Here is an 85609-nt window from a genome sequence, read left to right as displayed (position 1 = left end):
CAAGTCGACGAAGAGCGTGTCGACTTGACCTGACCCCTCGGGCGCGGCAAGTGCTGAGGAGCGCTAGACGGGGGAGCCACCACCGCGCCTCGCTGTGCTCGGGACTGCTCGGCTGCGCCATCGCTTGGGCTCGCCTTCGGCCTCGCGTGGCTCGCCTTCGGCTTCGCGATTGGGGCGCGGCTGTGGCGTTGCTGGTCGAACTAGGGTGTGGGGGTGCGCATTCGTCGTGTTGTCACCACCCGCGCTGGCGGCGTGTCCAAAGGGCCCTACGCGTCGTTCAACCTCGGCGATCACGTCGGGGACGACGTCGAGGCCGTCGAGGCCAACCGGGAGCGTCTTGCCGAGGGGATCGGGCTCACGCCTGATCGTTTGGTGTGGATGGAGCAGGTTCACGGGCGGACTGTCGCGACCGTTGACGGGCCGCAGGCCGAGGCGCTTGAGGCCACTGATGCTGTTGTGACGAAACGGGCTGGTCTGGGGCTTGTTGTGTTGACGGCGGACTGTGTGCCGGTGTTGCTCGGGGATGCTGAGGCCGGTGTTGTCGGTGCTGTGCACGCTGGGCGTGTCGGCGCGCGTGTCGGGGTTGTCGTCGAAGCGCTCAAGGCGATGATGGCGCTCGGGGCCGAGTTGGAGCGGATCGAGGTTCTGCTTGGGCCCTCGGTGTGTGGTGAGTGCTACGAGGTGCCCGCGGACATGCAGCGGGACGTGGAGAAGCACCTGCCCGGCAGTGCGTCCAAGTCGCGGAAGGGGACGCCTGCGCTGGACCTCCGGGCCGGGTTGTGGAACCAGCTCGCCAGTGCCGGGGTCGGGAAGATCGGTGTCGATCCCCGCTGCACGTTCGAGGAGAAGGACCTGTTCAGCCACCGGCGGGAGGCGCCCACCGGGCGGCTCGCCTCGGTCGTTTGGGTCGAGCCGTGAGTCGGGAAGAGGAGCTCGCGGCCAACCTCGCCGAGGTTGAGGAGCGCATCGCGCAGGCGTGTCTGGCGGCGGGGCGGGAGCGGTCCGAGGTGATGTTGCTCGCGGTGACGAAAACCTGGCCCGCGAGCGATGTGGAGATCCTTTATCGGCTCGGGTTGCGGCACTTCGCGGAAAACCGGGATCAAGAAGCCGGGGCAAAGGCCGCCCAATTGAGACACCTTGAAGGTGTTCGATGGCACATGGTCGGGCGGTTGCAGCGGAACAAAGCGAAATCCGTTGTCGAATGGGCCGATCAGGTCGACTCCGTCGACAGCGTCCGGTTGGCCGAGGCGCTCGCGAAGGCCGCGCACTCGCGGGGGCGGGCGTTGGACGTGTTGCTGCAGGTCAGCATCGACGGGGACACGTCGCGCGGTGGGTGTGCCGTCGGCGATGTGCCGGAACTGGCTGGCGCGATCACTCGTTCGGGTGATCTTATTCTGCGAGGTGCGATGACCGTCGCACCGCTCACGATGAAGCCCGCGCAGGCGTTTGAGGCGTTGGCTTCGGTGGTATCAGGCCTACGTGATGATCATCCCACTGCCACAGCTGTGTCTGCGGGAATGAGCAATGACCTGGAAGATGCCATATCGCACGGATCCACCTGTGTGCGTGTCGGAACGGCGTTGCTCGGCAGTCGGCGACTAACCTCGCCATAGGTTGTCGGGAACCTCGGGACCGTCCGCACCGTCCCTAAGAGTGGGGAACCGCCGAGGAGGGGCTGGAATGAGCGCTTTGCACAAGCTGAAGGCCTACTTCGGGATGGTCCCCGCCGAGTACGCAGACGACCCCGGCTACGACGACGACCGGGGGCGCTACGGCGACTACCGGTCCGAGTACGCGGCCGAGGCCGACGACTACGACCCCTACCCGCGGCGCAACCGCGTGTTCACGCCGGGCCGGCCGGAGCTGCAGGGCTCCGGGTACCGGGCCGAGATCGACGAGCCGGACGACTACGAGCCCGAGTCGCGGCCGCGGGGTGGCAACAGCCCCGCGAGCACGCGGCGCTGGGCGGCCGACGCACCCGTTCACGGTGCGCTGGCGGTCGAGCCGCAGCGCGAGCCCGTGAGCAGGCTGCGCCCGGTCGCGGAACCTGCGGGCAACCCGTTGGCGCGCATCACCACGCTGCATCCCCGCAGCTACAGCGAGGCGCGCACGATCGGGGAGCACTACCGGGACGGCACCCCGGTGATCCTGAACCTGACCGACATGGACGACGCGGACGCCAAGCGGCTCGTCGACTTCTCGGCCGGTCTCGCGTTCGCCTTGCGCGGGTCCATGGACAAGATCACCAGCAGGGTGTTCCTTCTCTCACCGCCGAACGTTGACGTCACGGCGGAGGACCGCAGGAAGCTGGCCGAGGGCGGGTTCGGGAACCACGGTTAGAGTTGAGCTGTGGACCCGATCCGTCTCGTCATCTTCTACGCCCTCTTCGCGTTCTCGCTGTTCCTGACCGCGCGTGTCGTGGTCGAACTGGTGCGGACGTTCGCGAGGGAGTGGCGCCCCGCCGGCGGCGTAGCCGTGACGCTCGAGACCGTCTACACGGTCACCGACCCCCCGGTGTTACTGCTCCGTCGGGTGATCCCGACTGTGCGGATCGGGGGCGTCGGACTGGACCTATCGATTATTGTGCTGTGGCTGGTCGTTATCATTCTGATGCGATTCGCAGATCCCAGGTGACGGGGAACCGTGGGATGACCGCAGCCCAGGAGTGCGAGAGGTGATCCGATGCCGTTGACCCCCGCTGACGTGCACAACGTCGCGTTCAGCAAGCCGCCGATTGGCAAGCGGGGCTACAACGAGGACGAGGTGGACGCGTTCCTCGACCTGGTTGAGGGCGAGCTGGCCCGCTTGATCGAGGAGAACAACGACCTCCGTCAGCAGGTCGAGCAGCTCGACCAGCAGCTCGAGACGTCGCGTGCCGACCTCGACGACGCGCGTGCGAAGGCTTCCGCCAGCCCCATGACGAGCCGTATGCCGGTCGAGGAGCCGCCGCGCCGCCTGGCGCCGGTCCCGCCGCCCACGGTGATGGAGCAGACGTCTCCCGGTGGCGGTGGCGACCACCACGTGCAGGCCGCCAAGGTCCTGGGTCTCGCCCAGGAGATGGCCGACCGGCTCACCGGTGAGGCCAAGGCCGAGGCGGACGGCATGCTGTCCGAGGCGCGCACGAAGTCCGAGCAGCTGCTGTCCGAGGCCCGTGCCAAGGCCGACACGATGGTCAACGAGGCGCGCACGCGTGCCGAGACCATGCTCAACGACGCGCGCACGCGCTCCGAGACGCTCGAGCGGCAGGCCCGTGAGAAGGCCACCGCGCTCGACCGCGACGCGCAGCGCAAGCACGCCGAGGTGATGGGCAACATCACCCAGGAGAAGAACACGCTCGAGAAGCAGATCGACAAGCTGCAGACGTTCGAGCGCGAGTACCGCACGCGACTGAAGACGATGCTCGAGTCGTCCCTGCGCGACCTCCAGGACCGCGGCCCGGCCGCTCCGTCCGAGGGCCGCTCCCAGGGCTACTCCTTCGGCGCACGCGCCGAAGCGGGCTGAACTACTGTTCGCTAGGTGCTCTTCGTAGTTCTGCTTCTGGTGCTGGCAGCCCTCGGGCTGCTCGTTCCCGCACTGACCACGTCCAACACGATCTGGGCGTGGTCTTCCGTGGGCGCGAGCGTGCTCGCCGCCCTGGTCCTCGCATGGGACTGGTGGCGCAGGCGTCCGGGGGACCCCGCTGCCGACGCGCAGAGTGTAGATCAACAAGCTCGAGTTGATGATCATCGGGTGGTGGAGTCGGATGAAGGCGACACGCCGTCCGCTGACGAGGAACCACCGGAAGAGGACACCGACGCGGCCGACGTGCTCGTCGTGGCCGATCTGGTGGACGAGGTCCGGGTGCTGGACGAACGGCCCCGGTACCACCTGAGCTCGTGCTCCTGGCTCGCCGGGAGGCCCACGCTGGGCCTCCCGGTGCAGGAAGCGCGACAGCTCCAGTTCACGCCGTGCGCCCTGTGCGGCCCCGACGCGGTGCTGGTCCGCAGGAGCCGCAGCACCAGCTGAGTCCGTCCGGTTCGCGGACGGGCGGCGTCAGCGCCGGTAGCTCACCTTCGCGCGGAACGTGGTGTCCGGCTCGTCCAGGTAATGGTGCTCGATCGCCGCGTCGAACTCGGAGATCTGCCCGTCCGAGCCGTAGGCGACGTGGTCGACGTCGAAGTCGCCTGCCTCGTCGACCCAGCCGAGCCCGCGGTTGACGACCAGCACCTTCTGGTCCTCGTGGGGGCCCTCGGTGATCCGCTGCCCGTCGTGCCTGGTCAGCTCGATCATGAGGTACTCGCGGCCGTCCGGGGACTCGCCCTTGATGCGGATCGTGTTGCCGGGGTGCTCCCGGGCGGAGAACAGCTCCGGCGGCGTCCAGGTGCCGGACCGGCCCTGCGTCGGATGCGCGTGCTCGTCGGAGTCCCAGATCAGGCGGTCGGTCTCGGCGGCGAGGGCCGGTGTGGTCGCGATGAACAGCAGGGCGGCCGTGGCCAGTGCGACGCGCATCAGTTGCTCCCCCGGACGTAGTGGACGCGGACAAGCAGGGCGTTGGTCGGGCTGTCGCCGCAGCGGTGGTCGACCGAGGCGTCCAGCGCGGTGACGACCCCCTGGTCGTTCAGGTCGAGGCGGTCGACGGTGAAGTCCGCCGAGGTGTCGGCGCAGCCCAGGTTCCGGTTGACGACCAGTGCCTTCTGACCGGTGTGGGTGCCTGTGGTGATCGGGTTCCCGTCGTGGCGCGAGAGGTCGAGGACGTAGGTCTTGCCCGCGTTGCTGACGCTCACGTGCAGCGTGTTGCCGTCCCACTCGCGCCGGCTGACGGTGAACGTCGCCGGAGGTGAGGTCCACTCGCCGCTCGTGGCGGTGATCGGGAACGCGTTGGCGGCCGCGTCGAACACGAACGTCGACGGCTCGGCGGCGGAGGCGACTCCTGCGCCCAGAAGCGAAAATGCGCAGGCCAAAGCTATGACACGCATGTGGTTTCCCCCTGTCGGGATGATCCCTCGATCACCCCGAACGAAGTCTGGAGGAGCCCACGCCTGGACCGCCATGGTTAGTTCTACTCAGGTGAGCAGATGCGAGGCACGCGTCAGCGGTCCAGGAACAGCAGCAGGATCAGCAACGCGAGCAGGACCAGGTCCACGACGACGCCCACCGGCTTCGAGTCGTACCTCAACCGGGTGATCGTGGCGCCGACCATCAGCAGCCCCAGGCCGAGGGTGGCGGCGTGCGCGACCCACTCCCACGTGACCAGCCCGACGATCAGACCGGCGGCGCCCGCCCACTCCAGCGCGCCGATCGTCCGCCACAGGGCGGGGTTCATCCGGAAGTGGTCACGTGCTTCCAATGACGCCTTCGCGCCGAACAGCTTGCCCGCGCCCGTCGCGACGAACAGCAGGGCCAGCACGACCGACAACGCGATGGTCAACGTCATCGGGCGAGCATACGGTTCGCGCGCGTCCACACCCCGGATCCACGAGGGCTGTCGTCTTCGGACGGTGGCCCTTCGTCGTTCCGGCTCAAAAAACTGTCAGACCCCGCCGCTACGGTCTGCAGTGCAAGACCGAATCGGCATGAAGGGGAATGCGATGGTCATGACTGGGGGATGGCGCGTCCTCGCGGGCGCGCTGCTGCTTTCGGCTCTCGCGGTGGCGCCCGCGTCAGCAGAGGCCGTGCCCGCCTGCGGGTCCTGGGGGTTCGTCGAACTGCCGGTGCCGCAGGCGGTGCGGTCCGGGGGCGTGGTGTCCGGGGCGGGCTCGTACGCGGTGGGCAACGGGTCGTTCTGGTCCGCGGACGGCAGCACCGTGCTCGTGTGGAAGGACGGGCAGCTGGCCGACCAGTTGTCGTTCTCCCGCAACACGACCCGTGCGGTGGACGTGAACTCGTCCGGCGTGGTGGTGCTGTCGGCGTACACGTTCCCGGCGGCTTCCCGGTGGCAGGCGGGGGCGTACGAGGCGCTGCAGGGCTTACCCGGCGAGTACCGGGTGGAGGCGCTGGACGTGAACGAGCGTGGCGACGTGCTCGGCCGCTCCGACGGCAAGCCGGTGGTGTGGCCGGCGGGTTCCGCTGTGCCGCACCGGGTTCCGGGCGCGGACGCGTCCTTCGAACCGGTGGGCATCGCGGACGACGGCTCGGTGCTCGTGTCGTCATCCGGTGGCGCGCAGTGGGTTCGCCCTGCCGGGGTGGTGCCGCTCGGCGACGTGCGGGTGAGCGCGGTGCGCGGTTCGTACGCGGTCGGGGTCGCCGGCTCGGAGGTCGTGCGGTGGGACCTGGCCGGGGTGGCGAGCGAGCCGTTCGGGGGCGTGTCCGAGGCGGTGGCGGTGAACTCGCACGGCCACGTGCTGGCTCGTTCGGCCTGGGGTGACACGGCGGTGTTCGAGGAGCCCGGGCGCGGGGTTCCGGTGTCCGGCGGTGTGGCGTTCGCGTCCCTGACGGACGACGGCGACCTGTACGGGGCCGTGGGGACCAGCCCGGTGCTGTTCGAGTGCGCCGGGGGTGTGCGATGAGGCGGTGATGGCCTTCTAGGCGCCGGTGCCCGGCCTCGTCGAGCCGGAACTCGACGAGGCCGGGCAGGTGCCTAGCCGATCACGCCGCCGTCGCCCACAACGTGGAGGCGATCACATCCGCGTTGCGGTCGAGCGCCGTGGTGTTGATGTTGGACGAGGTGTCGCAGGAGGCGTGGTAGCAGCGGTCGAAGGCCTGGCCGGCCGTGCCGCCCCACTTCTGCGCCTGGGCCGAGGTCTTGGTGCCCTCGGCGCCGGTGAAGGTGCCGCCGACCGGGATGCCGGAGCGCGCGAAGGCCGCGTGGTCCGAGCGGCCGCCGACGCTGGTCAGCTCGGTCTGGACGTTGATCGCCGTGAAGCCCGCCTGCAGGCGCTGCTGGAGCTCCAGCGAGCCGGAGGGCTGGCCGGAGGCGCTGTAGACGAAGTAGCCGGGGTTCGGCGAGCCGGTCATGTCGAAGTTCAGGTACGCCTTGATCTTCGACTTGTCCGTCGTCGACAGGGAGTTCACGTAGAAGGTCGAGCCGACGAGGCCTCGCTCCTCCGCGCCCCACCAGCCGAACCGGACGTGCTTGGTGGGCTGGAACCCGGTGGCCTTCATCTGCAGGGCCACCTCCAGGATCGACGCGGAGCCCGAGCCGTTGTCGTTGATGCCCGGGCCCGCGGTGACGCTGTCGAGGTGACCGCCCAGCATCACGACGTTGTTCGCGTCGCCGCCGGGGTAGTCGGCGATCAGGTTGTAGCCGGTGGCGCCGCCGTTGGTGAACGATTGCACGCGCGTGGTGAAGCCGGCCGCGTCGAGCTTGCCCTTCACCCAGTTCACCGAGGCCAGGTACCCCGGGCGTCCGTGAGCGCGGTTGCCGCCGTTGGCGTTCGCGATCGACTGGAACTGGGTGAGGTGCGACTGGACGTTCGCGACCGAGATGTTCGGTGCTGCCAGGGCCGCCGGTGCGGCCGCGTGCGCTGTCGTGGTTCCGGCCACCGTCAAGGCGGCCGCCAGCGCGATCAGGATCCTCATGGTTCAACTCCGTGCAGGGTTGGGATTGAGCCACTGATCAACGTGCTCCACCGAGCACGCCCCTGCTAGGGGCGAACGGCTGGAGTTGTTAACGCGCCTGATTCGTCCAGATCGGTGGTGATCAACCAGAATGGTCCAGGTGGGTGACGTCACGGTCGTTCTGGGCATCGGCGCTGCCGTCCTGCTGGTCTCCGTGATCGCGGTGCGGGTGTCGACGCGCCTCGGCCTGCCCTCGTTGTTGCTGTACCTCGGGATCGGCGTCCTGCTCGGCGAGTCGGTCGTGGGCATCAAGTTCGACGACGCCGACCTCACGCAGTCGCTCGGCATCGCCGCGCTCGTGCTGATCCTGTCCGAGGGCGGGCTCACGACCCGTTGGCACGCCGTCAAGACGTCGCTGTGGCTGGGCGTGGCACTGTCCACAGTGGCCGTTGCGGTCAGTGTCGCCGTGACCGGCACGGCGCTGCACTTCCTGCTGGGCCTCGACTGGCGGATGGCGCTGCTGTGGGGCGCGGTGCTGTCGTCGACGGACGCGGCCGCGGTGTTCAGCGTCCTGCGGTCGTTGGGGGTCGGCGCGCGGCTCACCGGTGCGCTGGAGCTGGAGTCGGGTCTCAACGACGCTCCGGTGTACATCGCCGTCGTGCTGCTGGCCTCGTCCGACCAGATCTCCTGGACGGCGCCGCTGCTGGTGCTCTACGAACTGGGCGCGGGCGCGCTCATCGGTGTCGCGCTGGGCGTCGTCGGCGGTGCGGGGCTCAGACGCGCGGCGCTGCCGGCCACCGGTCTGTACCCGCTCGCCACCGTCGCGGTGTGCGTGATGGCCTACACCGCGGGCGATCTCGTGCACGCGTCCGGGTTCCTCGCCACCTACGTCGCCGCGCTCGTCCTCGGCAACGCCCGCCTGCCGCACCGCGCCGACACGCTCTCGTTCGCCGAAGGACTCGGCTGGCTCGCGCAGATCGGGCTGTTCGTGCTGCTCGGTCTCTACGCGTCACCGTTGCGGCTGCTGGACGTGCTGTTCCCCGCACTGGTCGCGGGCGTGGTGCTGACGTTCGTCGCACGGCCGCTGTCGGTGGTGCTGTCCTCGTTGCCGTTCAAGGTGCCCTGGCGGGAACAGGCGTTCCTCTCGTGGTCGGGGCTGCGGGGCGCGGTGCCGATCGTGTTCGCGCTGATCCCGTTGATCCAGGGGCTGGACGGCGCCCGTGAGCTGGTCGACGTGGTCTTCGTCCTGGTCATCGTGCTGACGGTGGTGCAGGGCACGACGTTGCCGTTCCTGGCCCGGCGTCTCGGGCTGGTGCGGGCGGGGGAGCCGCAGGAGGTCCAGGTCGACTCCTCGCCGTTGGACGAGCTGGGCGCGGAGCTGCTCCAGGTGCACATCCAGCGCGGGTCGAAGCTGCACGGCGTCTACATGTCCGAGCTGCGGCTGCCGACCGGCGCCACGGTGAGCCTCGTGGTGCGCGGCGGGAAGAGTTTCACGCCACAGCCGACGACCCGGCTGCAGACCGACGACCAGTTGCTCATCGTCACCACCGAGGAGGCGCGCGAGGGCGCTGAACGGCGCGTCCGCGCCGTCGACCGGGCCGGCCGCTACGCCCGGTGGAAGGGCGAGACCGGGGAATGATCGGTCTGCGAGCCTTCCCAGCATGTGAATCGGGTGTCGACGAGCGCGTCACCCTCCGCTAACGTCGTCGGCAGGTCATGAGAGCCAGCGTCAAGCCCAAGCTTGCTGGCCGGCAACCCTCCAACCGCGGTGGGGTGCCCTTGGTGAGGACCTGGTCCGGCGCGCGGGGCGCCGGTCAAGCGCGGGCCTTCGCAGAACGGGGCCCCTGGCCTCGGAGGCAGCTCGATGACGCTCGCGATCACCCCCAGCACCACCACGGCGGTTCCGGCTGTCGTCGGCGCCGACCTGCGGGTCCCGCTGGTCACCGGAGAGCGCGTCACCTACGCCAACCTCGACCACGCGGCGAGCGCGCCGTGCCTGCAGGAGGTGCGCGACGCCGTCGACGAGCTGCTGCCCTGGTACGCCAGCGTGCACCGCGGCGCCGGGTTCGCCTCGCAGGTCTCGACCCGCGTCTACGAGCAGGCCCGCGACCGCATCCGCAGGTTCGTCGGCGCGCACTCGTCCGACACCGTCGTCTTCACCCGCAACACCACGGACTCGCTGAACCTGCTGGCGCGCAGCGTCCCCCGCAACACCGCCGTCGTGCTGTTCGACAGCGAGCACCACGCGGCACTGCTGCCGTGGCGCGGACCGCACGTCCAGCGCATCCCTGCACCGTCTTCGTCCAGCGCCGCCGTCGTCGCGCTGGACCGGGCGTTGGCCGCCGCCCCGGTCGGTCCGCGACTCGTGATCGTCACCGGGGCGTCCAACGTCACGGGGGAGCTGTGGCCCGTCGCCGAGCTCGCGAAGGTCGCCCGCAGGCACGGCGCCCGCATCGCGCTCGACGCCGCGCAGCTCGCCCCGCACCGCCCGATCAACGCCCGTGAGCTCGACGTCGACTACATCGCGTTCTCCGGCCACAAGATCTACGCGCCGTTCGGCGCCGGTGTGCTCGTCGGCCGCGCCGACTGGCTGCAGCAGGCCCAGCCGTACCTGGTGGGCGGCGGCGCCACGTCGAGGGTGACCGACCACGGCGACCGGCTCGGCGTGGCCTGGTCCGCGGTGCCCGAGCGGCACGAGGCCGGCAGCCCGAACGTCGTCGGCGTGCACGCGCTGGCCGCGGCCTGCGAGATCCTGTCGCGGCACTGGGAGCAGACCGTCGCGCACGAGCAGGAGCTGCTGACGCGCCTGCGCGAGGGCCTGCGCACGGTCCCGGGCTTCCGCGAGCTCGCGATCCTGACCGACGCGGACAAGGTCGGCGTCGTGAGCTTCACGGTCTCCGGCTTCGACGCGGGCTTCCTCGCGGCGGCGCTCTCCGCCGAGTACGGCATCGGCGTGCGCGACGGCGCGTTCTGCGCGCACGTGATCGTGGGCCGTCTCGTCAAGAAGGTCGGTTCGCACGAGGAACGCGCCGTGCGCGCGTCGATCGGCCTCGGCACGACCGCCGAGCACGTCGACCGCTTGGTCGCCGCGCTGCGCACCCTCGTCACCGAGGGTCCGAAGTGGACGTACGTGCAGCAGGACGGCCGCTGGGTCGCCGAGGACGACGGCCGAACCCTTCCGCCGTTCCTCGCGTAGTCCTGTAAGTGGACAACGACGTGGTGACCGACGAGCCCGAGTCCGAGGAGAAGGCTTCAGCCGAGGTCGCTGAGAAACCCGCGGAGACGCAGGTCAGCGAGCCGCAGGAGCCCTCGTTCGAGGTCGTGGTGCCCGTGCGGGAGAAGAAGGCCGAGCCTCCCGCGGACAGCGGGGACGACGACGTCGAGGGGTTTTCGTTCACCGGGTCGCTGCCCGAGCCGAAGACGAAGTTCCTCGCGGTCCTCGCCGCCGGCGTGCTGGCGCTCGACGTGCTCACCAAGGTCGTGGCCGTGGCGTTCCTCGAGGACGCCGACCCGATCAAGATCTTCGGCGGCCTGCTCCACCTCACGTTCGTCCGCAACCCCGGCGCCGCCTTCGGGCTGGCCGAGGGCTGGACGTGGATCCTCGCGCTGATCGCGTTCGGCGTCGCCGGGTTCATCGTCTGGATCTCCCGCAACCTCCGCTCGCAGGGCTGGGCCGTCGGGCTGGGCCTGGTGCTGGGCGGTGCCGTCGGCAACCTGGCCGACCGCCTGTTCCGCGAACCGGGACCGATGCGCGGCCACGTCGTGGACTTCCTGTCCCTGTTCGACCCGTACGGCCGCGTGTGGCCGGTGTTCAACATCGCCGACATGGCGATCGTCGGCGGTGGCGCGACGATCATCGTCCTGGCGCTCATGCGGCACGACTACGACGGGACGATCTCCAAGGACGAGGACGTCCTGACGCCGGCGCCCGCACCGGCCGGCCAGGACGGGCTGCAGGAGCCGAAGTAGCCGCTCCTGGTAAATTCAGGGTTCTGCCCGTGTGGTTGCTGGTGACGAACGCCCAGCTCAGCGCCACGAGGTGAACCCAAGCCAGAAGAAGGTCGAGGCCCCCCGCGTGAGCGGTTACCGAACGCTGCCGATTCCCGACGGTCTGGACGGCATGCGCGTCGACGCTGGCCTCGCGAAGCTGCTCGGCCTGTCCCGCACCGCCGTCGCGGCCATCGCCGACTCCGACGACGTGCTGGTCGACGGCCGGGTCGTCGGCAAGTCCGACCGGCTCACGGCCGGGGCGATGCTCGAGATCACGCTGCCCGCGCCGCCGCAGCCGGTCACCGTCCAGGCGATCCCCGTCGAGGGTCTGAAGGTCATCCACGAGGACGACGACATCATCGTCGTCGACAAGCCCGTCGGGGTCGCCGTGCACCCGTCGCCGGGCTGGACCGGGCCGACCGTCGTGGGCGGGCTCGCCGCCGCCGGCCACCGCGTCGCCACGTCCGGCGCCGCCGAACGCCAGGGGGTCGTGCACCGGCTCGACGTCGGCACCACGGGCGTGATGGTCGTGGCGAAGTCCGAGTCCGCGTACTCCGCGCTGAAGCACGCCTTCAAGGAGCGGACCGTCGACAAGGTCTACCACGCGATCGTGCAGGGCCACCCGGACCCGATCAAGGGCACCATCGACGCGCCGATCGACCGGCACCCGAAGCACGACTACAAGTTCGCGGTGATGAACTCCGGCAAGCCGTCGATCACCCACTACGAGGTGATGGAGGCGTTCCGGGCGGCGTCGCTCGTCGAGGTCCACCTGGAGACCGGCCGCACGCACCAGATCCGCGTGCACTTCTCGGCACTGCACCACCCGTGCGTGGGCGACCTGACGTACGGGGCGGACCCGACGCTGTCCAAGCGCCTCGGCGTCTCGCGGCAGTGGCTGCACGCGCACCAGCTCGGGTTCCACCACCCGGCCGACGGGCAGTGGGTCACGTTCACCTCCGAGTACCCGGACGACCTGGCGCAGGCGCTGGAGAAGCTGCGCGACGAAGGCTGATTGCTTCTGGGTAAATCATCGGTTGATAACGTTGCACTTGATGTTAACCGGTGTGCTCAATAGCGTTTCCGGCATGAACCTGATCGTTCTCGCCGCCTCCGGCCGCACCGGGCTCGCACTGACCCGGCAGGCCCTGGAGCGCGGCCACACCGTCACGGCCATCGCCCGCGACCCGCGGCGGATCGCCCTCGACCACGAGAACCTGCGCAAGGTGGCGGGCGACGTGAGCGACCCGGCGAGCATCGCGGCGGTCGTCGGCCCGGACTCCGTCGTCCTGTCCGGCCTCGGCACGGAAACCGCCGGCGTGCTGTCGGCCGGCGCCGAGGCGGTCGTCGCTTCCGGTCCGGCGCGGATCATCTGGCTCGGCGCCTACGGCACGGGCCCGTCCGCCGAGGCGGCGGGCGAGGGCGCCGCGGTGCTGGAGAAGTTCCTGGGCGACCGGATCCCGGACAAGGTCGCGGCCGACAACGCCGTCCTCGCCGCCGGCGGCACGGTCTTCCACGCCGGGGTGCTCAGCGACGAGCCGGAGAGTCCCTCCAGGCGCACGGTCGGCCTGGACGAAGGGCCGCCGCTCGACCTGCGCGCCACCGTCGGGCGCGAGACCGTGGCCGCCGCCATGCTCGACGAGGCCGAGGCCCCGCGCTTCCCCGGCGCGGTGGCGCTACCCCTGTCCTAACACCTCGGCGAGAGTCGTCCGCACCAGCTCCCGCAGCCAGGCGTGGGCCAGGTCCGAGTCGTAGCGCTGGTGCCAGTTGCAGTTGACCGGAGCCTCCGGCGACTCGGCGGGCAACGGCCGGGTGACCAGCCCGAACGCCTCGATCAGCGGACGGCACAGGATCGCCGTCGTGGTCACCAGCGCGTCGCTCGCGGCCGCGATCTGCAGGGCCGAGTGGACCGTCGCCACGGTCGCGATCACCCGGCGGTGCAGGCCCTGCGACTCCAGCAGGTCGTCGATCGGCGCGGTGAACCGGCCGCGCCGCGAGACCACCACGTGCGGCTGGGCCGCGTAGGCCGGCAGGTCCAGGTGGCCGGTGCACGGGTGGCCCGCGCGCATCAGCACGGCGAGCGGGTCGGTGCCGAGGGTCTCGGAGCGGAACTCCGGCAGGTCCGGGGCGCCACCGCCGAGCTCCAGGTCGACCCGGCCGTGCCGCAGGTCGTCGGTGTCGGAGGAGTGCTCGGCGAGCACCCGCAACCGCACACCGGGCGCCTGCTCCGCGATCTTCCCCACCAGCACGGGCACCAGCGACGACGCCAGCGCGTCGTGGCACTGGATGGTGAACGTGCGGTCCAGCGACGCGAGGTCCAGCTCACGGCTCGGCGAGAGCACGGCGTTGGCCTCCCGCACCAGCCGGTGCACCTCCTCGGCGATCCCCAGGGCGTACGGCGTCGGCGTCATCGAATGACCCGTCCGCACCAGGATGTCGTCGCCGGTCACCTTCCTGATCCGTCCCAGCGTCCTGCTGACCGCGGGGGACGACAGGTGCAGCCGTTCCGCCGCTCCCATCACGCTGCCCTCCTCGAGGAGGGCGTCCAGCACCGTCAGCAGGTTCAGATCCGCTTGCATGACCACCAATCCTGGAGGAAGCCGTGCTCGTCCCCACCACCGCCGCCGTCCGCCGTGCCGGAGCGCGCCTGCTGAAGCGCTACTCGACCGAGTCCCGCACGTCGAGCCTCGCCGACGTGATCGCCGCCGTCCGCGCCAACGACGAGGCCGTCGTCGACCTGCTGGAGCCGGCGCTGGCCGAGATCAACCCCGCCGCCCGCTGGCTCAACGACGAGCACGGCTCCGGCCCGATCGAGGACGGCGAGTGGTGGCTGATCGACCCGGTCGGCGGCAACCTGAACGCGATCCACGGCATGACGGACTGGAACATCGGCGTCAGCCTGGTCCGCGACGGCCGCCCGGTGCTCGCCGTCGTCTACTTCCCGCTGTTCGACGAGATGTTCACCGCCACCGAGGGCGGCGGCGCGTTCCTCAACGGCGTGCGGCTCACCGTCTCGGACAAGACCTCGCTCGACGGCGCGCTCGCGGGCACCGGTCAGGCCCAGCCCGGCCAGCCGGCGGAGATCGCCGAGAAGACGGGCGCCTCGTTCACCGCGATGGCCAAGGCCGCCCTCTACGTCCGGGTCTCCGTGCCGGTGACGCACCAGCTCGCGCAGGTCGCCGCGGGACGGATGGACGTGCACTGGCAGCACGACAACGTGCGCGCGCACGCGTCCGGTGTGCTGCTCGTGCAGGAAGCGGGCGGTGTCGTCACCGGCCTCGACGGCGAGCCGTGGACGATCGACACCCCCGAGTACGTCGCCGCCGCGCCGGGGGTGCACGGCGCGGCGCTGGACGTGCTCAGTCGTCGATAGTCCAGACGAGGGTGTTCAGGTCCACCTCGGGGCGCACGCTCCAGCGGACCTGGATCACCTCGGTCGCGTCCGGCAGCACGAACACCGTGTGGCCGCCGGCGGTCTCGCCGGGCTGCACGCCGAGCTTGTGCGCCGGTCGCGACGACAGCGACACCGGCGCTTTCGTGACGGTCTCGCCGGTCTTGGTGACCAGCACGAGGTACATGTCCGGCAGCGAGGTGTACGAGACCTGCGAGGCGTTCGTCACCTCGGTGTGCACGACGACGGCCCGTTCGCCGTCGGCGAGCTTGTAGCCGGCCGCCGTGAACAGGAAGTCCGCCGGGTCGACCACCTCGACCAGCTGGATCTGCAGGTGCGCGCCCTCCAGGCTGTCGGCCTCCAGCGAGGAGCCGATCTTGCCGGTGCGCGAGACGGGCTTGGGCTGCGGCTGGTCCGCGCGCACCCACCCGGCCGACTGGGGCGGGCCCCACGTGGCCTGCGGCTGGGGCTGGGGCTGGGCCGGGAACGGCTGGCTGACCGGGCCCTGCGGTCCGTACGGCTGCTGGACCTGGTGCGGACCGCTCTGGTGCACGGCGTACGGGCCGGACTGGGGCGGGCCGAAGTAGTTGCCGTAGGCGGCGGCGTTCGCGAGGGCGCGGCGGACGCCGTTCGGGTCGCACTCGACGCCGACGAGCACGGGCAGGCCGCTGCCGGAGAGCGTGATGAGGCGCATGGCGGCTTCGCGGGGGTCCATGCCCAGCCGCTGCGCGAGCTCGTGCACGGCTGCGCGGCCCGTCTCGGCCAAGACGGCGAGCAGGCGGGCGTCTACGGGATCGGGGGCCACCACGGTTGCAAACGCTACTCGGAGGCCGGGACCACCGTGGCACCGCCCGCCGGATCGTGATCACGCGGCACGCCGCCAGCCGGGTCGGCGACTCGCGCATGCCACCGCCGCGCGCGGCCTGTAGGGTTGGCGGGCGCCAGGACGTGAGAGTCCCTTGTTCGCGCAGAAACGCTTGCTACACAAGGGGGTTGCCCGTGGTGGACTCGTTTGTGCACCTGCACGTGCACACCGAGTACTCGATGCTGGACGGTGCGGCCAAGGTGGCCCCGCTGTTCGAGGAGGCCGGACGCCTCGGCATGACGGCGGTCGGCATGAGCGACCACGGCAACATGTACGGGTCCGACGAGTTCTACCAAACGGCGCGGAAGACCGGCATCAAGCCGATCATCGGCATCGAGGCCTACCTCGCGCCGCACAACCGCCTGCACAAGAAGCCGGTCTTCTGGGGCGACCCGGGCCAGCGCGGCGACGACATCTCGGGTGCGGGTGCCTACACGCACATGACGATGTGGGCGCGCAACGCGGACGGCCTGCGGAACCTCTTCCGGCTGCACACCGAGGCGAGCAAGACGGGCTACTACTACAAGCCCCGCATGGACCGCGAGCTCGTCGCGCAGCACTCCGAGGGCATCATCGCGACGACCGGCTGCCCCTCCGGCGAGGTGCAGACCCGGCTGCGGCTCGGCCAGGTCGACGAGGCGCTCAAGGCCGCCGCCGACTACCAGGACATCTTCGGCAAGGAGAACTTCTTCCTGGAGCTGATGGACCACGGCCTCGACATCGAGACCAGGGTCCGCGAGGGCCTGCTGGAGATCAGCCGCAAGCTCGGCATCCCGCCGCTCGCGACCAACGACAGCCACTACGTCACCAAGGACCAGGCGGACACGCACTCCGCGTTGCTCTGCGTGCAGTCCGGCAAGATGCTGACGGACCCGAACCGGTTCAAGTTCGACGGTGATGGTTACTACCTGAAGTCGTCCGAGGAGATGCGGCAGATCTGGAAGGACCTGCCGGAGGCGTGCGACAACACGCTGCTCGTCGCGGAGATGGTCGAGTCCTACGACGACATCTGGAGCGTCAAGGACCGCATCCCGAACTTCGAGGTCCCCGAGGGCGAGGACCAGGCGTCCTGGTTCCGCAAGGAGATCCGGCGCGGCCTGGAGTGGCGGTTCCGCGACTCCGAGGTGCCCCAGGAGTACATCGACCGCTGCGACTTCGAGGCCCAGGTCATCATCGACAAGGGCTTCCCGGCGTACTTCCTCATCGTCGCCGACCTCATCAACTACGCCCGCAGCGTCGGCATCCGCGTCGGCCCCGGCCGCGGTTCCGCCGCGGGCGCCGCCGTGTCGTGGGCGATGGGCATCACGAACATCGACCCGATCCCGCACGGCCTGCTGTTCGAGCGGTTCCTGAACCCCGAGCGCACCGCCATGCCCGACATCGACATCGACTTCGACGACCGCCGCCGCGGCGAGATGATCCGGTACGCGAGCGAGAAGTACGGCGCCGACAAGGTCGCCCAGGTCATCACCTTCGGCACCATCAAGACCAAGGCCGCGCTGAAGGACTCGGCGCGCGTGCACCACGGCCAGCCGGGCTTCGCGATCGCCGACAAGATCTCCAAGGCGCTGCCTCCGCCGATCATGGCGAAGGACATCCCGCTCAACGGCATCGTCAACAAGAGCCACCCGCGCTACGGCGAGGCCGCCGAGGTCCGGTCGCTGCTCGAGACCGACTCGCAGGTGAAGGAGATCTTCGACACCGCGCTCGGCCTGGAGGGCCTGATCCGCAACGCCGGCGTGCACGCCTGCGCGGTGATCATGTCGAAGGACCCGCTCACCGAGTCCATCCCGCTCTGGTACCGCGACGACGGCTCGTTCATCACCGGCTGGGACTACCCGTCGTGCGAGAACATCGGCCTGCTGAAGATGGACTTCCTCGGGCTGCGCAACCTGACGGTCATGGGCGACGCCATCGAGAACATCGAGATGAACCGCGGCAAGGACGCGGTCCCGGACTTCGACACGCTCCCGATGGACGACCCGGAGACCTACGCGCTGCTCGGCCGCGGTGACACGCTCGGCGTGTTCCAGCTGGACGGCGGTCCCATGCGCGACCTGCTGCGCCGCATGCAGCCGACGTCGTTCGAGGACATCGTCGCCGTCGGCGCGCTGTACCGCCCCGGTCCGATGGGCGTGAACGCGCACAACGACTACGCGGACCGCAAGAACGGCCGCCAGGACGTCAAGCCGATCCACCCGCAGCTCGAGGAACCGCTCAAGGAGATCCTCGGCGAGACGCACGGCCTGATCGTCTACCAAGAGCAGATCATGTTCATCGCCCAGGAGGTCGCGGGCTACTCGATGGGCCGCGCGGACGTGCTCCGCAAGGCGATGGGCAAGAAGAAGGCCGAGGTCCTCGCGAAGGAGTTCGAGGGCTTCCAGGAGGGCATGCGCAACGACCCGCGCGGGTTCTCCGACGAGGCGATCAAGGCGCTGTGGGACACGATCCTCCCGTTCGCCGGCTACGCGTTCAACAAGTCGCACGCCGCCGCGTACGGCCTGATCTCGTACTGGACCGCGTACCTCAAGGCGAACTTCCGCGCCGAGTACATGGCCGCGCTGCTCACGTCCGTCGGTGACAACAAGGACAAGTCCGCGGTCTACCTCGCGGAGTGCCGCCGCCTGGGCATCAAGGTCCTCCCGCCGGACGTCAACGAGTCGGCGCTGCGGTTCTCCGCGGTCGGCACGGACATCCGCTTCGGCCTGGGCGCGATCCGCAACGTCGGCGCGAACGTCGTCGAGTCGATCATCAAGAGCCGCAAGGAGAAGGGCGCCTACACGTCCTTCACGGACTTCATGGACAAGTCCGAGCTCGTCGCCTGCAACAAGCGCGTGATCGAGTCGCTGATCAAGGCCGGCGGGTTCGACTCGTTCGGCCACACCCGCCTGTCGCTGATCCAGGTCCACGAGGACGCGGTCGACGCCGTCGTGCCGATCAAGCGCAAGGAGGCGGAGGGCCAGTTCGACCTGTTCGGCGGGGACAGCGCCGACGACCAGGACGACAGCACGTCACCGCTGGCGCACCTCAAGTTCGGCACCGAGGAGTACCCGCGCAAGCAGATGCTGAGCCTCGAGAAGGAGATGCTCGGCCTCTACGTCTCCTCGCACCCGCTCGACGGCGCGGAACGGATCCTGCGCAAGTTCGCGCCCAGGCCGATCGCGGTCGTGCTCGACGACCCGCCCAAGGAGGGCGAGCTGATCGTCTCGGGCATGATCTCGTCGATCGAGCGCCGGGTGAACAAGAACGGCCTGCCGTGGGCGATCACGGTGATCGAGGACCTCGACGCGTCCGTCGAGGTGCTGTTCTTCCCGAAGTCCTACGAGGTGCTGCGCGACGACCTGGAGCTCGACTCCGCCGTGTGCGTGAAGGGCAGGGTGAACTGGCGCGAGGACAAGATGGCGATCTTCGGCGACGGTGTCGTCCCGCTCGACATCAGCGACGCGGAGGCGAACCCGGGAGCGGACCCGCCGCTCGTCCTGGGGCTGCACACCAAGACGCTGACGCCCGAGCTCATCGAGGAGCTGAAGAGCGTCTTCAAGTCCCACGAGGGGCAGGTCGCCGTGCACCTGGAGGTGCAGAAGCGCGACAGGTCGAAGGAGATGCTGGTGGTGGAGAACTTCCGCGTCCAGCCGACACCGTCGCTATTCGGCGACCTGAAGACCCTGCGGGGCGTGACGATCCAGCGCTAGACGATCCGGCGCTGGAAAGCGCTGGGGGCGTGGGGAATGACCGAATTCGTCGTGGATGTCGGCTGTCGGACGAGCGGTTCGGAAATCGCACGGGAATCAGTGGCGACGGCGGAGTAAACGGGGTTAACTGGGTTGGGTGACGACACTCACCCAGTTGCCCGACGACTACGTCCAGAACCCGCACGAAGTGCACGACATGTTGCGTGCCGAGGGGCCCGTGCAGGAAGTCCACATGCCGCGTGGGCTCAAGGTCTGGCTCGTGACTCGGTACGACGAGGCGAAGATCGCCCTCACCGCCCCGGAGGTCAGCAAGAACGTCATGGACGGTGGCCACCTCATGGTGGTGCACTCCCCCGAACCCGAGCAGGGCCGCCGGCTCCAGCCCCGGTTCGCCGCGAACATGCTCAACCTGGACCCGCCGCACCACACCCGGCTGCGCAAGCTCGTGACCAAGGCGTTCACCGCCCGCCGCGTCGAGCTGCTGCGCCCGCGCGTGGAGGAGATCGCCGCCGAGCTGATCGCCCAGCTGAACGACGGCGACGAGGTCGACCTGCTGGACGTCTTCGCGTTCCCGCTGCCCATCACGGTGATCTGCGAGCTGCTCGGGATCCCGATCGACAACCGCGACGACTTCCGCGAGTGGTCCAACCAGCTGCTGTCCTTCGGCACGCCCGAGCAGGTGGAGGCCGCGAGCGCCGCGATGGCGGGGTTCCTGCTCCAGCACGTGACCGCCATCGCCGAGGCCGAGCCGAACGACACGTTCTTCTCCGCCCTCGTGCACACCGAGGACGCCGGTGACCGGCTGACCACCGAGGAACTGGTCGGGATGGCGTTCCTCCTGCTCGTGGCGGGCCACGAGACGACGGTGAACCTCATCGGCAACGCGGTCCTGTCGCTGCTGCGGAACCCGGACCAGCTGCAGATCCTCAAGGACCGCCCGGAGCTGATCCCGGCGAGCACGGAGGAGTTCCTGCGGCTGGAGGGCCCGGTCAACATCGCGACCTTCCGCTACACCAAGGAACCCCTCGAGCTCGGCGGCGTCACGGTGCCCGCCGACGAGATCCTGATGGTGTCGCTGGTCGCGGCCAACCGCGACCCCGAGCGCTACGAGAACCCGGACCAGCTCGACGTGACGCGGTCCGCGCAGGGCCACGTGGCGTTCGGCCACGGCATCCACTTCTGCCTCGGCGCGCCGCTGGCCCGGCTGGAGTTCGACGTCGCGATGACGCAGCTGCTGGCGCGGTTCCCGAACCTGACGCTCGCGGCCGAGCCGGAGACGTTGGCGTGGCGGGACAGCACGCTCATCCGCGGCCTGCACACCCTCCCCGTGCGCCTGGCCTAATGTGCAGCGGGTGGACGACCTGCTGAAGCTCGACCAGGCGCACGTCTGGCACCCGTACGGACCGATGCCGGGCACTCAGGAGCCGTTGCTCGTCACCGCGGCCTCCGGTGTCCGGCTCACCCTCGCCGACGGCCGCGAGCTGGTCGACGGCATGTCGTCCTGGTGGGCCGCGATCCACGGCTACCGGCACCCGGTGCTGGACGCGGCCGTCACCGAGCAGCTCGGCCGGATGAGCCACGTGATGTTCGGCGGGCTCACGCACGAGCCCGCCATCCGGCTCTGCGAGAAGCTCGTCGAGATCACCCCGTCCGAGCTTCAGCACGTGTTCCTCTGCGACTCCGGCTCGGTGTCGGTCGAGGTCGCCGTCAAGATGTGCCTGCAGTACTGGCGGTCGCGCAACCGGCCCGAGAAGCGGCGGCTGCTGACGTGGCGCGGCGGCTACCACGGGGACACGTTCACCCCGATGTCCGTGTGCGATCCCGAGGGCGGGATGCATTCGCTGTGGCGTGGAATCCTGCCGGAGCAGGTGTTCGCGGACGAGCCGCCGGCCGAGATGGACACCGCGTACGTCCAGCACCTCGCCGACCTGGTCGACCAGCACGCCGACGAGCTCGCCGCGATCATCGTCGAGCCGGTCGTGCAGGGCGCGGGCGGCATGCGGTTCCACGACCCGCGCTACCTGCACGTGTTGCGCGAGCTGGCGTACACGCACGACGTGCTGCTGGTGTTCGACGAGATCGCCACCGGCTTCGGGCGCACCGGCGAGCTGTTCGCCGCCGACCACGCCGATGTCAGCCCGGACGTGATGTGCGTCGGCAAGTCGCTGACCGGCGGGTACATGACGATGGCCGCCACGCTCTGCACGCCGCGGATCGCGAACGGGATCAGCCAAGGCGAGGTGCCGGTTCTCGCGCACGGGCCGACGTTCATGGGCAACCCGCTGGCGTCGGCGGTGTCGCTGGCGTCGATCGAACTGCTGCTGTCGCAGGACTGGAAGCGCGAGGTCGCCCGCATCTCGGCCGGGCTCGCCGACGGACTCGCGCCCGCACGCGCGTTGCCCGGCGTTCGGGACGTGCGCGTGCTGGGCGCTATCGGCGTCGTGCAACTGCACGAGCCCGTGGACATGGCACGGGCCACTCGTGCGGCCGTGGACGCGGGCGTGTGGTTGCGGCCGTTCCGCGACCTGATCTACACGATGCCGCCGTTCGTCAGCACGGACGACGACATCGCGGCGATCTGTCAGGGCGTGATCGCGGCCGCGAGCTGAGTGTCGGTCGGCTCGACCAGGAAGTCGCCGTTCGGCAGCACGACGACCGGGATGTTCCTGCGGCCCGCGATCTCGATCGCGCGATCCCTCGCCGCGTCGTCGTGCTCGACGTCGACGTAGGTGAACGGCACGTCGTTGCGGGTCAGCCAGGACTTGGCCCGGCGGCAGTCACCACACCACTCGGCGCCGTACATCACGATCGGTTGCTCAGTCATGCCGTCACGGTAGGTGACGTCCTAAGCTGACGGGTCGTGAGCGTGCTGGTGATCACCGGAACCGGGACAGAGGTCGGCAAGACCGCCGTCACCGCGGGCATCGCGGCGCTGGCCAGGGCAGAGGGCAGGCGGGTCGCGGTGCTGAAGCCCGCCCAGACCGGCCTGCTGCCCGGCGAGCCGGGCGACGTGGCGGAGGTGGCGCGGCTGGCGGGCGACGTGACGACCCGTGAGCTGGCCAGATACCCCGACCCGCTGGCGCCGGCCACCGCGGCCAGACGCGCTGGCCTGCCGGCCGTGCGGCCGCAGGACGTCGCGGCCGAGGTCACCGCGCTCGACGCGACCCACGACCTGGTGCTGGTCGAGGGTGCGGGCGGGCTGCTGGTGCGGTTCGACGAGAGCGGTTCGACGCTGGCCGACATCGCGTGGGCGGTGAACGCGCCCGTCCTGATCGTGGCTCGAGCCGGGCTCGGGACGCTCAACACGACGGCGTTGACGGCCGAGGCGCTGCAACGGCGCGGGCTGGAGGCGATCGGGGTCGTCGTCGGCAGCTGGCCGCCGCACCCGGACCTCGCCTCGCTGACGAACCTCGCCGACCTGCCGGAGGCGGCGGGCGCACCGCTGCTCGGCGCGTTGCCCGGAGGCGTGACGAAGCTCGGTCCCACCGACTTCCTGGCGGTCTCGAAGAGATCGTTCTCGCCGTGGTTCGGGGGCGAGTTCGACCCGGAGACGTTCGCGGCTCAGTTCGCGGTCCAGTGACCTACGTCGCTCCACGATGAAGGATTCAGTGCGGCATAGTGCACGCCAGGCCACCGGAGGAGGAGAGACCGTGACCGCAGCACCGGAACAGATCGACGTGCTCGACGAGGCTCGTGAGCAGGTGCTCGAACGAGGAGTCGGGCTCACCGAGGCCCAGGTGCTGAAGGTGCTGGAGCTGCCAGAGGACCGGATCGGCGACCTGCTGGCGCTGGCGCACGAGGTCCGCGAGCGCTGGTGCGGCCCCGAGGTCGAGGTCGAGGGCATCGTGTCGCTCAAGACCGGCGGCTGCCCCGAGGACTGCCACTTCTGCTCGCAGTCCGGCCAGTTCCCCTCACCGGTGCGGTCGGCGTGGCTGGACATCCCCGGCCTGGTCCGCGCGGCGCGGCAGACCCGCGACACCGGCGCGACCGAGTTCTGCATCGTCGCGGCCGTGCGCGGCCCGGACAAGCGGCTGCTCTCGCAGGTGCGCGACGGCATCAAGGCCATCCGCGAGGACGGCAACGACATCCAGATCGCCTGCTCGCTCGGCATGCTCACGCAGGAGCAGGTCGACGAGCTCGTGGCGATGGGCGTGCACCGCTACAACCACAACCTCGAGACCGCGCGTTCGCACTTCCCGAACGTCGTCACCACGCACTCCTGGGAGGAGCGCTGGGACACGTTGCGGATGATCCGCGACGCCGGCATGGAGGTCTGCTGCGGCGGCATCATCGGCATGGGTGAGACGCTGCAGCAGCGCGCGGAGTTCGCCGTGCAGCTCGCGGAGCTGGAGCCCGACGAGGTGCCGTTGAACTTCCTCATCCCGAACCCCGGCACGCCGTACGAGAACTACCCGGTCGTCGAGGGCACCGAGGCGCTGCGCACGGTCGGCGCGTTCCGGCTCGCGCTGCCGCGCACGATCCTGCGGTTCGCCGGCGGCCGCGAGCTGACGTTCGGCGACCTGGGCGCGAAGCAGGGCATGCTCGGCGGCATCAACGCGATCATCGTCGGCAACTACCTGACGAACCTCGGCCGCCCGGCGCAGCAGGACCTCGACATGCTCGACGAGCTGTCGATGCCCATCAAGGCGCTGAGCCAGACCCTGTGACGACCTACTGCTCGTTCTGCGGCAAAGAGGAAGCTGACGGCGACCACGCGTTCTGCCGTCAGCGCCTGTCGGCGATCGACCCGCCGCGGTACTGCCCCGAGTGCGCGCGCCGGATGGTCGTCCAGGTGACCCCGGACGGCTGGACGGCGCGCTGCAGCCGGCACGGAGAGACTGCTTCGGCCCGGAACTGAGACGCGGTAGTAACCTCTCGCGAATGGACGAGAACGCCGCGCCGGTGCGCATCGAACCCGTGCCGGAGCCGCCGTACGTCTACCACTACGTCCGGCCGCGGCCGAAGGTCGTGGTGAAGCGGGATCTGCTGCCGGCGCTGGGTGTTCTGCTGACGACGTTCGCGTTCGGGCTGCCCGCCGCGTACGTGTGGTCGTGGCTCGCCCCGGCCCAGCTCAAGATCGTCTCGCCGCAGGACGGCAAGTTCTACCCGATCGGGGTGGAGAGCTACCACCGGCTCGACGCGCTGATGATCTTCGTGGTCATCGGCCTCGGCGCGGGCGCGATCACCGGCATGGCCGTGTGGTTGCTGCGGTCCCGGCGCGGGCCCGTCGTGATGCTGGCGATGACCGCGGGTTCGTTCGCGGCGGCGTGGTTCGCGCAGTGGCTGGGCGGATCGCTGGCGGCGGGGGAGTACCCGCTGCCGGCGGAGATCAAGGCGAACGACACCCTGCTCGTCGCGCCCGCTCTGGAGACGTGGTGGGGAATCCTGGCGTGGCCGCTGGCCGCCGCGCTGGCCTACGGCTGCTGCACGGCGTGGAACGGGCTGGACGACCTGGGGCGGCGCCTCGGCTGACCTCGCCGGGGCACCGCCCTCGTGCGGACCTACCCCACGCGGTAGGCGAAGTCCGGCATGTCGGTCACGAACATCTGCCCCGGCGCGTGCGTGATCGCGAACGGCGGCCTCGACTTCATCAGCACCGCCTGCGGAGTCACGCCGCACGCCCAGAACACCGGCACGTCACCGGGTTCGTGCTCGACGGCGTCACCGAAGTCCGGCGCCTCGACGTCGGCGATCCCGAGCATGCCGGGGTCGCCCGCACCGACCGGGGCGCCGTGCACCGACGGCATGAGCGCGGTGACCTTGTGCGCGATGTCCACGAGGGACTCCGGGATCCACCGCATCGACACGACCATCGGCCCGTGCAGCCGTCCCGCCGGCCGGCACTGGACGTCCGTGACGAACATGGCGACGTTCTTGCCCTGGTCCACGTGCCGCAACGGCACACCCGCGTTCGTCAGCGCCGTCTCGAACGTGAAGCTGCAGCCGATCAGGAACGTCACCAGGTCGTCGCGCCAGTGCGCGGTCGCATCTTCCGGTTCGGCCGTCAGCTCGCCGTTCTCCCAGATCCGGTAGCGCGGCGCGTGGGTGCGCACGTCCGCGTCCGGCTTGAGGGCGCTGACGGTCTCGCCGGCGTCCAGCACGTCGAGCACGGGGCACGGCTTGGGGTTGCGGTGGGTGAAGAGCAGGAAGTCGTACGCCCAGTCCTTCGGGACGGCGATCAGGTTCGCCTGCGCCTGTCCCGGCGCTTGGCCCGCGGTCGTCATTCGAGCTCCTTGTTGACCGTCTCGGGCAGCCAGATGAGCGCGATGACCGCGATCCCGTAGGCCGCCGCCCCGAACAGCATGGCACCGCCGATGCCGAGCCGGTCGGCCATGAACCCGACGAGACCGGGGAACACCGCGCCGAACGCGCGCCCGAAGTTGTAGGTGAAGCCCTGCCCCGTACCGCGCAGCTGAGTGGGGTAGAGCTCGGACAGGTAGCTGCCGAACCCGCTGAAGATCGCGGACATGCAGAACCCGAGCGGGAAGCCGAGGAACATGACCAACGTGTTGGCGCCGTTGGGAATCTGCGTGTAGGCGACGATCAGGAGGGCGCTCGCGACGGCGAACAGCGTGAAGGTCTTCTTGCGCCCCAAGTAGTCCGTGAGGTAGCCGCCGCTGACGTACCCGATCCACGCACCGGTGATGAGGAACGCGAGGTACCCGCCCGTGCCGATGATGGTGAGGCCGCGGCCGGTCTGCAGGAACGACGGCAGCCACGTGGCGAGGGTGTAGTAGCCGCCCTGGACACCGGTCGCGAGCAGTGCGGCGAACAGCGTGGTCTTGACGATGCCGGGCGCGAAGATCTTGCGGAACGTGCCGCGTTCCTTGGGCTGCGCCTGGGTTTCCGGGGCGTCGTCGACGTTGCGGCGCACGTAGAAGATGAGGATCGCGGGCAGCGCGCCGGTCCAGAACATGATGCGCCACGAGATCGCGGGGTCGGCGAGCGACGCGACCAGCGTGTTGACGACGACCGCCAGGCCCCAGCCGACCGCCCACGCGCTCTGGATGAACGCGACCGTGCGCCCGCGGTACTTCGGCTTGCAGTACTCGGCCACGAGGATCGCGCCGGCCGCCCACTCGCCGCCGAAGCCCAGGCCCTGCAGCGCGCGGAACACCAGCAGGGTCTCGTAGCTGGTGGCGAAGCCGCACAGCACGGTGAAGAACGCGTAGGCCGCGACCGTGATGACCAGCGTCTTCGAGCGGCCGAACCGGTCGGCCATGACACCCGCCACCGCGCCGCCGATGGCGCTCATCAGCAGCGTGCTGGTGCCCAGCAGGCCCGCCTCGGCCTTGGTGAGGCCGAAGTAGCCGGTGATCGCGACCAGGCTCAGCGGCAGGACCCAGTAGTCGTAGGAGTCGAGCCCGTAGCCGCCGAACGCGCCGATGAACGCGCGCCGGCCCTTCTGGCCGAGACTGCGGAACCAGGCGAACCGGCCTGTCTCCTCGGTCGTGGTCGTGCTCATGGGACACCTCGCAGCGTGGTGGAGGAGTGTTGGAGTGTGACGGAGACCTCAGAGTATGGATTGTTCAACAATCCCACAAGGGCACAATCCAACGATCCAACGATTGGAGCTGCGGGCTCGGCTGTTCGGGTAGGAGCAGGTGGGGAGGGGCGGCGTGGCATGCCGCGGCGCGAACCCCGTGGGCGCGACTCGGCTGACCGTCCGCCGTCGAGTGTGCTGACCCGGCACGATCGCGCCGGGTCAGCCGCCAGGGGACGGACTAGTTCGGGTTCGGCACGTGCCCGAACTCCGTCAACGGCACCGGCACCGCCTTCAGCGCGCTGAGGATCCCGGTCTCCCGGTGCAGCATCTTCCGCACCAGCCGCAACCGCCGCGCCGGCGAGCGCTCCTCCAGCAGCCGCTGCCGGTCCTCGACGGGCAGCAGGCAGTCCGCGGCCAGCAGGTACGACAGGTCCCCGAGGGACACGTCGTCGGCGGGCGGCGACCAGTCCTCCTGGTGCCAGGCGGCTTCGCAGTACCGCTCGTGCGCCGCGCGGGCACCGCGTTCCAGCAGGGGCACGACCTCCTGCGCGGCGGCGGGCACCGGGGCGTCGTCGAGGTACTCGACGTGCGCCAGCAGGTACGGCGCCGTCGTCGTGTCGACGTCCAGCAACCGGAACCGCTGCACCCCGCGCGTCACGATGTCGAAACGGCCCTCCGGCAGCGGGCGGGCGTCCAGCAGGTCGGCGGAGCAGCCGATGTCCTGCAGGGAGCGGACGTTGTCGGCGCCCACCTCCCAGCCCTCCTTGATGCAGACCACGCCGAACGTGCGCCCGAACAGCGAGCCGGTCATCAGGTCCACGACCAGCTGGCGGTAGCGCGGTTCGAAGATGTGCAACGGCAAAGACGCGCCGGGCAGCAGCACGGTGCCCAGCGGGAACAACGGAAGCGTCTCTGCCACGCGTGCAACGTTACGGGGTGCCACCTCCGCCTGCTGGACGGCCGGATCCCGGCGGTCTCAACACGGCGAACGGATCGGTCACCAGGATTTCCTTGGCGCTGAACCGGAACAACGCGGCCGGACGGCCTCCCGACGGTCCGGGAGGAGCGGTCCCACCTGTCGCTTCCAGCAACAACCTCCTGGACAGCACCCGCTGGAGGTTCGTCGCGGACACCCGGTAGCCCAGTGCCGCGGAGTAGTGGTCGCGCAGCAGGGAAATCGTGAACTCCGGTGGCGCCAAAGCGAAGCCGAGGTTCGTGTAGGACAGCTTCGAGCCCAGCCTGTGCCGTGCTCGGGCGACGATCGAGGCGTGGTCGAACGCCATCGGGGGCAGTTTCTCCACGCAGTGCCACGCGGTGTCCGACGGCACCTCGGGGTCGACGTCCGAGCGGACCAGTCCGAGGAACGCCGTCGCCACCTGGCGGGGTGCCGGGACGCGGTCCGGGGCGCTGAAGACGGCCAGCTGCTCGACGTGTGACAACTGTCGCACGTCGACTTTCTCCGCCAGCTGACGGCGGATCGAGGTCTCCACGTCCTCGTCCACCCGCAGGCCACCGCCCGGCAGCGACCAGCGGTGAGCGTGCGGTTCCCGTGCGCGCTCCCACAGCATGACCTGAAGTGACGCACCTCTCACCCGCAGCACCGCTGCCAAAACTTCATGCCCCACGCCCGCCACTCGGCTGATACTATCGGCCACGTTTTCGACCAATAGGCGAAAACCCCGGATCGAGGAGGCAGTGATGGTCGCTACCGCAACCGTGGAGCGAACCGCGTCGGGTGTGTACGGCGGAGTCGAGCCGAACGCCGCGTGGCGGGACGAGGTGTTGCGCCTCGCGAAGGAGCGGGACGCGGTCATCCTGGCGCACAACTACCAGCTGCCCGAGATCCAGGACATCGCCCACCACACCGGCGACTCCCTGGCGCTCAGCCGGATCGCCGCGCAGTCCGACGCGCAGACCATCATCTTCTGCGGCGTGCACTTCATGGCCGAGACCGCGAAGATCCTGGCTCCCGAGAAGACGGTGCTGATCCCGGACGAGCGCGCGGGCTGCTCGCTCGCCGACTCGATCACCGGCGCGCAGCTGCGCGAGTGGAAGGCGCAGCACCCCGGCGCGGTCGTCGTGTCCTACGTGAACACGACCGCCGAGGTGAAGGCCGAGACGGACATCTGCTGCACGTCGTCGAACGCCGTCGACGTGGTGCGCTCGATCCCCGCCGACCGCGAGGTGCTGTTCTGCCCCGACCAGTTCCTGGGCGCGCACGTCAAGCGCGAGACGGGCCGCGAGAACCTGCACATCTGGGCGGGCGAGTGCCACGTCCACGCCGGCATCAACGGTCCGGAGCTGGCCGAGCGCGCCGCCGCGAACCCGGACGCCGACCTGTTCATCCACCCCGAGTGCGGCTGCGCCACGAGCGCGCTCTACCTCAGCGGCGAGGGCATCGTCCCCGCGGAGAAGGTCAAGATCCTCTCGACCGGTGACATGATCACCGCCGCCCGCAGCACGAACGCGCGCAAGGTGCTCGTCGCGACCGAGGTCGGCATGCTGCACCAGCTGCGCAAGGCCGCGCCCGAGATCGACTTCCGCGCCGTCAACGACCGCGCGTCCTGCACCTACATGAAGATGATCACGCCGGCCGCGCTGCTGCGGTGCGTGCGCGACGGCCTGGACGAGGTGCACGTCGACCTGGAGACCGCCAAGCGCGCCCAGGGCGCCGTGCAGCGCATGATCGAGATCGGCCAGCCCGGCGGCGGTGAGTGATGGCCGCGCGCTGGGAGGCGCGAGCCGACCTGATCGTGGTCGGCACGGGCGTGGCGGGTCTCACCGCCGCGCTGCGGGCCCGTGAGCTGGGGCTTCGGGTCCTGGTCGTCACGAAGGCCGAGGGCGACGACGGCAACACGCGCTGGGCGCAGGGCGGCGTCGCCGTCGTCATGGAGGACCAGCACGACCCCGGTGACACGGTCGGCAAGCACGTCGAGGACACGCTGACGGCGGGCGCGGGCCTCTGCGACGCGGCCGCGGTCACCGCGATCATCGGCGACGGCCCGCAGGCCGTGGCGCGGCTGCGCGAACGCGGCGCCGTGTTCGACGCCAGGCCGGACGGCCTGCTCGAACGCACCCGCGAGGGCGGCCACAGCGCGTTCCGCGTCGTGCACGCCGGCGGTGACGCCACCGGTGCCGAGGTCGAACGCGCGCTGCTCAAGGCCACTGTGGACGGACGAGTTCCCCTGCTGGAGAACCACGTCGCGGTCGACGCGGTCAAGACGCCGCTCGGCGCGGTCGGCGGTCTGCTGGTGCTCGACGGCAACGGCGTGCCCGGTGTGCTCACCGCGCCCGCCGTGCTGCTCGCGACCGGCGGCATCGGGCAGATGTACCAGGCGACCTCGAACCCGTCCGTCGCGACGGGCGACGGTCTCGCGCTCGCCCTGCGGGCCGGCGCGCTCGCCGCGGACGTCGAGTTCATCCAGTTCCACCCGACCGTCCTCTACACCGGACGCGGCGCCCGCGGCCGTTGCCCGCTCGTCACGGAAGCCGTGCGCGGCGAGGGCGCCGTGCTGGTCGACGCGACCGGCGCCCGCGTGATGAAGGGCGTGCACCCGCTGGAGGACCTGGCCCCGCGCGACGTCGTGGCGGCCGCGATCACCCGGCACATGGCGCTCGGACCGGGCGGCGTCGACGACCACGTTTTCCTGGACGCGACGGCGTTGCACGACATGGCGACTCGCTTCCCGACCGTGTACTCGGCCTGCGTCTCGGTGGGGATCAACCCGGCCGTGGACCCGATCCCCGTCGCCCCGGCGGCCCACTTCGCCTGCGGCGGCGTGGTGTCGTCGGTCGACGGACGCACCGGCGTGACCGGTCTGTACGCGGTCGGCGAGGTGGCCCGCACAGGCCTGCACGGCGCGAACCGCCTGGCGTCCAACAGCTTGCTCGAAGGCCTGGTCTGCGGCACCCGCGCCGCCGAGGCCGTGGCCGCCGACCTGGCGATCGGCCTGATCGCGCCCGCCCGCGGCATCGACCCGGTGCTGCCGACGGCACCGGTGGCGGACCGGGACATGCTCCAGCGCGTGATGTCCCGCTACGCCGCGATCGGCCGCGACGCGGAAGGCCTCGCGGTCGTCGGCTCGGTGCTCGACGTGTCCACTGTGGACAAGCAGCTGGAGTCGCGCGAACTGGTCGAGGACGCGGCGCTCACCCTGGCCGCCCGCGCTCTGATCGCCGCGGCGCAGGAACGCACCGAGTCGCGCGGCTGCCACGTCCGCACGGACTTCACCGAGCGTTCGCCGCAGTGGCAGCGCAGCCAGCTCGTCCGGCTCACCCCGACCGGTCAGCCCGTGCTGGCCGATCCCGTTCTCGCGGAGGGTGTCGCATGACCGCCACCGAGCAGCTCGGAATCGACTGGGACGACGCGAACCGCGTCATCCAGCTCGCCCTGGAGGAGGACCTCCGCTACGGCCTCGACGCCACGACGCTGGCGACGGTGCCGGAGAACGCCGTGGCCACCGCGGAGATCACCCCGCGCTCATCGGGCGTGCTGTGCGGCGTCTCCGTGGCGCGCGCGGCTTTCCAGCGCTACCTGCCCGACGTCGAGGTGGTCGCCGAGGCCGCCGACGGCGCCAAGGCCGTGCCGGGCGAACCCGCCCTGGTGCTCACCGGCTCGACCCGCGCCCTGCTCACGGTCGAGCGCACGGCGTTGAACCTGGTCTGCCACCTGTCCGGCATCGCTACGCGGACCGCGCTCTGGGTCGACGCGGTCGAGGGCACCGGCGCGAAGGTCCGCGACAGCCGCAAGACGTTGCCGGGCCTGCGGCTGCTGCAGAAGTACGCGGTCCGGTGCGGTGGCGGGGTGAACCACCGCATGGGCCTCGGCGACGCGATCCTCATCAAGGACAACCACGTCGCCGCGGCCGGGTCGGTCGGTGCCGCGATCCGCGCCGCCCGCGCGCACGCGCCGGAGCTGCTGATGGAGGTCGAGGTCGACAGCCTGGAGCAGCTCGACGAGGCGATCGCCGAGGGCGCGGAACTGGTGCTGCTGGACAACTTCACGCCCGAGCAGTGCGCGGAGGCCGTCGCGCGCAGGCCCGCGAACGTGAAGCTGGAGGCGTCCGGTGGGCTCACGCTGGACGTGGCCCGCGCGTACGCCGAGACCGGCGTCGACTACCTGGCGGTCGGCGGTCTCACGCACTCCAGCCCGTCACTCGACCTCGGCCTGGACCTGCGCTAGCGGCCGGTAGCGCACGAAACCACCCTGACGGACGCCGGGGAAGCTCTGCACCCGGCGCCAGTCAGCGGTGGCCGAACCGACGCCGTTGCCGTCGGACAAGGCGTCGACGTGGTCGTCGGCGCTGCGCCACTCCGCGTAGTTGACCACCTGCCTGCCGTCGTTCCTGACGTGGAACGCGGCGGAGATGCCGCCGGGGTGGGACTTCGGGTCGCTCGCCAGCGCCACGAACACCGAGTCGACCCACGCCTTCGCGGTCGCCTCGTCGTCGGTGTCGATCGTGACCAGCACGACGCAGCCGACGGCTTCGGCGCGGCCGGCCATCCCGCCGGTGCGGTAGAGCGTGAAGCCGTCGAGGTCGGTGCGGCCGCGGACGAACGGGGGCAGTGCGGGAAGAGTCATGGGCCCGATCGTGCGGGCTCGACCTAGCTGGAGGTCAAGCGTCGGTTCGCCAGCACCGGCAACACCTTCCGCGCTTCCTCCACCACGCCGAGGTCGAGGTCCACGACCGACACCTCGGGCCGGTCGGAGAGCTGGAGCACGACGTTGCCGAACGGGTCCGCGACCGTCGAGTAGCCGATCCCGGTCGGCGCGGTGGATCCCAGGTCACCGGGGTAGGCCTGCCCGCAGGCCACGACGAACGACGTGCAGTCGAGCGCCCGCGCCCGCACCAGCAGCTCCCACTGCTCCTTCTTGCCCGGCCCGGCGCCCCACGACGCCCCGAGCAGCACGGCGGACGCGCCCTGGTCGGCCAGCGCGCGGAACAGCTCGGGGAAACGCACGTCGTAGCAGGTCGCCACGCCCAACGTCACCCCGTCGACCTCGAACGTCACCACGTCCGAACCCGGCGCGACCGTGCGCGACTCCTGGAACCCGAACGCGTCGAACAGGTGGATCTTGTCGTAGCCCAGGTGCACGTCGGGCCCGGTGACCAGCAGCGTGTTCGTCACCCGGTCGCCGGAGGGCGTGAACATCCCCGTCACGACCACGACGTCGTGCTGCACGGCGATCTCGCGCACCGCCGACGCCCACGGCCCGTCCAGCGGCTCCGCGACCGGCCCGAGCGGCACGCCGAAGCGGCACATGGTCGCCTCGGGCAGCAGCACGACCCGCGCCCCGTCGGCCCTGCGCACCGCGTCGCGGACCAGTTCCAGGTTCGACCTGGGGTCGGTGGTGGAGCTGATCTGACTCACGGCGATGCGCATGGGGACCACTGTAGGGTCCGACCCGTGCGTCGTTCCCCACTGCTCCTCGTCGTGTTGCTGGCCGTCGCGGGCTGCACCGAGACCGCCACACCGCGTCCGGACGGTGGCACGAACGGCACGTCGATCGTGCTGGCCGACCGCGACGAGCCGGCGACGCTCAACCCGCTGCTCGGCTACGGAGCGCAGGGCGTGTCGAAGATCTACAACGGTCTCGTCGAACACCGCCAGGACGGCTCGCTGCGGCCCGACCTCGCCGCCGACCTGCCCGAACCGGCCGCGGACGGGCTGAGCTGGACGGTGAAGCTGCGCGGCGACGTCAGGTTCACCGACGGCACCGCGTTCGGCGCCGAGGACGTCGTCGCCACCTACACCGCCGCGCTGCAGAGCCAGGTCAAGGACCGGTTCAGCACGCTCAAGGGCGTCGAGCAGGTCGACCCGTCGACCGTCCGCTTCACCCTCGCGCAGACGCAGGCCGCGTTCCCGCACCTGCTCGTGCTCGGCATCCTGCCCAGCGAGCAGGCGAACCCGGACGGACAGCCGGTCGGCACCGGTCCCTACAAGGTCAGCGAGTGGAAGAAGGGCGACCGGCTGCTGCTGGAGGCCAACGACGGCTACTTCGGCGGCGCGCCCAAGGTGAAGAAGGTGACGGTCGTCTTCGTCGCCGACGACACCCAGCGCGCCCGCCGCATGCAGGACGGCGAGTTCGACGGCACGGTGCTGCCGCCCAAGCTCGCCGAGTCGTTCACCGGCAGGTCGGGCCTGTCGGTGCAGTACCACCGCAGCGCCGACTACCGGTCCGTCACGCTGCCCGCCGCGCACCCGGTCACCGGCAACACCGCGATCCGGCTCGCCCTGAACTACGCCACCAACCGCCAGGGCATGATCGACAGCCTGCTGGAGGGCAAGGGCACGATCGCGTACACGCCGGTGCCGGACGCGCTGGCCGAGGTGTTCGACCCGAGCGCGAAGTTCCGCTTCGACAAGGCCGAGGCCGCGCGCCTGCTCGACGCGGCGGGCTGGGTCCCCGGCGCCGACGGCATCCGGGTCCGCGAGGGCGTCGCCGCCCGCTTCACGCTCATGTACCCGCTGGGCGACGACCTGCGCGCCGACCTCGCCACGGCGTTCGCCGCCGACGCCAAGGCCGTGGGGGTGGACGTGCAGCTCGCGGGCCTGTCGTGGGATGCGATCCGCCCACGCATGGGCACCGACGCACTGCTCTACGGCGAGGGCTCGCCGTTCGACCCCGACCTCATGCTCTACGGCCTGCGCGGCCAGGGCAGCCCCGCCGCCGACGAGGCCCTGGAGAACGGCCGCAGGCTGATCGACCCGGCCCAGCGGGCGGTGGCGTACAAGCTGTTCCAGCAGGCGTTCGTCGCGGCGCCGTCGATGGTGGTGCTGGTGTTCCCGGAGCACGCCTACGTGCTGCGCGACTCGTGGAACGGCTACGAGCCCGTGGTCGACCCGAACTCCTACGGCGCGCTGGCCTGGGGTCCGTGGTGGAACCTGGACAAGTGGGAGCCTAAGTAGTCCGGGCGTTGATGTCCTGAACGGCCTTCTGCGGGTCGTCCGCCCAGAACTCGACCCGTTCGACCCGCCGCACGCCGGTCTTGCCGAGGTTCACCAGCTGCGGCTCGTGGAACGGCACCGACACGTTGGTCTTGGTCAGCGACTGGATGACGAGCGCGTCCCCGATCACCTCGACGCTGCGCTGCCCCTTGTGGGAACGCTCGGCGACCTGCGCCGCACCGAGGTCCTCGGTGGGGATGCGCCAGTCGAAGAACCCGAGCTGCCGCAGCCGCAGCTCGTCGGCGGAGATCGTGTGCGGCTGCTTGTGCAGGACGTACAGCGCGCCCACGCACACGACGGCGTTCAGCACACCGAGGACGCTGAGGGTGATCAGCAGCCACGGGACGTCGAGGGCGAACGCGACCAGGGCGATCCCGACCGCCGTGATGATCAGGAACCGCCAGTAGCGCGGCCGCATGCGCTTGCCGTAGGGGATCTCCACCATGGCGACGAGCCTATTTCGTGGCAGAGTGCGGGCCGTGAGCGACCTGATCTTCCTGGACAGCGCCGGTTCGTCGATCCCGCCCGCCCCGGTCGTGGACGAGGTCGTCGGGCACCTGCGCCGCGAGACCGAGATCGGCGGCTACCGGGCCGCCGCGGAACGCCGTGACGACCTGGAGGCCGGCTACGGCGTGCTGGCCGAGCTCTTCGGCTGCGAGCCGTCCGAGGTCGCCTTCACCGACAGCGCGACCCGCTCGTGGCTCACCGCGTTCGACGCCGTCCCGCTCGCGAAGGGCGACCGCGTCCTCGTGACCGAGGTCGAGTACGGCGGCAACGCCGTGCCGATGCTGCGCCGCGCCGAGGAGACCGGCGCCACGATCGAGGTGGTCCCGTCCGACCGCCACGGCCAGCTCGACGTCGACGCCCTGGACCTCGACGAGCGGGTCAAGCTGATCTCGCTGGTGCACGTCCCGACCAACGGCGGCCTGGTCAACCCGGTGAACGAGGTCACGGCGAAGGCCCGCGAGGTGGGCGCGCTGGTGCTGCTCGACGCCTGCCAGTCCACCGGTCAGATCGACCTCAGCGGCACCGACTACGACATGCTCGTGTGCACCGGCCGCAAGTGGCTGCGAGGACCGCGCGGCACGGGCGCCCTGGTCGTCCGCGACGACGTGCGCCGGCGGCTGAGGCCGCGCCTGATGGACCACAGCGCCGCCGAGTGGACCGACCTGGACCGGTTCGAGCCGCGGGACGACGCGCGGGTGTTCGAGCTCTGGGAGTTCAGCGTCGCCGACCGGCTCGGCCTGATCGCCGCCGCGAGGTACGCGCTGGCCAAGGGCCTGGATGTGATCGAGGCCGAGGTGGGGGAGCGCGCCAGGCGCTTGCGTGAGGGACTCGCGGCCCTGCCCGGCATCACCGTCCAGGACCTCGGCGAACGGCGGTCGGGCATCGTCACGTTCACCAGCGACCGCGTGCCGCCGATGGAGCTCAAGGACCGGCTCTGGGACGACGGCGTCGCCGTCACCGTGTCGCAGCGCGCGTCGACGAGGTTCGACATGACCCGGCGCGGCCTGGACGAGGTAGTGCGGGCGTCCCCGCACTACTTCGTCACCCTCGAGGAGGTCGACCAGGCCCTGGAGAGGGTCAGCAGGACACGTTGATGACCCGCTTCACGCAGTCCGAGTAGCCGACGAACAGGTCGACGGCCCGGTCGTTGCGCGAGGTCTGCGCCGCGATGACGGTGTCACGCGGGTAGAAGCTGTCGAGTCCGCCGCCGCTCGGGTACATCTCGAAGGTGTACGACCAGATCTTGTGCTGGCCCCACATCCAGTCGTCGATGCTGCCGTCGGTGATGTACAGGTCGCTCGCCTGCTCCGGCGTGTAGCCGTTGGTGGCGGCCATCTGCTGGCCGAGCGTGCGGAACGCGCGTTCCTCCGTCGCGTCCAGACCCGGCGCCGTGTTGGCGGTGGTGTAGCCGAACGGCCACAGCACGAGCTCCGAGAACGAGTGGAAGTCGATGTTCGTCTTGATCTGCTGGACGCCACCGACGACACGCGAGTTCACGAAGTTCTTGACCACGTTGGTCTCCGGCGCGGAGAACGCCGCCGTGCCGCGGTACGTGTCGGACGTGCTGCTGCCGCTGGAACCGCCGCAGCAGCCCCACTTGTAGCCCCAGTTGCGGTTGAGGTCGGTGCCGTTGCCCTGGCGGTTCTTGCGCCAGCCGCGGAACGACCCGGTCGCGATGTCGTACTCGACGCCGTCGGGGTTGACCATCGGGACGAACCACACCTCGCGGCTGTCCACCAGGCTCTTGATCGCCGAGTTCGCGTAGTTGTCGGTGTAGCGCTTGATGATCTGCAGGCACTGCTCGACCGTGATGTGCTCGCGGGCGTGCTGGTTGCAGGTGAACAGCACCTCCGGCTCGTTCTCGTCGGTCGCGACGTTGTCGCTGATCTTGAGCGCCCAGATGTCCCGGTTCTGGTAGCTCTTGCCGATGCTGCGCAGGCTCGCGAGCGACGGGTGGTCGGTGACGGTCTGCTGGAGCTCGGCCGTCATCTCGGCGTAGTTGTGGTAGCCGGTGTAGCCGGACGGGAAGTCCTGCGTGCCGACCTGACCGGGGACCGGGTCCGTGAAGTCCACCTTGCCGAGGCTCTTGAGCTGCTGCTCGAAGTCGCCGACGTACCTGATCGGCAGACCGGTCGCCTTCAGGGCCTGGTACTGCGACTTGTCCGCGACCACCGACACCGTGGTGAGCTTGGTCGCGCCGAGCACGTCGACACCAGTTTGGGCGACCTGGGTGCGTTCTGCGGACGTGTTCGCCGTGACCTCCAGCAGGTAGCGGCCGGAGTCGGCCGTGCTGGGCGACGCCATGCCCGCTACCAGCACGGGCAGGCAGACGGCGAGCACTGCGGCGATCTTGCCGCGGCTCTTGCTGAACATCGTTCCTCCATCATCAGCAGGGGTTTGCGACGGAGTTGTGCCCGACCGAGCGTGACCGGGACGTCACAGGCGCAGTAGCGCCGATAGCGGGGTGACCTTTAACAGATTTCCGCGGGAACTAGGCTGTGGGCATGCTCAACCGCATCGACCTGCGAGGTCGCACCACGACTCCCGCTCAGTTGCGCGCCATCGTGCCGCGCGCAGAGGTGGACGTGGACGCGGTGCTGCATCACGTCCGGCCGGTGGTGGACGCGGTGGCGGAACGCGGCGTCGAGGCCGTCCTGGAGTACACCGAGAAGTTCGACCGCGTCCGTCCCGAAACGGTCCGCGTGCCCGCGTCCGAGCTCTCGTCCGCACTGGCCTCGCTCGACCCGGCCGTGCGCGAGGCGCTCGAGGAGGCGATCGCCCGCACCCGCCGCGTGCACGCCGACCAGCGCCGCACCGAGACGACCACGCAGGTCGTGCCCGGCGGCACCGTCACGGAGAAGTGGGTGCCGGTCGCGCGCGTCGGCCTGTACGCGCCCGGTGGCCTCGCCGTCTACCCGTCCACCGTCGTCATGAACGTCGTCCCCGCCCAGATCGCGGGCGTCGAGTCGCTCGTGGTGGTGTCCCCGCCGCAGGCCGAGTTCGGCGGCCTGCCGCACCCGACGATCCTGGCCGCCGCCGAGCTGCTCGGCGTCGACGAGGTCTGGGCCGCCGGCGGCGCGCAGGCCGTGGCGCTGATGGCGCACGGCGGCGTGGACACCGACGGAGCCGAGCTGACGCCGGTCGACGTCGTCACCGGCCCCGGCAACATCTACGTGACCGCGGCCAAGCGCCTGCTGCGCGGTCTCATCGGCATCGACTCCGAGGCAGGACCGACCGAGATCGCGATCCTCGCCGACTCGACCGCCGACCCGGTGCACGTGGCCGCGGACCTCATCTCCCAGGCCGAGCACGACCCGCTGGCCGCGTCGGTGCTCGTCACCGACTCCGACGAGCTCGCGGACGCGGTGGACGCCGAGCTGGAACGCCAGATCGGCGCGACGAAGCACCACGACCGCATCCGCACCGCGCTGAGCGGCAAGCAGTCCGGCATCGTGCTGGTGTCCTCCGTGGACGAAGGCGTGCGGGTCGTCGACGCCTACGCCGCCGAGCACCTGGAGATCCAGACGCGCGACGCCCGCTCCGTCGCTGCGCGGATCCGATCCGCGGGCGCGATCTTCATCGGTCCGTACGCCCCGGTGTCGCTGGGCGACTACTGCGCGGGCTCCAACCACGTGCTGCCGACCGGTGGCTGCGCGCGGCACTCGTCCGGGCTGTCCGTGCAGACGTTCCTGCGCGGCATCCACCTGATCGACTACTCCGAGGAAGCACTCCGGGAGGTCGCCGACAAGGTCGTCGCGCTGGCCAACGCCGAAGACCTGCCCGCGCACGGGCAGGCCGTCACCGCGAGGTTCGCCCGATGAAGCCTGTTGTCGGCGCACGCGTGGAGCTGTCCGACCTGCCCCTGCGCGAGGACCTGCGCGGCCGCACGCCCTACGGCGCGCCGCAGCTCGACGTGCCGTACCGCCTGAACACCAACGAGAACCCGTACGCGCCGACGGACGCGCTGGCCGCCGACGTGGTGGCTGCCGTGGCGGAGATCGCGGGAGACCTGCACCGGTACCCGGACCGCGACGCGGTGGCGTTGCGCGAGGACCTGGCGGCCTACCTCACTGAGGCCACCTCGGTCACGCTGACGGCCGAGAACGTGTGGGCCGCCAACGGGTCCAACGAGATCCTCCAGCAGGTCCTGCAGGCGTTCGGCGGTCCCGGCCGGGTCGCGCTGGGCTTCGAGCCGTCGTACTCGATGCACCCGATCATCGCCGCCGGCACGCGCACCGAGTGGTCGCCGACGCCGCGCCGTCCCGACTTCTCGCTGGACGTCGAGAAGGCCGCCGCGGTGATCGCCGAGACGCGCCCGGACGTCGTCTTCGTGACGTCGCCGAACAACCCGACCGGCCAGTCCATCCCGCTCGAGGACCTGCGGCTGCTGATCGCCTCCACCACGGGTGTGATCGTCGTCGACGAGGCCTACGCGGAGTTCTCGCCGCAGGAGAGCGCGATCAAGCTGCTTGACGAGTTCGGCTCGCGGCTGATCGTCTCGCGCACGATGTCCAAGGCGTTCGCCTTCGCCGGCGGGCGCCTGGGCTACTTGGCGGCGGCCCCGGCCGTGGTCGACGCGTTGCAGTTGGTGCGCCTGCCGTACCACCTCTCGCAACTGACGCAGGCGGCCGCGCGGGCGTCGTTGCGGCACGCGGCCGAGACCCTGGGCTCGGTGGCGCTGCTGGCCGCCGAACGCGACCGGGTCATGGCCTCGTTGCGGGAGCAGGGTTTCCAGGTCGTGCCCTCGGACGCGAACTTCGTGCTGTTCGGCTGGTTCGAGAACGCGCGCGAGACCTGGAAGTCCTACCTGGACCACGGCGTGCTCATCCGGGACGTCGGAATCGCGGGTCACCTGCGGGTGACCATCGGAACGCCCGAGGAGAACGACGCCTTCCTCGCGGCCAGCTTGGAGGTCAGCCGGTGAGTCGTGTGGGCAAGGTCGAGCGCACCACCAGGGAGTCGTCGGTCCACGTCGAGATCGACCTCGACGGCACCGGCAAGGTCGAGATCAGCACCGGCGTGCCGTTCTACGACCACATGCTCACCGCGTTCGGCGTGCACGGCTGCTTCGACCTGACCGTCCGCGCGACCGGTGACACGCACATCGACGCGCACCACTCGGTCGAGGACATCGCGATCGTGCTGGGCCAGGCGCTGCGGGAGGCGTTGGGGGACAAGAAGGGCATCCGCCGGTTCGGCGACTGCTGGATCCCGATGGACGAGACCCTCGCGCACGCCTCCGTCGACGTGTCGGGCCGCCCCTACACCGTGCACCGCGGCGAGCCGGAGCAGTTCAACTCGTTCGTCATCGGCGGCAACTACCCGTTCGTGCTGAACCGGCACGTGTTCGAGTCGCTGGCCTTCCACGCCCAGATCGCGCTGCACGTGCGCGTCGAGTACGGCCGCGACCCGCACCACATCGCCGAGGCCGAGTACAAGGCGATCGCGCGTGCCCTGCGCACGGCCGTGGAGCCCGACCCGCGCGTCGGCGGCATCCCGTCGACCAAGGGCGTGCTGTAGATGCCGAAGGAAGTCGTCGTCATCGGTCTGCTGGCCCTCGCGGGCTTCCTGGGCGGTGGCGTGTACACGACGTGGAAGACCGCCAGGGTGCTGGCGGTCATCCTCCTCGTGCTGACCGTTCTCGCGGTCGGCGGCGCGGTGCTCTGGCTCATCTAGCCCCGAACCGAGAAGATCACGCGCGTGACCGAGCCCGAGTACGACGCGTTCCTCTCGCACAGCGGCGCTCTGGACGGCACGCTCGCCCCGGCGTTGCGGCGCGGTGTGGAGCGGTTCGCCAAACCCTGGTACCGGCCGCGTGCGCTGAGGGTCGCCCTCGACGACGAGAGTGCGCTGGCCCGGTCGCGCTGGTTCGTCCTGACGGCGTCGCCGGAGCTGCCCGACCGGGTCGTGCGCCAGCTCGGCTGGTGGCTGGAACACCGGTCGGCGGAGCGGATCCTCGTCGTGCTGACCTCCGGCGAGTACGCGCGGTCGGTGCCGCCCGCGGTGCGGAAGGTCCTGGGGCAGGAACCGCGCTGGGTCGACCTGCGGCGGGTGACGCTCGCCGACGAGTCGAACCCGCGCTTCCGGCAGGGCGTCGCCGACATCGCGAGCGCGGTGCGCGGCGTCCCGTCCGACGACCTGGTCGGTGAGCACGTCCGCCTGCACCGCCGTTCGGTGCGGTTCGCGCGCGGCGCGGCCGTGGCATCGGTGGTCCTCGTCGTCGCGGCACTGGTGACGGCCGAGGTGCAACGCGGCAACGCGACAAGGGAGGCCCGCACCGCCACGGCACGCGGCCTCGCCTCGGCGGCCGTCGCTAACCTGCGCACCGACCTCGGGCTGGCGCAGGTGCTCGCCGCCGAGGCCTACCGCGTCGAGCCGAACCCGCAGACCCGGTCCGCGCTGTTCCAGGCGCTGACCGCGTCCCCGCAGCTCGACCGGTACGTGCAGGTCGGCGGCGAGGTGACCGCCCTGGCCGCGTCGGCCGACGGCAAGGTCGCGGTCGCCGGCACCTCCGACGGCCGCGTGGTCCGGCTGGACCTGGGTGCTTCCGCGCGTTCCGAGACCAGGATCGGCTCGGCCCCGGTGACGGCGGTGGCGGTCAGTGCCGATGGCGGCGTGATCGCCGCGTTCGCCGCGGGCTCGGCGGTGCGCTGGGACGGTTCGTCCGCCGTGCGGCGGTTCGACGTGCCGGCCGACCTGTCGTCCGGACTGGTCGCGGTGTCGCCGTCCGGTCGGTTCACCGCTTTCCGCGCCATGGAGGCGGACCGCTTCCTGTCGATCGTCCACGATGGACAGAAAGACCGCCTGGCGCAGCGCGACGGAACGGCGTTCCCGTTGCTCGTGCTGCGGCTGCCCGACGACGAGACGCTGGTGGAGCTGTCCGACACCGAATGGGTGCGCCGCTCTCTGACCTCTCAGGAGGCCGTGTCCACGGCACGCGGCGAAGTGCTGCCCGCGAACGGTTCCTGGTACGGCGCCTCCGCCGACGGCGCCCAGTTCGGCTGGTCGACCGACGGCCTGACCAGGGTGTGGCACACCACGAACCCGACGTTCGGCTTCAACACCCAGGACGCCGAAGTGCGCCTTGGCCGCCCCACCCCGTCGCACGTCGCCATCACCAACGACGGAACCCGCACCGCGGTCGCCGAGAACGGCACGATCCACGTCTACGACCTGACCGGCACGGGCGAACTCGCCCGGCTCGAAGGCGCCAGCGAGACGCCGTTCGTCGAGTTCCTGGGCTCCTCGAACCGCCTGGTCTCCGCCTCGCACGACCGCCTGGTGCTGTGGGACCTCACCAGGAACACCCGCCTGAGCTCACCGCTGCCGACCCGGACCCCGTTGTCCTGCAACGCCTGCCCGGCCCCGTGGCTCGCGGCCTCGCACGGCAGGACGGCCGTGACCGCGGGCGCGGAGGTGTCGTCCGGAACGCTGACCGAGTCGGTCGGCCCGGACAGCGACTTCGGCCCGGTGGCCTGGAACGCCGCCGGCGACCACCTCTACCTGGTGACCCTGCCCGAAGGCATCGGCGAGACCTGGCAGACCCAGCCGGTCCTGCGCCGCACCTCCCGCTGGAAGGGCGACGTCGTCGCCGAGCACCTGGTGGCGATGCGAGCCGCACCCGACGACAGCCGGCTGGTCACCGTGAACGAACAGGGCGACGTCCAGGTGTTCTCCGGCCCGGACTTCACCGATGAGCGCACCATCCCCCTCGGCCGCCGCCTGGACCACGCGGGCTGGCCCCCGGCCGCCGGTCTGGCCGCCATCAGCCAGGACACCACGCAGGTCGCGGTGGCGACCCAGGACTCGGTCGAGCTGATCGACACCACCACCGGCACCCGCCGCTCACTGGCCGGCCGAGCCGACGCGGTGACGTTCACCGACGACCACCTGCTGGTCCAACGCCCCGGCACCATCGAGATCCTGGACAAGACCGGCTCCGCACCCCGCACGCTCGCCACGTCCCCGGACCACCTGCCGGGCATCACCGCAACGCCGGACACGAGCCTCGCCGTCCACCTGACCCGAACCCAGTCGCTGGTCCTCACCGACCTGACCACCGGCGACCGCGTGGGCGAGGTCCCCCTGACCTCCCGACGAGGCCGCTTCGGCCGCATCGGCACGGCCTTCGACGGCCCCGACCGCCTGGTCACAGCGATCTCCGACGCCCCGCTGCGCGCCTGGGACCTCTCCGCCGACAACTGGGTCCGCACAGCCTGCACAACGTCAGCCCGAACCCTGACCGCCGACGACTGGCGCCGCTACGTCGGCACCGAACTCCCCGCGGACCGTGCCTGCTAGGTCCCGAGGTACCGCGCGGGCACGTGCTGAGCGAGCCACACCCCGTTGGCACTGAGCCGGAACTCGTGCCCGTCCCCGTGCATGGCCGCGGCGTCCACCGTGAGAATCACCGGCCGCCCACGCCGCGCCCCGACCCTGGTCGCGGTCTCACGATCGGGCGACAGGTGCACGTCGTGCCGCGACATGGGCCTGAGCCCGTCGCGCATGATGTCGTCGAGGTACTGGGCCACCGTGCCGTGGAACAACACGTCAGGCGGCACGGCCACCGGCAACCCGAGGTCCACCTCGACGCTGTGCCCCTGGTTGGCCCGGATGCGGTCCCCTTCGACCGTGAACCGCTTCTTGTCGTTGCGCTCCACGACCTCACGCATCTCCGCGGCGGAAATCCCCAGCGCGCTGAGCAACTCCTCGACCGGCACCCACCCGGCGGGATCGAGGGTGAGGCCGACCCGCTCGGGCTGGTGCCGGAGCGCCTTGGACATCCGCTTGGAGAGGCGGATCATTCTGTCTTGTTCCATTTGCTCCTCAGCAAACCACAGCCTGTCCAGCCGTTTTGCGCGTCGTTCCCGCGCCTGGGACTCACTCGAACGGGTGGTCCTCGTCCTGATCCACGCCTGGGGCCGTCTGGTAGATGTCCTGATTTCATGGTCAACCGCCTCCCGCAAATAGGCGGAGCGCGGGGGCTGCGGACGACGGATGTCGAGGGCGGAGGGGCAGGTGACGGTTATGTTCGGTGCGTTGGCCGAAACCCTGACCGGCCGGCCCGTCGTCCGGTTGGATGGAGATCGTGTGGCGTGAGCGGATGGTGCCCGGCGAGCCCGAGATCTTCGTGGCCTGGCAGGAGGGGCCAGGCGACCGTGCGGATGGTGCGGGCGACCGCGCGGAGGGTGGGGGCGATCGCGCGGATGGTGCGGGCGACTGCGCGAACGGTGGGAGCGACCGCGTGGAGGGTGCGGGCGACCGCACGTTGCTCGCCATCCACGGCGGCCCGGACTGGGACCACAGCTACCTCCGCGACCCGCTCCACCGCCTGGAGGACCGCCGCCTGCTGATGCCCGACCTGCGCGGATGCGGCCGGTCGGGACGCGTTCCCGAGTACCACCCCGACGGCGTGGTGGACGATCTCGTGCGGGTGCTCGACGCGTTCGGCGTGGAGCGGGCGGACGTGCTCGGCCATTCGTACGGCGGCATGCTGGCGCAGCGGTTCGCGATCAGTCATCCGTCGCGGGTGCGCAGCCTGATCGTGTCGGGCAGCAGCGTTCTGCCTGTGCCGCCGGACGCGTTCGACGGGTGGGTGGAGCGTGACGAGATCCTGGCTCGCCAAGAGGATCCCTGGCAGCGCGAGGACCTGACGCCGGAGGAGTGCGTGCGCGCCGAGGCGTTCGCCGCGGCGCTGGCCAACATCTGGCGTGCCGAGGCCATGGCCGAGTACCTGCGCCGGCTGGATGAGGTCAGGTTCGGGGGCGACTGGGTGCGGCAGCTGCAGAGCGGAACTCTTGTGTCGCCGCGGATTCCCGATGCGGCGCAGAGGATCGCGGAGCTAGGCATCCCCGTGTTGCTGGTGCACGGGCGGTACGACATGACGTTTCCGGTCCAGCTGGTCGAGCCGACGCTGGAAGCGGTGCCGGAGGCGTGTGCGGTGGTGCTGGAGGATGCCGGCCACATGGTGCACGTCGACGAGCCCGACGGTTATCTGCGGGCGGTCGGGGAGTTCCTACAGGGTGCCGCCCTCCAGGACCGGCTTGAGCTGGGGGGCGCCGGGGCCGTGTGAGGCCTGCTCGTCGTCGATGTTCTGCAGCGAGCAGCTGCGCAGCGAGAGGCAGCCGCAGCCGATGCAGCCGGTCAGCCTGTCGCGCAGGCGGAACAGGGCGTCGATGCGCGCGTCCAGCTCTGCCTTCCACGAGCGGGAGAGGCGTTCCCAGTCGGACTTCGTGGGTGTGCGGTTGTCGGGGAGCTGGGCGAGGGCGTCGCGGACGTCCTCCAGGGTCAGGCCCACCCGTTGCGCCGTGCGGATGAAGGCCAGGCGGCGCAGCACCGAGCGCTGGTAGCGCCGTTGGTTGCCCGCGGTGCGGATGGAGCCGATCAGGCCCCTGTCCTCGTAGAAGCGCAGCGCTGTGTGGGGGACGCCGCTGCGTTCCGCTACCTGGCCGATGGTCAGCATTTCCGGCAACTTGCTCACCGGATCATGGTAACCGCTTGACCTCCAGCATGGTCGAGGTTGAACAGTTGGTGCCATGCAACGGATACCAGAGCTCTTCGCGAGGATGGCAGGGGACGAGAAGCACGAGTGGGCGGCTGCTTCCACGATCGACGTGCTCTGGGTCCTGTACGACCGGGTCCTCGACGTCACGCCCGCCACCGTCGACGACCCGGACCGCGACCGGTTCCTGCTGTCCAAGGGACACGGTCCGATGGCCTACTACGCGGTCCTCGCGGAGAAGGGGTTCATCGACGAGTCCACTTTGGACTGCTGGACGTCGTGGGACAGCCCGCTCGGCCAGCACCCCGACCGGGTGCTCGTACGCGGTGTGGAGATCAGCAGCGGCTCGCTCGGGCACGGGCTGCCGATCGCGGTCGGCACGGCCATCGGGCAGCGGATCGGCGGGAGCCGCGGGCGCACGTTCGTGCTGGTCGGCGACGGTGAGCTCGACGAAGGCAGCAACCACGAGGCGATCGCGGTGGCGGCACGGCTCGGCGTCGCCAACCTCACCGCCGTCGTGATCGACAACCGGTCCGCCATGTACGGCTGGCCCGGCGGCATCGCACGGCGCTTCGCCGTCGAGGGCTGGCAGACCGCCGAGGTCGACGGCCGCGACCACGAGGCCCTCTTCGCCGCACTCACCGCCCCGCACGACCGCCCGTACGCGGTCGTCGCGCAGATCGAGAAGAGCTGAACGATGACCACGATGCGCCAGGCGTTCGTCAGGACGGTCAACGAGGAGATCGGGCACGACCCGCGGATCGCCGTGGTCACCGCGGTGATCTCCAGCAACGAGTTCCCGCAGGAGAACGAACGCGTCGTCGACGTCGGGATCCGCGAGCAGACCATGGTCGGCGTGGCGAGCGGTCTGGCGTTGGCGGGACTGCGGCCGGTCGTGCACAGCTACGCGCCGTTCCTCGTCGAACGGCCCTACGAACAGATCAAGCTCGACATCGGCCATCAGGACGTGGGCGCGGTGTTCGTGAGCATCGGCGCGTCCTACGACGACCCGGCGTGGGGACGTACGCACCAGTCGCCAGGTGACGTGGCATTGTTCGACACGCTTCCCGGCTGGACCGTGCACGTGCCGGGTCATGCGGACGAGGTCACGCCGTTGCTCCGTCAGGCGCTGAAGGACGACAACCGGGTCTACGTCAGGCTTTCACTGCACGCGAACGCACAGGCGTATCCGGTCGGCGAGGGATTCACCGCTCTGCGGCACGGAAAGCGCGGTGTTGTGGTCGCCGTCGGGCCGATGCTCGACCGTGTGCTCAAAGCCGTCGAGTCGGAGAACGCGGACGTCACGGTGCTGTACGCGGCCACGGTCCGACCGTTCGACTCGGACGGACTGCGCAAGGCGGTGCGGGAGACGGACCACGCCGACGTCATGGTGGTGGAGCCGTACCTCGAGGGAACTTCATCTCATCTTGTGTCCGAGTCACTGCAACAAACCCCGCACCGTGTGCGTTCTATAGGCGTCAAACGACACGCAGAGCTCCGCAACTACGGCACGGCCGAGGATCATGACGCCGCGCACGACTTGGACGTGGTCGGGTTGGGGAGCGCTGTGCGGAGTTTCTTCAGGGGGTGAAGAAACATGTTCGCAGTCATGGGGGATGACTGGACCGGCGCACCGTCGCGCGCCGCGTAGAGGTGAAGGGGTGACGCGACTGGGCCGGATGCCCGGTCGCGCACCGCTTCCCGGCACATCCGCCCGTTCCGGAACGCGTAAATCCTGGCATGTCTGCACGGGGTCGCGAGGCGGACCAGGAATGATGTTGATCGTGAGAATGCTGATCTGGACCCCGTTGAACGCCGCCGAGCTGCAGAAGGCGATGCACAGCGGCAACGTGGGCCCCGCGGCGCTCGTCCCGGTGCAGTCCGGCACGGTGCTGCTGCCCCCTCCGGCCACCAAGCTCAACGAGGCCGCGTACATGACGAACAGGGTGCGCAAGATCGGGAACGGCGCCGCGCTCGCCGTGTGGAACGACGACGCCGCCCTGCTCTACCTCTTCACCACCACGCTCGGCCGCGCGTCGATGTGGGGCTCGCGCGAGGCGGTGCTGCGGCTGTCGGAGCAGGCGAAGCAGTCGGGTCCGGTGGGCAGGCTCGTCGACCGCTCGACCGCGGGGATGATCAACCTGCGCGAGAAGGACAAGTGGCAGGCCGACGCCATCGACAAGCTCACGGCGCTGCACCCGGCGGCCAGCCGCAAGGGCGCCCTCGAACGCATCCGCGACTTCCACAACGCCGAGGACGCCATCCCCGGCTTCTTCCGCATGGCGGGCCTGCCCGAGGTCGCGCAGGTGGCGGAGCTCACCGAGCAGGGCAGGGCGGACTTCGTGCTGGACGGGCTCGAGCCGCCGCACACGCAGAAGTGGCCGCTCGCGCTGATCTTCCCGTTGATCCTGGTGACGGCGCTGGTGACCGTGCTGCTCAACGTCGGGATGGTCGTCTACTACCTCGTCGCCGGGCTGCTCCTGGTCGTGACGGTCGGACTGATGGTCACGCTGCGGCGGCAGCTCGTGCGCGGGAAACCGATCAACACCGTGCTGCCGGTCATCCCGGTGACGCAGGGAGCGGTTCCGACCGACTAAACTGGTGGTCGTGGCACGTGTCGTCGTACTTGACTATGGCTCCGGCAACCTGCGCTCGGCCGAGCGCGCGCTCCAGCGGGTCGGCGCCCATGTCGAGGTGACCGCGGACCCGCGGGCGGCGCGCGAGGCCGACGGCCTGGTCGTGCCGGGCGTCGGTGCGTACGCGGCGTGCATGGAGGGCCTGAACTCGGTGCGCGGCGCCCGGATCATCGGTGAGCGCCTCGCCGGCGGCCGTCCGGTGCTCGGCATCTGCGTGGGCATGCAGATCCTGTTCGAACGCGGCATCGAGCACGGCGTGCTCACGGAGGGCTGCGGCGAGTGGCCCGGCACCGTCGAGCGTCTCGAAGCGCCGATCGTGCCGCACATGGGCTGGAACACGGTCCGCGCACCCGAGGGTTCGAAGCTGTTCGCGGGCCTCGACAAGGACACGCGCTTCTACTTCGTCCACTCCTACGGCGTGCGCAGGTGGGAGCTGGAGTCGGCCGACCACATCAAGCCGCCGCTCGTGACGTGGGCCGACCACGCGGGCGACGAGTTCGTGGCCGCCGTCGAGAACGGGCCGCTGTGGGCGACTCAGTTCCACCCGGAGAAGTCCGGGGACGCCGGCGCGCACCTGCTGGAGAACTGGCTCACCAGCCTGTCCTGACCGCGCGACGCGGGACGCTAGGCTTCCGGGGTGACGTTCACACTCCTCCCCGCTGTTGACGTGGCCGACGGTCGTGCCGTCCGGCTCGTGCAGGGCGAAGCCGGTACCGAGACGAACTACGGCGAGCCGCTCGACGCGGCCCTGCAGTGGCAGCGCGACGGAGCGGAGTGGATCCATCTCGTCGACCTCGACGCGGCGTTCGGGCGCGGCTCGAACCGCGAGCTCGTCGCCCGCGTCGTCGGCGAGCTGGACGTGCAGGTGGAGCTGTCCGGCGGCATCCGTGACGACGCCTCGCTGGAGGCCGCGCTGGCCACCGGCTGCGCCCGCGTGAACCTGGGCACGGCCGCGCTGGAAGACCCGCTGTGGTGCGCGAAGGCGATCGCGGCGCACGGCGAGAAGATCGCCGTGGGGCTCGACGTCCGCATCACCGAGCAGGGCCACCGGGTCAAGGGCCGCGGCTGGACGTCGGACGGCGGCGACCTCTGGGAGGTCCTCGACCGGCTCGACCGCGACGGCTGCGCCCGCTACGTCGTCACAGACGTGTCGAAGGACGGCACGCTCACCGGCCCGAACCTGGACCTGCTGAGCGAGGTCTGCGCCCGCACCGACGCCCCCGTGGTCGCGTCCGGTGGCGTGTCCACTGTGGACGACCTGGTGGCGCTGTCCAAGCTCGCCCGTGACGGCGTCGAGGGCTCGATCATCGGCAAGGCCCTGTACGCGGGCGCGTTCACGCTCCCGGAAGCGCTCGCTGCGGTGCGTTGACGACCTTCTCGATGTGAGCGGCCGCGGCCGCGTGCGTGACACCGGTGTTGTGCAGCACGTCGGCCGCGGTCCCGTCTTCCGCCAGCAGCACGCCGAGCAGGATGTGCTCGGTGCCGATGAACATGTGGCCCATCCGCAGCGCCTCGCGCACGGTCAGCTCCAGGGCCTTCTTGCAGTGCGCGGTGTACGGCTGCTTCTCCGGCCGCTGCTTGGCCTCGTTGTCCAGGCGGTTCAGCACGGCGATGCGCGTGCTGCCGTCGCCCGACTCCAGCTTCGCGATGGTCTTGGCGGCGAGCCCGCCCGACTCGTCGAGCAGCCCCAGCAGCAGGTGCTCGGTGCCGATGCGCTCGCTGAACCGCGCGTGGTGGCGCGCCAGCGCGATGACCCGGCGCGACCGCTGGGTGTAGCGGTCCATCGACGGCTTGCTCAGCTCCGGCGACTCCTTCGGCACGAACCGCTTCTGCGCCGCCTGCTTGGTGACGCCGAGGCTCTCGCCGATCTCCGCCCAGCTCGCGCCGCCGCGCCGCGCCTCGTCCACGAAGTGGCCGATCAGGTGGTCGCCCAGCTCGGTGAGCTGACCGCTCATCTCGACGGCCTTCGCCAGGCGCGCGAGGGAGTCGTCCGCCTCCTGGGCGACCGTGACGATGAGATCGGTCAACTGGATCACCCGTCAACTGTAGGTTGACGCACTGCATCGGGTCAACGTGGGGTTGACGCTCAACTCCGCCTCAACATTGACGCATCCAGTCCACGTTGATTCCACGTTGACGAGCGCCGATCGACATCGATCGCTCAGGCGACGTGCAGAAGTGACAACGTTGTCATCGGTGCGGTGAAGGCGTTGAGTGCAGGTTGACGAAGTCGAGGTGGACGTTGATCGCGGTGCAGTCCACGTTGATCGGCGGCGTCAACGTTGAGTCGATGTTGACGACGTGGCGTCGACATCGACCCCGGGTGGCTGGACTGGATCGACGTCGACGGGTCAGGCAGCGGCCGTGATCTCGATGCCGACGGAGCCGGTGCGTCCGCGGCGGAGCTTGCTGCCGGTCACCGTCAACCAGCCCATGATCTTGTACTTCTTGACGATCCGGGAGCGGACGTCGTCGCTGGCGGCGTCGTCCAGCAGGCGGGCGCGGGCCTTGACCGACGGGCCCTTGGGGTTGCCGCGGAAGTCGCACGGCCCGATCTCCACGTCGCCGCTGCGCCGGATCCGCTTGACCTTGCCGGTGTCCCTGGCGCTCCAGGCGTAGATCACGCCGTCCGTCGCGCCCGGCGCGACCCAGACCGGGGTGGGCACGGGAGTGCCGTCCTTGCGGAACGTCGTCAGCAGCAGGTACTCGCCACGGCCCAGTTCGGTGATCATGGCGCCGCAGCGTAGTCCGGAAAGGGCCCTTGTAGGCTTTCCCGCATGTCAGTCGCGGTCCGTGTCATCCCCTGTCTCGACGTCGACCGGGGCCGGGTGGTGAAGGGCGTCAACTTCACGAACCTCGTCGACGCGGGCGACCCGGTCGAGCTCGCCAGGGCGTACGACGCCGAGGGTGCCGACGAGCTGACGTTCCTCGACGTGACGGCCAGCAGCGGCGACCGCGAGACGACGTACGACGTGGTCCGCCGCACCGCCGAGCAGGTGTTCATCCCCCTCACGGTCGGCGGCGGCGTGCGCAGCCCCGAGGACGTGGACAAGCTGCTCCGCGCCGGCGCGGACAAGGTCAGCCTCAACACCGCCGCGATCGCCCGTCCCGAGCTGCTCAAGGAGTGCTCCGAGCGGTACGGCGCGCAGTGCATCGTGCTGTCGGTCGACGCGCGGCGGATCCCCGGCGGCACCGGGTTCGAGGTCACCACGCACGGCGGCCGCACCGGCACCGGCATCGACGCCGTCGAGTGGGCCGCCAGGGGCCAGGAGCTGGGCGTTGGCGAGATCCTGCTGAACTCCATGGACGCCGACGGCACCAAGGCCGGCTTCGACATCGAGCTCATCGAGCTGGTCCGCCGCGAGGTCGACGTGCCGCTCATCGCGAGCGGTGGCGCGGGCGCGGTCGACCACTTCCCGCCGGCCGTCGCCGCGGGCGCGGACGCCGTGCTGGCCGCGAGCGTCTTCCACTTCGGGCAGCTGCGCATCGGCGAGGTCAAGGACGGCCTGCGCCAGGCGGGCGTCGTGGTGCGGTGAAACCCGTCGAGGTGCGGGTGGCCTCGGCGGTCGCGCTGGGCGGGGCGCTGGTGTTCTTCGTGGTCGGGCTGGTGCTGTGGCGCTCGACCGGCGACGCGGACGTGCTGAAGCTGCCGTCGTTCGTCGCGGTCCTGGAGCTGCCGGTCGCGGCCGCGCTGCTCCTGCGGCTCCGGTTCGCGCACTACCCGGCGATGATCGTGTTCGTCCTGGTCGCCCTGCTGCACCTCGTGATCGTGCTGGCCGACGGACCGGCGTGGGCCCGCGTCGCGTCCGGCGTGCTGTCCGCTGTGCACATCTACGGAGTGGTCCTGCTCAACACCGGGCCCGCTCGCGAACACCTGGGAGGTCCCCGTTGAGCAGCCCGCTCGACCCCGCCTTGTCCCGGCGGCTCAAGCGCACCCCCGACGGCCTGGTCTGCGCGGTCGCGCAGCAGCGCGGCACCGGTGAGGTGCTGATGGTGGCGTGGATGGACGACGAGGCGCTGCACCGCACGCTCACCACGCGCCGCGCGACCTACTACTCGCGCAGCCGCCAGCAGCTGTGGGTGAAGGGCGAGACCTCCGGCCACACCCAGTACGTGCACGAGGTCAGGCTGGACTGCGACGGCGACACGCTGCTGCTGACCGTCGACCAGGTCGGCGCCGCCTGCCACACGGGCGACCGCACGTGCTTCGACGCCACCGTGCTGCTGTCCGAGGCCGACCGGGACAGCGACTAGCCCAGGTCGCCGGTGAGGTAGCGCTGCAGGTTCGGGCCGATCGTCCTGACCACGGTGTCGACGTCGACCGACGCCAGCGGCTCGAAGTGGACGACGTACCGGACGATGCCCAGCCCGACCATCTGCGTCGCGCACAGGGACGCCCGCAGCTCGCGCTGTTCCGCGCCGAACTCCGCCAGCACGTTCTTGAAGATCGCGTTGACGAAGAACGACTTCAGCGCGTTCGCGACCTCCGGCTGGCTGGTCACGCTGCGGATCAGCGCGGCGAACGTGCCGCCGCTGGTCGCGTCCCAGACCGTCACGAACGTGCGGACGATCCGTTCGCCCGCCTCGTCCGCCGGGCCGTCGAGCAGGCGCTTGAGGATCTCCGACGGGTCGAACGGGAGCTGCAGCACGGACTGGGCGAACAGGCCCTCCTTGCCGCCGAACCAGTGGTTGACCATGGCCGCGTCCACGCCCGCCTTGGCCGCGATCGCGCGGACCGTCGCGCCGTCGTAGCCCTTCTCGACGAACACCTCGCGTGCCGCGGCGACGAGCGCGGACCTGGTGTCCTCGCCCGCGGCGCGGCGGCCTCGGCGTTTCTGGTTCACTTGCTCCACGCGGGCCATATTTCAACAAATGTTGAATTCATGCAACAATCGTGGTCATGGTGAGCGTCATCGGGGCCGTGGCCGCCGCAGGTCTGGGGGCCGTGAGCCCCACTCGTGAGGAGTTCCGCGAGCTCGCGGTCAACCGCCGGGTCATCCCGGTCGTGCGCAAGCTGCTCGCGGACGCGGAGACGCCGGTCGGCCTCTACCGCAAGCTCGGTGCGGACCAGCCGGGCACGTTCCTCTTCGAGTCGGCCGAGAACGGCCGCTCGTGGTCGCGGTGGTCGTTCATCGGCGTGCGGTCGTCCGCCGCCCTCACCGCCACCGGTGGCGAGGCGTTCTGGACGGGCACGCGACCCGTGGGCCTGCCCGACGGCGGCGACCCGATGCAGGCGTTGCGCGAGACCGTCGAGGTGCTGCGCACGGACCCGCTGCCCGGTCTGCCGCCCCTCACCGGCGGCATGGTCGGGTACATCGGCTACGACGCCGTGAGGCGCCTGGAACGGCTGCCGGTCATCGCCGAGGACGACCTGTTGCTGCCCGAGATGGTCATGCTGCTCGCCACCGACCTGGCCGCGCTCGACCACCACGAGGGCACCGTCACGCTCATCGCGAACGCGATCAACTGGGACGACTCCACCGAACGCGTCGACGCCGCCTATGACGACGCGGTGCGCCGCCTCGACGAGATGACGACGGCGCTGCACACCCCGGCGCCGCCCACGGCCGCCGTGTTCTCGCGGCCCAAGCCGCAGTTCCGCCGCCGCCGGTCGCAGGCGGAGCACTTCGCGGCCGTCGAGAAGGCCAAGGAGGCCATCCGGGCGGGCGAGGCGTTCCAGGTCGTCGTGTCGCAGCGGTTCGAGATCGACACGGACGCCGACGCGCTCGACATCTACCGGGTGCTGCGCGCGACGAACCCCAGCCCGTACATGTACCTGCTGCGCCTCGACGGGTTCGACATCGTCGGGTCCAGCCCGGAGTCGCTGGTCACCGTGCGCGACGGCAAGGCGACCACTCACCCCATCGCGGGCACCCGGTGGCGTGCCGAGGACCCGGAAGAGGACGCGCTGCTCGAGAAGGACCTGCTGGCCGACCAGAAGGAACGCGCGGAGCACCTGATGCTCGTCGACCTCGGCCGCAACGACCTGGGCCGCGTCTGCAAGCCGGGCTCCGTGCACGTCGTCGACTTCTTCAAGGTCGAGCGGTACAGCCACGTCATGCACATCGTGTCGACCGTGACCGGTGAGCTGGCCGAGGGCAGGACGGCCTACGACGCCGTCGCCGCGTGCTTCCCCGCCGGCACGCTGTCCGGCGCGCCCAAGCCGCGCGCGATGGAGCTCATCGAGGAACTGGAACCCACCCGCCGCGGCCTCTACGGCGGCGTCGTCGGCTACTTCGACTTCGCCGGGGACGCGGACACGGCCATCGCCATCCGCACCGCTCTCGTGCGCGACGGCGTGGCGTACGTGCAGGCGGGCGGCGGCATCGTGGCCGACTCCGACCCGCTGGCCGAGGACAACGAGTGCCTGAACAAGGCGGGCGCGGTGCTGGCCGCGATCGCCACCGCGCAGACGATGGCCCCGGCCGTTGAACGGTAGCCGTCCACTGTGGATCGCCGCGCTCCTGCTGGTGGGCGCGGCGGGTGCCTTCTGGGGCGCGGGGTCGGTGCCGGTCGCGCTGCTGAGCCTCGCGTCCGTCGCCGCGGTCGTCGCGCTGAGCGGCGTGGTCCGGCGGGTCCTCGGCGCGCTGCTGGTCGTCGTGGGTGTCGCGGCCGCGTTCACCGGCCACTGGCTCGCGGTCGCGGGCGGTGTCCTGGTGGTGCTCGCCGGCGCGCTCCTGGCGGTTCTCGGGGCCCGCATGCCGAAGATCGGCGTCGGCGGCCAGAAGACCCGTGCGCGCGACCCGGAGGCCGACATGTGGCGCGCGCTCGAACGCGGCGACGACCCCACCGACGGCCCGGCTGACGATGCGGACCCCGGCGGTCGGTCCTCGAACGAGTGAAGATCATCCATTGGCATTCACGCATGTGACACGTGCACGACCTCGGTCAGCTGCGTGGACAGCCAACCCCCGGTGGCTGAGGCGTTACTCCGCCGGGGTTAGCATCCCCGTAGCGGGAAGGGGAGCAAGACTGTGACGGTTCTCGAGTCCATCCTCGAAGGTGTGCGTGAGGATCTCGCCGCTCGTGAGGCTCAGTTGTCCTTCGAAGTCGTCAAGGAGCGCGCGGCCAGAACCGCCCCTCCGCTCGATGTGATGTCGGTGCTGCGCGGGCCGAACGTGGGTGTCATCGCCGAGGTCAAGCGCCGCAGCCCCTCCAAGGGAGCGCTGGCCGAGATCCCCGAGCCGGCGGAGCTCGCGGCCTCCTACGAGGCCGGTGGCGCGTCGGTGATCAGCGTGCTGACCGAGCAGCGCCGCTTCGGCGGGTCGCTCGCCGACTTCGACGCCGTGCGGAGGACGGTGAAGATCCCCTTGCTGCGCAAGGACTTCATCGTGTCGCCGTACCAGGTGCACGAGGCGCGGATGCACGGCGCCGACCTGGTGCTGCTGATCGTGGCCGCGCTGGAGCAGAACGCGCTGGTGTCGCTGCTCGACCGGGTGGAGTCGCTCGGCATGACGGCGCTCGTCGAGGTGCACACGGCCGAGGAGGCCGACCGCGCGCTGGAGGCGGGATCTTCAGTCATCGGGGTGAACGCGCGCAACCTCCACACGCTGGAGGTCGACAAGGACGTGTTCGGCAGGATCGCGCCGGGGCTACCCTTCGAGACGATCAAGATCGCGGAGTCGGGCGTGACCGGCCCCGGCGACCTGATGGCTTACGCCGGTGCGGGTGCCGACGCGGTGCTCGTCGGCGAGAGCCTCGTGACCAGCGGCGACCCCAAGGCCGCCGTGAACAAGCTCGTGACCGCCGGTTCGCACCCCGCGTGCCCGCGGCCCAGTCGATGAAGCGCTGCCGATAACAGCGCTGGAGGAGTTACCCGATGGGCCAGTTCACGCCCACGCCGCACGATCCCGACGCACGGGGCCACTTCGGCCCGTGGGGTGGCCGATTCGTTCCAGAGGCCCTGATCGCGGCGGTGGACGAGCTGGCCGCGGAGTACGACAAGGCGCGCCTCGACCCGGAGTTCGTGAACGAGTTCCAGCGCCTGCTGAAGGACTTCGCGGGCCGCCCGTCCCTGCTGACCGAGGCCCCGAAGTTCGCGGAGCACGCCGGGACGCGCGTCTTCCTCAAGCGCGAGGACCTCAACCACACCGGCTCGCACAAGATCAACAACGTGCTGGGCCAGGCGCTGCTCACCAAGCGCATGGGCAAGAAGCGCGTGATCGCCGAGACCGGCGCCGGCCAGCACGGCGTCGCCACCGCGACGGCCTGCGCGCTGCTCGGCCTCGACTGCGTCGTCTACATGGGCGAGTTCGACACCGAGCGGCAGGCGCTCAACGTCGCGCGCATGCGCCTGCTCGGCGCCGAGGTCATCCCGGTGAAGTCCGGCTCGCGCACGCTCAAGGACGCGATCAACGAGGCGCTGCGCGACTGGGTCACCAACGTCGACGACACGCACTACCTGCTCGGCACCGCCGCGGGCCCGCACCCGTTCCCGCTGCTCGTGCGCGACTTCCACCGCGTCATCGGCATCGAGGCGCGCGAGCAGGTCCTGGAGAAGGCGGGCCGGCTCCCCGACGCGGTCGTCGCCTGCGTCGGCGGCGGCTCGAACGCGATCGGCATCTTCCACGGCTTCATCGACGACCCTGAGGTCCGCCTCGTCGGCGTCGAGCCCGGCGGCTCCGGCCTGGACAGCGGCAGCCACGGCGCCACGCTGACCGCGGGCACGCCCGGATCGCTGCACGGCGCGATGTCGTACGTCATGCAGGACGAGGACGGCCAGATCACCGAGGCGCACTCGATCTCCGCCGGTCTCGACTACCCCGGCGTGGGCCCCGAGCACTCGCACCTCAAGGACATCGGCCGCGCCGAGTACTTCCCGGTGACCGACGCCGAGGCCATGGAGGCGTTCGCGCTGCTCTCCCGCACCGAGGGCATCATCCCGGCGATCGAGTCCTCGCACGCCCTCGCGGGCGCGCTCAAGCTCGGCCCGTCGCTCGGCCCGGACGGGCTGCTGGTCGTGAACCTCTCCGGCCGCGGCGACAAGGACATGGACACGGCCGTGAAGTACTTCGGCCTCGCTGACGGGGGACAGGCCTGATGTCGTTGTCCGAGGTGTTCTCGACCGCACGCGCCGAGTCGCGCGCCGCGCTGATCGGCTACCTGCCGGCGGGCTACCCGACGATCTCCGGGTCCAAGGACCACCTCCGCGCGATGGTCGAGGCCGGATGTGACCTGGTCGAGGTCGGCCTGCCGTTCTCCGACCCCGTGATGGACGGCCCGACGATCCAGGCCGCCGCCGAGCAGGCGCTGGCCGCCGGGTTCCGGGTGCGCGACCTGTTCGACGTGGTCGCGTCCGTGGCCGACGCCGGCGGGCGCGCGGTCGTGATGACCTACTGGAACCCCGTGCTGCGCTACGGCGTGGACGCGTTCGCGCGCGACCTCGCCGCCGCGGGCGGCCTCGGCCTGATCACGCCGGACCTCGTGCCGGACGAGGCGGACGACTGGCTGGCCGCATCCGAGGCGCACGGCCTCGACCGGACCTTCCTGGTCGCGCCGTCGTCCACCGAGGACCGCATCGCGATGACCGCGCGCCAGTCCTCCGGCTTCCTGTACGCCACCGCCGTCATGGGCGTGACCGGCGCCCGCGACGTCGTGTCGTCCGCCGCTCCCGAGCTCGTCGCACGGGTGCGCGAGCACACCACGCTGCCGATCGGCGTCGGCCTGGGCGTGCGGTCCGGTGCGCAGGCCGCGGAGATCGCCGGGTTCGCCGACGGCGTGATCGTCGGGTCGGCCTTCGTGTCCGCCGTGGCCGAGGGCGACGGTGCCGTGCGCGCCTTGGCCGCGGACCTCGCCCAGGGCGTGCGCTCGGCGGCCGCGACCGTCTGACGTCGTGCTCGTGAGGAGCCGCTCGGTCTTCGGGCCGGGCGGCTTTCTTGTGTCCCGTCCAAGGCTGTGAGCCTCCTCCAAGAGGATGACATCAATTCGAACGCCTGATCGAGTGAATCTGTACTCGTAGGAGCCCGAACCCCCTTTGGGGACCTCTCTGACCTGCAATCGTGGCTCCATGCACAACCCAGCTCTTCGTCCGGCGTGCCACACTGGTACTCGCCGGGCGGTTTTCGGAGGTGATGCCCTGTGGCGGCTCCAGCAGAAGCGGCACCAGCCGACTACCTGTTGCCGAGGCACGTGGGCCCCTGGTCGCTCGACGACGTCCTGTCGCTGCCGGAGGACAACAGCCAGCGCATCGAGCTCGTCGACGGGATGCTCCTCGTGAGCCCGCTCGGGTCGTACCGCCACCAGCAACTGGTGGGGCGTGCGTACGGCGCTCTGGTCGCAGCTTGTCCGGCTGATCTCGAGGCGACGATCGAGCTGAACGTCCTGCTCTCCAGCGGTCGTCTGGTGATTCCGGACTTCACGGTCGTGCGGCCGCGAGAAGCAGGCGTCATGTTCCCGGTGTCCGACGTGGTGCTCGTCGGCGAGGTGTTCTCGCCCAGCACCCGGCTGAACGACGAGGGCTTGAAGCGCGGCCTTTACGCGAGGGCGGGCATTCCCCACTACCTGATGGTCGATCCCGGCGGGCGCGTCGTCGAGGCCACGCTGCTGGAGCTCCAGGGCGAGGATTACGTCGAGATCGCCACCAGCGAGGACGGCGTCCTGAAGACCGAGCGGCCGTTCCCCGTCACCATCAAGTTCTAGCGGTAGAGCCAGTCCAGCCGGTCGTGCAGGTCGGCGACGGTCCACGACGCGAACATCGCGTCACGGGCCCGGGCGGCCTCACCGGTGACGTGGAAGATCTCCCGGCCCATGAACCGCGACGCGTGGTGCACGCGCGCGGTGCGTGGCTGGCGTAAGGACGCGTACTGCGCGAACGAGCCGATCACGTCACGCGGATCGAACGTCGAGGCGAGGCAGACGGCGTCCTCCAACGCCTGACAGGCGCCCTGGGCGGCGTACTGCAGCACGGGGTGAGCCGCGTCGCCCAGCAGCACGACGCGGGCGTCCTGCCAGTCGGTGACGGGTTCGCGGTCGCACAGCACCCACGCCCGCCACTCCTGGGCGAGCTGCATGATCCGCGTCGCGTCGTCGCACAGCGGCGTGAAGTGCCGCACCACCTCGGCGTGGTCGACGGGCTTGCCGGCCACGGGTTCGGTGGCGCCGTTGTCCGTCGTGGCGACGAGGTTCACGAACCGGCCACCGGCGATCACGTACCAGACGACGTGGAAGCGGGGCCCGGCCCAGAGTGTGACGACGTTCTCCTTCAACGACCGGGGCACGTCCTGAGCGGGGATGACGGCGCGGAACGCGGTGTGCCCGGACACGGGTGGCTCGCCGTCGCCGACGAGCTGCCGCCGCACCGCGGACCGCAGCCCGTCCGCACCGACCAGCGCCTCGCCGTGCACGAGGTCGCCGGACCGCAACGCCACGGTGACCCCGCCGGCGTCCTGCGTGTAGGCCTGCACGGCGCTGTCGGGCCGGAGGTCGACCAGTTCGTGCTCGGCGCAGGCGGCGAGCAGCGGCGCGAGCAGGTCGTCGCGGTGCACCACCGCGTACGTGCCGAACCGCTCGTGGAAGCGCGCGTCGATCGGCAGGCCGGCGATCAGCTCCCCGGACACCCCGCACCGCAGCCGCCACTCGTCCACGTGCACGGCACGAGACCGGACCACCGCCCCGACGCCGAGGAAGTCGAGCATGCGAAACCCGTTGGGCCCCACCTGGATGCCGGCACCGATCTCCGCGAACACCGGGGCGGCCTCGAGCACCGTCACCCGCTGCCCGGCACGGGCCAGACCGAGCGCCGCCGCCAGGCCACCGATGCCACCGCCGACCACCAGGACCGTCATGTCCGACCTTTCGCGAGTCCGCCACCGACCGCGTCCGAGTATGTCGGTACGGCGACCACGAACCACCCGCCGAGGCACCCCGCCGGGTTCAGGCCGGTAACGATCGAGCGTCCGAACGAGGCGCTCACGGGGCCACCGGTACGGTGGGCGTCGTGTTGAACGGGTTGAACGCCGTCCTGGCCACGATCCCGAGCCCAGACCAAGGTGTGTGGCACCTCGGTCCGCTCCCCATCAGGGCCTACGCGCTGTGCATCATCGCCGGCATCATCGTCGCCATCTGGTGGGGTGAGCGCCGCTGGGTCGACCGCGGCGGCATCAAGGGCGAGGTGACCGACATCGCCGTGTGGGCGGTGCCGTTCGGCCTGGTCGGCGGGCGGCTCTACCACGTCATCACCGACAACCAGAAGTACTTCGGGCCGGGCAAGAACCCGCTCGCGGCGCTGGAGATCTGGAACGGTGGCCTCGGCATCTGGGGCGCCATCGCCCTCGGAGCGGTGGGCGCGTGGATCGGCTGCCGGCGCAAGGGCATCCCGCTGCCCGCGATGGCGGACGCGCTGGCGCCCGGCATCGTCACGGCGCAGGCCATAGGGCGTCTCGGCAACTACTTCAACCAGGAACTTTATGGCGGCGACACGACGCTGCCGTGGGGTCTGGAGATCTACCGCCGGGTCACGCCGGAGGGCCGTGAGGACGCGCTGGCCGGTGTCGCCATCGACCACACGCCGATCCAGGTCGTGCACCCGACGTTCCTCTACGAGCTGCTGTGGAACCTCGGCGTCGCCCTGCTGATCGTGTGGGCGGACCGGAAGTTCCGGCTCGGCCACGGGCGGGTGTTCGCGCTCTACGTCGCCGGCTACACGGCCGGGCGGTTCTGGATCGAGCTCATGCGCACCGACGAGGCGACGCTGATCTTCGGCACGCGCGTCAACGTGTTCGTGTCGGGCCTGGTGTTCCTGGGCGCGGTGGCCTACTTCGTCATCGCCCGGTCGCGGGGTGAACGCGAGGACGTCGCGGCGCTGCGAGCCGCCCACGCGCCCGCGGGCGAGACGCCAGTCGAGGACCAGACCGTCGCGGAGGACGCCGTCGACGAGCCCGTCGCGGTGACGAGCGCGGAGAAGACCGGCGCCGACGACGTGAAGGCCAGGAAGGACTCCGCGGAGTCCGGCACACCGGAGTGATCTGTGCGCGTGCTCGTCGTCGAGGATGACGACCGGGTGGCCAGGGGCCTGCTGACCGCGTTGCGGCACGCGGGCTACGAGGTGCACCGGGTGGCCACGGCCGCCGATGCGCTGCGTGCCGCGCCCGCCGACGTGGTGCTGCTCGACCTCGGGCTGCCCGACGGCGACGGCCTCGACGTGCTGCGCGAGCTGCGGCACCGCCCCGGCACCGCCGTCATCACGGTGACCGCGCGCGGCGAGGAACGGGAACGCGTGCTCGGGCTGCGGGCGGGCGCCGACGACTACGTGGTGAAGCCGTTCGGCACGTCCGAGCTGCTCGCGCGCATCGAGGCCGTCCTGCGCAGAACGCGCGCGCACCGCGCGGGGCCCGAGAGCGAGGCGCCCGTCGAGGTCGGTCCGCTCCACATCCTCACGTCGACGCGCACGGTCACGCTCGCGGGGGAGCAGCTGTCGCTCACCCGCAAGGAGTTCGACCTGCTCGCCCTCCTCGCGACCCGCAAGGGCGAGGTGGTGAGCCGCGACTTCATCGTCGACCAGGTGTGGCAGGCGCACTGGGAGGCGCCGTCGCGGACGCTGGACACGCACATCGCGGCGTTGCGCGGGAAGCTCGGCGGGCACGTCCGCATCGAGACCGTCAGGGGCGTCGGCTACCGCCTCGCCACGTGACGAGTCTCCGAGAGACAGCCACGCACCCGTGCGGAACAATCTGAACCGATGCTCCGCCGACTGCTCGCCATCACCGTTCCGCTGCTCGTCGCGCTGGTCGCGGCGCTCGGCATCCCCTTGGCGTCCGCGGTGGTGCAGCGGGAGACGCAGACCACCTACCTCGACCGCCTCGGTGACGCCAGCCGGTTCGCCTCGCTCGCCGAGAGCGCGCTGCAGTCGGACCGGCTGGAGGCGCTGAGCCAGGAGGTCCAGCGCTACGACGCCCTCTACGCCGTGCCGGTCGCCCTGGTCAGCGCGGACAAGCGGATCCTGCTGGCCTCGCGGTTCGGGTTCGACCCGACCAGCGACCCCGAGGTCACCACGGCCCTCGACACGGCGCTCAACGGCGGCATCCGGCCGGAGCCCGACTACACGGGCTGGCCGTGGCGCACCGGGCCGATGGTCGTCGTCGAACCGGTCGGGCGCGACAGCGAGGTGGTGGCCGCGGTCGTCACGATCTCGCAGACCCGCGGCCTGCGGACCGAGGTGCTGCGGCAGTGGGGGCTGATGGCGCTGGCCGGGCTCGCGCCGATGCTGGCCGTGGTCGCCGCCGCCTGGCCGATGTCGCGGTGGGTGCTCAGGCCGGTCAGCAAGCTCGACGAGGCCACCGCCGCCGTCGCGCAGGGCAACCTCGACGTGCGGGCGGACGAGGTCGGCGGCCCGCCGGAGCTGAGGCGGCTGGCGCGCAGCTTCAACACGATGGTCGACGTCGTCGGCAGGGCCTTGAACAGGCAGCGGGCGTTCGTCGCCGACGCGTCGCACCAGCTGCGCAACCCGCTGGCCAGCCTGCGGCTCGCCGTGGACAACCTGGAGCCGCACGTCGAGGGCGAGCACGCCAGGGAGGCCCACCAGATCGCCGTCGAGGAGGCCGAGGAGATGGGGCGCGTGCTCGACACGCTGCTCGCGGCCACCCGGCTCGACAGCGCCCGGCAGGCGGAGCCCGTCGAGATCGACCAGCTCCTCGCGACCCACCGGCCGGCGTGGCAGGCGCTCGCCAGCCAGGCCGACGTCGAGCTCACCATCGACATGCCGGCCGGGCTGACCATGCAGGAACCGCCCGGCGGCCTCGGCAGCGTGCTCGACGAGCTGGTCAGCAACGCCGTCCGCCTGTCCGGCGCCACCGAGGTCCGCGTCACCGGCAAGCCCGGTGAGCTGCACGTCGTCGACAACGGCGACGGGCTGACCGACGAGGAACGGGAGCTCGCGCTCCAGCGGTTCTGGCGCGCCACCAAGCACCAGAACGTCGCGGGCACCGGCATGGGCCTCGCGATCTGCGCGGAGCTCATCGAGTCGGCGGGCGGCACGCTCACCCTGCACGACGCCGGCCCCGGCCTGGACGTGCGGGTGGCGCTCAGCGCTTCGCGGAACGGAACCAGCGCATAGCGCCGTCGTGCAGCGGCACGAGACCGGTCGCGATCCCGGTGCGGACGTTGATCCGCGACGCCTCCGGGTGGCCCTCCACGATCCTGGCCGTCTCGGTGAACACCGTGCGCGTGACGACCTCGACCACGTCCGCGCTCAGCTGTTCGCGCGCGAGCAGCAGGTTCGGCACGGCGAACGTGTGGTTCGCGACCACGCCCTCGTAGGTGGTGCTGGGGATGGTCGCCGGGATGTACGGGCCCTTGTAGGTGTCGGCGAGCTTGACGGCCTCCGGCGTGATGTCGATCAGCCGGATCCTGCCCTTGAGGTCGGTGATCGCGGGCGTCGGGATGCCGGTGAGCGCCAGCATCGCGTCGAGCGACCCGTCGGCGACGCGGCGGGACGCCTCCGAGTGCGCCATGCGTTCGTCCATTGCGGACACGCCGAACTCGCGCAGCATCCGCATCGCGGTGAACTCGGTGCCGGAACCCGTGGGACCCAACGAGATCCGCTTGCCCGCGAGGTCGGCGAAGGTGTGGATCGGGGACGCGGCCGGCACGGCGATCTGCATGAAGCTGTCGTAGAGCCGGCCGACCGCGCGGACGCTCTGCGGGTCGTCGATGGGGTCCAAAGAGGACAGCGCGAGCTGGGCCTCGCCGGAGCGCAGCAGCGCGAGGTTCTCCACCGACGCGGCGGTCGGGATCGCGGTGACCTTCGTGCCGGGCAGCTGCTCGGCCACCGCCGCGGCCAGCGCACCGCCGACCTCGCGGAAGACGGCGCCCTCCGGACCGGTCGCGAGCAGCAGCTCGGCGGGCGCCTCGACCCTGCGCGGGGTGCACCCCGCGAGAGCCAGAGCGCCCCCTAGCAGAAGCGTGCGACGGCTGAGCGACACCGGCGAAGCCTAGCTGTTACGTCAGGGCTGTCTGAAGTTTCGCGACGTCGGCTTGTCGCCCCGTGTGGCGCGGCCCACCCTCTCTCCCAACGCGAAGTTCAAGGAGGAACCGTGGCGACCACCACCACAGGCCGCAAACCGATCTACAAGCACCTCTACTTCTGGGTGCTTGTCTCCATCGTGCTGGGCGCCGCCGTCGGCTTCCTGTTCCCCAAACAGGCGTCCGAGATGAAGTGGCTCGCCGACCTGTTCGTGAACCTCGTCAAGGTCGTCATCGCGCCGACCATCTTCGCGACGATCATCGTCGGCATCGCCGGCCTCGGGAACCTCGCCAAGGCGGGCGGGCTGGCACTGCGCACGATCCTCTACTTCACCGCGATGACCACGGTGGCGCTCGCCATCGGCCTGATCGTCGTGAACGTCGTGGCGCCGGGTCACCACGGCGGTGACATCGCGTTGAACGAGGCCGCGGCCAAGGACACGCTGAAGTCGGCGTCGACCGCGGAGACCGGTGTCACCGGCTTCATCCTGAGCCTGGTGCCGAAGTCGTTCGTCAGCGCGTTCACGGACGGCCAGCTGATCCAGGTGCTCGTGGTCGCGATCCTCGTCGCGGTCGCCGTGGCGGGCATGGGCGAGCGCGGCGCCAAGGTCGTCTCCGCCATGGAGACGCTGTCCAAGGTCATGTTCGGCATCATCAAGATCGTCATGTACGCGGCCCCGATCGGCGCGTTCGGCGGCATCGCCTACACCGTCGGCAAGTTCGGCGGCGGCATCCTCAGCAAGCTGCTCTGGCTGATGGGCTCGTTCTACGTCACGTGCCTGCTGTTCGTCGTCGTCGTGCTCGGCATCGTGGCGCGGATCGCGGGCTTCAGCCTGCTGAAGTTCCTGCGCTACATCAAGGACGAGATCCTGATCGTGCTCGGCACGTCGTCCAGCGAGTCGGTGCTGCCCCGCATGATGGTCAAGCTGGAGGCGGCCGGCGCGCAGAAGTCGGTCGTCGGCCTCACCATCCCGACCGGGTACTCGTTCAACCTCGACGGCACCTGCATCTACCTGACCATGGGCGCGATCTTCATCGCCCAGGCCACCGGTCACGACGTGTCGATCGGCGTGCAGATCGGCCTGCTGCTGTTCATGCTGATCGCGTCGAAGGGCGCGGCGGGCGTCACCGGCGCCGGCCTCGTCACCCTGGCCGCGTCGCTGCAGGCGTTCGAGGCCCACTCGGCCATCCCCGCGGTCGGCATCGCGCTCATCGTCGGCATCGACCGCTTCATGTCCGAGGCCCGCGCCATCACCAACGTCATCGGCAACGGCGTCGGCTCGCTCGTGGTCGCCGCCTGGCAGAAGTCCCTCGACAAGGAGCGCCTGAACGAGGTGCTCGACAACCCCGACCTCGTCGACGTCGACGACCTGCTGGAGAAGCAGCACGCCGAGTCGGACAAGGTGGCGGCGGCCCACTGACGTCCGTGGCCGGAGGCGCTCTTCCCGCCTCCGGCCACGCGACCACGGACCTCCTCGAACGCCGAGGTCCCGCCCTTCCCGCACGCGGCGCGGGGTGGCCGGGGCCTCGGTTTTCGTTTGGCGGGGAACAATCCAGCGCGCCTCGAGTGGACGGTGCTACGGTGGGGCGAGGCTGACGTGCGTGAGCGTCCGCTAACTGAGACGATACGCCGCTGACCAGCAAAGACGCCGGTTCGGCCAGTGCATCCACTGGTAACCCGCGAATGTCGCGCAGCTCTCATCCGACTGGCCGGAGTTGAACGTTCGGTTACGCTAACCCGGCTGTAACGAACGCCGACGTTGGCCGCAATGTCGCTCAGCAGCGGGGAATCGTTACACATCCATGACCTAGATCACCCATTGGCGGGTGTCCCTGGGTTTCGCGGCTGTTAAAGTCGCGTCAACACGCGGGCCATCGTCGTCCCGTGCTCCCACCTGTTGGTTCGAGGTCTGAGCACGAGGGACATCAGTTCTTTACGCGAGGACGACGAAGGAGGTCTGCGCAGTGATCTTCTCCGCCATCCCCGGCCCCCAGGGTCTGTACGACCCCGCTGACGAGCGCGACGCCTGCGGTGTCGCCATGGTGGCCGACATCCAGGGCAGGCGTTCCCACGGCATCGTGAGCGATGCGTTGACAGCACTGGCGAACCTGGAGCACCGCGGTGCGGCCGGTGCCGAGCCCACGTCGGGTGACGGCGCGGGCATCCTGCTGCAGCTGCCGGACGAGTTCCTGCGCGCCGTGGCCGAGTTCGACCTCCCCGAGCGCGGGCGGTACGCGGCGGGCATCGCCTTCCTGCCGTTCGAACCCGAAGAACGCGCCGACGCGATGCGGCAGATCGAGCGCATCGCCGAGGAGGAAAGCCTTGTCGTGCTGGGCTGGCGCGACGTCCCGACCGAGCCGGAGAAGGCCGACGTCGGCCCCACGGCGATGTCGGTGGCGCCGCACTTCGCGCAGCTGTTCGTGAAGGGCGCCCGCGACGAGGCGGGCATCGCCCTGGACCGCCTGGCCTTCTGCCTGCGCAAGCGGGTCGAGCACGAGGGCAGCGTCTACTTCCCGTCGCTGTCGTCGCGCACGATCGTCTACAAGGGAATGCTGACGACCGCGCAGCTGCCGGAGTTCTTCCCCGACCTGCACGACGAGCGCCTCTACTCGGCGATCGCGTTGGTGCACAGCCGTTTCTCCACGAACACCTTCCCGTCGTGGCCGCTCGCGCACCCGTTCCGGTTCGTCGCGCACAACGGTGAGATCAACACCGTCCGCGGCAACCGCAACCGCATGCGCGCCCGCGAGGCGTTGCTGGACAGCGAACTGATTCCCGGCGACCTCGCGCGGCTGTTCCCGATCTGCAACCCCGACGGCTCGGACTCGGCGTCGTTCGACGAGGTGCTGGAGCTGCTGCACCTCGGCGGCCGCAGCCTGCCGCACGCCGTGCTGATGATGATCCCGGAGGCGTGGGAGAACCACGCCACGATGGACCCGAAGCGCCGCGCGTTCTACCAGTTCCACGCCTCGCTCATGGAGCCGTGGGACGGTCCGGCCTGCGTCACGTTCACCGACGGCGAGCTCGTCGGCGCGGTGCTCGACCGCAACGGCCTGCGCCCCGCCCGCTGGTGGCAGACCGCCGACGGCCGCGTCGTGCTGGCGTCCGAGACCGGTGTGCTCGACGTGCCGTCGGATCAGGTGGTCGCGAAGGGCCGCCTGCAGCCCGGCCGCATGTTCCTGGTGGACACCGCCCAGGGCCGCATCATCGACGACGAGGAGTTCAAGTCGAACCTCGCGTCGGAGCAGCCCTACGACGAGTGGCTGCACGCCGGCCTGCTCGACCTCGCCGACCTGTCCGACCGCGAGCACGTGGTGCAGAGCCACGAGTCGGTCGTGCGCCGCCAGCTCACCTTCGGCTACACCGAGGAGGAGCTGCGGATCCTGCTGACGCCCATGTCCGTCTCGGGCATGGAGCCGCTCGCGTCCATGGGCACGGACACGCCGGTCGCGGCGCTGAGCCAGCGCTCCCGGCTGCTCTACGACTACTTCGTGCAGAACTTCGCGCAGGTCACCAACCCGCCGCTGGACGCGATCCGCGAGGAGATCGTCACGTCCGTCAAGCGCGTGATGGGACCCGAGCAGAACCTGCTGGAGCCGGGCCCGGTCTCGTGCCGCCACGTGACGCTCGACTACCCGGTCATCGACAACGACGAGCTCGCCAAGCTCATCCACATCAACGACGACGGCGACCTGCCGGGCTTCGCCTGCACCGTCCTGTCCGGACTGTATGAAGTGGACGGTGGCGGCGAGGCGCTGACCGCCGCGATCGAGCGGGTGCGCCGCGAGGCGTCGGAGGCCATCGCGAACGGCGCCAGGACGCTGGTGCTCAGCGACCGCGACTCGGACCACCGGATGGCGCCGATCCCGTCGCTGCTGCTGGTCTCCTCGGTGCACCACCACCTGGTGCGCACCAAGGAACGCCTGCGCGTCGCGCTCGTCGTCGAGTCCGGCGACTGCCGCGAGGTCCACCACGTCGCCGCGCTGCTGAGCTACGGCGCCGCCGCGGTGAACCCGTACCTCGCGTTCGAGACGATCGAGGACCTGATCAGCCAGGGCGCCATCACCGGCGTCCCGGCGCACAAGGCGATCCGCAACTACGTCAAGGCGCTCGTCAAGGGCGTCCTGAAGATCATGTCGAAGATGGGCATCTCGACCGTCGGCGCCTACACCGCCGCGCAGATCTTCGAGGCCGTCGGCCTGTCGAACGACCTGCTGGACGAGTACTTCACCGGCACGCAGTCCAAGCTCGGCGGCGCCGGCCTGGACGTCCTCGCCGAGGAGGTGGCCGTGCGCCACCGCCGCGCGCACCCGGACAACCCGACCGCGCGCGAGCACCGCCGCCTCGAAGTGGGTGGCGAGTACTCCTACCGCCGCGAGGGCGAGCTGCACCTGTTCACGCCGGAGACGGTGTTCCTGCTCCAGCACGCCACGAAGACGCGCAAGGAGGACGTCTTCCGCCAGTACACGGCGGAGGTCGAGCGCATCTCCCGGCAGGGCGGCACGCTGCGCGGCCTGTTCAAGTTCCGCAGCGAGGGCCGCACGCCGGTCCCGATCGACGAGGTCGAGCCGGTCAGCTCGATCGTCAAGCGCTTCAACACCGGCGCCATGTCGTACGGCTCGATCTCGGCCGAGGCGCACGAGACCCTCGCCATCGCGATGAACCGCCTCGGCGGCCGGTCGAACAGCGGTGAGGGCGGTGAGGACCGCGAGCGCCTGTACGACCCGGAACGGCGTTCCGCGGTCAAGCAGGTCGCGAGTGGACGGTTCGGCGTCACGAGCGAGTACCTCGTGAACTCCACGGACATCCAGATCAAGATGGCGCAGGGCGCGAAGCCCGGCGAGGGCGGCCAGCTGCCCGGCTTCAAGGTCTACCCGTGGGTCGCGCGCACCCGGCACTCCACGCCGGGCGTCGGTCTGATCTCGCCGCCGCCGCACCACGACATCTACTCGATCGAGGACCTGGCGCAACTCATCCACGATCTGAAGAACGCGAACGAGCAGGCCCGGGTTCACGTGAAGCTCGTCTCGTCCATCGGCGTCGGCACGGTCGCCGCCGGTGTGGCGAAGGCGCACGCGGACGTCGTGCTGATCTCGGGCTACGACGGCGGCACCGGCGCCTCGCCGATGAACTCGTTGAAGCACGCGGGAACGCCGTGGGAGATCGGCCTCGCCGAGACCCAGCAGACGTTGCTGCTCAACGGGTTGCGCGACCGCATCACCGTGCAGGTCGACGGCGCGATGCGCACGGGTCGTGACGTCGTCGTCGCCGCGCTGCTGGGCGCGGAGGAGTTCGGCTTCGCCACGGCGCCGCTGATCGTCGCGGGCTGCGTGATGATGCGCGTCTGCCACCTGGACACGTGCCCGGTCGGCGTCGCCACGCAGAACCCCGACCTGCGGGCCCGCTACACCGGCCAGGCCGACCACGTCGTGAACTTCTTCGAGTTCATCGCGCAGGAGGTCCGGGAGCTGCTGGCGGAGCTCGGGTTCCGCACGATCGACGAGGCCGTCGGCCACGCCGAGCTGCTCGACAAGGACGAGGCGATCGAGCACTGGAAGACCGGGGGCCTGCACCTCGACCCGGTCTTCGAGGTGCCCGAGACCCCGTACCCGACGGCGAAGCGCAAGATCCGCGACCAGGACCACGGCCTCGACAAGGCCCTGGACCGCACGCTCATCCAGCTCGCGGAGGCGGCGCTGGAGGACGCGCACAAGGTCACCCTCGAACTGCCCGTCCGCAACGTCAACCGCACGGTCGGCACGCTGCTGGGCGCCGAGGTCACCCGCCGCTACGGCGGCGAGGGCCTGGAGGACGACACGATCCACGTGAAGCTGACCGGCTCGGCCGGCCAGTCGCTCGGCGCGTTCCTGCCGCGCGGCATCACGCTGGAGATGGTCGGCGACGCGAACGACTACGTCGGCAAGGGCCTGTCCGGTGGCCGGATCGTCGTCCGGCCGCACGACGACGCGCCGTTCCGCGCCGAGCAGCAGGTGATCGCGGGCAACGTGATCGGCTACGGCGCCACGTCCGGCGAGGTCTTCCTGCGCGGACGCGTGGGCGAACGGTTCTGCGTGCGCAACTCCGGCGCGTTGCTCGTGGCCGAGGGCGTGGGCGACCACGCGTTCGAGTACATGACGGGTGGCCGGGCAGTGGTGCTCGGGCCGACCGGGCGCAACGTCGCGGCCGGCATGTCCGGCGGCATCGCGTACGTGCTCGACCTGGACCCGTTGTCGGTGAACCAGGAGATGGTGCGACTGCAGCGCCTCAGCGCCGAGGACCTGCGTTGGCTCAAGGACGCCGTCACCAAGCACCACCAGGCGACCGGCTCCGCCGTCGCCGCGTCGCTGCTCGGTGACTGGACCCGTCGGGCCGGTGCGTTCACGAAGGTCATGCCCGGCGACTACCAGCGCGTTCTCGAGGCCATGCGCCTCGCCCGCGCCGAGGGCCGGGACGTTGACGCGGCTGTCATGGAGGCGTCTCGTGGCTGATCCACAGGGTTTTCTCAAGCACTCCCGCTCCGACGCGCCGAAGCGTCCGAAGCCGGAACGGTTGCAGGACTGGAACGAGGTCTACCTCCAGGAGCCCCCGGAGGAGCGCAACGCCGCCGTGCGCACGCAGGCGACGCGGTGCATGGACTGCGGCATCCCCTTCTGCCACAGCGGAAGCGCCGGCTGCCCGCTCGGGAACCTGATCCCCGAGTGGAACGACCTGGTGCGCCGCGGCGACTGGGAGCTCGCCTCGGACCGCCTGCACGCCACCAACAACTTCCCGGAGTTCACGGGCAGGTTGTGCCCGGCTCCGTGTGAGGCCGCCTGCGTGCTGGCGATCTCGCACGACGCCGGCGGTGCCGTGGCGATCAAGCGGGTCGAGGAGACCATCGCGGACGTGTCGTGGGAGAACGGCTACGTCCAGCCGTCCCAGCCCGCGGTGTCCTCCGGCAAGCGCGTCGCGGTCGTCGGTTCCGGCCCCGCCGGTCTCGCCGCCGCGCAGCAGCTGACCCGGGCCGGACACGAGGTCACCGTGTACGAGCGGGACGACCGCCTGGGCGGGTTGCTGCGGTACGGCATCCCCGAGTTCAAGATGGAGAAGAAGGTCCTCGACCGCCGTCTGGCGCAGCTGCGCCGCGAGGGCACGAGGTTCGTCACCGGCTGCGAGGTCGGCGTCGACGTCACGGTCGAGGGGCTGCGCGCCGAGTTCGACGCGGTCGTGCTGGCCGTGGGCGCGCTGCGCGGCCGTGACGACAAGTCCACCCCCGGCCGTGAGCTCGACGGCGTCCACCTCGCGATGGACCACCTCGTGCCCGCGAACCGCGCGGTGGAGGGCGACGGCCCGTCCGCGATCTCCGCCGAGGGCAAGCACGTCATCGTCATCGGCGGTGGCGACACGGGCGCCGACTGCTACGGCACCGCGACCCGCCAGGGCGCGCTGTCGGTGACGCAGCTCGACCAGTACCCGATGCCGCCCTCGGTGCGCGACGACGACCGCTCCCCGTGGCCCGTGTGGCCGCACATCCTGCGCACCTACCCCGCGCACGAGGAGGCCGGCGAGCGCCGCTTCACTGTGGCCGTCCGCCGCTTCGTGGGCGACGACGAGGGCCACGTGCGGTTCATCGAGCTGCAGCAGGTGCGCGTCGAGAAGGACTCGTCCGGCCGTCGTTCGGTCGTGCCGCTGTCCGACGAGGTCGAGGTGCTGCCCGCGGACTTGGTGCTGCTGGCGATCGGCTTCGAGGGCGTCGAGCACATGCGCCTGCTGGACGACCTCGGGATCTCCCTGACCACGCGCGGCACCATCTCGTGCGGCTCGGACTGGCAGACCACCGCGCCCGGCGTGTTCGTCTGCGGTGACGCGCACCGCGGCGCTTCCCTGGTGGTGTGGGCGATCGCGGAGGGGCGGTCGGTGGCCAACGCCGTCGACAAGTTCCTCATGGGCGCGTCGAACCTGCCCTCGCCCGTCATCCCCAACCAGCTTCCGCTCGCTGTGGTCTGACAACGGAGTCAGTCAGCAGAGAGCAGCATGACGCCCCGGTCGACAACGACGTCGGCCGGGGCGTTCGCCTTTCCCTACTCTGGGCACGTGGAGGACTTCGCGTTCGCGTTCGCGTCGATCGAGGGCGAATTCAGGGGCGCCACCTGGGCCGGGGTGGCGGAGTGGTTCGACGGGCTGCGCCGGGAGGACGAGGGTTTCGCCTCGCACCAGTACCTGCGGGACATCGTCGCGAGCGTGCTGGCGAGCGACGTGGCGGACCGGCTCGGCGTGGTCACGTCGATGCACGACCTCGTGGTGGTGTCGCTGGACACGACGAACGGCCACTACGAGACGATCAAGGTGATCTCACCGTCGACGGGTGCTCCGGTCGACGACGGCTGCTTCGCGATGACGTTCCACGGCCGCAAGAAGCGCAGGCGGGGACGCAAGGAGATCCGGCAGCACCCCGTCGCGGACGCCGTTCCCGCGTTTTGGCGGATGGTCGAAGAGAAATTCGGCATCGTCTCGAATGGTGGCCGTTCCACTCCGTGAAACGTATAAACGCTTTCGGGTGAATTTGGGTGCCAAAGTGGTGTTCCATGTCATCTGTTAACCATCGCGTCACGTGCTCCGGTAAAACTGGGTGAAAGCAGTTCGACTCGGTCGGGGGTGAGCCATGCGCAGCGTTCTGCTCGCGATCGTGGTCGCCCTGTGCGCCGTGCTGACTCCGGCCATCTCGACCGCGTCGGTCAGCGCGCCGCCGCCGAAGTCCAAGACGTCCGTGCCCAAGGAGGAAGCGCCCCGCGAGGAGCGCGAGACGAACAGGCTGCGCGTGGCCGTCGCGCCCGACCGGGAGTCCTCGCTGGCCAGGCCGTCGTCCGTGCCGGCGCTCGCGCTGCAGGACCAGCCGCGTGCCGTGCCGGTGTCCTCCGCCGAACCGATATCGGTCTGGCGCACACCTCCCGCATTGCAGGTGTTCCGGAACTGATCGGCCCTTGCCGCCGATCAAAACCGAACACTTTTCGTCAAATGCAGTGAGGGACTCCCGTGGACTTCCATCGCTTTGTTCAGCATGCCCGCGCACACGCCGCTTCCCGGTCGAGCGCACTCGGTCGCGAGCTCGCGGCGGGGCAGCGGCCCAGCACCATGTTCATCACGTGCGCCGATTCGCGCATCGTCACGGCCGCCATCACCGGCGCGGAGCCCGGTTCGTTGTTCGAGCTGCGGACCGCGGGCAACGTCATTCCGCCGTACTCGCTGCACGCCCCGAGCAGCGAGATGGCGACCATCGAGTTCGCGGTGCTCCAGCTCGGGGTCAGCGAGATCGTCGTGTGCGGTCACTCGCACTGCGGCGCGGTGGGCGCGTTGACCGGGGGCGGCATCGACCACCTGCCCGCGATGCGCGGGTGGCTGCGGCCGAAGGAACCGCGTCAGGTCAGTGAACCGGCCATGCGCACGGAGGGGCAGCAGCACGTGCGGGCGCAGCTCGACGTCCTGCTGGCCTACCCGTTCGTCGCCGCGAAGGTGGCGGAGGGCGAGCTGCGCGTCCACGGCTGGTTCTACGACATCGAGACCGGCGAGGTCTCCGCGTGCGACGAGCACGCCTTCCTTCCGCTCTAGGGGTCCGGCATGAAGAACAAGTACTGGGCCGACCTCGGTGCGTCGGTCGTCGTGTTCCTCGTGGCGTTGCCGCTGTGCGTGGGCGTGGCGGTGGCGTCGGGTGTGCCGGCTGAGCTCGGCATCGTGACCGGTGTGGTCGGCGGCATCGTCGTCGGCCTGCTGCCGGGCAGCACCATGCAGGTGAGCGGACCGGCCGCCGGGCTGACGGTGCTGGTGGCGGACGCCGTCGGCCGGCACGGGATTCAGGCGCTGGGCATCATCGTGCTCGGCGCCGGGCTGTTGCAGGTCGTGCTGGGCTTACTCCGGTGCGGGCGGTGGTTCCGCGCCATCTCGCCCGCCGTGGTGCAGGGCATGCTCGCGGGCATCGGGCTGGTGCTGATCTTCGGGCAGCTCAAGCCGATCCTCGCGTCGCCGGTCGCGATGGCGCTGGGCCTGCTGACCGTCGTGATCATGCTGCTGTGGCAGCGGACTCCCCTGCGGGTCGTGCCGGGTGTGCTGGTGGGCGTGGTCGTGTGCACCGCGGTGGCGGCGGTGTTCGCGTCCGACGTCGCCAGGATCTCCGTCGGCACGCTGTCCGCGGACGTGCACCTGCCGGACCTCTCGTTGCTCGACACCGGGATCGTCGGCACGGCCGTGGTGTTCGCGCTGGTCGCGTCGGCGGAGAGCATGTTCAGCGCCGCCGCGGTCGACCGCATGCACAACGGCCCGCGCACGCGGTACAACAAGGAGCTGGTCGCGCAGGGCGTCGGCAACACGATCTGCGGCCTGCTCGGCGCGTTGCCGATGACGGCCGTCATCGTGCGCAGCTCGGCGAACGTGGCGGCCGGGGCGCGCACGAAGGCGTCCAGGGTGCTGCACGGCGTGTGGCTGCTGGTGTTCGTGGTGGCGGTGCCGGGGATGCTGACGTTGATCCCGGTGGCCGTGCTGGCCGCGGTGCTGGTGCACGCCGGCTGGAAGCTGCTCGGGCTCGGGCAGCTGCTCCCGTTGTGGCGCAAGGACAGGACCGAGGTCGCGGTGCTCGTGCTGACCGCGGGTCTCATCGTGGCCACGGACCTGCTGACCGGCACGGTCGTCGGCCTGCTGGCCGCGGTCGTGAAGACGGCCTGGGACGTGTCCCGGCTGTCGGTGGTCGTGACGGCCGACGGGGTGGCGTTGCGCGGCAACGCGACGTTCCTGCGGCTGCCGCGGCTGCTGGACGAGCTGGAGCGGGTCGACCGCGAGCACGTCCGGATGGACCTGAGCGAGGTCCGGCACCTCGACCAGGCCTGCGGGCAGGCCATCGACCAGTGGGTCGACGAGTCCCGCCGGGCCGGCAGGACGGTCGAGCTGGTCGGGCGGTAGGACGAGGGCGCCGCGGCCGTGGCGGTCGCGGCGCCACCCTGTCGCCACGGGGAAGTTCCGGTGAACACTGGGCCGTTCGGGTGCACCCGGCTAACGGCGGTGTGAGATGTGTCGACCCAGCAGATGAACCAGTAGGGGGCGACACGATGGCCAGTGCGGGATTCGACGCGAAGTTCCTCGGCACCGCGGCGGGGCTGCCGGTGCTGAACGACTCCGGAGCGGACGACGCCGTCGAGCTGAACGGCTCGACCACGATCGACTACACGCACTTCTCGCTCGCGCTGAGCAAGTCGCGCAAGTTCGCGATCTGGGTCGCGTGGAACATCGACGGCGGCGAGCTGAAGGCGCTGAGCCGCAGCGGCATCCCGTTCGTCAAGGACCCGCGCGTCCCGGCCGAGTTCCAGACCGGCGACGAGCTCTACCGCGACAACCGGCTCGACCGCGGCCACCTCGCGCGGCGCGCCGACCTGTGCTGGGGCGCGAAGGCCGAGGCGCAGCGGGCGAACAAGGACTCGTTCTTCTTCACGAACATCACGCCGCAGATGGACGACTTCAACCAGAGCACGAAGGAAGGGCTCTGGGGCAGGCTGGAGGACGCGGTGCTCGCCGACGTCGACGTGGACGACCTCAAGGTCAGCGTCTACGGCGGCCCGGTGTTCAACGCCGACGACAGGGTGTTCCGCAGCGTCGCGATCCCGCGCGAGTTCTACAAGGCGATCACGTTCGTCGTGGACGGCGAGCTGCGCTGCAGCGCGTTCCTGCTCACCCAGAACCTGATCCTGGCCGAGGCGCTCGACCTCGACGAGTTCCGGGTGTTCCAGGTGTCGCTGACCGAGCTGGAGAAGCGCACGAGCTTCACCTTCCCGGCCGAGCTGCACGCCGCCGACACCGCCGCCGTCCAGCTGCTCGACGAGTCCGAGCGCAAGCCGCTCGACAGCCTCGCCGACATCAGGTGGTGACGGTGACCCCCGGCAGCCGCTGACGCAGCTCCTCCAGCCTCGCCGGCGACTCCGGCTGGTGCACGACCAGGTGTTCCAACGCCGGCAGCGCGCGCGCGTCGTCCGCCGCCGGCACCCCGAACACCTCCAGCGTCGTGACGGTCGGCCACCGCTCCAGCCCCGCCAGCGGGTAGGGCGGGCGGTGGTCGACCGCCAGCTCGCGCAGCGCGGGCAGCTCCGGCACCGCGGCCAGTCCGCCGTCGGTCGCCGAGTCGCGGATCTGCAGGCGCCGCACCGACCCGCCGGCCAGCGACTCCAGGTCGACGCGGCTGAAGTGCAGGTGCAGCTCGTCCAGGTCCTTCACCGGCGACAGGTCGATCCGCCCCAGCGGGCGGCAGCGGCTCAGGTGCAGTTCCTTCAACGACCGGGAGAGCGCCAGCGGCGAGAGGTCGCGCATGACCTCGTTCTGCCACAGCTCCAACCGGTGCAGCGACGGCATCGCGCCCAACGGGTCGAGCGGGTTGATGTTGCCGATGCACCGCACGTACCGCAGCTTCTCCAGGTGCAGGATGAACTGGATCCGGTGCCAGCCGCGCACGTCCACGCGCCGGTCGCCGAAGTCCACCTTCGCGAGCACGGTCCTGGCGTACTTCTCCGCGTCCGGCGTGTTCCGCCACGCCCGCAGCAGCTCGTCGATGACCATCGCGTGGTCCACGGCGACGAACTCCGCGATCCGCTCCCACGCGCCCTCACCGCCGATGTTCGCGAGCGTCCGCACGATGTACGCGGCCTCTTCCGCCGCTTCGGGGCCCGGCAGCAGGTCGACCACGAACGACCCGGCCTCGGACAGCGCGTCCGCGTGCGAGAAGCTCGTCGGCGGGATCAGCGCGGCGGCGGCCTGCGTGACCTGCGCCCGCGCCGTCTCGGGTTCGATCACGTCGGCCTGCTCCAGGCACGCCAGCGCGAGCAGCCGCAGCTTGTCCCGCCCGCGCTCGTCCTTGCGCGTGTCGTCGTTGCCCGCCAGCAGGTCCATCAGCACGCGGGCCCGTTCGCGCGGCCGGGCGTGCGCGACGGCCATCACCACGACGTCGTGCCACTCGTCGAGATGTGCCCTGTCCACCAGCAGGTTCAGGTCGCCGGCGTCGACGACCTCCTTGGCCGCCAGGTAGTCCCGAAACGTGCGGTGCACGAACTGCACCCGTTCGTTCGACACCTCGCGGAGCAGCCCCGCCCGTTCGAGCAACCGCTGCATGGCGTCGTCCGGGTCGATCTCGTGCGACCGCAGGCCGCGCATCGCGTTGCCGAGCCGGTGCACGGCCTCCTCGCGCGGCACCATCAGCTCCCGGTTGCGCACCAGCGAGTACGCGAACCGTTGCAGCAGAACGAGCTGCTCCTCCTTGGAGAACGACGGCAGCGCGAGCCCGCGGTCCTCGTCCCACCGCACCAGCAGCAGGTCCAGCGCCGCCTCGTACAGCGAGCGGCGGTCGCGCGGCAGGTGCATGTTCCGGTCCTGGTGCAACGCGCACAGCAACCCCGCCAGCAACGGGCTCGACGCCAGCCGCCGCAGGTCCGGCCGCTTCGCCAGCGTCCCCACCAGCCGCGTCTCGCACTCGGTCAGCCACACCCGCGCGTCGCGCGTCAGGCCCGGCTCGTCTCGGGCCGCCGTGTGCCAGGCCTCCACGAAGTCGCGCACGCCCTTGTCGCTCAACGGCAGCAGGTCGAACGTCTCGAAGCCGACGTCCTCCAGCCAGTCCTCCGGCACCGCGGCGGGACGCGTCGTGACGGCGTAGCGGGCCTGTGGGTAGGCGTTGACGAGCTGTTCGAGCCACAGCCGCGCCTCGGCGCGCCGTTCGGACACCAGCTCGTCCACGCCGTCGACGAGGACCAGCGCGCGGCCCTCCTTCAGCCGCGCCGTGACCCAGCCCGACGGCTTCTCCTCCTCGATCATCGCGGCGGTCGGCGAGATGAGCTCCTCCGGCTTCGGCAGCGACGAGTACTGCCGCAGCGGCACGAAGAACGGCACCAGCCCGAGCCACTCGTTGCCCGACGTCCTGGTCTCGCCCAGCGCGTTCATCGCGAGCCAGCGCAGGAACGTCGTCTTGCCCGCGCCCGCGCCGCCGCGGATCAGCACCCTCGTGGTGTCGGCCGGCGCCGCGGACACCGGCAGCCCGGCGCCGGTCAGCTCGTCGGTGTCGCCGACCCGTGCCACCGCCAGCGACACGTACGAGGTGTCGAACGAGTGCCTTCGCGGCGCCCGCCCGCGCGAGACGCCGAACAGCTCCAGGCCGCCCAGCGAGTGCGCGACCTGCTCGGCGTACCGGTCCTCGAAGTCCCGGTGCGACGCCGTGAGCGCCAGTTGCCGCTGGTCAGCGAGGCGTGCCACGGCGTCGACGGTGACCCGGCTCATCCGGAACATCTCGACCGCGAGCCGCCGCGCGTACTCCGGCTGCGACCACACCAGCTCGACCACGGCGACGCAGACGCGCAGGAGCACCGCGTCGTAGACCGCCGTCGCGTGGTCCGACAGGCCCGCCGCCCGCCGGATCCGCTGGGACCTTGACGCCACGTGCGCCCGCAGCGACTCCGGCGTCAGCATCACGCGCAACGCCTCGTCGTCGCGCAACGGCAGCGAGGCCTCGATCGACTCGCGCACCGCGTCCACGGCGGCCTGCCACTCGTGCTGCTCGACGGTGCTCAGCTCACCGCGCGCCAGCTCGCTCGAGACCCGTTCCACCAGCGGTCCCGGCCTGGTCAGCTCACGCCGGCGCCTCTTGTTCCTGGCGCCCTTGTGCACGACGTCGAAGAGACCGACGAGCACTCGCTCCAGCACGGTCTCCAGCACCATCAGCAGTCCGGCGGAAATCGGGTCGGCCACACCTCCAGTATCAGCGCGGAACCACTTCGGGTTCCGGGACTTCACCAGCTGTTCACCGGCGTCACCGGGGGAGGGCGACCTCGCGGACGTGGCCGATCGCGAACTCCTTGCTGGTGCCGTCCGCGCACTCGGCGCTCAGCACGCCCTCGAGGTGCTGGGTCGGGACGACGACGTGCGTCTCGGTCCTGCGCGGCCCGCTCGCGTACCTGATCTCGACGCTGCTGCCGTCCACCAGCGCCGACGCCAGCAGCACGACCTCCTCGTCGCGCAGGAAGACGTTCTGGTCGCGCAACATCCGCGCAGCCCCTGCCCGCGGCGTCCCGCGCCCGACGCTCGGCCGTTCCTGCTCCACTAGCCGGATCGCGAGCTGGGCCAGCTCCAGGTCGTCCAGTTCCGTGCGCCACCAGCGGTCAGGCCGGCGTTCGCCGCGGGCGGGCGCCCGCAGCCTCTCGATCCGTTCCACAATGGACTGGTCGCCGCCGTCCACCGCGGTCGGCGCGTACCCGGCCCGCCGCAACGCCTCCAGCGTCTCCGCCATCGGCCGGTCCGAGGCGAGCACCGTCGGCGCGAGGAACCGCAGCTTCAACGACGCGAGGCGCTTCGACTTCGAGATCTCCTGCAGCAGCACGGAGTCTGCGGCCCGCACGCAGCTCTTCACGTCCGTGACCGTCAGGTGCCCGTGCCGCCGCGCCACGTCCCGCACCTGGTACTCGACCGCCTGCGGCAACGGCGCCTCCGACACCGCCGCCAGCTCCGCGAGCACCGCGTCCGCGGACAACCCGGTGTCCAGCGCCCGCCGCACCGACCCGGCCGACATCCGCCACACCCGCGCCGCGTCGTTGTCCTCCAGGTCCGCCACCAGGTTCAGCGTCGCGCTCAGCTCCGGCGACGGCAGCCCGTTCACCACGGCCGTCATGTCCGTCTGGAACGCGGCCTTCTCCGTCGCCGCGGGCATCAGCTCGGTGGCCGCGGCCTCGACGTCCCCGTCCCGCAGCACCGCGACGCCCAGCCGCGTCAGCGCGCCGCCCGCCACCAGGCCGAGCGACTCCATCTCGCCGATCACCGCCGCCGTCGCCCGCGGGTCGTGCACCGCCGGCCGTTCCCAGACCAGGTCGTCGACCAGTTCTCCCAGGTCGGCGAAGGCCTCCTCGGCGGAGAACCGCTCCAGCGCGCCGCGCCGCAACGCCAGCCCGGCGGCACCGGGGTAGTCGCGCAACGCCGCCCGCGCCTGGTCGGGCTCCGGCCGCCAGTCCATCCGCCGCCAGGCGCGGGCCAGCGCCGCGAGCCGCGCACCGGGCTGCGAGCCGAGCCAGGCGTCGCCCCGCGCGGTGGGTAAGAGCCGCGACCGGTCCACGCCCAGCAGCTGGGCCTCGGCGGCCAGTTCCAGCCACAACCGCAGCACCCCGTCCGCGACCCTCAGCGCCTTGGCCGCCCGCCGGATCTCCAGGGTCGCCACGCCGCCGGTGCCGCGGGCGTCGAAGACGTCCTGTTCGCAGTGGGCGAGCAACCGCGCCACTCCGTCCACAGTGGACATGGCGGGCACGACGGGGGAGATCTCCAGCGCCTTGCGCCTGCGCGGCGGCCGTGGCCGCGCCGTCAGCCGGCCGTGCGTCCCGCTCGCGCGCACCGAGTTCACCGCGACCAGCCGCGGCCCGTCCGGCCACGCCAGCGCGCGGTCCTTGAGCTGCCCGAAGGCCCGTTCGAAGTCATCGACCGTGCAGTGCAGCTCGGTGCAGACCGTGTCGATGGTGCCGGCGTTGCCCTGCGCGACGACCACGGCGAGCACGTCGAGCGCGCCCTGGTCGAGCGTGTCCTCGGCGGCGCGCACGGAGTCGGGGTCGGTGAGCTGGGTCGCGAGGTCCTTCACCGTCCGGATGAAGCGGTCCGCCACGTCGCGGCGGTGCGTGAGGACCGTGGCCACCTCGTCCGGCCCGAGTTGGAGGAGCCAGGTCGCGAGCGCGTTGATACGGCGTGGCATTCACCGGATTATGGCCCCGGTTGTGTGTCCTCAAACGAATTTTCACGCGTTCGGGCGGTCGGCCTAGGCTGACTCGGTGACGTTCAGCGGTTTTGGCGAGTACGCCATCGACTTCTACGACGGCCTGGTGCTCGACAACACGAAGGCGTACTGGGACGACAACAAGGAGACCTACCTGCGCGACGTGCGGGCGCCGATGGAGGCCCTGCTCCTCGCGCTGGAGAAGGAGTTCGGCGAGGGCAAGGTGTTCCGCCCGTACCGCGACGTGCGGTTCGCCAAGGACAAGACACCGTACAAAGACCACTGCGGCGCGGTCATCGAGAAGGGCCGCGGTGGCGGCGCCTACTACGTGCAGCTCAGCCCCGAGGGCCTGATGACCGGCGGCGGCTCGTTCCACATGCAGTCCGACCAGCTGGCCCGTTACCGGGCCTCGGTCGGCGCGCACGGCGTGCTGCTGCGCAAGATCGTGGACAAGCTGGTCAAGCAGGGCTGGACGCTCGCCGGCGACGTGATGAAGTCGAAGCCGCGCGGGTTCGACGACGACCACCCGCACCTCGACCTGCTCAAGCACCGGTCGATCTACGTGCGCAAGGTCTGGGAGCCCGACGACGCGCTGCACGAGCCGGAGTGTCTGGAGCGGGTGCGCAGGTCGTGGCGGCAGTTGCGGGACTTCAACGCGTGGTGCGCTGACCACGTCGGCGTGAGCGAACAGCCGCGGCGATAGCCCAGCCCAGGCCGATGCCGAGCACGTCCACCAGGGCGTCGAGCACGTCCCCGCTGCGGTGCAGAGGCGTGATCAGGTGCTGCAGGAGCTCCGAGACGCCCGCGTAGACGACCAGCGCCAGGAGGATGTGACGAATCCTCGCGTAGAGACCGGTGAGGGCGAGCAACGCGAACAACGCGGTGTGCACCACCTTGTCCGTGCCAGGTGGCGAGCTCGGCACACCTGACTCGGGGGTGAACAGCACGACGACGCTGAGCGACGCCGCGATCACGAACGGAAATACTCGTCCCATCGTCAAAACATTACCGATGGGTAGTTCGGGATCGGTCCAGGAACCAGGTCTACTCTCTCTACACGTGAGTCGACGCGCAAAGATCGTCTGTACGCTCGGTCCCGCCACTGGCACGCCCGAAAAGGTCCGTGACCTGGTAGCGGCCGGTATGGACGTGGCCAGGATGAACTTCAGCCACGGCAGCCATGCCGACCACAAGCAGGTCTACGACATGGTTCGCGCCGCAGCCGACGAGTCCGGCCGCGCCGTGGGCATCCTCGCCGACCTCCAGGGCCCCAAGATCCGCCTCGGCCGTTTCGCCGCGGGTCCGGTCGACTGGAACACCGGCGACGTGGTCCGCGTCACCGTCGAGGACGTCGAGGGCACGCACGACCGCGTGTCGACGACGTACAAGGAGCTCGCGAAGGACGCCAAGGTCGGCGACCGCCTGCTCGTCGACGACGGCAAGGTCGGCCTCGTGGTCGTCGACGTCGAGGGTTCCGACGTCGTCTGCGAGGTCACCGAGGGTGGACCGGTCAGCAACAACAAGGGCCTCTCGCTGCCCGGCATGGACGTCTCCGTGCCGGCGCTGTCGGAGAAGGACATCGAGGACCTGGAGTTCGCGCTCTCGCTGGGCGTGGACTTCATCGCACTGTCGTTCGTCCGCTCGCCCGCCGACATCGACCTGGTCCACCAGGTCATGGACCGCTCGGGCAGCAAGCGCCTCCCGGTGATCGCGAAGATCGAGAAGCCGGAGGCCGTGGACAACCTCGAGGCCATCGTCCTCGCCTTCGACGGCGTCATGGTCGCCCGCGGTGACCTGGGCGTCGAGCTGCCGCTCGAGCACGTGCCGCTGGTGCAGAAGCGCGCGATCCAGATCGCCCGCGAGAACGCCAAGCCGGTCATCGTCGCGACCCAGATGCTCGACTCGATGATCACGAACTCCCGCCCGACCCGCGCCGAGACGTCCGACGTCGCGAACGCGGTGCTGGACGGCGCGGACGCCCTGATGCTCTCGGGCGAGACCTCGGTCGGCCGCTACGCCATCGAGTCCGTGCAGACCATGGGTCGCATCATCGAGGCCGTCGAGACCGAGTCGGTCGTCGTGCCGCCGCTGACCCACGTCCCGCGCACCAAGCGCGGCGTGATCTCGTACGCGGCCCGCGACATCGGCGAGCGCCTGAACGCGAAGGCGCTGGTCGCGTTCACGCAGTCCGGCGACACGGTCCGCCGCCTGGCCCGCCTGCACACGCACCTGCCGCTGCTGGCGTTCACGCCGGAGCCGTCGGTGCGCTCGCAGCTGTCGCTGACGTGGGGCACCGAGACGTTCATCGTCCCGAAGGTGGAGTCCACCGACGAGATGGTCCGCCAGGTCGACGTGGCCATGCTGGAGATCGGCCGCTACCAGGCGGGCGACCTGATGGTCGTCGTCGCCGGCTCGCCCCCCGGCACCATCGGCTCGACGAACCTCATCCGCGTGCACCGCCTGGGCGAGGACGACCACGCGTAGTGGTTCGGCTCTCAACCCCTGAGGTCGATGTCATCGGCCCCGTCCCCTCATACTGGTCGTGAGGGCGCGGGGCCGATGCCGTGCCGCTAGGAGAGTTCTGCCGTGACTGAGGCCGCCCGTGCCGCCGCTTCGCACCCGTCCGGTGTGAGCGGACAATCCGCAGTGGACGATCTGGTCGCGTTGCTCGACCTGGAACGCATCGAGGAGAACATCTTCCGCGGCGTCTCCCCGGCCGAGTCGCCGGTGCGCGTGTTCGGCGGCCAGGTGGCGGGCCAGGCCCTGGTGGCCGCGGGCCGCACCGTCCCGGTGGAACGCCGCGTGCACTCGCTGCACTCGTACTTCATCCGCCCCGGCGACCCGCGCGTGCCGATCGTGTACGAGGTGGACCGCATCCGCGACGGCCGCTCGTTCACCACCCGCCGCGTCGTGGCCGTGCAGCACGGCAAGGCGATCTTCTCGCTCTCCGCCTCGTTCCAGGTGGAGGAGCAGGGCGTCGAGCACTCCTCGGAGATGCCCGCGGTGCCGGACCCCGAGACGTTGCCGACGTGGAGCGAGTCCGCCGCGTCCTACCCGCTGGTGAACCGGAAGTTCCCGAGGCCGATCGACGTCCGGTACGTGACCGAGCCGCCGTGGGAGTCGCGTGAGGACGGTCCGGGCGCGGCTGCCTCCCAGGTGTGGATGAAGGCGGACGGCAAGCTGCCCGACGACCCGATGCTGCAGTTGTGCGTGATGACCTACGCGTCGGACATGACCCTGCTGGACGGGGTTCTGGCCCGGCACGGGGTTTATTGGGGGCTGGACAAGGTTCTCGGGGCTTCGCTGGACCACGCGATGTGGTTCCACCGGGCTTTCCGGGCTGACGAGTGGTTGTTGTACGACACCTCGTCGCCTTCCGCCTCCGGGAACCGCGGGCTGGCCACCGGGCGGTTCTTCACGCGGGACGGGCAGTTGGTGGCGACCGTGGTGCAGGAGGGGTTGATCCGGGTGATCAAGTCTTCACCCGGTGGTGCATGAGTTCGATTAAACGTTCGAAGCACCTGCTCAGGTGATCAACGTTCCTGGACGGCGAGCCGATGCCTACACTCGTCTGGTAGTCGAGCTCGAAGCAGAGGGATGGTGAGCGCCTTGGCCGCGCAAGCCTGGCCGGAGCACCTGGTGACCTTGGACGAGTGGGACGCGATGCCAGAGGACAAGAACCTCGAGCTCGTGGATGGAGTCCTGCACGTGGTCGCCGCTGCTGTACCCCCGCACCAGAAAGCCCAGAATCGGCTGGCCTACTGGCTGGACGAACAGCTTCAGGGCGACTTCGAGGTCTATGCCGACGTCGATGTGGTGATCGACAGCTCGAACCGGCCAACCGTGCGCAAGCCGGACATCGTCGTGGTCACGTCAGAGGCAGCAGATCGCGACCCCAAGCGCTTCGACGCGGCAGACGTGGTCCTCGCGGTGGAGATCGTGTCGCCCGGCTCCGAGCGTGCTGATCGCGTCACCAAGCCCACGCAGTACGCCAAAGCGGGAATCGCGCACTACTGGTTGGTGGAGCTCGGAGATTTGATCAGTCTGACCGCGTTCGAGCTCGTGGACGGCGTCTACAAGCTCGTGGAGGACGGTGTGGGCGAAGTGCGGCTGACTCGGCCTGCCCCGCTGGCGTTCGACCTCGACGCGCTGACCCGCCGCCGCTAGGCCTTCCGCCGTCGGTGCGTGGGCCGCAGACCGGAAGGCGGCGTCAGAGCGCGCGTCTCCACCCGCTCCAGAACCACCGACGAGGTCAGGTTCCGCACCTCCGTCCGCGAAGCGATCTTGTCCATCAGGAACGCCTGCAGGTGCGTGGAGTCCGCCACCGCGATGTGGATCAGGAAGTCCGCCTGCCCGGACACGTGGAAGATCGACCGCGTCTCCGGCTGCGCCATCACGAACGCGCGGAACCCGGCCACG

Annotated in this window: 85 protein-coding genes and 1 riboswitch; of the genes, 59 read left to right on the top strand and 26 right to left on the bottom strand. The window is 70.4% G+C overall.

The window, feature by feature from the left end; genetic code table 11:
* Positions 1-213: 213 nt before the first annotated feature.
* The 6 genes from pgeF to VF330_RS23030 all read left to right on the top strand — a co-directional run bounded on the left by pgeF (position 214) and on the right by VF330_RS23030 (position 4005).
* Positions 214-918, top strand: coding sequence for a peptidoglycan editing factor PgeF (gene pgeF, locus VF330_RS23055; protein ID WP_330853730.1), 705 nt, complete (start codon positions 214-216; stop codon positions 916-918).
* Positions 915-1613, top strand: a complete 699-nt coding sequence (locus VF330_RS23050) for a YggS family pyridoxal phosphate-dependent enzyme (protein ID WP_330853729.1) — start codon at positions 915-917, stop codon at positions 1611-1613. The genes pgeF and VF330_RS23050 overlap by 4 nt, the downstream gene beginning before the upstream one ends.
* A 67-nt stretch (positions 1614-1680) precedes the next feature.
* Positions 1681-2340: a cell division protein SepF gene (locus VF330_RS23045; RefSeq protein ID WP_330853728.1), complete on the top strand. Its 660-nt coding sequence runs from the start codon at positions 1681-1683 to the stop codon at positions 2338-2340.
* A gap of 18 nt (positions 2341-2358) precedes the next feature.
* Positions 2359-2634 carry a YggT family protein gene (locus VF330_RS23040; protein WP_330853736.1) on the top strand — a complete coding sequence of 92 codons (276 nt, stop codon included), beginning with the start codon at positions 2359-2361 and terminating at the stop codon, positions 2632-2634.
* Positions 2635-2682: 48 nt separating this feature from the next.
* Positions 2683-3501: a DivIVA domain-containing protein gene (locus VF330_RS23035; protein ID WP_330853727.1), complete on the top strand. Its 819-nt coding sequence runs from the start codon at positions 2683-2685 to the stop codon at positions 3499-3501.
* 15 nt (positions 3502-3516) lie between these two features.
* The gene (locus tag VF330_RS23030; protein ID WP_330853726.1) at positions 3517-4005 is read left to right on the top strand and encodes a hypothetical protein; all 489 of its coding nucleotides are present in this window, start codon (positions 3517-3519) and stop codon (positions 4003-4005) included.
* 27 nt (positions 4006-4032) lie between these two features.
* Here the strand turns inward: VF330_RS23030 and VF330_RS23025 are convergent, their stop codons facing one another.
* From VF330_RS23025 to VF330_RS23015, 3 genes are all read right to left on the bottom strand, one after another.
* The gene (locus VF330_RS23025) at positions 4033-4488 is read right to left on the bottom strand and encodes a hypothetical protein (protein WP_330853725.1); all 456 of its coding nucleotides are present in this window, start codon (positions 4486-4488) and stop codon (positions 4033-4035) included.
* Positions 4488-4955, bottom strand: coding sequence for a hypothetical protein (locus tag VF330_RS23020; RefSeq protein ID WP_330853724.1), 468 nt, complete (start codon positions 4953-4955; stop codon positions 4488-4490). The genes VF330_RS23025 and VF330_RS23020 overlap by 1 nt, the downstream gene beginning before the upstream one ends.
* Positions 4956-5068: 113 nt before the next feature.
* The gene (locus tag VF330_RS23015) at positions 5069-5413 is read right to left on the bottom strand and encodes a DoxX family protein (protein ID WP_330853723.1); all 345 of its coding nucleotides are present in this window, start codon (positions 5411-5413) and stop codon (positions 5069-5071) included.
* 160 nt (positions 5414-5573) lie between these two features.
* On the opposite strand from VF330_RS23015, the gene VF330_RS23010 reads away from it, so the two are divergent.
* Complete coding sequence (locus VF330_RS23010; RefSeq protein WP_330853722.1) at positions 5574-6485, top strand: hypothetical protein; 912 nt, start codon at positions 5574-5576, stop codon at positions 6483-6485.
* Positions 6486-6564: 79 nt separating this feature from the next.
* Here VF330_RS23010 and VF330_RS23005 read toward each other — a convergent pair whose 3' ends face one another.
* Positions 6565-7497 carry a M28 family metallopeptidase gene (locus tag VF330_RS23005; protein ID WP_330853721.1) on the bottom strand — a complete coding sequence of 311 codons (933 nt, stop codon included), beginning with the start codon at positions 7495-7497 and terminating at the stop codon, positions 6565-6567.
* Positions 7498-7636: 139 nt separating this feature from the next.
* On the opposite strand from VF330_RS23005, the gene VF330_RS23000 reads away from it, so the two are divergent.
* The 5 genes from VF330_RS23000 to VF330_RS22980 all read left to right on the top strand — a co-directional run bounded on the left by VF330_RS23000 (position 7637) and on the right by VF330_RS22980 (position 13157).
* Positions 7637-9115, top strand: coding sequence for a potassium/proton antiporter (locus tag VF330_RS23000; RefSeq protein ID WP_330853720.1), 1479 nt, complete (start codon positions 7637-7639; stop codon positions 9113-9115).
* Positions 9116-9188: 73 nt separating this feature from the next.
* Positions 9189-9303: riboswitch (SAM riboswitch) on the top strand.
* 37 nt (positions 9304-9340) lie between these two features.
* Positions 9341-10672, top strand: a complete 1332-nt coding sequence (locus tag VF330_RS22995) for an aminotransferase class V-fold PLP-dependent enzyme (RefSeq protein ID WP_330853719.1) — start codon at positions 9341-9343, stop codon at positions 10670-10672.
* Between the two features lie 8 nt (positions 10673-10680).
* Positions 10681-11445 (top strand): signal peptidase II, encoded by a 765-nt coding sequence (gene lspA / locus VF330_RS22990; protein WP_330853718.1) that lies wholly within the window; start codon positions 10681-10683, stop codon positions 11443-11445.
* Between the two features lie 151 nt (positions 11446-11596).
* The gene (locus VF330_RS22985; protein ID WP_330853735.1) at positions 11597-12481 is read left to right on the top strand and encodes an RluA family pseudouridine synthase; all 885 of its coding nucleotides are present in this window, start codon (positions 11597-11599) and stop codon (positions 12479-12481) included.
* Positions 12482-12554: 73 nt separating this feature from the next.
* A complete protein-coding gene (locus VF330_RS22980; RefSeq protein WP_330853717.1) occupies positions 12555-13157 on the top strand; it encodes an NAD(P)-dependent oxidoreductase in 603 nt (200 codons plus the stop codon).
* Here VF330_RS22980 and VF330_RS22975 read toward each other — a convergent pair.
* Positions 13143-14045: a LysR family transcriptional regulator gene (locus VF330_RS22975; RefSeq protein ID WP_330853716.1), complete on the bottom strand. Its 903-nt coding sequence runs from the start codon at positions 14043-14045 to the stop codon at positions 13143-13145. The genes VF330_RS22980 and VF330_RS22975 overlap by 15 nt on opposite strands.
* A gap of 23 nt (positions 14046-14068) precedes the next feature.
* Here VF330_RS22975 and VF330_RS22970 point away from each other — a divergent pair, with 23 nt between their 5' ends.
* Positions 14069-14839 carry an inositol monophosphatase family protein gene (locus tag VF330_RS22970; RefSeq protein WP_330853715.1) on the top strand — a complete coding sequence of 257 codons (771 nt, stop codon included), beginning with the start codon at positions 14069-14071 and terminating at the stop codon, positions 14837-14839.
* On the opposite strand, the gene VF330_RS22965 is transcribed toward VF330_RS22970, so the two are convergent.
* Positions 14826-15665 (bottom strand): AsnC family protein, encoded by an 840-nt coding sequence (locus VF330_RS22965; RefSeq protein ID WP_330853714.1) that lies wholly within the window; start codon positions 15663-15665, stop codon positions 14826-14828. The two genes, VF330_RS22970 and VF330_RS22965, sit on opposite strands and share 14 nt — an antisense overlap.
* A 236-nt stretch (positions 15666-15901) precedes the next feature.
* Between VF330_RS22965 and dnaE the strand changes: the two genes are divergently transcribed.
* From dnaE to VF330_RS22950, 3 genes are all read left to right on the top strand, one after another.
* Positions 15902-19414, top strand: coding sequence for a DNA polymerase III subunit alpha (dnaE, locus tag VF330_RS22960; protein ID WP_414675434.1), 3513 nt, complete (start codon positions 15902-15904; stop codon positions 19412-19414).
* A gap of 136 nt (positions 19415-19550) precedes the next feature.
* Positions 19551-20756: a cytochrome P450 gene (locus VF330_RS22955; RefSeq protein WP_330853712.1), complete on the top strand. Its 1206-nt coding sequence runs from the start codon at positions 19551-19553 to the stop codon at positions 20754-20756.
* 64 nt (positions 20757-20820) lie between these two features.
* On the top strand, positions 20821-22023 hold the full coding sequence (locus tag VF330_RS22950) for an adenosylmethionine--8-amino-7-oxononanoate transaminase (protein WP_330853734.1): 1203 nt from the start codon (positions 20821-20823) through the stop codon (positions 22021-22023).
* On the opposite strand, the gene VF330_RS22945 is transcribed toward VF330_RS22950, so the two are convergent.
* Positions 21996-22238: a glutaredoxin family protein gene (locus VF330_RS22945; RefSeq protein ID WP_330853711.1), complete on the bottom strand. Its 243-nt coding sequence runs from the start codon at positions 22236-22238 to the stop codon at positions 21996-21998. The two genes, VF330_RS22950 and VF330_RS22945, sit on opposite strands and share 28 nt — an antisense overlap.
* Positions 22239-22274: 36 nt before the next feature.
* Here VF330_RS22945 and bioD point away from each other — a divergent pair, with 36 nt between their 5' ends.
* From bioD to VF330_RS22925, 3 genes are all read left to right on the top strand, one after another.
* Positions 22275-22994, top strand: a complete 720-nt coding sequence (bioD, locus tag VF330_RS22940) for a dethiobiotin synthase (RefSeq protein WP_330853710.1) — start codon at positions 22275-22277, stop codon at positions 22992-22994.
* A 70-nt stretch (positions 22995-23064) separates the two neighbouring features.
* A complete protein-coding gene (gene bioB, locus VF330_RS22935) occupies positions 23065-24081 on the top strand; it encodes a biotin synthase BioB (protein ID WP_330853709.1) in 1017 nt (338 codons plus the stop codon).
* A gap of 214 nt (positions 24082-24295) precedes the next feature.
* Complete coding sequence (locus tag VF330_RS22925; protein WP_330853707.1) at positions 24296-24886, top strand: DUF2567 domain-containing protein; 591 nt, start codon at positions 24296-24298, stop codon at positions 24884-24886.
* Positions 24887-24915: 29 nt separating this feature from the next.
* On the opposite strand, the gene VF330_RS22920 is transcribed toward VF330_RS22925, so the two are convergent.
* The 4 genes from VF330_RS22920 to VF330_RS22905 form a co-directional block, all read right to left on the bottom strand.
* Positions 24916-25638: a putative hydro-lyase gene (locus VF330_RS22920; protein WP_330853706.1), complete on the bottom strand. Its 723-nt coding sequence runs from the start codon at positions 25636-25638 to the stop codon at positions 24916-24918.
* Complete coding sequence (locus VF330_RS22915) at positions 25635-26879, bottom strand: MFS transporter (protein WP_330853705.1); 1245 nt, start codon at positions 26877-26879, stop codon at positions 25635-25637. Before VF330_RS22915 ends, VF330_RS22920 begins: the two co-directional genes overlap by 4 nt.
* Positions 26880-27138: 259 nt before the next feature.
* Positions 27139-27819: an LON peptidase substrate-binding domain-containing protein gene (locus VF330_RS22910; RefSeq protein WP_330853704.1), complete on the bottom strand. Its 681-nt coding sequence runs from the start codon at positions 27817-27819 to the stop codon at positions 27139-27141.
* A gap of 10 nt (positions 27820-27829) precedes the next feature.
* Positions 27830-28498 (bottom strand): NUDIX hydrolase, encoded by a 669-nt coding sequence (locus VF330_RS22905; RefSeq protein WP_330853733.1) that lies wholly within the window; start codon positions 28496-28498, stop codon positions 27830-27832.
* Between the two features lie 100 nt (positions 28499-28598).
* Between VF330_RS22905 and nadA the strand changes: the two genes are divergently transcribed.
* The 3 genes from nadA to nadC are packed head-to-tail and all read left to right on the top strand — an operon-like array spanning position 28599 to position 32082.
* A complete protein-coding gene (gene nadA, locus VF330_RS22900; protein ID WP_330853703.1) occupies positions 28599-29618 on the top strand; it encodes a quinolinate synthase NadA in 1020 nt (339 codons plus the stop codon).
* Positions 29618-31231 carry an L-aspartate oxidase gene (locus VF330_RS22895; protein WP_330853702.1) on the top strand — a complete coding sequence of 538 codons (1614 nt, stop codon included), beginning with the start codon at positions 29618-29620 and terminating at the stop codon, positions 31229-31231. The genes nadA and VF330_RS22895 overlap by 1 nt, the downstream gene beginning before the upstream one ends.
* Positions 31228-32082, top strand: a complete 855-nt coding sequence (gene nadC, locus VF330_RS22890; RefSeq protein WP_330853700.1) for a carboxylating nicotinate-nucleotide diphosphorylase — start codon at positions 31228-31230, stop codon at positions 32080-32082. Before VF330_RS22895 ends, nadC begins: the two co-directional genes overlap by 4 nt.
* Here nadC and VF330_RS22885 read toward each other — a convergent pair.
* Complete coding sequence (locus VF330_RS22885; protein ID WP_330853699.1) at positions 32053-32481, bottom strand: hypothetical protein; 429 nt, start codon at positions 32479-32481, stop codon at positions 32053-32055. The two genes, nadC and VF330_RS22885, sit on opposite strands and share 30 nt — an antisense overlap.
* A gap of 23 nt (positions 32482-32504) precedes the next feature.
* Positions 32505-33284 carry a carbon-nitrogen hydrolase family protein gene (locus VF330_RS22880; protein WP_330853698.1) on the bottom strand — a complete coding sequence of 260 codons (780 nt, stop codon included), beginning with the start codon at positions 33282-33284 and terminating at the stop codon, positions 32505-32507.
* Between the two features lie 24 nt (positions 33285-33308).
* Between VF330_RS22880 and VF330_RS22875 the strand changes: the two genes are divergently transcribed.
* Positions 33309-34811 carry an ABC transporter substrate-binding protein gene (locus VF330_RS22875; RefSeq protein ID WP_330853697.1) on the top strand — a complete coding sequence of 501 codons (1503 nt, stop codon included), beginning with the start codon at positions 33309-33311 and terminating at the stop codon, positions 34809-34811.
* On the opposite strand, the gene VF330_RS22870 is transcribed toward VF330_RS22875, so the two are convergent.
* On the bottom strand, positions 34804-35295 hold the full coding sequence (locus VF330_RS22870; RefSeq protein WP_330853696.1) for a hypothetical protein: 492 nt from the start codon (positions 35293-35295) through the stop codon (positions 34804-34806). The genes VF330_RS22875 and VF330_RS22870 overlap by 8 nt on opposite strands.
* A gap of 34 nt (positions 35296-35329) precedes the next feature.
* Here VF330_RS22870 and VF330_RS22865 point away from each other — a divergent pair, with 34 nt between their 5' ends.
* Positions 35330-36451 (top strand): aminotransferase class V-fold PLP-dependent enzyme, encoded by a 1122-nt coding sequence (locus tag VF330_RS22865; RefSeq protein ID WP_330853695.1) that lies wholly within the window; start codon positions 35330-35332, stop codon positions 36449-36451.
* Here VF330_RS22865 and VF330_RS22860 read toward each other — a convergent pair.
* The gene (locus VF330_RS22860) at positions 36435-37730 is read right to left on the bottom strand and encodes a M14 family metallopeptidase (protein ID WP_330853694.1); all 1296 of its coding nucleotides are present in this window, start codon (positions 37728-37730) and stop codon (positions 36435-36437) included. The genes VF330_RS22865 and VF330_RS22860 overlap by 17 nt on opposite strands.
* 131 nt (positions 37731-37861) lie before the next feature.
* Between VF330_RS22860 and hisD the strand changes: the two genes are divergently transcribed.
* The 5 genes from hisD to VF330_RS22835 are packed head-to-tail and all read left to right on the top strand — an operon-like array spanning position 37862 to position 43658.
* Positions 37862-39178, top strand: coding sequence for a histidinol dehydrogenase (gene hisD, locus VF330_RS22855; protein WP_330853693.1), 1317 nt, complete (start codon positions 37862-37864; stop codon positions 39176-39178).
* The gene (locus VF330_RS22850; protein WP_330853692.1) at positions 39175-40281 is read left to right on the top strand and encodes a histidinol-phosphate transaminase; all 1107 of its coding nucleotides are present in this window, start codon (positions 39175-39177) and stop codon (positions 40279-40281) included. Before hisD ends, VF330_RS22850 begins: the two co-directional genes overlap by 4 nt.
* Positions 40278-40877, top strand: a complete 600-nt coding sequence (gene hisB / locus VF330_RS22845; RefSeq protein WP_330853691.1) for an imidazoleglycerol-phosphate dehydratase HisB — start codon at positions 40278-40280, stop codon at positions 40875-40877. Before VF330_RS22850 ends, hisB begins: the two co-directional genes overlap by 4 nt.
* Positions 40878-41033, top strand: coding sequence for a hypothetical protein (locus VF330_RS22840; RefSeq protein ID WP_330853690.1), 156 nt, complete (start codon positions 40878-40880; stop codon positions 41031-41033).
* A gap of 24 nt (positions 41034-41057) precedes the next feature.
* Entirely contained in the window at positions 41058-43658 is a 2601-nt protein-coding gene (locus VF330_RS22835) for a WD40 repeat domain-containing protein (protein WP_330853689.1), read from the top strand.
* Here the strand turns inward: VF330_RS22835 and VF330_RS22830 are convergent.
* Positions 43655-44176 (bottom strand): RNA 2'-phosphotransferase, encoded by a 522-nt coding sequence (locus VF330_RS22830; RefSeq protein ID WP_330853688.1) that lies wholly within the window; start codon positions 44174-44176, stop codon positions 43655-43657. The two genes, VF330_RS22835 and VF330_RS22830, sit on opposite strands and share 4 nt — an antisense overlap.
* Before the next feature lie 260 nt (positions 44177-44436).
* On the opposite strand from VF330_RS22830, the gene VF330_RS22825 reads away from it, so the two are divergent.
* Positions 44437-45429, top strand: coding sequence for an alpha/beta hydrolase (locus tag VF330_RS22825; protein ID WP_330853687.1), 993 nt, complete (start codon positions 44437-44439; stop codon positions 45427-45429).
* On the opposite strand, the gene soxR is transcribed toward VF330_RS22825, so the two are convergent.
* Positions 45373-45819 (bottom strand): redox-sensitive transcriptional activator SoxR, encoded by a 447-nt coding sequence (gene soxR, locus VF330_RS22820; RefSeq protein ID WP_414675433.1) that lies wholly within the window; start codon positions 45817-45819, stop codon positions 45373-45375. The genes VF330_RS22825 and soxR overlap by 57 nt on opposite strands.
* Positions 45820-45892: 73 nt before the next feature.
* Here soxR and VF330_RS22815 point away from each other — a divergent pair, with 73 nt between their 5' ends.
* From VF330_RS22815 to priA, 5 genes are all read left to right on the top strand, one after another.
* A complete protein-coding gene (locus tag VF330_RS22815; protein ID WP_330853685.1) occupies positions 45893-46552 on the top strand; it encodes a thiamine pyrophosphate-dependent enzyme in 660 nt (219 codons plus the stop codon).
* Between the two features lie 3 nt (positions 46553-46555).
* Entirely contained in the window at positions 46556-47449 is an 894-nt protein-coding gene (locus tag VF330_RS22810) for a transketolase family protein (RefSeq protein ID WP_330853684.1), read from the top strand.
* Positions 47450-47642: 193 nt separating this feature from the next.
* Complete coding sequence (locus VF330_RS22805) at positions 47643-48455, top strand: hypothetical protein (protein ID WP_330853683.1); 813 nt, start codon at positions 47643-47645, stop codon at positions 48453-48455.
* Between the two features lie 10 nt (positions 48456-48465).
* Positions 48466-49101, top strand: a complete 636-nt coding sequence (gene hisH / locus VF330_RS22800) for an imidazole glycerol phosphate synthase subunit HisH (RefSeq protein ID WP_330853682.1) — start codon at positions 48466-48468, stop codon at positions 49099-49101.
* 30 nt (positions 49102-49131) lie between these two features.
* On the top strand, positions 49132-49863 hold the full coding sequence (gene priA / locus VF330_RS22795) for a bifunctional 1-(5-phosphoribosyl)-5-((5-phosphoribosylamino)methylideneamino)imidazole-4-carboxamide isomerase/phosphoribosylanthranilate isomerase PriA (RefSeq protein ID WP_330853681.1): 732 nt from the start codon (positions 49132-49134) through the stop codon (positions 49861-49863).
* On the opposite strand, the gene VF330_RS22790 is transcribed toward priA, so the two are convergent.
* A complete protein-coding gene (locus VF330_RS22790; protein WP_330853680.1) occupies positions 49829-50530 on the bottom strand; it encodes a Clp protease N-terminal domain-containing protein in 702 nt (233 codons plus the stop codon). The genes priA and VF330_RS22790 overlap by 35 nt on opposite strands.
* A gap of 315 nt (positions 50531-50845) precedes the next feature.
* Positions 50846-51226 (bottom strand): PPOX class F420-dependent oxidoreductase, encoded by a 381-nt coding sequence (locus VF330_RS22785; RefSeq protein ID WP_330853679.1) that lies wholly within the window; start codon positions 51224-51226, stop codon positions 50846-50848.
* 45 nt (positions 51227-51271) lie between these two features.
* Here VF330_RS22785 and hisF point away from each other — a divergent pair, with 45 nt between their 5' ends.
* From hisF to hisI, 3 genes are read left to right on the top strand one after another with little or no spacing between them, the layout of a single operon-like run.
* On the top strand, positions 51272-52030 hold the full coding sequence (hisF, locus tag VF330_RS22780) for an imidazole glycerol phosphate synthase subunit HisF (protein WP_330853678.1): 759 nt from the start codon (positions 51272-51274) through the stop codon (positions 52028-52030).
* Positions 52027-52386 carry a hypothetical protein gene (locus VF330_RS22775; protein ID WP_330853677.1) on the top strand — a complete coding sequence of 120 codons (360 nt, stop codon included), beginning with the start codon at positions 52027-52029 and terminating at the stop codon, positions 52384-52386. Before hisF ends, VF330_RS22775 begins: the two co-directional genes overlap by 4 nt.
* Entirely contained in the window at positions 52383-52748 is a 366-nt protein-coding gene (gene hisI / locus VF330_RS22770; RefSeq protein ID WP_330853676.1) for a phosphoribosyl-AMP cyclohydrolase, read from the top strand. Before VF330_RS22775 ends, hisI begins: the two co-directional genes overlap by 4 nt.
* On the opposite strand, the gene VF330_RS22765 is transcribed toward hisI, so the two are convergent.
* Positions 52745-53347: a TetR/AcrR family transcriptional regulator gene (locus VF330_RS22765; protein WP_414675431.1), complete on the bottom strand. Its 603-nt coding sequence runs from the start codon at positions 53345-53347 to the stop codon at positions 52745-52747. The genes hisI and VF330_RS22765 overlap by 4 nt on opposite strands.
* A gap of 47 nt (positions 53348-53394) precedes the next feature.
* Here VF330_RS22765 and VF330_RS22760 point away from each other — a divergent pair, with 47 nt between their 5' ends.
* The 6 genes from VF330_RS22760 (at position 53395) to VF330_RS22735 (ending at position 59132) form a co-directional block, all read left to right on the top strand.
* Entirely contained in the window at positions 53395-54933 is a 1539-nt protein-coding gene (locus VF330_RS22760; protein WP_330853674.1) for an anthranilate synthase component I, read from the top strand.
* Entirely contained in the window at positions 54923-55336 is a 414-nt protein-coding gene (locus VF330_RS22755; RefSeq protein ID WP_330853673.1) for a Trp biosynthesis-associated membrane protein, read from the top strand. The genes VF330_RS22760 and VF330_RS22755 overlap by 11 nt, the downstream gene beginning before the upstream one ends.
* 132 nt (positions 55337-55468) lie before the next feature.
* Positions 55469-56278 carry an indole-3-glycerol phosphate synthase TrpC gene (gene trpC, locus VF330_RS22750; protein ID WP_330853672.1) on the top strand — a complete coding sequence of 270 codons (810 nt, stop codon included), beginning with the start codon at positions 55469-55471 and terminating at the stop codon, positions 56276-56278.
* Between the two features lie 35 nt (positions 56279-56313).
* Positions 56314-57534: a tryptophan synthase subunit beta gene (gene trpB / locus VF330_RS22745; RefSeq protein WP_330853671.1), complete on the top strand. Its 1221-nt coding sequence runs from the start codon at positions 56314-56316 to the stop codon at positions 57532-57534.
* Positions 57534-58322: a tryptophan synthase subunit alpha gene (trpA, locus tag VF330_RS22740; RefSeq protein ID WP_414675430.1), complete on the top strand. Its 789-nt coding sequence runs from the start codon at positions 57534-57536 to the stop codon at positions 58320-58322. The genes trpB and trpA overlap by 1 nt, the downstream gene beginning before the upstream one ends.
* Positions 58323-58571: 249 nt before the next feature.
* The gene (locus VF330_RS22735) at positions 58572-59132 is read left to right on the top strand and encodes a Uma2 family endonuclease (RefSeq protein ID WP_330853670.1); all 561 of its coding nucleotides are present in this window, start codon (positions 58572-58574) and stop codon (positions 59130-59132) included.
* Here VF330_RS22735 and VF330_RS22730 read toward each other — a convergent pair.
* Positions 59129-60277: an FAD-dependent monooxygenase gene (locus tag VF330_RS22730; RefSeq protein WP_330853669.1), complete on the bottom strand. Its 1149-nt coding sequence runs from the start codon at positions 60275-60277 to the stop codon at positions 59129-59131. The two genes, VF330_RS22735 and VF330_RS22730, sit on opposite strands and share 4 nt — an antisense overlap.
* Positions 60278-60429: 152 nt before the next feature.
* Between VF330_RS22730 and lgt the strand changes: the two genes are divergently transcribed.
* The 3 genes from lgt to VF330_RS22715 are packed head-to-tail and all read left to right on the top strand — an operon-like array spanning position 60430 to position 63543.
* Entirely contained in the window at positions 60430-61455 is a 1026-nt protein-coding gene (lgt, locus tag VF330_RS22725) for a prolipoprotein diacylglyceryl transferase (RefSeq protein WP_414675429.1), read from the top strand.
* A 3-nt stretch (positions 61456-61458) separates the two neighbouring features.
* On the top strand, positions 61459-62121 hold the full coding sequence (locus VF330_RS22720) for a response regulator transcription factor (RefSeq protein WP_330853668.1): 663 nt from the start codon (positions 61459-61461) through the stop codon (positions 62119-62121).
* Between the two features lie 48 nt (positions 62122-62169).
* The gene (locus tag VF330_RS22715) at positions 62170-63543 is read left to right on the top strand and encodes a HAMP domain-containing sensor histidine kinase (RefSeq protein WP_330853667.1); all 1374 of its coding nucleotides are present in this window, start codon (positions 62170-62172) and stop codon (positions 63541-63543) included.
* Here VF330_RS22715 and VF330_RS22710 read toward each other — a convergent pair.
* Entirely contained in the window at positions 63512-64411 is a 900-nt protein-coding gene (locus VF330_RS22710; protein ID WP_330853666.1) for a TAXI family TRAP transporter solute-binding subunit, read from the bottom strand. The two genes, VF330_RS22715 and VF330_RS22710, sit on opposite strands and share 32 nt — an antisense overlap.
* Before the next feature lie 111 nt (positions 64412-64522).
* On the opposite strand from VF330_RS22710, the gene dctA reads away from it, so the two are divergent.
* The 8 genes from dctA (at position 64523) to VF330_RS22670 (ending at position 76337) form a co-directional block, all read left to right on the top strand.
* Positions 64523-65872: a C4-dicarboxylate transporter DctA gene (gene dctA / locus VF330_RS22705; protein ID WP_330853665.1), complete on the top strand. Its 1350-nt coding sequence runs from the start codon at positions 64523-64525 to the stop codon at positions 65870-65872.
* Positions 65873-66416: 544 nt separating this feature from the next.
* The gene (gltB, locus tag VF330_RS22700) at positions 66417-70940 is read left to right on the top strand and encodes a glutamate synthase large subunit (RefSeq protein ID WP_330853664.1); all 4524 of its coding nucleotides are present in this window, start codon (positions 66417-66419) and stop codon (positions 70938-70940) included.
* Entirely contained in the window at positions 70933-72438 is a 1506-nt protein-coding gene (locus VF330_RS22695; RefSeq protein WP_330853663.1) for a glutamate synthase subunit beta, read from the top strand. Before gltB ends, VF330_RS22695 begins: the two co-directional genes overlap by 8 nt.
* Before the next feature lie 87 nt (positions 72439-72525).
* Positions 72526-72969 carry a hypothetical protein gene (locus tag VF330_RS22690; RefSeq protein ID WP_330853662.1) on the top strand — a complete coding sequence of 148 codons (444 nt, stop codon included), beginning with the start codon at positions 72526-72528 and terminating at the stop codon, positions 72967-72969.
* Between the two features lie 124 nt (positions 72970-73093).
* Complete coding sequence (locus tag VF330_RS22685) at positions 73094-73405, top strand: hypothetical protein (protein ID WP_330853661.1); 312 nt, start codon at positions 73094-73096, stop codon at positions 73403-73405.
* Positions 73406-73563: 158 nt separating this feature from the next.
* A complete protein-coding gene (locus VF330_RS22680; protein WP_330853660.1) occupies positions 73564-74037 on the top strand; it encodes a carbonic anhydrase in 474 nt (157 codons plus the stop codon).
* Between the two features lie 9 nt (positions 74038-74046).
* On the top strand, positions 74047-75378 hold the full coding sequence (locus VF330_RS22675) for a SulP family inorganic anion transporter (RefSeq protein WP_330853659.1): 1332 nt from the start codon (positions 74047-74049) through the stop codon (positions 75376-75378).
* Between the two features lie 146 nt (positions 75379-75524).
* A complete protein-coding gene (locus VF330_RS22670; RefSeq protein WP_330853658.1) occupies positions 75525-76337 on the top strand; it encodes a DNA/RNA non-specific endonuclease in 813 nt (270 codons plus the stop codon).
* Here VF330_RS22670 and VF330_RS22665 read toward each other — a convergent pair.
* A complete protein-coding gene (locus VF330_RS22665; RefSeq protein ID WP_330853657.1) occupies positions 76327-79191 on the bottom strand; it encodes an NACHT domain-containing protein in 2865 nt (954 codons plus the stop codon). The two genes, VF330_RS22670 and VF330_RS22665, sit on opposite strands and share 11 nt — an antisense overlap.
* A 61-nt stretch (positions 79192-79252) precedes the next feature.
* Positions 79253-81169: a helicase-associated domain-containing protein gene (locus tag VF330_RS22660; protein WP_330853656.1), complete on the bottom strand. Its 1917-nt coding sequence runs from the start codon at positions 81167-81169 to the stop codon at positions 79253-79255.
* Positions 81170-81245: 76 nt separating this feature from the next.
* Between VF330_RS22660 and VF330_RS22655 the strand changes: the two genes are divergently transcribed.
* A complete protein-coding gene (locus VF330_RS22655; RefSeq protein ID WP_330853655.1) occupies positions 81246-81893 on the top strand; it encodes a DUF2461 domain-containing protein in 648 nt (215 codons plus the stop codon).
* On the opposite strand, the gene VF330_RS22650 is transcribed toward VF330_RS22655, so the two are convergent.
* Complete coding sequence (locus VF330_RS22650) at positions 81841-82185, bottom strand: VanZ family protein (protein WP_330853654.1); 345 nt, start codon at positions 82183-82185, stop codon at positions 81841-81843. The genes VF330_RS22655 and VF330_RS22650 overlap by 53 nt on opposite strands.
* 64 nt (positions 82186-82249) lie before the next feature.
* Here VF330_RS22650 and pyk point away from each other — a divergent pair, with 64 nt between their 5' ends.
* The 3 genes from pyk to VF330_RS22635 all read left to right on the top strand — a co-directional run bounded on the left by pyk (position 82250) and on the right by VF330_RS22635 (position 85357).
* Positions 82250-83674, top strand: a complete 1425-nt coding sequence (gene pyk, locus VF330_RS22645; protein WP_330853653.1) for a pyruvate kinase — start codon at positions 82250-82252, stop codon at positions 83672-83674.
* 102 nt (positions 83675-83776) lie between these two features.
* Complete coding sequence (tesB, locus tag VF330_RS22640; RefSeq protein ID WP_330853652.1) at positions 83777-84688, top strand: acyl-CoA thioesterase II; 912 nt, start codon at positions 83777-83779, stop codon at positions 84686-84688.
* 102 nt (positions 84689-84790) lie between these two features.
* Positions 84791-85357 carry a Uma2 family endonuclease gene (locus tag VF330_RS22635; RefSeq protein WP_330853651.1) on the top strand — a complete coding sequence of 189 codons (567 nt, stop codon included), beginning with the start codon at positions 84791-84793 and terminating at the stop codon, positions 85355-85357.
* Here the strand turns inward: VF330_RS22635 and VF330_RS22630 are convergent.
* On the bottom strand, positions 85354-85609 hold a 256-nt coding region (locus tag VF330_RS22630), incomplete at its 5' end, for an Lrp/AsnC ligand binding domain-containing protein (RefSeq protein ID WP_330853650.1). The two genes, VF330_RS22635 and VF330_RS22630, sit on opposite strands and share 4 nt — an antisense overlap.

Source organism: Lentzea sp. (genome assembly GCF_036380075.1).
In the GTDB taxonomy this organism is placed as follows: Bacteria; Actinomycetota; Actinomycetes; order Mycobacteriales; family Pseudonocardiaceae; genus Lentzea.
The sequence above is the reverse complement of the archived record's forward strand: the minus strand, read 5'-3'. Positions and strand labels throughout refer to the sequence as shown.

Coding starts and splice junctions, on each gene's coding strand:
- VF330_RS23045 (WP_330853728.1), top strand. CDS start 1,681: ATGAGCGCTTTGCACAAGCTGAAGGCCTACTTCGGGATGGTCCCCGCC.
- VF330_RS23035 (WP_330853727.1), top strand. CDS start 2,683: ATGCCGTTGACCCCCGCTGACGTGCACAACGTCGCGTTCAGCAAGCCG.
- VF330_RS23025 (WP_330853725.1), bottom strand. CDS start 4,488: ATGCGCGTCGCACTGGCCACGGCCGCCCTGCTGTTCATCGCGACCACA.
- VF330_RS23020 (WP_330853724.1), bottom strand. CDS start 4,955: ATGCGTGTCATAGCTTTGGCCTGCGCATTTTCGCTTCTGGGCGCAGGA.
- VF330_RS23015 (WP_330853723.1), bottom strand. CDS start 5,413: ATGACGTTGACCATCGCGTTGTCGGTCGTGCTGGCCCTGCTGTTCGTC.
- VF330_RS23010 (WP_330853722.1), top strand. CDS start 5,574: ATGACTGGGGGATGGCGCGTCCTCGCGGGCGCGCTGCTGCTTTCGGCT.
- VF330_RS23005 (WP_330853721.1), bottom strand. CDS start 7,497: ATGAGGATCCTGATCGCGCTGGCGGCCGCCTTGACGGTGGCCGGAACC.
- VF330_RS22995 (WP_330853719.1), top strand. CDS start 9,341: ATGACGCTCGCGATCACCCCCAGCACCACCACGGCGGTTCCGGCTGTC.
- VF330_RS22985 (WP_330853735.1), top strand. CDS start 11,597: ATGCGCGTCGACGCTGGCCTCGCGAAGCTGCTCGGCCTGTCCCGCACC.
- VF330_RS22980 (WP_330853717.1), top strand. CDS start 12,555: ATGAACCTGATCGTTCTCGCCGCCTCCGGCCGCACCGGGCTCGCACTG.
- VF330_RS22975 (WP_330853716.1), bottom strand. CDS start 14,045: ATGCAAGCGGATCTGAACCTGCTGACGGTGCTGGACGCCCTCCTCGAG.
- dnaE (WP_414675434.1), top strand. CDS start 15,902: ATGCTGGACGGTGCGGCCAAGGTGGCCCCGCTGTTCGAGGAGGCCGGA.
- VF330_RS22950 (WP_330853734.1), top strand. CDS start 20,821: ATGCCGGGCACTCAGGAGCCGTTGCTCGTCACCGCGGCCTCCGGTGTC.
- VF330_RS22945 (WP_330853711.1), bottom strand. CDS start 22,238: ATGACTGAGCAACCGATCGTGATGTACGGCGCCGAGTGGTGTGGTGAC.
- VF330_RS22925 (WP_330853707.1), top strand. CDS start 24,296: ATGGACGAGAACGCCGCGCCGGTGCGCATCGAACCCGTGCCGGAGCCG.
- VF330_RS22920 (WP_330853706.1), bottom strand. CDS start 25,638: ATGACGACCGCGGGCCAAGCGCCGGGACAGGCGCAGGCGAACCTGATC.
- VF330_RS22915 (WP_330853705.1), bottom strand. CDS start 26,879: ATGAGCACGACCACGACCGAGGAGACAGGCCGGTTCGCCTGGTTCCGC.
- nadA (WP_330853703.1), top strand. CDS start 28,599: ATGGTCGCTACCGCAACCGTGGAGCGAACCGCGTCGGGTGTGTACGGC.
- VF330_RS22895 (WP_330853702.1), top strand. CDS start 29,618: ATGGCCGCGCGCTGGGAGGCGCGAGCCGACCTGATCGTGGTCGGCACG.
- nadC (WP_330853700.1), top strand. CDS start 31,228: ATGACCGCCACCGAGCAGCTCGGAATCGACTGGGACGACGCGAACCGC.
- VF330_RS22885 (WP_330853699.1), bottom strand. CDS start 32,481: ATGACTCTTCCCGCACTGCCCCCGTTCGTCCGCGGCCGCACCGACCTC.
- VF330_RS22880 (WP_330853698.1), bottom strand. CDS start 33,284: ATGCGCATCGCCGTGAGTCAGATCAGCTCCACCACCGACCCCAGGTCG.
- VF330_RS22870 (WP_330853696.1), bottom strand. CDS start 35,295: ATGGTGGAGATCCCCTACGGCAAGCGCATGCGGCCGCGCTACTGGCGG.
- VF330_RS22860 (WP_330853694.1), bottom strand. CDS start 37,730: ATGTTCAGCAAGAGCCGCGGCAAGATCGCCGCAGTGCTCGCCGTCTGC.
- hisD (WP_330853693.1), top strand. CDS start 37,862: ATGCTCAACCGCATCGACCTGCGAGGTCGCACCACGACTCCCGCTCAG.
- VF330_RS22850 (WP_330853692.1), top strand. CDS start 39,175: ATGAAGCCTGTTGTCGGCGCACGCGTGGAGCTGTCCGACCTGCCCCTG.
- VF330_RS22840 (WP_330853690.1), top strand. CDS start 40,878: ATGCCGAAGGAAGTCGTCGTCATCGGTCTGCTGGCCCTCGCGGGCTTC.
- VF330_RS22830 (WP_330853688.1), bottom strand. CDS start 44,176: ATGGAACAAGACAGAATGATCCGCCTCTCCAAGCGGATGTCCAAGGCG.
- VF330_RS22825 (WP_330853687.1), top strand. CDS start 44,437: ATGGAGATCGTGTGGCGTGAGCGGATGGTGCCCGGCGAGCCCGAGATC.
- soxR (WP_414675433.1), bottom strand. CDS start 45,819: ATGCTGACCATCGGCCAGGTAGCGGAACGCAGCGGCGTCCCCCACACA.
- VF330_RS22815 (WP_330853685.1), top strand. CDS start 45,893: ATGCAACGGATACCAGAGCTCTTCGCGAGGATGGCAGGGGACGAGAAG.
- VF330_RS22810 (WP_330853684.1), top strand. CDS start 46,556: ATGACCACGATGCGCCAGGCGTTCGTCAGGACGGTCAACGAGGAGATC.
- VF330_RS22785 (WP_330853679.1), bottom strand. CDS start 51,226: ATGATCACCGAACTGGGCCGTGGCGAGTACCTGCTGCTGACGACGTTC.
- hisF (WP_330853678.1), top strand. CDS start 51,272: ATGTCAGTCGCGGTCCGTGTCATCCCCTGTCTCGACGTCGACCGGGGC.
- VF330_RS22760 (WP_330853674.1), top strand. CDS start 53,395: ATGGTGAGCGTCATCGGGGCCGTGGCCGCCGCAGGTCTGGGGGCCGTG.
- trpB (WP_330853671.1), top strand. CDS start 56,314: ATGGGCCAGTTCACGCCCACGCCGCACGATCCCGACGCACGGGGCCAC.
- trpA (WP_414675430.1), top strand. CDS start 57,534: ATGTCGTTGTCCGAGGTGTTCTCGACCGCACGCGCCGAGTCGCGCGCC.
- VF330_RS22730 (WP_330853669.1), bottom strand. CDS start 60,277: ATGACGGTCCTGGTGGTCGGCGGTGGCATCGGTGGCCTGGCGGCGGCG.
- VF330_RS22715 (WP_330853667.1), top strand. CDS start 62,170: ATGCTCCGCCGACTGCTCGCCATCACCGTTCCGCTGCTCGTCGCGCTG.
- VF330_RS22685 (WP_330853661.1), top strand. CDS start 73,094: ATGCGCAGCGTTCTGCTCGCGATCGTGGTCGCCCTGTGCGCCGTGCTG.
- VF330_RS22680 (WP_330853660.1), top strand. CDS start 73,564: ATGTTCATCACGTGCGCCGATTCGCGCATCGTCACGGCCGCCATCACC.
- VF330_RS22675 (WP_330853659.1), top strand. CDS start 74,047: ATGAAGAACAAGTACTGGGCCGACCTCGGTGCGTCGGTCGTCGTGTTC.
- VF330_RS22670 (WP_330853658.1), top strand. CDS start 75,525: ATGGCCAGTGCGGGATTCGACGCGAAGTTCCTCGGCACCGCGGCGGGG.
- VF330_RS22660 (WP_330853656.1), bottom strand. CDS start 81,169: ATGCCACGCCGTATCAACGCGCTCGCGACCTGGCTCCTCCAACTCGGG.
- VF330_RS22650 (WP_330853654.1), bottom strand. CDS start 82,185: ATGGGACGAGTATTTCCGTTCGTGATCGCGGCGTCGCTCAGCGTCGTC.